At 62.2% G+C, this 110708-nt stretch carries 113 protein-coding genes, 7 pseudogenes and 1 other annotated feature (2 of these 121 cut by a window edge); of the genes and pseudogenes, 76 read left to right on the forward strand and 44 right to left on the reverse strand.

Annotated features, from left to right (window positions below):
• From BPET_RS05395 to BPET_RS05525, 27 genes are all read left to right on the forward strand, one after another.
• Positions 1-41 carry the end of a hypothetical protein gene (locus BPET_RS05395; RefSeq protein ID WP_012248067.1) on the forward strand. It extends 280 nt beyond the left edge of the window, so 41 of the gene's 321 nt are visible here — the last part of the coding sequence; its start codon lies beyond the left edge, outside the window; its stop codon occupies positions 39-41.
• Positions 42-130: 89 nt separating this feature from the next.
• Positions 131-436 (forward strand): hypothetical protein, encoded by a 306-nt coding sequence (locus BPET_RS05400; protein ID WP_012248068.1) that lies wholly within the window; start codon positions 131-133, stop codon positions 434-436.
• 135 nt (positions 437-571) lie between these two features.
• The gene (locus tag BPET_RS05405; protein WP_041862731.1) at positions 572-2857 is read left to right on the forward strand and encodes a helicase-related protein; all 2286 of its coding nucleotides are present in this window, start codon (positions 572-574) and stop codon (positions 2855-2857) included.
• A gap of 113 nt (positions 2858-2970) precedes the next feature.
• The gene (locus tag BPET_RS05410; RefSeq protein ID WP_012248070.1) at positions 2971-3840 is read left to right on the forward strand and encodes a hypothetical protein; all 870 of its coding nucleotides are present in this window, start codon (positions 2971-2973) and stop codon (positions 3838-3840) included.
• A gap of 160 nt (positions 3841-4000) precedes the next feature.
• A complete protein-coding gene (gene pilL2 / locus BPET_RS05415) occupies positions 4001-4600 on the forward strand; it encodes a PFGI-1 class ICE element type IV pilus protein PilL2 (protein WP_012248071.1) in 600 nt (199 codons plus the stop codon).
• Positions 4597-5241 carry a hypothetical protein gene (locus tag BPET_RS05420; RefSeq protein WP_012248072.1) on the forward strand — a complete coding sequence of 215 codons (645 nt, stop codon included), beginning with the start codon at positions 4597-4599 and terminating at the stop codon, positions 5239-5241. The genes pilL2 and BPET_RS05420 overlap by 4 nt, the downstream gene beginning before the upstream one ends.
• Positions 5242-5255: 14 nt before the next feature.
• Positions 5256-5981: a TIGR03759 family integrating conjugative element protein gene (locus BPET_RS05425; protein ID WP_012248073.1), complete on the forward strand. Its 726-nt coding sequence runs from the start codon at positions 5256-5258 to the stop codon at positions 5979-5981.
• Positions 5963-6568, forward strand: coding sequence for a transglycosylase SLT domain-containing protein (locus BPET_RS05430; RefSeq protein WP_012248074.1), 606 nt, complete (start codon positions 5963-5965; stop codon positions 6566-6568). The genes BPET_RS05425 and BPET_RS05430 overlap by 19 nt, the downstream gene beginning before the upstream one ends.
• A complete protein-coding gene (locus BPET_RS05435) occupies positions 6565-7113 on the forward strand; it encodes an integrating conjugative element protein (protein ID WP_012248075.1) in 549 nt (182 codons plus the stop codon). Before BPET_RS05430 ends, BPET_RS05435 begins: the two co-directional genes overlap by 4 nt.
• Before the next feature lie 4 nt (positions 7114-7117).
• Positions 7118-9307 carry a type IV conjugative transfer system coupling protein TraD gene (traD, locus tag BPET_RS05440; RefSeq protein WP_012248076.1) on the forward strand — a complete coding sequence of 730 codons (2190 nt, stop codon included), beginning with the start codon at positions 7118-7120 and terminating at the stop codon, positions 9305-9307.
• Positions 9304-10053: a TIGR03747 family integrating conjugative element membrane protein gene (locus BPET_RS05445; protein WP_012248077.1), complete on the forward strand. Its 750-nt coding sequence runs from the start codon at positions 9304-9306 to the stop codon at positions 10051-10053. Before traD ends, BPET_RS05445 begins: the two co-directional genes overlap by 4 nt.
• A gap of 98 nt (positions 10054-10151) precedes the next feature.
• Positions 10152-10535 carry an integrative conjugative element protein, RAQPRD family gene (locus tag BPET_RS05450; protein WP_012248078.1) on the forward strand — a complete coding sequence of 128 codons (384 nt, stop codon included), beginning with the start codon at positions 10152-10154 and terminating at the stop codon, positions 10533-10535.
• The gene (locus BPET_RS05455) at positions 10532-10765 is read left to right on the forward strand and encodes a TIGR03758 family integrating conjugative element protein (protein ID WP_012248079.1); all 234 of its coding nucleotides are present in this window, start codon (positions 10532-10534) and stop codon (positions 10763-10765) included. The genes BPET_RS05450 and BPET_RS05455 overlap by 4 nt, the downstream gene beginning before the upstream one ends.
• Before the next feature lie 16 nt (positions 10766-10781).
• Positions 10782-11141: a TIGR03745 family integrating conjugative element membrane protein gene (locus tag BPET_RS05460; protein ID WP_012248080.1), complete on the forward strand. Its 360-nt coding sequence runs from the start codon at positions 10782-10784 to the stop codon at positions 11139-11141.
• Positions 11142-11153: 12 nt separating this feature from the next.
• A complete protein-coding gene (locus BPET_RS05465) occupies positions 11154-11564 on the forward strand; it encodes a TIGR03750 family conjugal transfer protein (protein WP_012248081.1) in 411 nt (136 codons plus the stop codon).
• Positions 11561-12253, forward strand: a complete 693-nt coding sequence (locus BPET_RS05470) for a PFL_4703 family integrating conjugative element protein (protein WP_012248082.1) — start codon at positions 11561-11563, stop codon at positions 12251-12253. The genes BPET_RS05465 and BPET_RS05470 overlap by 4 nt, the downstream gene beginning before the upstream one ends.
• Complete coding sequence (locus tag BPET_RS05475) at positions 12250-13167, forward strand: TIGR03749 family integrating conjugative element protein (RefSeq protein ID WP_012248083.1); 918 nt, start codon at positions 12250-12252, stop codon at positions 13165-13167. Before BPET_RS05470 ends, BPET_RS05475 begins: the two co-directional genes overlap by 4 nt.
• Complete coding sequence (locus BPET_RS05480) at positions 13157-14575, forward strand: TIGR03752 family integrating conjugative element protein (protein ID WP_012248084.1); 1419 nt, start codon at positions 13157-13159, stop codon at positions 14573-14575. The genes BPET_RS05475 and BPET_RS05480 overlap by 11 nt, the downstream gene beginning before the upstream one ends.
• Positions 14556-15005 (forward strand): TIGR03751 family conjugal transfer lipoprotein, encoded by a 450-nt coding sequence (locus BPET_RS05485; RefSeq protein WP_012248085.1) that lies wholly within the window; start codon positions 14556-14558, stop codon positions 15003-15005. Before BPET_RS05480 ends, BPET_RS05485 begins: the two co-directional genes overlap by 20 nt.
• The gene (locus tag BPET_RS05490) at positions 15005-17893 is read left to right on the forward strand and encodes a conjugative transfer ATPase (protein ID WP_012248086.1); all 2889 of its coding nucleotides are present in this window, start codon (positions 15005-15007) and stop codon (positions 17891-17893) included. Before BPET_RS05485 ends, BPET_RS05490 begins: the two co-directional genes overlap by 1 nt.
• 13 nt (positions 17894-17906) lie before the next feature.
• On the forward strand, positions 17907-18671 hold the full coding sequence (locus tag BPET_RS05495; RefSeq protein ID WP_012248087.1) for a DsbA family protein: 765 nt from the start codon (positions 17907-17909) through the stop codon (positions 18669-18671).
• 174 nt (positions 18672-18845) lie between these two features.
• Entirely contained in the window at positions 18846-19340 is a 495-nt protein-coding gene (gene radC, locus BPET_RS05500) for a RadC family protein (protein WP_012248088.1), read from the forward strand.
• A 163-nt stretch (positions 19341-19503) separates the two neighbouring features.
• Entirely contained in the window at positions 19504-19950 is a 447-nt protein-coding gene (locus tag BPET_RS05505) for a TIGR03757 family integrating conjugative element protein (protein WP_012248089.1), read from the forward strand.
• Positions 19947-20894 carry a TIGR03756 family integrating conjugative element protein gene (locus BPET_RS05510; RefSeq protein WP_041862733.1) on the forward strand — a complete coding sequence of 316 codons (948 nt, stop codon included), beginning with the start codon at positions 19947-19949 and terminating at the stop codon, positions 20892-20894. The genes BPET_RS05505 and BPET_RS05510 overlap by 4 nt, the downstream gene beginning before the upstream one ends.
• Positions 20895-20903: 9 nt before the next feature.
• Positions 20904-22298 (forward strand): integrating conjugative element protein, encoded by a 1395-nt coding sequence (locus tag BPET_RS05515; RefSeq protein ID WP_012248091.1) that lies wholly within the window; start codon positions 20904-20906, stop codon positions 22296-22298.
• Positions 22295-22654, forward strand: coding sequence for a hypothetical protein (locus BPET_RS05520; RefSeq protein WP_012248092.1), 360 nt, complete (start codon positions 22295-22297; stop codon positions 22652-22654). The genes BPET_RS05515 and BPET_RS05520 overlap by 4 nt, the downstream gene beginning before the upstream one ends.
• Positions 22655-22667: 13 nt before the next feature.
• Positions 22668-24215, forward strand: coding sequence for a conjugal transfer protein TraG N-terminal domain-containing protein (locus BPET_RS05525; protein WP_012248093.1), 1548 nt, complete (start codon positions 22668-22670; stop codon positions 24213-24215).
• Positions 24216-24242: 27 nt separating this feature from the next.
• Here BPET_RS05525 and BPET_RS05530 read toward each other — a convergent pair whose 3' ends face one another.
• From BPET_RS05530 to BPET_RS05540, 3 genes are all read right to left on the reverse strand, one after another.
• Positions 24243-24608 (reverse strand): DUF3742 family protein, encoded by a 366-nt coding sequence (locus BPET_RS05530; protein ID WP_012248094.1) that lies wholly within the window; start codon positions 24606-24608, stop codon positions 24243-24245.
• An 81-nt stretch (positions 24609-24689) separates the two neighbouring features.
• Complete coding sequence (locus tag BPET_RS05535) at positions 24690-25322, reverse strand: RES family NAD+ phosphorylase (RefSeq protein WP_012248095.1); 633 nt, start codon at positions 25320-25322, stop codon at positions 24690-24692.
• 12 nt (positions 25323-25334) lie between these two features.
• On the reverse strand, positions 25335-25961 hold the full coding sequence (locus BPET_RS05540) for an integrase (protein ID WP_012248096.1): 627 nt from the start codon (positions 25959-25961) through the stop codon (positions 25335-25337).
• Between the two features lie 316 nt (positions 25962-26277).
• Between BPET_RS05540 and mobH the strand changes: the two genes are divergently transcribed.
• Positions 26278-28140 carry a MobH family relaxase gene (gene mobH / locus BPET_RS05545; protein WP_012248097.1) on the forward strand — a complete coding sequence of 621 codons (1863 nt, stop codon included), beginning with the start codon at positions 26278-26280 and terminating at the stop codon, positions 28138-28140.
• A gap of 69 nt (positions 28141-28209) precedes the next feature.
• Here the strand turns inward: mobH and BPET_RS27280 are convergent, their stop codons facing one another.
• On the reverse strand, positions 28210-28704 hold the full coding sequence (locus BPET_RS27280) for an MBL fold metallo-hydrolase (RefSeq protein WP_012248098.1): 495 nt from the start codon (positions 28702-28704) through the stop codon (positions 28210-28212).
• A gap of 191 nt (positions 28705-28895) precedes the next feature.
• On the opposite strand from BPET_RS27280, the gene BPET_RS27530 reads away from it, so the two are divergent.
• The gene (locus tag BPET_RS27530) at positions 28896-29282 is read left to right on the forward strand and encodes a transposase (protein ID WP_012248099.1); all 387 of its coding nucleotides are present in this window, start codon (positions 28896-28898) and stop codon (positions 29280-29282) included.
• On the opposite strand, the pseudogene BPET_RS05555 reads toward BPET_RS27530, so the two are convergent.
• Positions 29273-29662: pseudogene (locus BPET_RS05555) on the reverse strand (transposase); the annotation flags it as partial. The gene BPET_RS27530 and the pseudogene BPET_RS05555 sit on opposite strands and share 10 nt — an antisense overlap.
• Positions 29663-30244: 582 nt before the next feature.
• Here BPET_RS05555 and BPET_RS05560 point away from each other — a divergent pair.
• A pseudogene (locus BPET_RS05560) lies at positions 30245-31279 on the forward strand (IS110 family RNA-guided transposase).
• 478 nt (positions 31280-31757) lie between these two features.
• The gene (locus BPET_RS25765) at positions 31758-32585 is read left to right on the forward strand and encodes a Bug family tripartite tricarboxylate transporter substrate binding protein (RefSeq protein WP_231852693.1); all 828 of its coding nucleotides are present in this window, start codon (positions 31758-31760) and stop codon (positions 32583-32585) included.
• A gap of 973 nt (positions 32586-33558) precedes the next feature.
• Here BPET_RS25765 and BPET_RS27440 read toward each other — a convergent pair.
• Positions 33559-33690: a hypothetical protein gene (locus BPET_RS27440; RefSeq protein ID WP_269446941.1), complete on the reverse strand. Its 132-nt coding sequence runs from the start codon at positions 33688-33690 to the stop codon at positions 33559-33561.
• 313 nt (positions 33691-34003) lie between these two features.
• Entirely contained in the window at positions 34004-34102 is a 99-nt protein-coding gene (locus BPET_RS27535) for a hypothetical protein (protein WP_151208938.1), read from the reverse strand.
• A gap of 275 nt (positions 34103-34377) precedes the next feature.
• On the opposite strand from BPET_RS27535, the gene BPET_RS05565 reads away from it, so the two are divergent.
• Positions 34378-35022, forward strand: coding sequence for a TauD/TfdA dioxygenase family protein (locus BPET_RS05565; protein WP_012248103.1), 645 nt, complete (start codon positions 34378-34380; stop codon positions 35020-35022).
• On the opposite strand, the gene BPET_RS05570 is transcribed toward BPET_RS05565, so the two are convergent.
• Entirely contained in the window at positions 34981-36222 is a 1242-nt protein-coding gene (locus BPET_RS05570) for an ISL3 family transposase (protein WP_012248104.1), read from the reverse strand. The genes BPET_RS05565 and BPET_RS05570 overlap by 42 nt on opposite strands.
• Positions 36223-36268: 46 nt before the next feature.
• On the opposite strand from BPET_RS05570, the gene BPET_RS05575 reads away from it, so the two are divergent.
• The 5 genes and pseudogenes from BPET_RS05575 (at position 36269) to BPET_RS05600 (ending at position 39878) form a co-directional block, all read left to right on the forward strand.
• Positions 36269-36562 carry a TauD/TfdA dioxygenase family protein gene (locus BPET_RS05575; RefSeq protein WP_012248105.1) on the forward strand — a complete coding sequence of 98 codons (294 nt, stop codon included), beginning with the start codon at positions 36269-36271 and terminating at the stop codon, positions 36560-36562.
• 14 nt (positions 36563-36576) lie between these two features.
• Entirely contained in the window at positions 36577-37152 is a 576-nt protein-coding gene (locus BPET_RS05580) for a nuclear transport factor 2 family protein (RefSeq protein ID WP_012248106.1), read from the forward strand.
• A gap of 259 nt (positions 37153-37411) precedes the next feature.
• A complete protein-coding gene (locus BPET_RS05585; protein WP_041862734.1) occupies positions 37412-37873 on the forward strand; it encodes an MDR/zinc-dependent alcohol dehydrogenase-like family protein in 462 nt (153 codons plus the stop codon).
• A gap of 110 nt (positions 37874-37983) precedes the next feature.
• Positions 37984-38268 carry a hydantoinase/oxoprolinase N-terminal domain-containing protein gene (locus BPET_RS05590; protein WP_012248108.1) on the forward strand — a complete coding sequence of 95 codons (285 nt, stop codon included), beginning with the start codon at positions 37984-37986 and terminating at the stop codon, positions 38266-38268.
• 57 nt (positions 38269-38325) lie between these two features.
• Positions 38326-39878 (forward strand): annotated as a pseudogene (locus BPET_RS05600) (IS3 family transposase).
• Between the two features lie 89 nt (positions 39879-39967).
• Here BPET_RS05600 and BPET_RS27540 read toward each other — a convergent pair.
• The 7 genes and pseudogenes from BPET_RS27540 to BPET_RS05640 all read right to left on the reverse strand — a co-directional run bounded on the left by BPET_RS27540 (position 39968) and on the right by BPET_RS05640 (position 47948).
• Positions 39968-40558, reverse strand: coding sequence for an FUSC family protein (locus BPET_RS27540; protein WP_158310072.1), 591 nt, complete (start codon positions 40556-40558; stop codon positions 39968-39970).
• Positions 40559-40593: 35 nt separating this feature from the next.
• Positions 40594-41843 (reverse strand): IS3 family transposase gene (locus tag BPET_RS05605; protein WP_085970202.1). Its coding sequence is split into 2 segments (ribosomal slippage): positions 40594-41549 and positions 41549-41843, totalling 1251 coding nucleotides; the frame shifts between segments, so codons are not numbered across the junction.
• Positions 41434-41550: a sequence feature (AL1L pseudoknot), on the reverse strand. Its footprint overlaps the gene before it by 117 nt.
• 4 nt (positions 41844-41847) lie before the next feature.
• Complete coding sequence (locus tag BPET_RS25775; protein ID WP_012248110.1) at positions 41848-42546, reverse strand: FUSC family protein; 699 nt, start codon at positions 42544-42546, stop codon at positions 41848-41850.
• Positions 42547-42632: 86 nt separating this feature from the next.
• Positions 42633-43874 carry an ISL3 family transposase gene (locus BPET_RS05620; RefSeq protein WP_012248104.1) on the reverse strand — a complete coding sequence of 414 codons (1242 nt, stop codon included), beginning with the start codon at positions 43872-43874 and terminating at the stop codon, positions 42633-42635.
• 15 nt (positions 43875-43889) lie between these two features.
• The gene (locus BPET_RS05625; RefSeq protein WP_081482972.1) at positions 43890-45605 is read right to left on the reverse strand and encodes a hydantoinase/oxoprolinase family protein; all 1716 of its coding nucleotides are present in this window, start codon (positions 45603-45605) and stop codon (positions 43890-43892) included.
• A gap of 73 nt (positions 45606-45678) precedes the next feature.
• Positions 45679-47231 (reverse strand): annotated as a pseudogene (locus BPET_RS05630) (IS3 family transposase).
• 225 nt (positions 47232-47456) lie between these two features.
• Entirely contained in the window at positions 47457-47948 is a 492-nt protein-coding gene (locus tag BPET_RS05640) for a transposase (protein WP_012247241.1), read from the reverse strand.
• 249 nt (positions 47949-48197) lie between these two features.
• On the opposite strand from BPET_RS05640, the gene BPET_RS05645 reads away from it, so the two are divergent.
• Positions 48198-49343: an acyl-CoA dehydrogenase family protein gene (locus BPET_RS05645; RefSeq protein WP_041863569.1), complete on the forward strand. Its 1146-nt coding sequence runs from the start codon at positions 48198-48200 to the stop codon at positions 49341-49343.
• Positions 49344-49394: 51 nt separating this feature from the next.
• Positions 49395-50462, forward strand: a complete 1068-nt coding sequence (locus BPET_RS05650) for an MBL fold metallo-hydrolase (RefSeq protein ID WP_012248113.1) — start codon at positions 49395-49397, stop codon at positions 50460-50462.
• A 10-nt stretch (positions 50463-50472) separates the two neighbouring features.
• On the opposite strand, the gene BPET_RS05655 is transcribed toward BPET_RS05650, so the two are convergent.
• Complete coding sequence (locus tag BPET_RS05655) at positions 50473-51693, reverse strand: phenylacetate--CoA ligase family protein (protein WP_012248114.1); 1221 nt, start codon at positions 51691-51693, stop codon at positions 50473-50475.
• Positions 51694-51720: 27 nt separating this feature from the next.
• Entirely contained in the window at positions 51721-52509 is a 789-nt protein-coding gene (locus BPET_RS05660; RefSeq protein ID WP_012248115.1) for an enoyl-CoA hydratase/isomerase family protein, read from the reverse strand.
• A 185-nt stretch (positions 52510-52694) separates the two neighbouring features.
• Between BPET_RS05660 and BPET_RS05665 the strand changes: the two genes are divergently transcribed.
• The 6 genes from BPET_RS05665 to BPET_RS05690 all read left to right on the forward strand — a co-directional run bounded on the left by BPET_RS05665 (position 52695) and on the right by BPET_RS05690 (position 59860).
• Positions 52695-53792: a CaiB/BaiF CoA transferase family protein gene (locus BPET_RS05665; RefSeq protein ID WP_012248116.1), complete on the forward strand. Its 1098-nt coding sequence runs from the start codon at positions 52695-52697 to the stop codon at positions 53790-53792.
• Positions 53793-53915: 123 nt separating this feature from the next.
• Entirely contained in the window at positions 53916-55154 is a 1239-nt protein-coding gene (locus tag BPET_RS05670) for a thiolase family protein (RefSeq protein WP_012248117.1), read from the forward strand.
• Positions 55155-55218: 64 nt separating this feature from the next.
• The gene (locus BPET_RS05675) at positions 55219-56772 is read left to right on the forward strand and encodes a class I adenylate-forming enzyme family protein (protein ID WP_012248118.1); all 1554 of its coding nucleotides are present in this window, start codon (positions 55219-55221) and stop codon (positions 56770-56772) included.
• Between the two features lie 90 nt (positions 56773-56862).
• Complete coding sequence (locus BPET_RS05680) at positions 56863-57624, forward strand: SDR family NAD(P)-dependent oxidoreductase (protein ID WP_012248119.1); 762 nt, start codon at positions 56863-56865, stop codon at positions 57622-57624.
• 134 nt (positions 57625-57758) lie between these two features.
• A complete protein-coding gene (locus BPET_RS05685) occupies positions 57759-58559 on the forward strand; it encodes an ABC transporter ATP-binding protein (RefSeq protein WP_012248120.1) in 801 nt (266 codons plus the stop codon).
• Positions 58560-58567: 8 nt separating this feature from the next.
• On the forward strand, positions 58568-59860 hold the full coding sequence (locus BPET_RS05690) for an AMP-binding protein (protein WP_050978203.1): 1293 nt from the start codon (positions 58568-58570) through the stop codon (positions 59858-59860).
• Between the two features lie 6 nt (positions 59861-59866).
• On the opposite strand, the gene BPET_RS05695 is transcribed toward BPET_RS05690, so the two are convergent.
• A protein-coding gene (locus BPET_RS05695) for an IS3 family transposase (RefSeq protein ID WP_085970191.1) occupies positions 59867-61041 on the reverse strand; the annotation gives its coding sequence in 2 pieces (ribosomal slippage) (positions 59867-60792 and positions 60792-61041; 1176 coding nt in all).
• Between the two features lie 17 nt (positions 61042-61058).
• Here BPET_RS05695 and BPET_RS05705 point away from each other — a divergent pair.
• From BPET_RS05705 to BPET_RS05735, 7 genes are all read left to right on the forward strand, one after another.
• Positions 61059-61808 (forward strand): AMP-binding protein, encoded by a 750-nt coding sequence (locus BPET_RS05705; protein ID WP_012248122.1) that lies wholly within the window; start codon positions 61059-61061, stop codon positions 61806-61808.
• Positions 61805-62689 (forward strand): branched-chain amino acid ABC transporter permease, encoded by an 885-nt coding sequence (locus BPET_RS05710; RefSeq protein ID WP_012248123.1) that lies wholly within the window; start codon positions 61805-61807, stop codon positions 62687-62689. The genes BPET_RS05705 and BPET_RS05710 overlap by 4 nt, the downstream gene beginning before the upstream one ends.
• A 3-nt stretch (positions 62690-62692) precedes the next feature.
• On the forward strand, positions 62693-63745 hold the full coding sequence (locus BPET_RS05715; protein WP_012248124.1) for a branched-chain amino acid ABC transporter permease: 1053 nt from the start codon (positions 62693-62695) through the stop codon (positions 63743-63745).
• A 74-nt stretch (positions 63746-63819) separates the two neighbouring features.
• Positions 63820-65082: an ABC transporter substrate-binding protein gene (locus tag BPET_RS05720; protein ID WP_012248125.1), complete on the forward strand. Its 1263-nt coding sequence runs from the start codon at positions 63820-63822 to the stop codon at positions 65080-65082.
• 57 nt (positions 65083-65139) lie between these two features.
• A complete protein-coding gene (locus tag BPET_RS05725; RefSeq protein WP_041862736.1) occupies positions 65140-65928 on the forward strand; it encodes an ABC transporter ATP-binding protein in 789 nt (262 codons plus the stop codon).
• 26 nt (positions 65929-65954) lie between these two features.
• Entirely contained in the window at positions 65955-66752 is a 798-nt protein-coding gene (locus BPET_RS05730) for an enoyl-CoA hydratase (protein WP_041862737.1), read from the forward strand.
• A gap of 54 nt (positions 66753-66806) precedes the next feature.
• Positions 66807-67571, forward strand: a complete 765-nt coding sequence (locus BPET_RS05735) for an SDR family NAD(P)-dependent oxidoreductase (protein ID WP_012248128.1) — start codon at positions 66807-66809, stop codon at positions 67569-67571.
• Positions 67572-67593: 22 nt separating this feature from the next.
• Here the strand turns inward: BPET_RS05735 and BPET_RS05740 are convergent, their stop codons facing one another.
• Positions 67594-68538 (reverse strand): NAD(P)H-dependent flavin oxidoreductase, encoded by a 945-nt coding sequence (locus tag BPET_RS05740; protein ID WP_012248129.1) that lies wholly within the window; start codon positions 68536-68538, stop codon positions 67594-67596.
• A 358-nt stretch (positions 68539-68896) separates the two neighbouring features.
• Here BPET_RS05740 and BPET_RS05745 point away from each other — a divergent pair, with 358 nt between their 5' ends.
• From BPET_RS05745 to BPET_RS27285, 5 genes are all read left to right on the forward strand, one after another.
• Positions 68897-69607, forward strand: coding sequence for a TetR/AcrR family transcriptional regulator (locus tag BPET_RS05745; protein ID WP_012248130.1), 711 nt, complete (start codon positions 68897-68899; stop codon positions 69605-69607).
• A 51-nt stretch (positions 69608-69658) separates the two neighbouring features.
• Positions 69659-70336 (forward strand): hypothetical protein, encoded by a 678-nt coding sequence (locus BPET_RS05750; protein ID WP_012248131.1) that lies wholly within the window; start codon positions 69659-69661, stop codon positions 70334-70336.
• Positions 70337-70360: 24 nt separating this feature from the next.
• Positions 70361-70738 (forward strand): hypothetical protein, encoded by a 378-nt coding sequence (locus BPET_RS05755; RefSeq protein ID WP_012248132.1) that lies wholly within the window; start codon positions 70361-70363, stop codon positions 70736-70738.
• Between the two features lie 442 nt (positions 70739-71180).
• Positions 71181-71387 carry a DUF6494 family protein gene (locus tag BPET_RS05765; protein WP_041862738.1) on the forward strand — a complete coding sequence of 69 codons (207 nt, stop codon included), beginning with the start codon at positions 71181-71183 and terminating at the stop codon, positions 71385-71387.
• Between the two features lie 761 nt (positions 71388-72148).
• A complete protein-coding gene (locus BPET_RS27285) occupies positions 72149-72562 on the forward strand; it encodes a peptidoglycan-binding domain-containing protein (protein WP_050978206.1) in 414 nt (137 codons plus the stop codon).
• 1 nt (position 72563) lies between these two features.
• Here the strand turns inward: BPET_RS27285 and BPET_RS05775 are convergent.
• Positions 72564-74116, reverse strand: a pseudogene (locus BPET_RS05775) (IS3 family transposase).
• 90 nt (positions 74117-74206) lie between these two features.
• Between BPET_RS05775 and BPET_RS05785 the strand changes: the two are divergent.
• The 4 genes from BPET_RS05785 (at position 74207) to BPET_RS05800 (ending at position 75535) form a co-directional block, all read left to right on the forward strand.
• The gene (locus BPET_RS05785; RefSeq protein WP_050978207.1) at positions 74207-74467 is read left to right on the forward strand and encodes a hypothetical protein; all 261 of its coding nucleotides are present in this window, start codon (positions 74207-74209) and stop codon (positions 74465-74467) included.
• Positions 74468-74521: 54 nt separating this feature from the next.
• The gene (gene tnpA, locus BPET_RS05790; protein ID WP_012248136.1) at positions 74522-74920 is read left to right on the forward strand and encodes an IS66-like element accessory protein TnpA; all 399 of its coding nucleotides are present in this window, start codon (positions 74522-74524) and stop codon (positions 74918-74920) included.
• Positions 74917-75261: an IS66 family insertion sequence element accessory protein TnpB gene (gene tnpB / locus BPET_RS05795; protein ID WP_012248137.1), complete on the forward strand. Its 345-nt coding sequence runs from the start codon at positions 74917-74919 to the stop codon at positions 75259-75261. Before tnpA (BPET_RS05790) ends, tnpB (BPET_RS05795) begins: the two co-directional genes overlap by 4 nt.
• A gap of 79 nt (positions 75262-75340) precedes the next feature.
• Positions 75341-75535 (forward strand): hypothetical protein, encoded by a 195-nt coding sequence (locus BPET_RS05800; protein ID WP_012248138.1) that lies wholly within the window; start codon positions 75341-75343, stop codon positions 75533-75535.
• 6 nt (positions 75536-75541) lie between these two features.
• Here BPET_RS05800 and tnpC read toward each other — a convergent pair.
• Positions 75542-76348, reverse strand: a pseudogene (gene tnpC, locus BPET_RS05805) (IS66 family transposase); the annotation flags it as partial.
• Here tnpC and BPET_RS25785 point away from each other — a divergent pair.
• Positions 76336-76542, forward strand: a pseudogene (locus BPET_RS25785) (IS3 family transposase); the annotation flags it as partial. The pseudogenes tnpC and BPET_RS25785 sit on opposite strands and share 13 nt — an antisense overlap.
• Before the next feature lie 37 nt (positions 76543-76579).
• Here the strand turns inward: BPET_RS25785 and istB are convergent.
• The 5 genes from istB to tnpA (BPET_RS05835) all read right to left on the reverse strand — a co-directional run bounded on the left by istB (position 76580) and on the right by tnpA (BPET_RS05835) (position 79975).
• Complete coding sequence (gene istB, locus BPET_RS05815) at positions 76580-77359, reverse strand: IS21-like element helper ATPase IstB (protein ID WP_373559940.1); 780 nt, start codon at positions 77357-77359, stop codon at positions 76580-76582.
• Between the two features lie 68 nt (positions 77360-77427).
• A complete protein-coding gene (istA, locus tag BPET_RS05820) occupies positions 77428-78834 on the reverse strand; it encodes an IS21 family transposase (protein WP_012248141.1) in 1407 nt (468 codons plus the stop codon).
• Positions 78800-79285 (reverse strand): IS66 family transposase, encoded by a 486-nt coding sequence (locus BPET_RS05825; RefSeq protein ID WP_012248142.1) that lies wholly within the window; start codon positions 79283-79285, stop codon positions 78800-78802. The genes istA and BPET_RS05825 overlap by 35 nt, the downstream gene beginning before the upstream one ends.
• A 22-nt stretch (positions 79286-79307) precedes the next feature.
• Entirely contained in the window at positions 79308-79664 is a 357-nt protein-coding gene (gene tnpB, locus BPET_RS05830) for an IS66 family insertion sequence element accessory protein TnpB (RefSeq protein ID WP_012248143.1), read from the reverse strand.
• Positions 79664-79975 (reverse strand): IS66 family insertion sequence element accessory protein TnpA, encoded by a 312-nt coding sequence (tnpA, locus tag BPET_RS05835; protein ID WP_050978208.1) that lies wholly within the window; start codon positions 79973-79975, stop codon positions 79664-79666. Before tnpA (BPET_RS05835) ends, tnpB (BPET_RS05830) begins: the two co-directional genes overlap by 1 nt.
• 384 nt (positions 79976-80359) lie before the next feature.
• On the opposite strand from tnpA (BPET_RS05835), the gene BPET_RS05840 reads away from it, so the two are divergent.
• From BPET_RS05840 to BPET_RS05880, 9 genes are all read left to right on the forward strand, one after another.
• Positions 80360-81736, forward strand: a complete 1377-nt coding sequence (locus BPET_RS05840) for an acyclic terpene utilization AtuA family protein (RefSeq protein ID WP_012248145.1) — start codon at positions 80360-80362, stop codon at positions 81734-81736.
• An 11-nt stretch (positions 81737-81747) separates the two neighbouring features.
• Positions 81748-82065, forward strand: coding sequence for an AtuA-related protein (locus BPET_RS05845; RefSeq protein ID WP_012248146.1), 318 nt, complete (start codon positions 81748-81750; stop codon positions 82063-82065).
• 32 nt (positions 82066-82097) lie between these two features.
• Entirely contained in the window at positions 82098-83702 is a 1605-nt protein-coding gene (locus BPET_RS05850) for a carboxyl transferase domain-containing protein (RefSeq protein ID WP_012248147.1), read from the forward strand.
• A 3-nt stretch (positions 83703-83705) separates the two neighbouring features.
• The gene (locus BPET_RS05855; protein WP_012248148.1) at positions 83706-85721 is read left to right on the forward strand and encodes an acetyl/propionyl/methylcrotonyl-CoA carboxylase subunit alpha; all 2016 of its coding nucleotides are present in this window, start codon (positions 83706-83708) and stop codon (positions 85719-85721) included.
• A gap of 13 nt (positions 85722-85734) precedes the next feature.
• Complete coding sequence (locus BPET_RS05860; RefSeq protein ID WP_191295211.1) at positions 85735-86955, forward strand: CaiB/BaiF CoA transferase family protein; 1221 nt, start codon at positions 85735-85737, stop codon at positions 86953-86955.
• 39 nt (positions 86956-86994) lie between these two features.
• Positions 86995-87483 (forward strand): FAS1-like dehydratase domain-containing protein, encoded by a 489-nt coding sequence (locus tag BPET_RS05865; protein ID WP_012248150.1) that lies wholly within the window; start codon positions 86995-86997, stop codon positions 87481-87483.
• A 67-nt stretch (positions 87484-87550) separates the two neighbouring features.
• Positions 87551-88516, forward strand: a complete 966-nt coding sequence (locus tag BPET_RS05870; protein ID WP_012248151.1) for a Bug family tripartite tricarboxylate transporter substrate binding protein — start codon at positions 87551-87553, stop codon at positions 88514-88516.
• 73 nt (positions 88517-88589) lie between these two features.
• The gene (locus BPET_RS05875) at positions 88590-89378 is read left to right on the forward strand and encodes an enoyl-CoA hydratase/isomerase family protein (protein ID WP_012248152.1); all 789 of its coding nucleotides are present in this window, start codon (positions 88590-88592) and stop codon (positions 89376-89378) included.
• Between the two features lie 2 nt (positions 89379-89380).
• Complete coding sequence (locus BPET_RS05880; protein ID WP_012248153.1) at positions 89381-90181, forward strand: enoyl-CoA hydratase-related protein; 801 nt, start codon at positions 89381-89383, stop codon at positions 90179-90181.
• On the opposite strand, the gene BPET_RS05885 is transcribed toward BPET_RS05880, so the two are convergent.
• The 12 genes from BPET_RS05885 to BPET_RS05940 form a co-directional block, all read right to left on the reverse strand.
• Positions 90178-90945 (reverse strand): IclR family transcriptional regulator, encoded by a 768-nt coding sequence (locus BPET_RS05885; RefSeq protein WP_223283382.1) that lies wholly within the window; start codon positions 90943-90945, stop codon positions 90178-90180. The genes BPET_RS05880 and BPET_RS05885 overlap by 4 nt on opposite strands.
• A 20-nt stretch (positions 90946-90965) precedes the next feature.
• On the reverse strand, positions 90966-91772 hold the full coding sequence (locus tag BPET_RS05890; protein WP_012248155.1) for an IclR family transcriptional regulator: 807 nt from the start codon (positions 91770-91772) through the stop codon (positions 90966-90968).
• 79 nt (positions 91773-91851) lie between these two features.
• Positions 91852-92976 (reverse strand): NADH:flavin oxidoreductase/NADH oxidase, encoded by a 1125-nt coding sequence (locus tag BPET_RS05895; protein WP_012248156.1) that lies wholly within the window; start codon positions 92974-92976, stop codon positions 91852-91854.
• A gap of 39 nt (positions 92977-93015) precedes the next feature.
• Entirely contained in the window at positions 93016-93306 is a 291-nt protein-coding gene (locus BPET_RS05900) for a Dabb family protein (RefSeq protein ID WP_012248157.1), read from the reverse strand.
• 15 nt (positions 93307-93321) lie between these two features.
• Positions 93322-94083: an SDR family NAD(P)-dependent oxidoreductase gene (locus BPET_RS05905; protein WP_012248158.1), complete on the reverse strand. Its 762-nt coding sequence runs from the start codon at positions 94081-94083 to the stop codon at positions 93322-93324.
• Positions 94084-94129: 46 nt separating this feature from the next.
• The gene (locus tag BPET_RS05910; RefSeq protein ID WP_012248159.1) at positions 94130-94852 is read right to left on the reverse strand and encodes an ABC transporter ATP-binding protein; all 723 of its coding nucleotides are present in this window, start codon (positions 94850-94852) and stop codon (positions 94130-94132) included.
• Positions 94842-95576 carry an ABC transporter ATP-binding protein gene (locus tag BPET_RS05915; protein ID WP_012248160.1) on the reverse strand — a complete coding sequence of 245 codons (735 nt, stop codon included), beginning with the start codon at positions 95574-95576 and terminating at the stop codon, positions 94842-94844. Before BPET_RS05915 ends, BPET_RS05910 begins: the two co-directional genes overlap by 11 nt.
• A 7-nt stretch (positions 95577-95583) precedes the next feature.
• Complete coding sequence (locus tag BPET_RS05920; protein ID WP_012248161.1) at positions 95584-96528, reverse strand: branched-chain amino acid ABC transporter permease; 945 nt, start codon at positions 96526-96528, stop codon at positions 95584-95586.
• Positions 96521-97384, reverse strand: coding sequence for a branched-chain amino acid ABC transporter permease (locus tag BPET_RS05925; RefSeq protein ID WP_012248162.1), 864 nt, complete (start codon positions 97382-97384; stop codon positions 96521-96523). Before BPET_RS05925 ends, BPET_RS05920 begins: the two co-directional genes overlap by 8 nt.
• A gap of 49 nt (positions 97385-97433) precedes the next feature.
• On the reverse strand, positions 97434-98642 hold the full coding sequence (locus BPET_RS05930; protein WP_012248163.1) for an ABC transporter substrate-binding protein: 1209 nt from the start codon (positions 98640-98642) through the stop codon (positions 97434-97436).
• Positions 98643-98715: 73 nt separating this feature from the next.
• Positions 98716-99606 carry an NAD(P)-dependent oxidoreductase gene (locus BPET_RS05935; RefSeq protein ID WP_012248164.1) on the reverse strand — a complete coding sequence of 297 codons (891 nt, stop codon included), beginning with the start codon at positions 99604-99606 and terminating at the stop codon, positions 98716-98718.
• A gap of 14 nt (positions 99607-99620) precedes the next feature.
• Positions 99621-100436, reverse strand: coding sequence for an enoyl-CoA hydratase/isomerase family protein (locus BPET_RS05940; RefSeq protein WP_012248165.1), 816 nt, complete (start codon positions 100434-100436; stop codon positions 99621-99623).
• A 175-nt stretch (positions 100437-100611) separates the two neighbouring features.
• On the opposite strand from BPET_RS05940, the gene BPET_RS05945 reads away from it, so the two are divergent.
• The 3 genes from BPET_RS05945 to BPET_RS05955 all read left to right on the forward strand — a co-directional run bounded on the left by BPET_RS05945 (position 100612) and on the right by BPET_RS05955 (position 102990).
• Positions 100612-101520: a LysR family transcriptional regulator gene (locus BPET_RS05945; RefSeq protein WP_012248166.1), complete on the forward strand. Its 909-nt coding sequence runs from the start codon at positions 100612-100614 to the stop codon at positions 101518-101520.
• A 114-nt stretch (positions 101521-101634) separates the two neighbouring features.
• Positions 101635-102339, forward strand: coding sequence for a CoA transferase subunit A (locus BPET_RS05950; RefSeq protein ID WP_012248167.1), 705 nt, complete (start codon positions 101635-101637; stop codon positions 102337-102339).
• Positions 102340-102351: 12 nt separating this feature from the next.
• On the forward strand, positions 102352-102990 hold the full coding sequence (locus BPET_RS05955) for a CoA transferase subunit B (protein WP_012248168.1): 639 nt from the start codon (positions 102352-102354) through the stop codon (positions 102988-102990).
• 271 nt (positions 102991-103261) lie between these two features.
• Here the strand turns inward: BPET_RS05955 and BPET_RS05960 are convergent, their stop codons facing one another.
• From BPET_RS05960 to BPET_RS05980, 5 genes are all read right to left on the reverse strand, one after another.
• Entirely contained in the window at positions 103262-103918 is a 657-nt protein-coding gene (locus BPET_RS05960) for a gamma-glutamylcyclotransferase (RefSeq protein WP_012248169.1), read from the reverse strand.
• A 32-nt stretch (positions 103919-103950) separates the two neighbouring features.
• A complete protein-coding gene (locus tag BPET_RS05965; RefSeq protein ID WP_012248170.1) occupies positions 103951-104922 on the reverse strand; it encodes an LLM class flavin-dependent oxidoreductase in 972 nt (323 codons plus the stop codon).
• Positions 104923-104969: 47 nt separating this feature from the next.
• A complete protein-coding gene (locus BPET_RS05970) occupies positions 104970-106061 on the reverse strand; it encodes an alkene reductase (protein WP_012248171.1) in 1092 nt (363 codons plus the stop codon).
• Positions 106062-106074: 13 nt separating this feature from the next.
• Complete coding sequence (locus tag BPET_RS05975; protein WP_012248172.1) at positions 106075-107079, reverse strand: LLM class oxidoreductase; 1005 nt, start codon at positions 107077-107079, stop codon at positions 106075-106077.
• A gap of 122 nt (positions 107080-107201) precedes the next feature.
• Positions 107202-108128 carry a LysR family transcriptional regulator gene (locus BPET_RS05980; RefSeq protein ID WP_041862742.1) on the reverse strand — a complete coding sequence of 309 codons (927 nt, stop codon included), beginning with the start codon at positions 108126-108128 and terminating at the stop codon, positions 107202-107204.
• A 165-nt stretch (positions 108129-108293) separates the two neighbouring features.
• On the opposite strand from BPET_RS05980, the gene BPET_RS05985 reads away from it, so the two are divergent.
• Both BPET_RS05985 and BPET_RS05990 read left to right on the forward strand, forming a co-directional pair.
• A complete protein-coding gene (locus tag BPET_RS05985) occupies positions 108294-109271 on the forward strand; it encodes an LLM class oxidoreductase (RefSeq protein WP_012248174.1) in 978 nt (325 codons plus the stop codon).
• A gap of 11 nt (positions 109272-109282) precedes the next feature.
• Entirely contained in the window at positions 109283-110206 is a 924-nt protein-coding gene (locus BPET_RS05990) for a nuclear transport factor 2 family protein (RefSeq protein ID WP_012248175.1), read from the forward strand.
• 59 nt (positions 110207-110265) lie between these two features.
• Here the strand turns inward: BPET_RS05990 and BPET_RS05995 are convergent, their stop codons facing one another.
• A protein-coding gene (locus BPET_RS05995) for an FAD binding domain-containing protein (RefSeq protein ID WP_012248176.1) crosses the window boundary here: on the reverse strand, positions 110266-110708 show its 3' end. 772 nt of this gene lie beyond the right edge of the window; 443 of the gene's 1215 nt are visible here — the last part of the coding sequence; its start codon lies off the right edge, out of view — the gene reads right to left on this strand; its stop codon occupies positions 110266-110268.

Raw genomic sequence — 110708 nt, forward strand, 5'->3', positions numbered from 1 at the left:
CCACGGTGGTCCAGCTTCCCGAAGAGCAGGACCTGATCTGAGGTCCCACATCGTCATCTTCATCCACCTGACGGAGCCACTTCACTCCGCCAGGGGTGTCGTGGCTCAATGACCCATCAAGGAGGAGCCCATGGCATCGCATCGCATCGAAACCTACTGCCAGCGGCTGGCGTTTCCCATCGGGGCGCTCATCTTCAGCCGAGGCATTGATCGCCTTGTCCGCGCGGGTCACCTGGACCCGATTCCGTACTTCAGGCGTCACACCCGTGGCGACTGGGGTGACGTCGATGTCCAGCAATGGCACGCCAACAGCGCTGCACTTCAATCGGGTGCATCGCTGGAATCGCAGTACGTGATCCATCCGGGGCTCGCCATTCGCATCGTCACCGATGCGCAGCGAAGCGCCACCGTCATCGTGCTGCCGTCCGAAGACTGAGCACGGTTCACCCGCGGGCCGACCAGGCCAGCACCTTCAACCACCTTCGGCCAAGCGCCGATTCTCTTCCCACCACGGGGCATGCCACTGCCCCGCTGGGGGTGGTGCATGCCCCATTTTCTTTGGAGCATCACCATGTCCCTCGATCACGAAACCACTGCAGCTGAAGCCGCCCCCATACAGGGCGAACTGCTCGATGCGGAATCTTCCCCTCTGACCCTGAGCCTTCAGGATTTCGTCGGCGAGTTCGGCGACGAACTGCTCGACGCCCTCAACAGCGCCAACCCGCCGGTCTATGCCGGCCAGCCACAGGCGCACCGGCAACTCATCGTCGCCAGCCTCAAGCGCAAGCTGTTCGGGGCACAGGCCGAAGTCGTCCACGCCGCTGCCGAGCTGCTGATTGACCGTGGCGAACGCGCTGCGATCGTCAATGGCGAGATGGGTTGCGGCAAGACGACCGTCGGCATTGCCACGGCCGCCGTGCTCAACGCCGAAGGCTATCGCCGCACCCTGGTCCTGTCGCCACCGCACCTTGTTTACAAGTGGCGGCGCGAGATCCAGGAGACGGTGGCGGGCGCCAAGGTCTGGGTACTCAACGGGCCGGATACCCTCGTCAAACTCATCAGGCTGCGCGAGCAGTTGGGTGTGCAGGCCACGGGCCAGGAGTTCTTCGTCCTGGGCCGCGTGCGGATGCGGATGGGCTTCCACTGGAAGCCGGTCTTCACCACGCGGCGCACCCGCCACGGCGACGTGGCGGCTTGCCCTGACTGCGGCACGGTCATCACCGACCTCGACGGCGAGCCGGTCAACCCGGTCGCGCTCGAAGCCGAGGAATACCGCAGGAAGTGCAGCAATAGCGATTGCGCCGCGCCCCTGTGGACGCTGATCCGCCCGAGAAGCCTGTCCGGCAGCGACCAGTCCTCGGCCGTGCTCAAAGCCTTGAAGCGCATCCCGACGATCGGGGAAGTCACCGCGCAGAAGCTGATACAGAAGTTCGGTGACGGCTTCCTGGCCTCGATGCTGGGCGACAACATCCATGAGTTCATCAACTTGATGGACGGCAACGGCGAGCTGGTGTTTTCCGACCGTCAGGCCACGCGCATGGAACGTGCGATGGCCAACATGGAGTTCGGCTTTGGCGAGGGCGGGTATCAACCCTCGGAGTTCATCAAGAGGTACTTGCCGCAAGGCACGTTCGACCTGCTCATCGCTGATGAAGCGCATGAGTACAAGAACGGCGGCAGTGCCCAGGGCCAGGCCATGGGCGTGCTGGCGGCGAAGGCTCGCAAGACCTTGCTGCTGACCGGCACGCTGATGGGCGGCTACGGTGATGATCTCTTTTATCTGCTGTTCCGAGCCCTTCCGGGGCGGATGATCGAAGACGGCTACCGCCCGACCACGAGCGGCAGCATGACCTCGGCTGCGATGGCGTTCATGCGCGATCACGGGGTCTTGAAGGACATCTACTCCGAGAGCACCGGCACGGCGCACAAGACGGCCAAGGGCACCAAGGTATCGGTGCGCACGGTCAAGGCCCCGGGCTTCGGCCCCAAAGGCGTCTTGCGCTGCATCCTGCCGTTCACGATCTTCCTCAAGCTCAAGGACATCGGCGGCAACGTCCTGCCGCCGTATGACGAAGAGTTCCGCGAAGTCGCGATGGACACGGCGCAAGCCGCGGCCTACCGCGATCTGGCGGGTCGGCTGACCGCGGAGCTGAAACAGGCTCTGGCGCGACGCGATACGACTCTGCTGGGTGTGGTCCTCAACGTGCTGCTGGCCTGGCCGGATTGCTGCTTCCGGTCGGAAACCGTGGTGCATCCGCGCACGCGCAACACCTTGGCGTTCGTCCCGGCTCAGTTCAACGAGTTCGAGATCAGCCCCAAGGAGCGTGAGCTGATCGAGATCTGCAAAGAGGAGAAGGCGCAGGGCCGCAAGGTCTTGGCCTACACGGTCTATACCGGCACGCGCGACACCACGTCGCGCCTGAAGGTACTACTGGAGCAGGAAGGTTTTCGGGTGGCGGTACTGCGCGCGAGCGTGGATGCCAGCCGCCGCGAGGACTGGATCGCCGAGCAGTTGGACCGTGGCATCGATGTGCTCATCACCAATCCCGAGCTGGTCAAGACCGGCCTGGACCTGTTGGAGTTTCCGACGATCGTGTTCATGCAGTCGGGCTACAACGTGTACTCGCTCCAGCAGGCGGCCCGCCGCTCCTGGCGCATCGGGCAGAAGCAGCCCGTGCGCGTGATCTACCTCGGCTACGCCGGTTCCTCGCAGATGACCTGCCTGGAGCTGATGGCCAAGAAGATCATGGTCTCGCAGTCCACCTCGGGCGACGTGCCCGAATCGGGCCTGGACGTGCTCAACCAGGACGGTGATTCCGTCGAGGTCGCGCTGGCCCGACAACTGGTCGCCGCCTGATCCCCACGCCAACGCCGGCCTCGCGCCGCCGGCTTTCCGTTGTTCCCACCTTGCAGCCACGCCCACGGTCTCCGTGGACGCGGCTGCGCTTTTTTCATCCCAAGGAGATTTCCATGAACACCCATACCCAATCCACGCCCGAAACCGTCAATGCGCGCCTGACGCTGGACGTGACCTATCTGCTCAACGGCGAGGCCGCGCCGGAATTGCTGGCACGGCTGGAACGCATGTGCGAACTCGCCATCGGCGAGGGACTGCTGACCGGCGAGACCGCCGCGGAAGTGGACACCTGGTCGATCGATGTGTCCGAGGTGCCTTCGACGGCCGACCCCGAAACGCTCGAAGCTGAGATCGCCGCCTTCATGCGGCAGCGCATCGAGGACGGCAACTTCGGTGCAGAGGACATTTCCTTGCGCCTGGCACGCTATGGCCTGATGGCCCCCGAGGCATTTTCCAACGAAATGCGCGAGCGCATGGGCATGGCCGACGAAGCGTCCTCGGGCCAAGCCATCATCCCCTCGACCGAATCTGCCGATGGCATCGAAATCGAGATGCAAGTCGCGGTCGCCTGCATCGATGCCTCCGGCAGCCCCGACGTGCCGGTCTTCAAGGTCAGGATCACCCAGGAGGAGTACGACCTGGGTATCCACTACGACAAGGCCAAGGACTTGGCCGAAGAAGCCCGGTACGAAGGGCCGTTCATCTGCTTCGACGCTGCCGAATACGGCCCCATCCTGTCGGCCACCCGCGAACTGGGACTTGCCCCGCAGGTCGTCGTGGTCGATATGACCGACGGCCAGATCCACTCCATCCGCTGCGACAGCGGCGAGATCAAGGTCATCTGCTACGACACGAGCGACACCGAAGAGTATCCGGTGGCGGTTGCGAACCGGCCGTTCGGCGAGAACGGCCAATTCGTGCGCTGCTGGTCGCACACCCAACTGGCACAGGTCGATCCCGGCCTGAAGCTGGCTCGGGATTGATTCAGCGCGCCCGATGTGCGCTTTCACTGGCCCCTTCGGGGGCCTTTTTTGTTTGGAGGGAGGCTGCCGGGAAATCCGGCGCTACCCGGTTCGCATTGTTTGCTGCCGCTCGTAGCCCGAGCGGCGATGGTGAGGGCTCGATGTTTCAGGACGCCGAGCTATGTGCCCATCACCACCCTGGTTTCACCATCCCGAACGCCGCCTGCTGGCGGGTTTTCTCGGCCTGCTTTGGTCGGTGCTGGCGGGCGGCTGCGCGACGACCCCAACGCCCGCCGCACCCGATACGACCCAAGAGGTATCGGCTGCGCCGGAAGTCAGCTCACCCGAGTTCATTCCCGTCGTGCGCTATGGCCGCTACACCCTCGTGGAGATGGCGCCCACAGCGGCACAGCGCGACCTGCTGATGCAGGTCATCGACGTGGCCATGCCCGAGGATGCCCGCACCACGGTCGGGGATGGGCTGCGGCACGTTCTCAAACGCAGCGGCTACCAGCTTTGCGAGACGGCGCATGCGGTGATCGAGCTGTACGCGCTGCCGCTGCCGGCGGCGCACCTGCATCTCGGCCCCATGACCTTGCGCGACGCGCTGCTCACGTTGGCTGGCCCAGCCTGGGAGCTGCACGCGGATGACCGCGCACGGCAAATCTGCTTTGAGCGGCCCGGCAACAGCATGACCGCCCGCAACGCACCCGCGCCCCTCGCAACCGATGCGGTGCAGACGTTCCCGCTGGCACCTGCGGTTTCAGGAGACCAGCCATGAACCCCTCGCAACCCGCCCAGCGCTCAACTGCCGCGGTCGTCGTGCAGAGCCTGTACTGGCTTTGGCTGATCGGCCTCAGCGTCATCGTGGCGCTGGGCTACCTGGCGATGCGCGACCAAACCGACCAGGAGCGGCTCGACTCCCGACTGCGGCGCCTCGAAGCACAGGCGACTGGCCTGACCGAGACGATCGAGGCCATCCAGCAGCGCCCGGCCGTCGCAACGGCCGCTGACCTCAAAGATACCCGCCAAATCCTGGAAGCACGCGCCGCCCAGGTCGAGAAATCGCTCAACGGCTATGCCGCGGCCGACGATCTTCTGGCACTGCGCGTGGAGATCGAGCAGATCAAGGCGCGCCAGGCCGCCGCCCGCGCCGCAGCACCCGCCCAGCCGCGCGCATCACGGCCGGCCGCCGCCTCCAAGGCCGAACCGCCGCCGCTGCCGTTCCGTGTCGTCGGCGCTGAGCTGCGCGCGGGCGAGCGCAGCGTGTCCGTCGCGCCGGCCAATGGGGATTTCACGCCCGATCAGCTTCAGGTGCTGCTGCCCGGTGATGCGTTCGGCCCGTGGCGCTTGCAGGCGATCGAGGACGACGCCGCGGTGTTCCAGGCCGGCAATCAGACGCGCCGCGTCGCGATTCCCTGACCGGAGCACACCCCATGAAGCCGTCGATCCTCCTTTCTGCACTCGTGTTGGCGTCGGTGCAGTGGCCCGCCTGGGCGCAGCAGCCCGCCACGGCCCCGGCGCGCAACGCACAGAGCCAGGAGCGCCCGCTGGCCGCCCGCGCGGTGGATGACCGGACCGCCAGCGAATGGGGTCTGCAACCGCAGGAATGGGCACGCTACCGCGAGCTGATGGACGGGCCGCTGGGCATCTACTCGCCCAGCCTGGACCCGCTGTCTGCCCTGGGCATCGAGGCGCGCACCGACGAAGAACGGCGGCGCTACGCGGAGCTGCAGGTGCAGGTCGAAGCGCGCCGCGTCGAGAAGCTGCTCGCCTACCAGCGCGCCTACGACGAGGCCTGGCAGCGCCTGAACCCTGGCATGCAGCGCGTGAACCTGCCCGACAACAAGCCGGGCGCTGGCACCCCGCGCGGCAGCGGTCGCATGGCGGTGTTCGTCAAGGACGGCTGCACGGCCTGCGGGCAGCTCGTGCAGCGCCTGCAATCCTCGGGCGCGGAGTTCGACCTGTACATGGTGGGCAGCCGCCAGGATGACGCCCGTATCCGCGACTGGGCCAAGCGCGCGCAGATCGACCCGGCGCGCGTGCACGCCGGCAGCATCACGCTCAACCACGACGGTGGCCGCTGGCTGTCGCTGGGCCTGCCCGGTGATTTGCCCGCCGCCGTGCGCGAGGTGAACGGCCAATGGCAGCGTCAGCCGTAGCGGCCGCCTTCGTCTCGCAGTTCTTGCGCACTCTGGCGCTCGCTGCTGGCCTGTGCGCCTGCGCGGTCCATGCCCAGGAGGTTCCGCCACCGGCCTACCAGCTCGCTGCCCAGCGCGCAGGCATCCCCTCGACCGTGCTCTACGCCGTGGCCTTGCAGGAGAGCGGCATCCGGCGCAACAGGCGCTTGGTGCCGTGGCCCTGGTCCCTCAACGTCGCCGGCCAGTCGCGCCGCTTCGCCACGCGCGCCGACGCCTGCTCGGGCCTGCAACAGGCGATGCGCGCCACACCGCACACGCGCATCGACGCAGGCCTGGGCCAGATCAACCTCGGCTACCACAAGCACCGCTTCACCAGCGCGTGCGACTTGCTGGACCCGTACCGCAACCTGGCCGTTGCCGCCGAGATCCTGAAGGAGCAGCACACCCCCGGCGAGGACTGGCTGCTGGCGATCGGCCGCTACCACCGCCCCGCAGGCGGCGAGCCCGCCGCCCGCTATCGGCGCAGCGTGTCGCGCCACCTCGCCCGCGTGCAGGGCACGCGCCCAACCGCAGCGGTTCTCGCCGCGCACCAGGAGAGTTCCCCATGACCAAACCCCATCCGGCCCATCTCGCGTTCACGGGCCTGCTCGTGCTGCTGGCGGGCCTGCCGCTGGCCTCGCGTGCCGGCGAGCCGCTGATCGTGGTCGAGGACCATGGCGGCACGTCGGCGCTGCCGTACTACGAGGCCCTGAACCTGCAGCCGCGCGCCAATGCCCCGGCGCGGCCGCCCATCCCGACGCCCCGGGTTCCTGCCACACCGGCGGACGAAGCCGCGATGCTGCCGGTGCGCAGCGCCAAGCTCACGCCCGGCAGCGTCGCGCGGCGGGTGATCGAAGCGCCCGGCCTGCGGCCGTTCGTGGTCATCGGCGACGACGAGGCTTCCCGGGCGTGGTTGCAGCGCCGCGCCGCCGCTTTGCGCGAACGCGGCGCGGTCGGCCTGGTGGTCAACGTCGAGACCGCGCAGGGCCTGGCACGGCTGCGCGCTCTGGTGCCTGGCGTGCCGCTCGCGCCCGTGGCTGGCGACGACCTGGCCGATCGCCTGGGCCTGCGGCACTACCCGGCGCTGATCACGGCCACCGGCATCGAGCAATGAAGCCATGTCGGGGAAACAGCCGGTCGAGGTTCTGCTACGCCCAGCGGTGGAGCTATACACCGTCGCGGCGTGTGCAGGCGCCGCGTTTCTGTGCCTGGTGGCCCCATGGTCTCTCGCGCTGAGCCCGTCGATGGGTGTCGGCAGCGCGCTGGCTTTCGGCGCCTACGGCGCGATCCGCTACCGCGATGCCCGCGTCATCCTGCGCTACCGGCGCAACATCCGCCGCCTGCCGCGCTACGTGATGACGAGCAAGGACGTGCCGGTCAGCCAGCAGCGGCTGTTCGTGGGGCGCGGGTTCCTGTGGGAGCAGAAGCACACCCATAGGCTGATGCAGACGTATCGGCCGGAGTTCCGCCGCTACGTCGAGCCGACGCCGGCCTACCGGCTGGCCAGGCGCCTGGAGGAACGGCTGGAATTCGCACCGTTCCCGCTGTCCCGGTTGCCCGCGCTCACGGGCTGGGACGTACCCATCAATCCGGTGCGGCCGCTGCCGCCCGTGGGAGGCCTGCCGCGCCTGCATGGCATCGAGCCCGACGAGGTGGATGTCAGCCTGCCGCTGGGCGAGCGCGTCGGGCATTCGCTGGTGCTGGGCACCACGCGCGTGGGCAAGACGCGGTTGGCCGAATTGTTCGTCACCCAGGACATCCGCCGCAAGAACCCCGCGGGCGAGCACGAGGTCGTGATCGTCATCGACCCCAAGGGGGATGCCGATCTTTTGAAGCGGATGTACGTCGAGGCCCAGCGCGCGGGCCGCGAAGGCGAGTTCTACATCTTCCACCTGGGCTGGCCGGAAATCAGCGCCCGCTACAACGCCGTGGGCCGCTTCGGCCGGATCTCGGAAGTGGCGACGCGCATAGCGGGGCAGCTCTCCGGCGAAGGCAACAGCGCAGCTTTCAGGGAGTTCGCGTGGCGGTTCGTCAACATCATCGCGCGCGCCTTGGTGGAACTGGGGCAGCGTCCGGACTACATGCTGATCCAGCGCCACGTCATCAACATCGACGCGCTGTTCATCGAGTACGCCCAGCACTATTTCGCCAAGACGGAGCCCAAGGCCTGGGAGGTGATCGTCCAGATCGAGGCCAAGCTCAACGAGAAGAACATTCCGCGCAACATGATCGGGCGCGAGAAGCGCGTGGTGGCGCTGGAGCAGTACCTCTCGCAGGCGCGCAATTACGACCCCGTGCTCGACGGCCTGCGCTCGGCGGTCCGCTACGACAAGACCTACTTCGACAAGATCGTCGCATCGTTGCTGCCGCTGCTGGAGAAGCTCACGAGCGGCAAGATCGCTCAGTTGTTGGCCCCGAACTATTCGGATCTCAACGATCCCAGGCCGATCTTCGATTGGATGCAAGTGATCAGGAAGCGCGCCGTGGTCTATGTGGGCCTGGATGCGCTGTCCGATGCCGAGGTCGCCGCAGCGGTCGGCAACTCGATGTTCAGCGATCTCGTCTCGGTGGCTGGGCACATCTACAAGCACGGAATCGACGACGGCCTGCCGGGCGCATCGGCTGGGGCTCGCGTGCCGATCAACGTGCACGCAGATGAGTTCAACGAACTCATGGGCGACGAGTTTATTCCGCTCATCAACAAGGGCGGCGGCGCAGATGTCCGGGTCACGGCCTACACCCAGACGCTTTCCGACATTGAAGCGCGTATCGGCAACCGGGCCAAAGCCGGTCAGGTGATCGGAAATTTCAACAACCTGTTCATGCTCAGGGTCAGGGAGACCGCCACGGCCGAACTGCTGACCCGGCAGTTGCCGAAGGTTGAGGTCTATACGACCACCATCGTCTCGGGTGCCACTGACAGCTCGGACATCCGTGGGGCGACGGATTTCACGTCGAACACGCAGGACCGGATCAGCAGCACCAGCGTACCGATGATCGAGCCGTCGCACGTCGTGGGCCTCCCCAAAGGCCAATGCTTCGCGCTGCTGCAGGGCGGCCAGCTTTGGAAGGTGCGCATGCCGCTGCCGGCGCCGGACCCCGATGAAGTGATGCCGGCGGACTTGCGGCAACTGGCCGGATACATGCGCCAGAGCTACAGCGAGGCCACGCAATGGTGGGAGTTCACCAGTTCCGCGGCCTTGCCGCATGCCGCCTTGCCCGACGACCTGCTGGATGACGCCGCTCCGGCCGAGCCTGACGCGGTGGCCACCGGCGCCGACGACAGCACCGGCGAGGCCTCGCCATGAAGGACGCCGCCTCGACTGCGCAGCGGGAGCAGAACCAGCGCCAGGGGCTGATCGTCGGCACCATCACCTTGCCGTTCCGGCTGCTCGGGGTGCTGATCGGCTCGCTGCTGTTCTCGATCGTGGTGGAGTGCGTGGGCATGCACCTGTTCTGGAAGGACCAGGGTTGGCGGCACTCCCAGCAGATGCTGCAGTACGAACTCGGGCACCTGTCGAACCACTTCACGCGCAGCGTGGTCGTGCAGGAGCCGGGGCGCACGGCGCACGAACTGGTGGATACCGGCTACGAATGGGTGTTCGTGCGCTCGGGGTTGCTGGAGCGCATGAGCCGGACCGCCGAGCGTGCCCGTGCGCCCAGCCATGGGCAGACGCGCAACTTCCGCTACTACATCAGCCAGGCCTATGTCTGGACCGAGAGCTACCTGATCGCCGCGGCCTTTACGACGCTCACGTTCCTCGTGCGCCTGCTGGTGCTGGTGCTCACGCTGCCGCTGATCTTCACGGCGGCATTCGTTGGGCTGATCGACGGCCTGGTGCGGCGGGACGTGCGCCGGTTCGGTGCGGGCCGCGAATCCGGCTTCGTGTACCACCGCGCGAAAGCATCGTTGATGCCGCTGGCCGTGCTGCCCTGGATCACGTATTTGGCGCTGCCGATTTCGGTACACCCGCTGGTCATCCTGCTGCCGAGCGCCGCCTTGCTGGGACTGGCCGTCAGCCTGACTGCCGGCAGCTTCAAGAAGTACCTCTAGGCCATCAATCCGGTCGCTTCCGGGTTCCTATTGTTTGCGGCCTGAAACAGCCCTGATCTCCACGATCAACCCATTGCTGATCACACAGGAATGGCGCGATGGTGGCTTCGATCTGGCTGCGCGCCGCGCATCGCGGCGTGCCCACTTTTCTCGTGACGGCCCTCGTGCTGGGCCAGTCCCCGATGGCGTTGGCCGAATCCCCGGCGCAGCGCCAGGAACTGGTCGCCGCGCTGCGCCAGCTCGACGCGCTGGAGCGCACCGTCGCGGACAGCGCCGCGCATACCCCCATCACGCCTGGCGAGCGCTACCACTTCGACTACCCGAGGCTGTTGGCTGACCTGGCGCGCGTGCGCGCCGGCATCCAGGCCCATCTCACTCCGTCGCGTGCCCAGCCACGCGACCCCTCCGAACTTGCCAGCGACTACCGCACCGAGCGGACCGCTTCGCCACCGCCGAAGACGACTGCGGAGGGCAAGCAATGAACGGCGCCCAGGTCTCGGCATTTCAAGCCAACAGCGGCATCGCGCCTTCGGCGATGGCGACCGTCCTGGTCGGCGCCGTGTTCGCGGTGCTGCTCGTGTGGGGCGTCTGGGCCATCCGAACGGCCTACGTGGGGTGGGCCGAGAGCCGCCTCAACCAACGGCAGTTCCTCGGCGTCTGCATCCGCTTCATCGCGATGTACCTCGTCCTGACCTTCTTCCTCCTGTCCTGACCTGAAAGGCCTGACCATGCAAAACCGCATCCTCACTTCCCGTCTTGCCCAGCGCGCCGCCGTGGCCCTGGGCGCCGCCGCGCTGCCGGCGCTGTCGTTCGCACAAGGTCTGCCGCAGTTGGAGAACCCGACGCGCGGCACCGGCAACGGCATCATGGAGACCATCCGCAACTACGGCTACGACATCATCATGCTCGTGGCCCTGCTGGTGGTGGCGTCGATGTTCATCGGCGTCTGCTACCACGCCTATGGCACCTACGCGGAAATCCACACCGGCCGCAAGACGTGGGGCCAGTTCGGCCTCACGGTCGCCATCGGCGCCGTCCTGCTCGTGATCGGCATCTGGCTGCTCACCGAAGCCACCGGCATCCTGTAAGGCGAGGCCGGTATGTCCGAGCAGCAGCACGTCCGTGCGGACGGGACCGTGACGTTCCTTCCGCATCGGCTCAACCGCCACCCCGTTGTCGTGCGCGGCCTCACCGCCGACGAGCTGTGGATCTGCTGCGGCTTGTCCGGTGCGGCCGGCCTGCTGGTCGGCGCACCGCTGTCCTGGGTGTTCCGCACGATCGCCATCGCGCCGACGTTCGTCGTCCTGGGCGTAGCCCTGGGCGTCTTCATCGGCGGCGGCATCCTGCGCCGCCTCAAGCGCGGGCGCCCCGACACCTGGCTGTATCGGCAACTGCAATGGCGCATCGCTACGCGCTATCCGTTGATGGCGGGCTGGGTGGGCGGCCACGTTCTGATCTCGCGCTCAGGCTTCTGGACCACCCGACGGTCTGCATCAAGGGGAGCACGATGAGCCGCTTCAAGAACGAGATCGCCCACCTGCAGGCGCACATCAAGACGCTTCGCCTGGGTGCCGGTGCCCTGGTCATCGTCGCCCTGGTCATGGGCGGCGGCTGGTGGAGTGCGCCGCGCGACCTGACCATCCACGTCCCGCCCGACCTGCGCTCCGGCAGTACCCGCAAGTGGTGGGAGGTGCCACCCGAATCGGTCTATGCGTTCACGTTCTACGTGTTTCAAACCCTCAATCGCTGGCCGACGAATGGCGAAGAGGACTACGCGCGCAATCTCCACACGCTCTCGCCGTACCTCACGCCGTCCTGCCAGGCCTTCCTGCGTGCGGACTACGACTACCGCCGCAGCACGGGCGAGCTGCGGCAGCGCGTTCGCGGCATCTACGAAATCCCCGGTCGCGGCTACGGCGATGACCCTACGGCGCGCGTGCGCACCGTGTCCGATCGCGACTGGGTGGTGACGCTGGACATCACCGCCGACGAGTACTACGGAGCAGAACAAGTCAAGCGCGCCCTGGTGCGCTACCCCGTGAAAGTCACCAAGGTGGACATCGACCCCGCGCGCAATCCGTTCGGCCTGGCGCTCGACTGCTACGAGGGCACGCCCCAGCGCATCAGTGCCCCGGAACCGACGCGCCCGGCATCAGGCGGCCTGTCTCCGCAAGCGCCTCAAGGAGGAAACACCCCATGAAGCATCCTGTACTCGCGCTGCTGGGGCTGCTGGCCGTGGCCGCGGCACCCGTCGCCCATGCCGTGGAGATCCTGCGCTGGGAACGCATGCCACTGGCGGTGCCTTTGAGGGTCGGCCAGGAGCGCATCGTGTTCATCGACCGCAATGTGCGCGTCGGCGTGCCCGCAGGCGTGGGTGAGCGTCTGCGCGTGCAGAGCGCGGGCGGCGCGGTGTATCTGCGCGCCAGCGAGCCGATCGAGCCCACGCGACTGCAATTGCAGGACGCCGACACGGGCGCACTGATCCTACTGGACATCGCCGCCGAGCCGGCCAAGGACGGCGAGCCTGCGCTGGAGCCCGTGCGCATTGTCGAGGGTGATGCCACTCCCGCGCGCTACGGCGAGCAACGGGCCGATGGCGACGAAGCCGTGACACCCACCAACGGCCAGGCGAACGTGAGGGGAAGCCGGCGCGAAATCCCCATCCCCGTGGTGCTGACGCGCTTCGCCGCGCAGAACCTCTACGCACCGCTGCGCACCGTGGAATCCCTGCCGGGCGTCATGCGGGTCAACCTGCGCAGTGGCCTGGACCTCCGCACGCTGATGCCGACGCTGCCGGTGAGTGCTACCGCGCTCGCCTCGTGGCGCCTGGAAGACCAGTGGGTGACGGCCGTGCGCCTCACCAACACCAGCGCAGGCTGGGTCACGCTTGATCCGCGTGTGCTGCAAGGCGATTTCCTCGCCGCGACCTTCCAGCACGAGGCGCTGGGTCCGCGCGGAACGCCAGAGGACACGACCGTCCTGTACCTGGTGACGCGCGGGCGCGGCCTGGCGCAGTCGCTGCTGCCGGCCATTCATCGCTTCGATCCAGCCGTGCATCTGCCGCAGCCAGAAGCCGAAGCCACCGAAAGCAAGGAGGCCGACCATGCGCAGTAACGGCCTGCTCAAGTGGCTGATGATCCCGGTCGCGCTGCTGGTGCTGTTCGTCGGCATCCGGCTGTTCTCGGGCGGCAGCACGTCGGCGCCGCCCGCTGGCGATGCCGGCGCCCAGCTCACGCCCGAAGAAATGAAAGCGCTGGGCATCGAGGGCGATACCCCGCGCGACACCGTGGCGACGCTGGTGGCGCAGGTGAAGCAGTTTCGCACCGAGCTTCAGACGGCGCTCTCGGACAACAAGTCCCAGCGTGAGGAAAACCAGCGACTGCGTCAGCGCGAGAACTCGATCGACCAGCGCATCAATTCGGCCCTCGAATCCGAGCGGTCCAACCTGCGCCGCGACCAGGAACAGGCGGCCAGCGCGCGCCAGCAGACCGAAGGGCTGCTCGCCGACCTGCAGCGGCGCCTGGACAGCATCGGCGGGCGCGGCGGCGGCCATGCGGACCTGCCGGTGGGCCTGGGGCTGCAGGGCGGCGACGAGGCCGGGATGGAGGGCGGCGTGCGGTGGGTGGAGCCAGACGACGCGAAGCCCGCCGAGGGGCGCAACGGCGGTCGCGGCACGAGCGGCGGCATGAGCTTTCCCACGAGCTTCGGCCCGGCGCAAAGCACGCTGGAAACCACGGCGGAAAGCGTGGCGAACGCGGGCGCACGCGCCGAAGGCGTCAAGAGCGCGAAGCCCGTCTATACGGTGCCGACCAACTCCACGCTCATGGGCTCGGTCGCGATGACCGCGCTGATCGGGCGTGTGCCGATCGACGGCACGGTGAACGATCCCTATCCGTTCAAAGTCCTGGTCGGGCCGGACAACCTGACCGCCAATGGCATCGACATTCCCGACGTGGCCGGCGCCGTGTTCAGCGGCACCGCATCGGGCGACTGGACGCTTTCTTGCGTGCGCGGCCAGGTGCGCAGCATCACGTTCGTCTTCAACGACGGCACGATTCGCACGATCCCCGAAGACCGCGAGGGCAACCAGCAGAACAACCAGCAGCGCGACGGGCTGGGCTGGATCAGCGATCCGCATGGCATCCCCTGCGTCAGCGGCGAGCGGCGCAGCAACGCCCAGCAATACCTCGGCTCGCAGGCCCTGATCACCGCGGCCGGCGCCGGCGTGGCCTCGCTCATTGAGAGCGACAGCGGTCGCATGTCCTATGTCGGCTCGGACGGCTCCATCGGCACCGTGGGCATCACCGGCCAGGAAGCGGTCGGCCAGATTCTCGCGGGCGGTGTCCGGGACATGTCGGCCTGGGTCAACAAGTTGTACGGCCAGGCGTTCGCCGCCGTCTATGTACAGCCAGGCGCCAAGGTCGCCGTTCACCTCGAAAAGCCGCTCGCCATCGACTTCGATCCCGAAGGCCGCAAGGTCGATCACCGCGCAGGAGAAAGCCATGCCCTCGAACTTGACTGACTTGTCCCGTGGCTTGGCGCTGGTCCTCACCATCGCCGTGCTCGCCGGTTGCGCCACCAGCAAGGAAAAGCTGCTGCCCCACGGCGACAACACGATGATGGACGTCTGGCAGCAGAACGCCGGTGACGGCGGTGGTGGCGCCGGCCAGGTGGCGCGCCGCCAGTTGCTCGATGCGCGCCAGAGCCTGCGCCGGCCCCTGACCGAAACCGACGTGCAGGCGGCGCCCGGCGAGCAGATGCGCTACACGCGCACGGCGCGCAATGAGGTCCATCGTCAGTTCCAGCGCCTCCCGAACCCCGATCTCGTCATGTACGTGTACCCGCACCTGGCAGGCACGGACCCGGTTCCGGTGCCGGGCTACACGACGGTCTTCCCGCTGTACCAGCGCGTGCAGTACGCCATGCCGGGTGAGCGCGTGGAGGACTACTGATGCGGTGGAAACTTCCCTGGGCGAAGCCGGCCGCACCGACGCTGGCCGCATCCGGCGGTGGTGATGACGAGCAGCCGGACGGCTGGCAGCGCCACGTCGAGGCCTTGCACCAGGCCGGCATCCCCGAACCCGGCGCCGCGGTCCAGGACCGCAGGCCGGCGACCGTGGCCGACGAGCAGGTGCTCTACGACGTCGCCCCGTCCTTCGTGGAACTGCTGCCCTGGGTGGAGTTCCTGCCCGAGTCGAAGACCATGCTGCTGGAGGACGGTCAGTCCGTGGCCGCCTTCTACGAACTGGTGCCGCTGGGCACCGAAGGCCGGGAACCCGGCTGGCTTGCGCATGCCCGCGATGCCTTGGAGAACGCGCTCCAGGACTCCTTCGATGAGCTGGACGAGAACCCGTGGGTGCTCCAACTCTACGCCCAGGACGAACCGAGCTTCGACCAGTACATGCAGACGCTGCGCGACTATGTGCAGCCACGTGCGCGCGGCACGGCATTCACCGAGTTCTACCTGCGCTTCTTCGGCCACCACCTGCGCGCGGTGGCCAAGCCCGGCGGCCTGTTCGAGGACACGGTGGTCACGCGGCTGCGCTGGCGCGGCCAGACGCGGCGCGTGCGCATGGTGGTGTATCGCCGCGCGAGCGGACAGGGACAGGCAAATCGCCGCGGGCAGACGCCCGAGCAGATGCTGGGCATCGTCTGCGACCGCCTGTGCGGCGGCCTGGCGAACGCCGGCATCCAGGCACGGCGTATGGTCGCGGCCGACGTCCACGACTGGCTCCTGCGGTGGTTCAACCCGCATCCCACGCTGCTCGGGCCTGACGCTGAGGATCGCGAGCGCTTTTACTCGTTGGCGCACTACCCCGAAGAGACCGAGGCCGGCGAGATCGAGCTGGCGAGCGGGCGGGATTTCAGCCAGCGGCTGTTCTTCGGTCAGCCACGCTCGGACGTGGCGCAAGGGGCCTGGTACTTCGATGGCATGCCGCATCGCGTGCTGATCACCGACCGGCTGCGCATGCCGCCCGGCACCGGGCACCTGACCGGCGAGACCCGCAAGGGCGATGCGATCAACACGCTGTTCGACCAGATGCCCGAAGACACGGTGATGTGCCTGACGATGGTCGCCACGCCACAGGATGTCCTCGAATCGGACCTCAACCACCTGGCGAAAAAAGCCGTGGGCGAGACGCTGGCGTCGGAGCAGACGCTCAAGGATGTGCATGAGGCGCGCGCGCTGATCGGCAGCGCGCACAAGCTCTACCGGGGCACGTTGGCGTTCTACCTGCGCGGTCGCGACGAGGCGGAGCTGGACCGGCGCGGGCTGGATCTCGCGAACGTGATGCTCAACGCCGGCCTGCAGCCGGTGCGCGAGGACGACGAGGTAGCGCCGCTCAACAGCTATCTGCGCTGGCTGCCGTGCTGCTACAACCCCGGCAAGGATCGGCGCCGCTGGTACACGCAACTGATGTTCGCGCAGCACGCCGCCAATCTCTCGCCGGTATGGGGACGCGCCCAGGGCACGGGCCACCCCGGCATCACGATGTTCAATCGCGGAGGTGGCCCGATTACGTTTGACCCCTTGAACAGGTTGGATCGGCAGATGAATGCCCATCTGTTCCTGTTCGGCCCCACCGGCTCGGGCAAGTCCGCCACGCTCAACAACCTGCTGAACCAGGTCACGGCCATCTACCGGCCGCGGCTTTTCATCGTGGAGGCTGGAAATTCGTTCGGGCTTTTCAGCGACTTCGCCAGGCGCCTGGGGCTGACCGTGAACCGGGTCAAGCTGGCCCCGGGCTCGGGCATCAGTCTGGCGCCGTTCGCCGACGCACGACGGCTGATCGAAACGCCCAGCGACGTGCAGACGCTCGATGCCGATGCACTGGACGAAGACCTGCCACCGGATGCCTCGGCCATGGAGGCGGACGAGCAGCGCGACGTGCTGGGCGAGCTGGAGATCACGGCACGGCTGATGATCACGGGCGGCGAGGACAAGGAAGAAGCGCGGATGACGCGGGCCGACCGCTCGCTGATCCGCCAGTGCATCCTCGATGCGGCTGAACACTGCGTGGCCGAGAAGCGCACCGTGCTCACGCGCGATGTGCGCAATGCGCTGCGCACCCGCGGCCAAGACCCGACGTTGCCCGAGATGCGGCGCGTGCGGCTGCTTGAGATGGCGGATGCGATGGACATGTTCTGCCAAGGCACGGACGGCGAGATGTTCGACCGCGATGGCACGCCGTGGCCCGAAGCCGACATCACGCTGGTGGATCTCGCGACCTATGCCCGCGAGGGCTACAACGCGCAGCTCTCCATCGCTTACATCTCGCTGATCAGCACCGTCAACAACATCGCTGAGCGCGACCAGTACCTGGGTCGTCCGATCATCAACGTGACCGACGAAGGCCACATCATCACCAAGAACCCGTTGCTCGCACCCTACGTGGTCAAAATCACAAAAATGTGGCGCAAGCTAGGGGCCTGGTACTGGCTAGCTACACAAAATATCGACGATCTGCCGCGTGCCGCGGAGCCCATGCTCAACATGATTGAGTGGTGGTTGTGCCTGTCGATGCCACCGGACGAAGTGGAAAAGATCGCTCGGTTCCGCGAACTCTCGCCGGCGCAGAAGGCGCTGATGCTGTCGGCACGCAAAGAAGCAGGCAAGTTCACCGAAGGCGTGATCCTGTCGAAGTCGATGGAAGTGCTGTTCCGCGCCGTGCCGCCGAGCCTTTACCTCGCGCTTGCGCAGACCGAACCCGAAGAGAAGGCCGAGCGCTACCAGCTCATGCAGCAATACGGCTGCACCGAACTGGAAGCGGCCTTCAAGGTGGCCGAGAAGATCGACCAGGCACGCGGCATCGAGTCGCCCGCCTTGGAACTGTCGTAAGCCGGAGAACGCCATGGAACAGAAACGTCCTTCCATCCCGATGCAGGTGCAGGCGTTCCGCCGTCGGCGCGGGCGGGCCCGCTGGCCATGGGCGTTAGGTGCAGTGCTGGTTGCGCTGCTGCTGATCTGGCTCGTGTCCCGTTCGCCAGGCGAGTCCACGCCTCAAACCTCGGCGTCTGTCAGCGAGACGCAGGTGGCCGGGCCTCCGTGGCTGATGGGCAACCCGGAAGGGCGTTTCACGCTGACGCTCTACGCGGACCTCGAATGCCCGTTCTGCCGCTCCTATTTCCCAGTGCTCAAGCGTTGGGTGGCCGGCAATGCGGACGTGGCCTTGCAATGGCACCACCTACCGTTGGCCACGCATGAGCCTGCCGCGTCCGCCGAAGCGCGCTTGGCCGAATGCGCGGGCGAAGCCGGCGGTCATGTCGCCTTCTGGCAGGCCGTCGAGTGGGTCTATGCCCACACGCGCAGCGACGGTCAGGGCTTGTCCGAGGGCCTGCGCTACCCCGACCTGACGCCAGCCATCGAGCAGTGCATCGCGAGCGAGCAGCCCGATGCAGCGATTCGTACCCAAACTGTGGAAGCCACGAACAGCGGCGTGGCCGCCACGCCGTCGCTGCGGCTGCACGATCGCGAAACCGGCAAGGCAATTCTGCTTCAGGGTCCGATCGAGGGCGATGCCTTGCTGTCGGCCATGGACATGCTCGCGGCCGGCGATCCCGCCGCCACACCCACATCGAAAATGCCTGCCGACGTCGTCGGCGACATGCCCAGGTAGCCCCGGTCTTCAAGGCTACGGCGCAGTCCGCTGCGCTGACCGCAACCGTTCGCCTCGCATCCTGGTCGCGAACGATCACCGCTGCCGCGGTGGTGGATGCACCTTGTTCGTTCCCCAGGAGGGCTTGCCCTCCCAGGGCGCGTGCCCTCCGATCTCACCGTCTGGAGGTTCGCCATGTCTTTCGTCATCAATGACTCCTGCCTGGAGTCGCTTTCCACCATCGCTGCCCAACACGAGGACTGGATCATCCAGCAAGCCATCGTGCTGCTGGAGAGACGGGTCTTCAAAGCTGGGCCATGCCTCAGCCAACCGGCTGCTGTGCGGGACTACCTGCGCCTGAAGCTGGTCGCTGAGCCCAATGAGATATTCGCCGCTGTGTTCCTGGACAGCATGCACCAGGTACTGGCCTACGAGCCGTTGTTCAGGGGCACGATCAACTCGACTTCGGTCTATCCACGTGTCGTCGTACAGCGTGTGCTGGAGCTGAATGCCGCCGCGGTGGTCTTCGCCCACCAGCACCCATCGGGCATCTCCGAACCGTCGAGCGCGGATCGCATGCTGACCCAGCAACTGCAGGCCGCGCTGGCGCTCATCGATGTGCGGGTGCTGGACCACATCATCGTCGGCCAGGGTGCCCCGTTCTCCTTTGCGGAGTCCGGCCTGCTGTAAGGATTGCACTGCTTCGTTGATCGGCGCGGAGGCTTCGGCCTCCGCTTTTCTTCGCGGCGACACAAGCAGGTATGCGGGCAGTCCGCGATGCGCATTGTTTGTTGGGACCGCATGGCGTTCGGCGTTTGACTATGGCCCTTGACAACTCTCGGAGGCGCTCGACATGCCAGCATCTTCATCCAGGTTCGCATCGGGCTGGCGAACCCTTGGCCTGGCCGTTGCGCTGCCGGCTTCCCTGGCCGGGTTCAGCCCGGCCAGTTTCGCCGCCGATGTGGTGGTCATTACCGACAGCCGCCACCCGGTCAAAGCCATGGGTGGCGAGCGGCTGATCGAGTTGGATGAAGCGCACCGGATCGAAGCGGAGCTTTCTGCAGCACTGCCCGCCGATCCCGAACAGGCAACAGCCACGGTGAACCGCCGGCTGAGCCAGGGGGCTGCCGATCTCCAGCGTCGCATCGCCACTGCATACCAGGGCGTCGCCGACGCATGGAGCCTGGGCATCACCACCATTCCGGCTGTCGTGGTGGATCAGCGCTACGTGGTCTATGGCGAGCCTGACGTGGCCCGCGCCATCGCGCGCGTCGAGCTGCACCGGAGGGCCGAACCGTGATCCGCCCATTCGACCTTCTGCGCCGCATGCGGGCTGCCGTCGCTTCTGTACTGCTGCTCAGTGCCACGGGCAGCTATGCCCTGAACACGGCAACCATCGTAGGTTCAGTGGCTTCACCCGACTGTCTGGAATACCGGGTGGTGGGTATCTGCTACTGGCTCTACTGCACCTGGACCGGCTGCACGGTGCGCACGTCCGTCAAGGTCAGGCACTACATCCCCGATGCGGTGGTTTCGTCCTACTCGAACACCGGCGAGAACCCTTGGGTCGAAGTGCGCGCCATGAGCACGCCCAACCCTTCGGCACAGGCCGGTGGGGACGGCACCACCAATGAAGATCACGAAAACAATCTCGCGAAGTTCAAGAACGCGGACGTCATCGGCCACCCTGGCGTCGAGGTGTTCAACCAATTCGTCTCGTCGTCGGGCTACTTCTGCGAGGGCGCGGGCACGGCGTTCATGCCGTACTTGCTCAGCACCTTGGATACGCTGGCCTGGCGCTACAACGTGCCCGAGATGGCCTACCCGGAGGCATTGATCCCGGGCATGCGCGAGGTCGGTGCGCGCTCGACCCTGAACCTCTGGGGCAATGTCTATCCGCGCGGCGGTCTCCTGCACCAGATGGACGACCACAAGGCCGGCGCCGTGGTCGCGCAACGCGCCGGCGATGTCGTCACGCGCCGCGGGCAGATCCACGTCTATCAGCCGCTGCTGGCGAACTCGCGGCCCGGCTACTGGCCTGCCGGTGCCCTGATGGAAGGCGATGCCTCGACCGGCAAGTGGCAGGAACTCACGCCAGTCCTGTCCTCGTCCTGCACGGTCTTTCCGCGCAGCGGCTTCCTGACCCAGGCCCAGCAAGGCGACTACGCCTGGGCGCTGTGGCGGCCCTATGCCTGCTGCGAACGCCGTGGCCAGGTGTTCCTGGGTAGCGTCGATTTCCTCTGAGGTGCCACGATGAAGCGTCCCGAACCGATGAGCCTTTCTGCCAGGGCATGCCGCCTGTTGCGCCCGACACCGCTGGCTGGCGCGCTCGCCCTGGTCTGCAGCCTGGCATGGGCACAGGTTGGATACCAGAACAGCGGGCCCGTCATCGGCGATGACGTCATGTACTCGATCGGCGGCGGCAGCGCGGTGTCCATGGGTCGCGCGGCCGGCATGCGCTCCATCGGGGTCGGCGTGGGGTGGAACAGCAACCTGATCTGCGGCGACATGAGCATCCAGACCACGCTGCGCAATCAGCTCAACGGCATCACGAACGGCTTCCAGCAGATCATGAGCAACGTGATCCAGAGCGCCACCAGCGCGGTGGCGTCCCTGCCGGCGCTGATCATCCAGCGCGCCGACCCGGGTCTGTACAACCTGTTGACCAACGGCGTGCTGCAGGCGCGGCTGGACTTCGACCGCTCCAAGCTGACGTGCCGCGCGATGGCCGAGAAGATGGCCGAGACGGCGGGCGGCCAACTTGGCTGGAGCCAGATGGCGGAAGGCATGGCGCTGCGGGATGCGGTGGGAAGCAACGATGCCGTCTCGGCCGTCGAACAGGCCGAGACGCGCCGGGGCAACGACGGCGTGCCCTGGGTGGGCGGCAGCAATGCCGGTGGCGCAGGCCAGTCCGCCATCCGGGTGGTCGGCGACGTCACCCGCGCGGGATACAACCTCGTCAACGGTCGCGGCGTGACCGACACATCCTCCATCGCGTCCGCCAGTTGCGCGAGCCTGTCCTGCCAGACCTGGACGTCGCCGCAGCAGGCGACCGAATGGGCCACACGGGTTCTCGGGGAGCAGGTTCAGCGCACGTGCGACTCATGCACCAAGACCGAGACGGTGCCCGGCGTCGGGCTGACGCCGCTGATCCAGGAAGAGTACGAGGCGAAGCTGGAGGTCCTGCAGGAGCTAGTTTCCGGCACGCGCAATACCACCTTCGAGAACCTGCGCGACGCTGGCAGCACGTCGCTGCCGATCACGCGCGGTGTCATCGAAGCGCTGCGCGACGAACCGGACCAGGACCTTCTGGCGCGGCGCCTCGCGTCCGAGGTGGCGCTGTCGTCGGTGCTCGAAAAAGCGCTCCTGCTCCAGCGTACGCTACTTACGGGCAAGAAGGAGCCCAACGTCGCAGCCAACGAACTCGCGGTCGAGGCCGTGAACCACGAGAGCGACACGCTCGACCGGGAGATCCGCAACCTGAAGACGGAGCTGGAGCTTCGGCGCGAGCTGGCAAACAACTCACCGATGGCCATCATCCAGCGGCACGGCACGCGCGCAGCCGGTTCGCGCGGCATCTACGAGGGCGATCCGGTACCCGACCGCCTTGACCAGTTGCAGAAGGGCAATCCGGGAGGCCGGCCATGAGCGCGGAGCGCATGGCCTGGCGCCCCTTGCGCTGGCTCTTCAGCCGGCGCGCAGCGAAGGCGCTGCTGTGGACGGTCGTGATCGTCGCCGCTGCCGTGGGCGCCAACATCGCCGGCATCTACCTGGTCGGCAGCGTGGCCGGCTGGGAGCGGTGGCTCGCGGCCGCCGCAGGTTACTTCTTCGTGTGGCGGCTGTGTCTGTACGGGGCAACGGCCTACGGGTGGGTCTGGATGCGCCGCCGGCTGCTGGCCCGTGAGGACGACGCCCAGGCGCGGCGCCGTCTGGTGCGCACCGAGATCGCGGGCGTCGTCGCCATCGTGGCGCTGGAAGCCAGCCTGCTGATGCAGGCGGATTGAGGGGAGATGGGCCATGACGCTGTTCACGACCGACTACCTAGAGTACTACCTGACGCTCGTGTCCTGGATCGTCAACAACGGCATCTGGGCCGTGCTGGTGTCCAGTGGAGTATTCGCGTTGCCATTCGTGGCAATCATCGTGCAGGAATGGCTGAAGGCCCGCTCCGAAGGCGCTGACGAAGGCAACAAGGGTGTGCTCTCGGCTGCGCGCATCGAGAACCGGGTCTTCGTCGCCATCGTCGTGGTGATGTTCGCCGGCATCCCGTTCATCGACGTGGACCTCAACACCATTCAGTACGACAGTTCGCGCTCGGCGCAATGCCAAGTCAGCGTGCCGCAGCCTACGGAGACCGGCTGGTCGCAGTCCTTCAGCACCATCAACAACCAGTCGGCGAAGGTGCCGGTCTGGTGGGCTTTCATGCACGCGCTCTCGCGCGCCGTCACGAGCGCCTCGGTGGCGGCGATCCCGTGCGGCACGGACCTGCGGCAGATGCGCATGGAGATCGACGCCACGCGCATCGATGATCCTGTACTGGCTCAGGAAGTTGCGGATTTCTCGCGGGATTGCTATGGGGCTGCACGGGCGAAATTATTCATGCAGCGCCCTCAGCTCGATGAGCAGCAAATACACGACGTGACCTGGATCGGTTCGCGCTTCTTCACGGACACGAACGGCTATTACGACACGTACCGTTCCAGCACGCCGCGCGATGACTGGCCCTACGACAGCAACCGCGATGCAGGGCTGGCGCAGGTGGCAAGCGGCGGCGGCTACCCGACCTGCAGGCAATGGTGGGCCGACGGTAGCAATGGCCTGCGGGCGCGGCTTCTGGGCCAGGTGGACCCGAGCCTGCTCAATCGCCTGGCGGGCTGGGCTGGCTTCCTGAGCCGGGCCGAGGTGGACGATTCGGTGATCCGCGCGATCGCGTCACCGCGGCAGCAGAAGCTCAATCAGGGGTCGGTCTATACCGATTACGGCGGCCAGATCGAAATGACCGACCCGAACATTGTCACGCGAGCTGCGAGCGATGTTGGCCTGGCAATCGGATCACTGGGCTACTTCCCCGCCATGGACGCTGTGCGCCAGGCTCTACCGATGGTGTTGTCGTTGCTGAAGATGGCCCTGGTCATTTGCATCCCGCTGGTGCTCGTGGTCGGAACCTACGGCCTCAAGACGGTGATGACTGCATCGGTGGTCCAGTTCGCGCTGTTCTTCGTGGACTTCTGGTTCCAGTTGGCTCGCTGGATCGATAGCACGATCCTGGACGCACTCTACGGCTGGGGATGGGGGTGGAACCGGCCCCACTCGAACTTCGATCCCGTCATGGGGCTCAACAATGCCTTCGGCGATATGTTGCTGAACTTCGTGATGGCAACGATGTTCATCGTACTGCCCCTGTTCTGGGTGACTGCCTTGGGATGGGCCGGCTACGCTGTCGGCAATCTGTTGCAGGGCCTCACGATGGGGACCGCTGGTGCCAGGGCCGCAGGCGGTAAGGCCGGCGACCTTGCGTTCGGCAATGCCATGAAGTGGGCAACGACACCCGGGAAGAAGAAATAGCATGCCCTCTGTTGCAAGCGTTCAGGGCTAAGTGTTCTGGGGATCGTTGGGATCGTGCGGGTCGATCCGATGCTCATCTACGGTATAGAGACCGAACCCGAGATGACCATCCCGCCATTCCGGCTCAGGCGTCGCCAAATCATCGGTATCGTAACCATGGGCCACGAACACAAGAAACACCACCAATAAGGCGAGCCAGGAAGCAACGTAGAGCAGCACCCCCAGCACAGCCAGTTTGACTGCCCACACAAGCACGGTAGCACCGGCAGCCGGTACTCCCTTGGACACCAACCAGTTCGACGCCCACCGTTCGCCGCGCGCGTAGGCGCGCCATCCGCGGCCAAAGGTGCGGCCGAGGCGTTCTGCGGTTCTGATGCGGGTCGTGGTGTTCATGGTCGTCTCCTACTGAGGGATGCCTATTCCAGTTTGGTCCATTTCATTCTGTTTGGGGCTTCAATGTGTTCTCGTGCTGCTTCATGACGCTTCGTCATCCGGTTCCACCGGGCCGGGGTCAGGCTCCACGCCGACGCGATACGTGGCAACGAAGCGCGGCCAGTCCACATGGTCCACCAGGTCGATGTCATCGACAACGCCAACCTTTGCTGCCGCACGCTCGAACAGGGCGATGCTCTTGGCGGGATAGTTGTTGCGCGACGGATAGAGCACCCCGTCGAACAGCGGCTGGCCGTCGTCACCGAGCATCGCATGCACCTGGGCGGACACCTGCTGCGTGTGCGTGTAGTCGCGGCTCGCCAACTGCTCCAGATTCAGACCGAAGTAGCCCGCCATGACGCCCGGCGCCGTGAGGTCGGCCAGGAGCACGTCGTCCATCACGCCTACTGCGCGCACCATCCGGGCCTGGACTTCTTTCAGTGCGATCGAGCGTTGCGTGTCCTCAAGCCACTGGTGCTTGTGAAACACCGACTCCATCAGCGCCGTGGGCAGGTCGCGCCCCAGGTAGAGCACGCCGTAGGCCCGCGCCGGGTCATCGTAGCGATTCGTGCTGCTGCGACCATAGTACAGCGGGCTGCCCCGATAGACGACGCGGCTCACATGCTGGAGCAGTTCACCGGCATCGATCAGGAACGAAGGCAGCTCGTGGCTCATGGCGATCTCGCTTCAATGCACCTGGACGCCGAGCACGTTGAACACGGCTTCGGCCACGTCGTCGATCGTGCCATGCGTCACCGCATCCACCGGCGAGCGCCCACCCAAGTCTTCGAGCGGTTCGGACAGCGCACGGTAGATCGTCCAGGGGTCGATACCCTCGACCTCCTGAAGCACGGTTTGGGTCAACTGCTGCTTCACCGGGTCGAGCTGCCAGTCGGGCAGCTTCTGGCCACGCGGCCCCACGTTCAGCGCCAGCAGCCGACGGGCGAGGATGTCCTTGTAGATCTGCTGGCGCGACTTGTCCGCCAGCTTGGCGTACTCGGGGATCGCCAGATTGTGCGGCTGGTTGAAGGTTTCCAGCAACACCGCGCGGCCACGCTGGACGTCAGTTTCATTCGGAGCCCAGCGCGTGTCGGCGCGCAGCGCGGCCGTCTTGCGTGCCAGAGCCTCTCGCGCCGTCTCCGCTTCCAGGCTGGCGGGCAGCTTCACCGCCTCCACACGCTCGTGGACGAACGCCTGCAGCTCGGCCGCGAAAGCCGTGGCATCCCGGATTTCCACGGTATCGGCGAAGCGGCGCACATCTTCCACCGTGACGCGCGGCAGACGGTCGGCAATGAATTCAATGGCATTGGGCATGGTGATCTCCCAGGCAGGTTTGAGACAGGATTCACTCTAGTCTCCCTTGTCGCGTTTGTCAACTTTGTCGCCTTTGGACAAGCTACCCGGTAGAAGCGGCGTACACGCAGCATAGAACCGCGACCGGCACCGGCTCGCAGTCCAATCCATTCCGGCGAGTTCCCCATTGACGCTGGAGCCGCACCCCATGCCCCGCTATACCGAAGCAGTTAAAGGCCAAAGGGCCGAAACGGCAAGGGAATGGGGGAGCAAGGGGAAAGGCTCTATCCCCAAAAGGCAAAAAGGCCTCCCGTTCGGCCCCCAACAGGACACCCGCATGCTTTCTCTGTTCCAGCGAAAACGGCCCCCGGTCGCTGCCGCGCCGACGCTACCACCCGCCACCGACCTCCCGAAAGGGTTGTTGCGGCCCGAGTCGGCCGCATCGCTGCTGGCCACCCCGCGCCGGCAGAAGCTGCTGGAGTACATCTGGCAGCGCACCTCGCTGTCGCGCAGGCAATTCGCCACTCTGTACCGCGCGCCCCTCGAACGTTACGCCGAGCTGGTCCAGGCCTTCCCGGCCTCCGAGGCGCATCACCATGCCTATTCGGGCGGCATGCTGGACCACGGCCTCGAAATCGTCGCCTACAGCCTGAAACTGCGGCAGTCCCTTCTACTGCCCATCGGCGCCAGCCCCGAAGACCAGGCTGCGCAGGCTGAAGCCTGGACTGCTGCGGTCGCCTATGCCGCGTTGTTGCACGACATCGGCAAGATCGCCGTCGATCTGCACGTCGAACTGGCCGATGGCTCGCTGTGGCACCCGTGGTACGGTCCGCTGCACCAGCCGTACCGCTTCCGCTACCGCGAGGATCGCGAATACCGCCTGCACAGCGCGGCGACGGGCTTGCTCTACCGCCAACTGCTGGACACCCAACTCCTGGACTGGCTCAGTGGCTATCCAGACCTGTGGGGACCGCTGCTCTACGTCCTGGCCGGCCAGTACGAGCATGCCGGTGTGCTGGGCGAACTGGTCGTGCAGGCCGACCGCGCTTCCGTGGCCCAGGAACTGGGCGGCGATCCGACTCGCGCCATGGCCGCGCCCAAGCACGCGCTGCAACGCAAGCTGCTCGACGGGCTGCGGTACCTGCTCAAGGAACAGTTGAAGCTGAACCAGCCGGAAGCCTCCGATGGCTGGCTCACCGAGGATGGTCTGTGGCTGGTGAGCAAGACGGTCTCCGACAAGCTGCGCGCACATCTCCTGTCTCAGGGGATCGATGGCATTCCCGCGAACAACACCGCTGTGTTCAACGTGCTGCAAGACCACGGCATGCTCCAGCCCACCTCGGACGGCAAAGCGGTCTGGCGCGCGACCGTGACCAGTTCCACCGGCTGGTCCCACTCGTTCACCCTGTTGCGCCTTGCGCCCGCGCTGATCTGGGAGCCAGGCGAGCGGCCAGCGTCCTTTGCTGGCACGGTAATGGTCGATGCGACACCCGCAGAAAACGACCCCGGTGCGCCGGCCACGCAGCCTACGACTGGAATGCTGCCAGCCCCAGAAAGCCAGAAAACGCCGCCATGGGAGGGGGGCAACACCGTCGTCATCGCTTCGCCCCTCATAGCCGGGCCCATGCTTGACGTGATGGAGGACATGCTGGCCATGGTGGGCATGAACGACACGCCCGGCACCGCGCCGGAAGCAACGGCTAACGCGGACTCGGTGCATTCGGAACGCATCGAACCATCCGTACCCGCGACGGCTGTCGTGACCTGCCAATCAACGGTGCGCCAGGCCGAGCTGTCCCGAGAAGCAGCGCAGCCGTCGGGCGAACATTTCACGTCATGGCTGAAACAGGGAGTGGCCTCTCGCCGGCTCATCATCAACGACGCGAAGGCGCTGGTGCATACGGTGAACGACACGGCCTATCTCGTCAGCCCGGGCGTGTTTCAACGCTATGCGCAGGAACACCCAGAGGTCGGCATGCTCGCCAAGCAGGAGAACCTGCAAGATTGGCAGTGGGTGCAAAAACGCTTCGAGCGGCTGCAACTGCATCGAAAGCAACCGAGCGGCCTGAACATCTGGACCTGTGAAGTCACCGGCCCAAGAAAGTCCCGCCGTCTCCATGGATACCTTCTGGACGACGCTCAGCTGCTTTTCGCGGAAACGCCACCAAGTAACCCCTATCTCTCGCTGCTGGCCCCTTAGCGAAGAATGCTCGACAACAGAAGAACGGGCCAACGGCGACATCTGTCGGCTGATGTGCTTGGATGGACTTCAGTGCATCTCGCCCAAGCGCGGCTCCCGCCACCAGGCCGCCTGTGGCCGGAGTTTCCCTATCTGGGCGAGCTCGCCCATCTTGGGAATGACGAGGCGCACATTCTCTTTCTGCGCAATCATCGTGAGGCGCTCGAATGGTTCGTCCCAGGGGTGAAATCCCAAGTCGAAGGTTCCATTGTGGGTCGGGAGGAGCCACTCGCCTCGCAGTTCCTTGTGGGCTTGGATGACCTGTTCGGGAAGCATGTGGACGCCTTCCCACTGCAGGTCGTATGCACCTGTTTCAAGCAGCGTGAGGTCGAATGGTCCGAAGCGCTCTCCGATTTCCTTCAAGCCGGAGAAATAGTCAGTGTCACCGCTGAAGAGGATTCCATACCGCTGGGACCTGATGACCCAAGACGACCATAGCGTGGGGGTTGGAGAACAACGGATTGCGCTCTGAGAAGTGCTGGGCCGGAGTGGCGGTGAAGCTGACACCTTGTACTTCGGTCGCATTCCACCAGTCCGACTGTCTGACCTTCGCCGCCGGTACGCCCCAGATAGTCGCCTACGTCCAACGGTGTGATAAATAGCCCCGTGTTGGCCGACAGTGCGGGTATCGAGACCTTATCCAGATGGTCGTAGGTAAGCGGCCGGTCAACCCATCTACCCTGGTCGCGACGGATCCAAGAGCACACGTGCACACTATGTCGGTCAAGGCACAACGCGGAAGGACACGGCGGACGTACAGCGCGTCCTTTAAAGCAGAGTTGGTAGAACGATGCCGCCAGATTGGCATATCGTCGGCGGCCGTTGCGGTTTCGCATGGCATGAATCCGAACGTGTTGCGGCGTTGGATCAAAGAAAGTGCGGAGTCGACCGGGCTGGCTGGCACGGAGCGCCCGCCAGTAAAAATTCAGTGTTCGCCGGCATTTGTTGAACTGGCGATGCCCGAGCGTATAGCGCAGCACACTGTGCCGTCTGACGATCGGATCCACATCGAACTTCAGCGCAATGGCACAACTGTTTCGGTGGCGTGGCCGCTCTCGCAGATTGCGCAGAGCGCGGCTTGGCTGCGAGAAGTTCTGCAGTGATTCGTATTGATGCGTTCGTCGAAACCCGTAAAGCGCCGCTCATGCTTGGGGATCAGGACTGGATCGAAGCTGCCATCGCGGTCGCGTGGCAGCGTCACACGCACTGGGCCGCGCTCGGTATGGATCGTCTTGCCGCTGGCGCCGTTGCGCTCATTGGCGTGCTCGGATGGCTTGGGATCGCTTGCCTTGTACCCTAGGTGCAAGTCCATCTCTGCAGCCATCGCCCGCTCGATCACCGCCTTGTTGAACGCGAGCATTAGGTCCTGAACCTCGCTGGGTGTCATCGGACCGTTGACCAGATGATCCATCAGTTCGACTGGCAGCTCAGGCAGCGGCCCGAGGGCCGCTGCCTGAGTTGTGGCAGTACGTTTCTTCTTCATTGGCATATCCATGGTCGTGAGACCTCATGATATGCCCTGCCCACAAAATCCCGGATAGGCCCCACCGTCACGTCGAACTCATCGCTGCGAAAAAAACTATTAAGTTGTCGGCGCCCCCTGCGAGCGCGCACGGCCTTCGAATGGTTCCATCCAAATTCGCACGCATGCAAATCTTTCAATCTGGTGGTTAGTCAATAACTAATAATTGCGATGAATTATCAATTTGACCGGTTATCAGACGCTCTCCTATAGTCTCTTCCACAGAAGAACTATAAGTGACAGATGCTACGTTCAAGACGCGGGTCAATACGCAGCTCCCAGGCAGTGCTTCACCCCGCGCCATACCGCACAGGTAGTGTCAGGACTGACCCAGCCAACCAAAATCAGACGGTTCCAACTGCTAAAGAGGTCAAGCACGAGGTTGCCCCGCCATAAATATCAACGGAGATGGTATGGACGCCTCCCACCTCAACTAGTGATGGCGGGTCGGGCAAGCAGGAATGGGGGTGAGGCCTCGTCATCAACGGCATCTAGTGCCAAAGTGGAGTCTGTAGTCAACCACTTAAAGACCGAGGCCCCGAAATGAATATTACGACATTTGGCTTGGATATCTCGAAGACCGTGATGCAAGTGCACTGGGTAGACGGACAGACAGGAGAGGTCGGCAAGCGGGCGTTAAAGCGCTCGCAGCTGGCGCCATTCTTTGCCCGTCAGATAAGTTGTCGCATCGTGCTCGAAGCCTGCGGCAGCGGTCATTACTGGGGCCGCACGTTGTCAGCGCTGGGTCACCAAGTGCAGTTGATTCACGCGCGTCACGTCAAACCGTTTGTTCGAGGCAATAAGAACGATGCGGCTGATGCGCAGGCGATCTGGAGTGTGGCGCAGCAACCGGAGATACGTTGGGTGCCGTTAAAGAGCGAGCAGCAACAAGCCGTGCTGTCGCTACATCGGGTGCGCGCGCAGTGGATCAAAGTCAGAACGCAGACGGTCAACGGCTTGCGTGGGCTGCTGTATGAGTTTGGTGTGCTGTTGCCGGGCGGTCGCCAAGCTGGCGTAAGGGGGATTACGACCCATCGCGCCGACATTGACGAGAAGGTACCGGTGCTCATGCACGGGCTGATTGACGGGCAGTTGCAGATGCTCAGGCAGATTGAGGAGCGCATCACGGCGATTGAAGACGAGTTGAAAGGCGTTGAGTAACAGCTCGATAGCGCCCGTCGAGTGCGCCAGATCCCCGGTGTCGGTTTGCTCGGAGCGACGGCCTTGGCGGCGGTGCTGGGCGAGGATGCCAAGGGCTATCGCCGCGCTCGGGAGTTTGCCGCGTGTCTGGGTCTGGTGCCTTGCCACCGGGGCACCGGTGGCAAGGTTGCGATAGGGCATTTGAGCAAGCGCGGCGATCCGTATCTGAGAACGCTGCTCATGCACGGGGCTCGTGCGGTGATCTTCCATGCAGGGGGCAAGAGCGCGTGGTTGGAAAGATTGCTGGCGCGCCGACCATTCAATGTGGTGGTCGCGGCGCTCGCTAACAAGATGGCACGCACGGCCTGGGCGTTGGTGGCCCATGGACGTGAGTATCAGGAAGGCGGGTTCGCGCAAGCGCATTCGTTAAAAATATAACTACCCACTTAAAGGAGAGGATGCCGCAAAGAGTGCGTAACTCGAATTAATGAAGTGATGGCAAACGTGGTCGGTCCGCGGGTCGGTAAAGCTGAATATTTGTCTGGGACAGGCGTATGCCAAGTCCGCCACGGAGGCGTATGCCAAGTCCGCCACGGAGATGAGCTCCGACCCTGCATATACCCCATCAGGGCCAGCAGTCGGTTTATCCGCTACTGCACAAACAGGCCGGATATAAGACTGCAACTGTTCTCACCTAGCCAAAAACTTCAAAAATTCGATTGCCACACGGGAGGCGTCCATATAAGACAATATGACGATGTTTAAGAGGCCTCCGGGGCCTAAGTTTTTGTTTTTTGGTCTTTTGGTGTGCATTGCGTGTGCCTTGCCTGCCAGTGCCGAAACCTATCCTATTCGTCCAATCCGTATGGTTGTTGGCTATCCGCCGGGCGGAACCACAGATATATTGGCTAGGATTATGGCAGCCGAGCTTACGCAGCGCTTGGGACAGACTGTAGTTGTCGAAAATCGCACTGGCGCAGCAGGAATAATCGGGACGGCCGACGTTGCTAGAGCGGCCGGGGATGGATATACCATACTCATGGGAGCTTCTAGCGCCTACGCATACGAACCAGCAATTCGAGAGAATCTACCGTACCAGCCGAAGGACTTGAAAATGTTCGCGCTGATCGGCTCGGCGAGTAATGTCTTGGTGGTTCGGCCGGATGCACCGTACAAGAGTCTCTCGGACGTTATCGCAGCGGCTAAGGCGCAACCAGGGAAATTATCACATGGCAGTACTGGGATCGGAGCCACACCACAATTAACAATGGCCCTGCTTAAAAAAAGCGCCAAGGTAGATATCATAGATGTCCCGTTTGGTGGTGGCGGGCCCGTGGAGCAGGCGTTGCTCGGCGGCCATGTGGATATGACTTTCGATGGCCTGGCAAGCGCGCGCTCGAAAATCGAGGCGGGCCAGTTTCGGCCCCTGGCAGTATCGGGTAAGCAGAGGGTTAAATGGATGCCTGATGTCCCCACTTTAGCTGAATCGGGTTTTCCCGGACTAGAAGTCGAAGCATGGTACGCGCTATTTGCACCCTCTAGTACACCGGATTCTATCCTTGAAAAATTACATCAGAGTGCCGATGAGGCTCTGACGGTCAACGATATCAAATTGCGAATCGAACAATTGGGCATGGATCCTGCGCCGCCGCAAAACTTGCAAGAACTTTCGTCCTTCTCAGGAGCTGAAATCGGAAGATGGGCAAATTTTGTAAAGATTACTGGCCTCAAGGTTCATGACTGATAGTAAGGTGTATGTAAAGGCGATCTGGAACACCTCGCGTAACAAGCTCGACATTTTTAGATTTTAGGCGAAGTAAAAGGTGCGTGAAATGTGACGTTTGTAGGGTGTATGAGCAACCGTTTCAGTAGCATTGAAATCATTTTCCGGGGTTTGAACCCGAAGCGTGTAGTAATCACAAATTTCTTGGCTCGTAAGCGCCCGGCCTGACGCCGGCGAGCCTTACGAAGCGGGCTACCAGCGATGCGGCAACAGCGTGTTGAGCTAGTTGTTTTTCTGAGTCGGGGAGCGGATCAGCATATCCTTCAAATAGGTCATACCTTGAAATGTCGAGGCTTACCTACCGAACCTGGCAAATTACTGCAGCACTCCTGCATCTTGTCGCCTCTATCCGATTAAGACAAGAGATGGACTTTGTGCGGCGCAACAATCGCATTAGTTTCTCCTCCGACATCTCTGTTTGGGCGGCAGGATGCTGGCGCCGGCGGTTCTATAGGCACCCTGCGCGGGTACCTTGCGCGCGTGCTGATTGTCTTTTCCTCGTTGGTGTCCACGGCGGTCTCCTCGCAAAAGATCCCATGCATACAATCACAGGCGAAGCGAATTTGGTACTTGTCCAACTTTAGGCAGTACTCGCTCCAGCTCGGGCTGATAAGCATGCAATACGCAGACCGCGTTTTCAGCGTTGTTTCCGATTTAGTTTTCAGCGTTGTTCCCGATTTATTAAGCGACATAGGACGTGAAGCCTTTGATGTCGGCACAAATGTATAGCCAGTTGCCGTCGATGGTGCGCAGGTCTCGGCTGCCCTGGTACTTATGCTATTGAACAGTGGGTTATCGCGATAGAATTCGCGTCGGTCGATCGGATTCTTCTCCAGGCCGTCGCGCGATTCTTTCACGAGGCCTTCCATACGTCACGATCATTCAGCACGGGTTTCCAATGGCACCGACATGCTGAACGACAGATACGGGAGGGCTAAGCTGCTTGTTGCAGCGCATCAATAAAATTGAGTGCCGCTTGGCTCAGAATTTGTGTCTTGCGATGTATTACTCCCAATCGTTCGGTGGAGGTTTTGCCCGACATAGAAAGTGCCACCGATCCTTTCATGTTGGACTCAGAAGCACACGGGAAAGAACTACTGATACACGGACTCCGTTACGGGCCATAGCTAGGGCACAGTGGTTGACATGTAACGGGATGCACGAACAGGCTATTGAGTCCAAGGTCAGGTGCTGCTACGGATAGTTGCTGTGATTGCCGCTTACGGCGCGGCTTGTAATACCGAGCAAAAGAGACGTTAATGACGCAACGCACAACCTGCCGCGCTGATCCCGCACAATATCTTGTACGTTGCTGTAAGCCTGTTCGCTGTGTTCGAGCGAGCTTTGAATTTGCTGTTGCAATACCTCACCCGCGTCTGTCAGTCGACAACGATGAGTGCTTCGGTCAAAAGGAAAGTTCCGATATCCTTTTCCAACTCCTTAATGGGTGCCGAGAAGGAGGGTTGTGTGACAGCCATAGCTTCGGCGGCCTTGCCGAACGATGACTACGGCACCGCCAGCGCAACGCCTTGAATTGCCGATATTTTTGTTCATAGCCTATCTCTAATAATTTGCTTTAATTATCAATTTGACCATGGCTCTTGGATTTCGGTAGAGTCTTTTCTCACCAAGTAGGGTTTTTGCGCCGAGTTTATCAACGTGACGGCGTTAACGTTTTTGTAAACGGGCAAAACAGCCCAGTCATCCCAATAAATAGGTGCTGGCCGCACGGGCCAACAAGGAAAGAGCCACTATGGAATTTGAGATACGCAGGCTTTCATCAGGTATTGGGGCCGAAATCATCGGCGTAGACTTGAGTGCGGACATTGATGAAAAAACTTTCGCTCAGATCGAGAAGTGCTGGTTGGAAAATGTGATCCTACTTTTTCGCGGGCAAAAGCTGAATAACGAGCAGCATGTTCGTTTCAGCGCACGGTTCGGCAAGCTTGACGAGCACGACGACATCAAACGCTTGCGCGATCCCGATCATCACGAAATCCTGCCGGTGTTGAGCATCCCGGGGGAAAAGCGTCTGCGTGTCGGCGCGCAATGGCATTCAGACATGTCGCATTCTCTGTGCCCTCCAAAGGCGTCGCTGCTGCGATGCGAGGAGATTCCACCATTGGGAGGCGATACCATGTTCGGCAATATGTATCTTGCTTACGAGCGCCTCTCGGAATCAATGAAACGACTATTGGACGATCTTTGGTGTGTGCACGATATGACAATTGCCAAGCACAACATCGGCCAGTACAACGAGGTACGCAAACGCCAACCGCCAGTCGCTCAGCCTATCATCCGCATCCATCCCGAAACTGGAAAAAAGGGGCTCAATCGCGATTCCTGTGGAAAGGGCTCATGCCTGAGCGGAAGCATGCAGCCATGGATGGCGGGGTAGATGCCTGAGCTTGGCGCACAGCAGGTAGCTGATGGCGATCAGGTTGGCGTCGGTGCGATAGCCCTTGGCGCGGGCCTTGGCGGCCTGGATCTGGGCGTTGAAGGCCTCGACCTGGCCGTTGGACAGGCCGGTGTCGAAATGCCGCAGGATGCCCGTGAGGTGGTCGCGGAGGGTGGCGCCGAGCTTCTTGAAGGGCGTCAGCCGACACCGTCGTGCCCAAGAGACCCACTTTCGGAGCAGCGGTTCGGCGGTGGGGCGATCCGCTGCCGTCTCGTAGATGCGGCGCAGCGCCTCCTTGAGGCGCCAGGCGCGGGCGGTCTTCAGCGAGCTGCGCTGCAGCCAATGCATGGTGTGAATCTGCGCTGCGTTCCACCGGCGCGGGGCCTTGAGCGTGCCCCAGCGGCTGTGCTTGAGCTCCGGGTGGGACTTGACCTCGGCCCGCCGCACCTGATCCAGCGCCTTGTGGGCCAGCGCCACGACGTGGAAGGGGTCGAAGCTGATGGCGGCCTCCGGTGCGGCCGCCTTCGCCCCGGCCTGATAGGCGCCGGACAGGTCCATGCACCAGTCCGTGACCTGGCCGGCCTTGCCCCCGTGCGCCCTGAGGTCGTGTGTGAACCGCGTGAAGGTGGTCTTGTCGCGGCCCGGTGTGGCAAACAGCAGCCGGCGCCGGTCGAGATCATGAAACAGCGTGACGTAGCGCTGGCCTTTGCGGCTGGCGGTCTCGTCGACACCGACGCGCCGGACCTCGGCGAAGTTCTCCTTCGCCCGCGCGGTATCGACATGCCGGCGCAGGACGCGCCAGATACGGTCATCCGAGACGCCGACGAGCCGCGCCACATGGGCCACGGGCAGCGAAGCGCACATGGTGACGACAAAGGCTTCCATCAGCATCGAAAAGCCGGAGCCCTTGGCCGCCCACGGCACCGGTGCCTGCGGGGTCTTGCCGCACGCGCGGCAGGCCACGCGCGGCACGCGGCAATGGATGAACGCCTTGAACTGGAAGAAGTGCAGGTGCTGCCAGGTGCGCTCCACCCGGTCGTGCACCGGCTGGTCCGCCGCCCCACAGGCCGGACAGGCCAGGCGCGCGGCATCGCACGACACCTCGAAGTGGATCGCCCCCTCATCCGGACGAAACGACACGCCGTCCACCGCCCACGGCGGCGTCAGCCCCAAAGCCTGGGTGAAGAGTTGTTCTTGCATCCGACAAGGCTGACATCATCCGGCGCCCCGTTCCACACCAGACGCGATGGAGCCAAAAAAGGCGATCTACGTCAGTGAGTTCGCCTCGGCCAGCATTGTAGGCATGACCTTAGCGGAAGCACAGCCGATTTTGCGTTTTTTGTTCGAGCACAGTACGCAGCCGGAGTTCACCTACCGCCATAGTTGCCAGCCGGGTGACTTGATGATCTGGGATAACCGCTGCGCCATTCATCTCGCACTCGACGACTACGACCACGGCTACGCGCGCAGGCTCTATCGAACCACTATCCTCGGGACGCCTACGGGCCGCCTTGTTGACGAAAAAGACCTAGTCACCTAAGTTAAGGAACACTCATGACACATGAGTCTCTATTCTCCCCGGCGCGCGTCGCGGATCGTCTTGAGATCCAGGACTGCATGTACCGCTGGTGCCGGGCGGTCGATCGCCTTGATCTGGATGCTATCCGCGATGTTTTCCATCCTGATGCGACGGACGATCACGGCCCTTATACGGGCGATATCGAAGGCCTGATTGAGTGGATCGGCGTACGCCACCAGCCTATTCCTTTCTCGGTGCACATTGTGTCGAACATGTTGATCGAGTTTGCTGACACTGACATCGCGGTGGTTGAAAGCTACGTGCAGACGGTGCAGCACTATCCGGTGGAAGCCAAGTCGAGCCTAGCGGATCTGGCAGCGGGTTCCGAAGGCGAGGCCGGAAAGCCTTCGCAACTCTTCTCCTTTGCTCGCTACGTGGACCGCTTCGAGCGTCGTAATGGTGCATGGAAGATCATAAGGCGTACGCTGGTTCAAGGTCAAAAGCTGATCATGTCCCCTGAAATAGCGACGCCTCCGTCTAATTGGCCTCAGTCTCGTCGCGATCGCAACGATTTTGTTTATCAGGCTCGCTTCGAAGCGGGGCTAAAGTGAGGGCGCCAACCATCCTAGTTAGAGGCGCGTCGCTTCGAATTCCTTGGCCCTTCACGAGAGGGAAGATAGTGAACCGCGCGCATCGCGATCAAAGCGGCTGCTCAATTACTCCGAATTGGTCGTAACCGTCCCGCTACTATCCTCCAACTCGTGGGAAGATGCTGCGAGAGTCGCCCCGGCAATGGAGCCAGACGTAAAGGCGGTTCTGATCGATGACCGAGTGACTACTCACGCAGAATACGGAAGACATGCAATCGATATGAGCCTTTTCGATGCGGTTGGCTTGGACCGCGCGTACCGGACCGTGTGGTTCGTCCTGCATGAGCGCGGCGCGCTTGCCAATGAAGATAGAGCTCTGGCTTCCGGTGTTGGCGGCGGTCTTGGCCTTGCCTGCATCAACCTCGCACACACGTTCCGTGTGCAGGTGTTAGCTGGCATCTGCGGTGCAAAGACTTTGTCCCAAGTCGGGTCGTCTGGGACCGAGGTCCTCATAGATATCTTGGCCGTCTATGTACGCGATGAGGTCAATGCTTGTGTCCTTGCATCAACACAGAATCCTGGTGTCAGCCTGATCGGCAGTCAAGTGGGCGCGACGACGTATTTGACGCAGACATACGTGCACTCGTTTCGTCGTGTCAGACGGCTGTCGGTGGCTTTGCGCGCAACGACATTCCTCACGTCGAAATATCTTCGCGTTCGCCGAATTCTCTCAGGGCACTAGGTTCCTTTTGTCCGGCTATTCCGGCTGAGTCGTGCTGCCTGTGGAATTAAGCGATATGGTCCGACATTACTGAAAAGTCATCCTCAACCAGTAACTAGAACGAGCTGACGATGGAGCGAGACCTGAAACATTTGATCGCCATCGACGTTGGTGGAACTTTCACTGACCTGGCGTCCTTCAACCGCGAGACGGGTGAAGTTCGTTCAGCCAAGAGACTTACCAACTACGGAAATTTCTTCGAATCAATCGCCCAATGCCTCAAGGATGCCGGCGTACCGCTTGAAGAATCGCAGAGTTTCAAGCACGGTACCACGTTGGTGATTAATGCACTGCTCGAGCGCCGCGGCGCGCGCATTGCGTTGGTCACGACGCGCGGTCCCCCGCTGTCAGAATAGTTGGAACCTCAGTTGCTGTTAGAGTCCCAAACCATTGGGGGCAAAGAGAAGGTTCCGATGAAGTATTCCGCAGAACGCCGGGAAGCCATCCTGAAGAAGTTACTGGCCCCGCACAACCGCACGGTCTCCGACCTGGCACGCGAAGAAGGCATTTCCGAGGCCACGATCTATAACTGGCGCAAACAGGCCCGCGGCCAGGGCCGTTTGTTGCCAGACCAGGCGTCGGACAGCGAGGGCTGGAGCTCGCAGGACAAGTTCAACGCCGTGCTGGAAAGCGCTGCGCTGTCCGAAGTGGAGCTGGCCGAGTACTGCCGGCGCCGGGGACTGTATGCCGAGCAGTTGCGCCGCTGGCGAACGAGTTGCGAGCAGGCCAACGCGCAGAGCCAGAGCGCCGCCCGGCAGGAGGCCGACGCGCTCAAGGCTGAACGTCGCCGCACGCGCGATTTGGAGCGCGAGCTGCGCCGCAAGAACGCCGCGCTGGCTGAGACGGCAGCATTGCTGACCTTGCGAAAAAAAGCCCGGGCGATCTGGGGGGACGAGGAAGAATGACCAATGCCCAGGATCGCCGTCAAGCTGTAGCGTTGGTCGATGAGGCTCGCCAGGCCGGTGCACGCTTGCAGAGCGCATGCATCGAACTCGGTATCGGCTTGAACACTTATCGTCGCTGGGCGACGGGCGATGAGGACAGACGCCCGCACGCCATACATGCCACGCCATCGCATGCACTGACAGACGCCGAGCGCCAGGCCGTGCTGCAGGCCTGCCACCGTCCCGAGTTCGCCAGCCTGCCGCCGGCGCAGATCGTGGTACGGCTGCTCGATGAAGAGGGCCGGTACCTGGCGTCGGAGTCGACCTTCTATCGCGTGCTGCGCCAAGCCGATGAGCAGCACCGCCGTGGCCGGGCGCGCGCGCCACGTCACGCTGGAGCACCACGGCGCCACTGTGCCGACGCACCCAACCAGCTCTGGAGCTGGGACGTCACGTACCTGCATACGCGTATCCGCGGCCGGTTCTATTACCTGTATCTGATCCTGGACATCTACAGCCGGAAAATCGTCGGGGCCGAGGTGTTTGAATCGGAGAACATGGCCAACAGTGCCACCATCATCCAGCGCGCCGTGCTGCGCGAGCAGTGTCAGCACCGACCCCTGGTATTGCATGCCGATAATGGTAGCGCCATGAAAGGCTCGACCTTGCAGGTCACGCTCGAGAAGCTGGGCATTACCGCCTCGCACAGCCGACCCCAGGTATCCAACGACAACGCGTATTCCGAGGCCCTGTTCCGCACCTGCAAGTACCGGCCCGGTTACCCGATCGACGGCTTTGCAAGCGTGCAGGCCGCACGCCTGTGGGTGCATCAGTTCATCCACTGGTACAACCATGAGCATCGCCACAGCGCCATTCGCTACTTGGCTCCGGCGCAGCGTCATGCGGGCCTGGATGCCCCCATTCTGCAAGCCCGACAGCGCCTGTACCAACAAGCCAGGCAACGCCACCCAGCACGATGGTCGGGAAAACTACGCAACTGGCAGCCCATCGGCAGCGTCTGGCTCAACCCCGAGCCGGATCAACATGAGCAAGACACCGATCCAGTATTAGAGGCCGCATGAATCAGGTTCCAACTGCCTTGACAGACGCCGAATGAGTAGACACATCAATAACGGAGAAAAGTAAACCCCCGCGATGTCGACTTCGCCGATCATTCTGCATACCTCCACGGAGGAGATTTTTCAAACAATGCGAGGCGTAGTCCAACCAAACCTCTCACTAACGCGTCCGGTGCTCGGCTTCCCGCCTTGCACGTGGCAGTTAGCGCATCGTCGATACGGTTGAGCAAAGTATGCGAACCACGGTCCATGAGTTCCAAGCGAGCCTCGGTTAGCAGCGACTCGCTAGCTTCGCGAAGTTCATCAGTCAAACTGGCACATGTCTGGCGAATAGTCCCAATCGCTATGCCGGCCCGCAGCCAAGATAATAGGTTGGTACTTTGGTCATTGTGCGCGGGGTGCCTACTAGTAATACTGGATATGCGATCCAGCGATCGATTTCCATAGCCTTCCAGAGCACGGGGATTCGCCTGTTGCGTCAGAACTGCAATGTCACGGCGCTCCTGCCGGCGCAAACGGTCGGCCGTGTGCGAAGCCCCCATCTTCCTGACTATATGGATACATAGCGAGCCAGTATAAATTCCAATTAGGGTCGAAGAGCTTGCGTCAAGGAAAGTACCAAAGTCCAGCGGCGTATAGACTGCCTGCAAATTTATGTTGCTCAAACCGATTCCCAACAGCAAGATGAATCGCCCCGGTTTTCGCGGAGGCTGTTTGGTTAAAGTAAAACGGCCTCACCGGCGGATGTGCCGAGTTGGTTGTAGTAGTTTGCCTCAGCCTCAGCCGGCGGGATATAGCCGATGGATGAGTGCAGGCGTTGATGGTTGAACCAGGCAACCCATTCCAAGGTTGCCAGCTCGACAGATTCCCTGGTTTTCCAGGGTGCGCGACGGTGAATTAGTTCAGCCTTGTACAAGCCGTTGATGGTCTCGGCCAAGGCGTTGTCGTAACTGTCACCACGGCTACCCACGGACGGCTCGATGCCCGCTTCGGCCAGGCGCTCGCTATAGCGGATACTGACGTATTGCGACCCTCTGTCGGAGTGATGGGTTAGAGAACCATCGTTGCCGGGCTGACGGGCATATAGAGCCTGCTCCAGCGCATCAAGCACGAAGTCCGTCGTCATCGACTTGCTCACTCGCCAGCCGACGATGCGCCGGGCGTAGACGTCGATGACGAAGGCCACGTACAGCCAACCCTGCCAGGTCGAGACGTAGGTGAAGTCCGAGACCCAGAGCTGATTGGGGCGATCGGCCCGGAACTGCCGGTTGACCCGATCCACTGGACGGCTGGCCGCATCATCAGCGATGGTCGTTCGCAGCCGCTTGCCGCGCCGCACGCCTTGCAGGCCCTGAGCGCGCATCAGCCGTTCGACCGTACAACGGGCCACCCTCACGCCTTCGCGGTTCAACTGCCGCCAGACCTTGTCGGCGCCGTAGACGCGATAGTTCTCCTGCCAGACTCGCTGGACGTGTGGCATGAGCCGTTCGTCGCGGCGGGCACGGTCGCTGCGCCGCGCCGGATCGCGCAGCCGCGCAGCATGGCGCCGATAGGCCGACGAGGCAACCTGCAACACCTTGCAGATCGGCTCGACCCCGTAAACCTCCCGGTGCCGGTCGATGTAGGTGTTTACGACTTCAGTTTGCGGTCGAGCTCCGCCTGCGCGAAAAAAGCGCTGGCCGTGCGCAGGATGTCGTTGGCCCGGCGCAGTTCACGAACCTCACGCTCCAGGGTCTTGATGCGTTCTCGCTCGCTGGTGGTGACGCCTTCGCGCTGCCCGCTGTCGACTTCGTGGCGCTTGACCCAGGTCAGCAGCGTCTGCGCCGAGCAGCCGATCTTAGGCGCGATGGACTCGACCGCCACCCACAGCGACGGGTACTCGCTGCGGGACTCCTGCACCAGGCGCACGGCGCGCTCGCGCACTTCCGGGGAAAACTTGTTCGCGTTGTTCTTGCTCATGGCTCGCATTCTCTCAAGAGTAGGAGCCTCCGCAAAACCCGGGGCGATTCAAGATGGCTAAGGGGTTAGAGGCTGCCCAAGCGCCCAGTGGCAACATGACGAGAGCCATGACCAAGACAAAGCTAGGAAAGTCCTGTGCAAAGGGCAGCAGTCCATAGCTCAACCCGGCTCCCATCAGGAGCGCCATAATTCCGAACTTGAGAAAAGTGAAAATTGCTTTTCCTGCCTCATCGGCGCCGCCAAAAAACGCCAATGCCACTGTTCCCATCAACAGAGCGTTCGGCCCCTGACTCCACCCCGTTACCCACCACAATGTGCAGAGAACCGTATAGCCCAGCAAAATACCTGCGGAAACGCGTAGCGCGACATCGAAGTCAGGCCATAATGGAAACGCTCTGGTCTGCCATACTTGATTGGCCAAGTTCGGTTCCAGTGGTGTGCGCGACTCCAGCGCGGCATATATGCGGCGCACCTCTGACCACAAGCGCAATATGTCTGAAACTAGTTCAATAAAGTTATCCTGAAGTAGGCGATCCCACGGATGGCTTGAATGGGCTTCAACCAACAGCGAGTTATGGCCCTGTTCGAGAAACTCAGAATCGGCAATTTGCCCAGCTTTCGCTCTTTGAGCAACCTCCTGTTTCCATGTGGCGAGCGCGCCCGGCCATCCCCCAGGGTGGTTGGCTGAATAGGATTCTATAGCGGAAAGCATCGGAACCATCCGCAACAAACGTCTTTGAATCGCGAAGACGCTGTGGCGCTCCCATTTGGCTCAATCGCGATTCCTGTGGAAAGGGCTCATGCCTGAGCGGAAGCATGCAGCCATGGATGGCGGGGTAGATGCCTGAGCTTGGCGCACAGCAGGTAGCTGATGGCGATCAGGTTGGCGTCGGTGCGATAGCCCTTGGCGCGGGCCTTGGCGGCCTGGATCTGGGCGTTGAAGGCCTCGACCTGGCCGTTGGACAGGCCGGTGTCGAAATGCCGCAGGATGCCCGTGAGGTGGTCGCGGAGGGTGGCGCCGAGCTTCTTGAAGGGCGTCAGCCGACACCGTCGTGCCCAAGAGACCCACTTTCGGAGCAGCGGTTCGGCGGTGGGGCGATCCGCTGCCGTCTCGTAGATGCGGCGCAGCGCCTCCTTGAGGCGCCAGGCGCGGGCGGTCTTCAGCGAGCTGCGCTGCAGCCAATGCATGGTGTGAATCTGCGCTGCGTTCCACCGGCGCGGGGCCTTGAGCGTGCCCCAGCGGCTGTGCTTGAGCTCCGGGTGGGACTTGACCTCGGCCCGCCGCACCTGATCCAGCGCCTTGTGGGCCAGCGCCACGACGTGGAAGGGGTCGAAGCTGATGGCGGCCTCCGGTGCGGCCGCCTTCGCCCCGGCCTGATAGGCGCCGGACAGGTCCATGCACCAGTCCGTGACCTGGCCGGCCTTGCCCCCGTGCGCCCTGAGGTCGTGTGTGAACCGCGTGAAGGTGGTCTTGTCGCGGCCCGGTGTGGCAAACAGCAGCCGGCGCCGGTCGAGATCATGAAACAGCGTGACGTAGCGCTGGCCTTTGCGGCTGGCGGTCTCGTCGACACCGACGCGCCGGACCTCGGCGAAGTTCTCCTTCGCCCGCGCGGTATCGACATGCCGGCGCAGGACGCGCCAGATACGGTCATCCGAGACGCCGACGAGCCGCGCCACATGGGCCACGGGCAGCGAAGCGCACATGGTGACGACAAAGGCTTCCATCAGCATCGAAAAGCCGGAGCCCTTGGCCGCCCACGGCACCGGTGCCTGCGGGGTCTTGCCGCACGCGCGGCAGGCCACGCGCGGCACGCGGCAATGGATGAACGCCTTGAACTGGAAGAAGTGCAGGTGCTGCCAGGTGCGCTCCACCCGGTCGTGCACCGGCTGGTCCGCCGCCCCACAGGCCGGACAGGCCAGGCGCGCGGCATCGCACGACACCTCGAAGTGGATCGCCCCCTCATCCGGACGAAACGACACGCCGTCCACCGCCCACGGCGGCGTCAGCCCCAAAGCCTGGGTGAAGAGTTGTTCTTGCATCCGACAAGGCTGACATCATCCGGCGCCCCGTTCCACACCAGACGCGATGGAGCCATATATCGGCACTTCGAGCCAACGCGCCGGATCGCCTAGGTATACGTGCCGTGTTTGTACCGGGATATCGGCTGAACTTGGCGTGTCTGGGACAAGTCTTTGAGCGCTAACGGCCGGTTGCAATGAAGGAGTGGGTGTGCCGGCAGAAGCCGTGGCGACGAGTACAACGAACTCTGCCGGCGACCGTGGGCTGGCTTGCCCAAAACGTCGCGTGTAAAGTGCCTCGAAGCGTTGGCGTAGGGTCGCAACGTCCTGTGCCGGATCGATAGGCATACGCAGCGAATGCATTTGGCCGCGATAGCGCAGTTCGGCACTATAGCTGATATCCGGCGACAGTTCGGTACACCGATCCCCCAGCCCCGCCTTGGCTTCCTCTTGTAGAGCCTCACAGGTACTTCGAAGTCGCGGCATCACCTCATCTTCGAGTGGCTCGAGGAAGGTGCAGGTCGCATCGTTACGCATGTCGGCGAAGAGCATGCCGAAAGCCGCAAACACGCCCGCGCGTGGCGGAACGACAATATGGGGAATGCCGATCTCTCTGGCTAGTTCCGATGCGTGCAATGGACCACCGCCGCCGTAGGCCAGCAAAGTGAAATCGCGCGGATCTTCACCGCGCTCGACCGTGACTTTTCGAATAGCCCCTGCCATCTTCACCGAAGATACCGTCAAAACGCCAGCCGCGAGTGGCGCCAAATCGTAATCGGTATCGTTTTCCTGACCGTTTACCTCATCGCGGCAGTTCGTCGCCCGGCGCAACGGCTGTACCAGGCGTTCATGCATCGTGGCTTCGATCGCCTGAGCGTCCAGATGCATGCCGTCCCCGAGGAAATTCTCCGGGTCAATCCGCCCAAGCACCACATTCGCGTCAGTAACTGTGGGTTCTATACCGCCACGCCCATAAGCGACAGGCCCCGGTCGAGATCCTGCACTTCGCGGACCGACGTGCATACGGCCCAGTTCATCGACAAAAGCGATTGATCCACCACCTGCACCGACTTCGACAATGTCGATGATGCTGCTTCGTATCGGCATTCCGCGCTCATAACCTCCTATCCAGAACGTGGAACTTACATCGAAACCGCCGTCCTTAATCAGCGCGCATTTTGCTGTGGTGCCGCCGATGTCGAGCGCGACCACATTAGCCAGCCCAAGTGCCCTAGCGTAAGCAGCCGCACCAACTAGGCCGCCAACCGGACCGGACTCGACCAGCCGTATCGGCTGGCGAGCTGCCTGCGCCAGCGAGATTGCCCCACCCCCAGAGCCCATGAAAAAGCTCCTGCCGGAAAATCCGCCCGCCTGCAGTGCTGCCTCGAGCGCATGGGCATAGCGTCCCATCTGCGGCCCGACAAAAGCATTAGCGCAGGCGGTGCACGCCCGTTCATACTCATACCATTCCCGTGTGAGATCGGTCCCCGTGCATACGTAGACTTCTGGTAGCCGTTCGATGATCCACTGCGCAACTTCGCGCTCATGGGCGTCGTTGGCGTAGGCGTTGATAAAGCAGATGGCGACCGCCTCCACGCCGAGGGTGCGCAACTGTTCGATTAGCGCATCGAGCGCTTGCGGCTCGGGCGCTTTGAGGACAGTACCGTTGGCTGCCATGCGTTCATCGCATTCGAGCCTAAGTTCACGTGGTACGAGCGGCTCTTCGGGTCGGTATTGTAGGTCAAATTGCAAGGGCCGGTTTCCTCGTGCTATTTCGACAATGTCGCGAAAACCGCGGCGTCTGTCAAGGCAGTTGGAACCTGATTCATGCGGCCTCTAATACTGGATCGGTGTCTTGCTCATGTTGATCCGGCTCGGGGTTGAGCCAGACGCTGCCGATGGGCTGCCAGTTGCGTAGTTTTCCCGACCATCGTGCTGGGTGGCGTTGCCTGGCTTGTTGGTACAGGCGCTGTCGGGCTTGCAGAATGGGGGCATCCAGGCCCGCATGACGCTGCGCCGGAGCCAAGTAGCGAATGGCGCTGTGGCGATGCTCATGGTTGTACCAGTGGATGAACTGATGCACCCACAGGCGTGCGGCCTGCACGCTTGCAAAGCCGTCGATCGGGTAACCGGGCCGGTACTTGCAGGTGCGGAACAGGGCCTCGGAATACGCGTTGTCGTTGGATACCTGGGGTCGGCTGTGCGAGGCGGTAATGCCCAGCTTCTCGAGCGTGACCTGCAAGGTCGAGCCTTTCATGGCGCTACCATTATCGGCATGCAATACCAGGGGTCGGTGCTGACACTGCTCGCGCAGCACGGCGCGCTGGATGATGGTGGCACTGTTGGCCATGTTCTCCGATTCAAACACCTCGGCCCCGACGATTTTCCGGCTGTAGATGTCCAGGATCAGATACAGGTAATAGAACCGGCCGCGGATACGCGTATGCAGGTACGTGACGTCCCAGCTCCAGAGCTGGTTGGGTGCGTCGGCACAGTGGCGCCGTGGTGCTCCAGCGTGACGTGGCGCGCGCGCCCGGCCACGGCGGTGCTGCTCATCGGCTTGGCGCAGCACGCGATAGAAGGTCGACTCCGACGCCAGGTACCGGCCCTCTTCATCGAGCAGCCGTACCACGATCTGCGCCGGCGGCAGGCTGGCGAACTCGGGACGGTGGCAGGCCTGCAGCACGGCCTGGCGCTCGGCGTCTGTCAGTGCATGCGATGGCGTGGCATGTATGGCGTGCGGGCGTCTGTCCTCATCGCCCGTCGCCCAGCGACGATAAGTGTTCAAGCCGATACCGAGTTCGATGCATGCGCTCTGCAAGCGTGCACCGGCCTGGCGAGCCTCATCGACCAACGCTACAGCTTGACGGCGATCCTGGGCATTGGTCATTCTTCCTCGTCCCCCCAGATCGCCCGGGCTTTTTTTCGCAAGGTCAGCAATGCTGCCGTCTCAGCCAGCGCGGCGTTCTTGCGGCGCAGCTCGCGCTCCAAATCGCGCGTGCGGCGACGTTCAGCCTTGAGCGCGTCGGCCTCCTGCCGGGCGGCGCTCTGGCTCTGCGCGTTGGCCTGCTCGCAACTCGTTCGCCAGCGGCGCAACTGCTCGGCATACAGTCCCCGGCGCCGGCAGTACTCGGCCAGCTCCACTTCGGACAGCGCAGCGCTTTCCAGCACGGCGTTGAACTTGTCCTGCGAGCTCCAGCCCTCGCTGTCCGACGCCTGGTCTGGCAACAAACGGCCCTGGCCGCGGGCCTGTTTGCGCCAGTTATAGATCGTGGCCTCGGAAATGCCTTCTTCGCGTGCCAGGTCGGAGACCGTGCGGTTGTGCGGGGCCAGTAACTTCTTCAGGATGGCTTCCCGGCGTTCTGCGGAATACTTCATCGGAACCTTCTCTTTGCCCCCAATGGTTTGGGACTCTAACAGCAACTGAGGTTCCAACTATTCTGACAGCGGGGGCGTGCGGGCGTCTGTCCTCATCGCCCGTCGCCCAGCGACGATAAGTGTTCAAGCCGATACCGAGTTCGATGCATGCGCTCTGCAAGCGTGCACCGGCCTGGCGAGCCTCATCGACCAACGCTACAGCTTGACGGCGATCCTGGGCATTGGTCATTCTTCCTCGTCCCCCCAGATCGCCCGGGCTTTTTTTCGCAAGGTCAGCAATGCTGCCGTCTCAGCCAGCGCGGCGTTCTTGCGGCGCAGCTCGCGCTCCAAATCGCGCGTGCGGCGACGTTCAGCCTTGAGCGCGTCGGCCTCCTGCCGGGCGGCGCTCTGGCTCTGCGCGTTGGCCTGCTCGCAACTCGTTCGCCAGCGGCGCAACTGCTCGGCATACAGTCCCCGGCGCCGGCAGTACTCGGCCAGCTCCACTTCGGACAGCGCAGCGCTTTCCAGCACGGCGTTGAACTTGTCCTGCGAGCTCCAGCCCTCGCTGTCCGACGCCTGGTCTGGCAACAAACGGCCCTGGCCGCGGGCCTGTTTGCGCCAGTTATAGATCGTGGCCTCGGAAATGCCTTCTTCGCGTGCCAGGTCGGAGACCGTGCGGTTGTGCGGGGCCAGTAACTTCTTCAGGATGGCTTCCCGGCGTTCTGCGGAATACTTCATCGGAACCTTCTCTTTGCCCCCAATGGTTTGGGACTCTAACAGCAACTGAGGTTCCAACTATTCTGACAGCGGGGGAGGGTAAGAGGCGGGAACATAATTGACCGAAGAGTAAAATTCATGTTCAATAGGTAAAACGATCTTCCAATAAGTCGAAAATTGGTGAGAAAAGTGCTCCGGAAAGCCCGGCAGCATATGGCACGCATTGATCACTACAACAAGGCGCCGCAAGGCTCCATTCAAGGAGATATGATGTCCGATACTTCCGCAGTCTTCCTGAGCGAACAGGAAGTCATGATCCGCGATTCCGCCAGAAAGGTGGCCAACGAAGTCGTCGCAACGACCGCGGCCGCGCGCGATCAGTCGCAAGCTTGGCCACATGACGAGCTGAAATCTGTGGGTGAACTCGGCTTTATGGGTATGTTGGTGCCAGACGAGTATGGCGGGTCGGGCGCAAGCTTTGTCGAATACTGTCTGGCCATTGAAGAGTTCGCGGCGGCGGATGCTGGATTTGCGACTATCGTTCATGTCCACAACAGTCTGGGTCTGACGCTGATGTGGTCGGCTAGCGAAGAACAGAAGCGTAAATACTTGCCAAAGCTTGCCAGCGGTGAGCACATTGGCGCCTTCTTGCTTACCGAGCCTCACGCCGGATCCGACACCGCGGCATTTCGCACCTCCGCGCGACGAGATGGCACTGAATACGTCCTGAACGGCAGCAAGCAATTCATTTCGAACGGCAGCGAGGCAGGCTTGGCGATCGTGCTTGCGGTCACCGATCCAACCGCCGGCAAGCGCGGAAAAAGCTTGTTCCTAGTCGACCCGAAGCAGCCCGGATACGAGGTCGCACGTGTCGAAAGTAAATATGGTCAACACACCGCACATCTCGCGCAGATCGAATTGAAGGATTGTCGCGTCCCAGCCGGAAATCTCATTGGTGCCGAAGGCGCAGGCTATCAGCAAACGATGGCATTACTGTCGCACGGCCGTGTCGCCATTGCGGCGCAGGCCGTTGGGGTCGCTCGTGCCGCGCTGGAGGCGGCCTTGCGGTACGCCAAGGACCGGGAAGCGTATGGCGCCCCGATCATCAACTTGCAGGCGGTCAGCTTCGACTTGGCAGACATGGCGATGCATGTAGAGATTGCCCATCAGTATGTGTTGCATGCCGCACGCTTGGTCGATGCGAACGTTCCATGCGCGAAGGAAGCGTCGATGGCGAAGCTGTTCGCTAGCGAGATGGCGGAGAAGGTGTGCTCTACCGCGCTACAACTCCATGGTGGGTACGGCTACCTCAAAGATTTCCCGGTCGAACGCTATTGCCGGGACGTCCGTGTCTGCAAGATCTATGAAGGCACGAGCCATATTCAGAAGCTCATCATTGCGCGTAGTCTGGCCTAGGAATAACGCCGGGCGGATGTAATAAGGCCGGCGTATCGTGAGGAGTCCGCCATGAACACTGAAGACGAAGGTAGCACAGCTGCCAAGCTTGGCCTGACATATCCGTGCGGAGAGGTTCCAGAGGCGGGAACCGCCAGGGAAATCGCGCAGGGGGTGCAGTGGATACGCATGCCCCTGCCGTTCCAACTCGACCATATCAACATGTGGGCAATCCGTGATGGGGCCGGCTGGTCGCTGGTGGATACCGGCATCTGGTCGCCCGATACGGCGGCGGCTTGGCGCCGGTTGTTTTCCGGTGTGCTCGGGGATCCTGTGACGCGCGTCTTCGTCACCCATATGCATCCCGACCATATCGGCATGGCGGGCTGGCTGACCCGGAAGTTTGGCTGCAAGCTATGGATCAGTCGCCTGGAGTACCTGAGCTGTCGCGTGCTAGGCGCCGATACCGGTCGTGAAGCGCCGGAGGACGCCGTGCAATTCTATCGTCGGGCCGGCTGGAATGACGAAGACATCGAAAACTACCGTACGCGGTTCGGCGCCTTCGGCAAGATGATCTATGCTTTGCCCGACAGTTATCGGCGCCTGCGGGATGGCGAAGAGCTTTATATCGGCGGACGGCTCTGGCGCGTCGTGGTGGGCACGGGGCATTCGCCAGAGCATGTTTGCCTGTACTGCCCTGAGCTAAAGCAGCTGATCTCGGGCGACCAGATATTGCCCCGCATATCATCCAACGTCTCGGTATTTCCCACCGAGCCGGAAGCTAACCCACTCTCAGACTGGCTGGATTCGCTTGAAAAACTGAGGCGCGAAGTCCCGGACGACGTACTGGTGCTTCCTTCACATAATGAGCCGTTTCATGGCTTGCATCATCGGATCGACTCTCTTTTGCAGAGCCAGCAGCGCGCGCTCGAGCGGCTGCGGAAAGCTCTGTGCGAACCGCGGCGTGTGATCGACGTATACGGGGCACTGTTCGCCCGGGCTATCACCTCGGACCACCATTTGATGAGCATGGCGACGGGAGAAAGTTTGGCCCATCTCAACTATCTCGTAGCCCGAGGTGAAGCTTCGGTGCGAATCGGAGACGACGGCTGCGCCTGGTATCAGATGACCGCCGCCTAACAGCGATTCGCTAAGTACCGCTCTTGCGATCTACCACTAGTACGGTTTCCGCCGCCAGGGCATCGGCCGCTAGCCATTCGAAGTGATCGGGCTTGAGCCGGGACAGGGTCTGGAATTCCTGGGCCACCGTCTGCGCCAACGAATCCTGTCGTGCCGAGGGTTCGACCGCCAGGCGTAGTGTGACTTCCTCGCGGTTGCCGGGGCAGGTGATCACCGCCTGAGCGGCGCGCACTCCAGGAATGCGGATGGCCAACTCCTCCAGTTGCCGAGGATAAATGAAAATTTCCCTGGCCTTGACCGCCTGCCCGACCCGGCCCTGTATTTGGCCGATCCTGCTAACACATCCGTCATCACCGGTTTCGAGGGCGCAAGCGACGTCGCCGGTGCCGAAGCGAATCAGTGGCCAACCGGGCGAAAGCGTGGTAACGACGATTTGGCCCGGCGTGCCCGCAGCGACTGGCAAGCCGGTGACTGGGTCGCAAATCTGCACCAGACGGTCTTCGTGGATTGCATAACCTTCTTGGCCCTTCTGTTCGTAGCCAATCAATCCAAAATCGCCGGTGGCGTAGGTGGAGAAGGTTCGCATGCCATAGCGCTCCTCGAGGCGGCGGCGCTTGCCCATCCAATCTCCCATCTCGCCGCCCAGTAGAGCAGAGCGCACTTTCCAAGCTCGCGGCAGCTCGTGACCGAGGCCCTCCAGTGTCTCGACCAAGGTCATGAAAAAAGCGGTGGAAGCGCAGATGCAGGTGACACCCAAGTCGAGCACAATCTTCGCCTGCAATTCGGCGCCGCCAGTCCCGGCAGGAATGACGGTGGCGCCGCAGGCGACAATGCCCCGGTCAAGCAGAAGGCCGGCGGGAACGAGGTGATAGGACCAGGTGTTCAGAACGCGGTCGCCCGGCCCTACACCGGCAGCCTGAAACACCCGTGCAAAACCATGTCCATCCCGGTCGGAGCGCAGGTGCGGTTCGTTCAGGGGGCCGGGCGAGACAAAGATGTGCGCGATATCCTCTTCCCGAGCGGCGAGGAACCCGCCGAACGGCGGATGTGATTGCTGAAGCGCTAGCAGTTCGTCCTTGCTGGTGACCGGCAGACGTGTCAGATCCTGGGCGGTGCGCAGGTCGGCTGGCGTCATCCCGGCTCTTTCATAGATTGCCCGTATGGCCGGTGCCATCTGCCAAGCGGTTTCCTGCGTGGCACGCAGGCGGGCGAAGCGGTCGAGGGGTGTCATGGTCTCTCTCCTCACAAACAGGCGTTCCTAGCGACCGGTGAACACCGGCGCTCTTTTCTCGTTGAATGCGGCCAGGCCTTCCTTCATGTCCGCGCTATGGGCATGCACCTCGGAAGCCAGCAGTTCTAGCCGCAAGGCCGATTCGATCGGCTGGGCCAGTCCATCATCAACCAGTGCCTTCATTCGGCGCAAGCCAAGAGGGCTCTTCCGGGCTAACGTGGCGACCAGCTCGCCGGTAGCGGAAAGCAGCTCCGCATCTTCCACCACCTTGTTTACCAGGCCGGCGGCCAGCAATTCCTCGGCCGGCAGGAATTCTCCCGTATAGAGCAGATACTTCGCACGACTCGGTCCTATCTTTCGCGGCAGTCGTACCGATCCGCCGCCGCCCGGAAGCAAGCCGTAGTTGGCGTGCGCGTCGCCCAGCTTGGCCGAGCGGGCCGCGATGACCAAATCACAGCACAGTACCAGCTCGAGGCCGCCGGCTAGCGCCAAGCCGTTGATTGCGGCAATGACCGGCATCGGAAAGCTCTCCACGCGGTTCATGAGGGCCAGTACCTCGCTCAGGAAGTGCCGTGTTCCATTGTCGGTGTCGCCGACCTGGCTTTGCACGTACTTCAAATCGGCGCCGGCGCAAAAAGCGCGTCCATTGCCGGTCAGTACCACGGCACGTACGCCGTCAGTGTTCTGCGCCTGATCCAAGGCTCGGGAAATTCCGGCCAGCACCCGTGGCGTCAATGAGTTCATTGCTTCAGGACGGTTTAGGGTAATCCACATGGCGCCGTCGCGCACCTCGGAAATGATCTCTTCCTCATTCATGGGCTGTCTCCTCTGGTTTGGATTGAGTGTCTTATCTTGAACTATTTTCTTCCAATTGGAAAGTCAAATAATTATGTGGTAATTTATCTTACCAGTCGGTAGAATCAAAACTCGAATTCTCTACCGTGCTGTGGAGTTCACAAGTTCGGATCGGTGGCTTTTTTGTTTCGCATGAGAGGAAAGCAATGATTCTCCCGCTTGAAGGCATACGTATTCTTACCCTGGCCGAACAGTATCCCGGGCCGTTCGCCACTCTGGTGGCTGCCGATCTCGGCGCCGAGGTAATCATCGTTGAACGAAGCTCCGGAGACCCGGCGCGCCAATATCCTGGCTTTCACGCGTCACTGAACCGGAACAAGAAGTCGGTGGTGCTGGATCTGAAGACGGAACAGGGCAAGGAAAGTCTGCGTAGTCTGATACGTGACGCCGACGTCCTGATGGAGGGATATCGGCCCGGGACTATGGCTCGCCTCGGATTCGATTACGCCGCCACAGCCACAATCAATCCACGCATTGTCTATCTGTCGATCTCGGGATTCGGGCAAACCGGCCCTTACCGCGATCGGCCGGCACACGACTTGTCATATCAGGCGCTGGCCGGCCTCCTGTCTCGCCAGGCGAAAACCGGCCGAATCGAAGCACCGCCGGACCTTGCAATCGGCGACCTGTCATCCGCAATATTCGCATTGACCGGCATGCTGTCGGCCCTGCTGCGCCGCGAGCGCACCGGCCAGGGTGCATATATTGACGTTTCCATGACTGACTGCTTGGTTTCATTGATGACCGCCATGCTGGCGCCGCGCATGAACGGCATGAATGAGGGTTTCGTCAACGATGAGCCAGGTTACGGCACGTTCGAATGCGCGGATGGAAAGTTACTGACGCTGTCAATCGCGCATGAGGACTGGTTCTGGCAACCGCTGTGCCCGCTGTTGGGTATGGACGACGTGGCCGCGTTGCGGCATCCAGAGCGCGTCGCCGAGCAGACCGTATTGCGAGCGCGAATCACAGCCGCTTTGAAGCACCGATCGCGAGAAGAATGGGGCGCCGAGCTAGACCGGGCCGGCATTCCGTGGGGAGCGGTCAATTCCCTGGAGGAAGTGGTCGCCGACGAGCATTTCCGGCATCGCGGCATGTTCAGGCAAGTGGCGCGTAACGACGGCGGTTCTTCTTGGCACGTGGCACAGCCGTTGGTATTCGGAGGCTTCCACCCGGGGCCGCTGACCGACGTTTCTCCCTTGGGCGCGGACACGGATGCCGTGCTGGCCAATCACAAAAGATAACTCATAAGTTAATACTAATTACCCGTTAGGTATGTTATTTACTCTGCGGTAAAAAATGTGTATGGTGTCTGCAAGGCCGTTGTGCAGACAAAGAAAACAATCTGGATGATGGAGGAGTGACACATGGAACAGATTTATGTGGTGGGCGTTGGCATGACGCCGTTTGGACGCCACCTGGATGTCAGCATGAAGGCCCTGACCCGACAGGCGGTCGAAGCGGCGTTGGCCGATGCGGGACTTGGCAAGGAGGCGCTGGAAGCGGCTTTTTTCGCCAATGCGTCGCAGGGCCACATGGAAGGCCAACACATGATTCGCGGTCAGGTGGCACTGCGCGCGATGGGGTTGGGTGGCATCCCGGTTGTCAACGTAGAGAATGCTTGCGCCAGCGGAAGCAGCGCTTTCACTCTTGCGGTTAACCACCTGCGCGCCGGAGCCGCCGATGTGGCGCTGGCAGTCGGCACTGAAAAGATGTACTCAGCGGACCGCGACCGCATGTTCTCGGTGTTTGACAGCGCCTGGGACGTGCACGAGGCCGAGCAGATCCGCGAGCGCTTGCTGCAACTTGGTGCGGGTGTCGCGGTCCCAGAGGGGAGCGTCTCGTCCAAGCCGTACAGCGTTTTCATGGATGTGTATGCTGCGTTCTCCCGCGCGCACATGAAGCGCTTTGGCACAACGCAAAGACAGCTTGCCGCGGTGTCAGCTAAGAATCACGCTCACTCCGTTCACAACCCTCTCTCGCAATATCGCAATTCATATACGACCGACGAGGTTCTGGCGGCCCCTCCAATTACCTATCCGCTGACCTTGCCGATGTGCTCGCCGATTTCCGACGGATCTGCCGCCGCCGTCGTTTGCACCGCAGCGGGCCTCAAGCGCTGGAATATCGACCCGTCGCGCGCGATCCGTGTACTGGCCTCGATCGTCCATACCGGGTCAGACCGTGAGGATGCCGAATACCGCAATCACTGCACCGCCCTGGCTGCGCGCCGCGCATACGAGCTGGCCGGCGTGGGGCCGCGCGACATCTCGGTGGCCGAAGTTCATGACGCCACCGCGATGGGAGAAATCATTCAGATCGAGAATCTCGGTTTCTGCGAGTTCGGTGAAGGCGGCCCATTTTCGGAGCGCGGTGAAACCAGCATTGGCGGTCGGATTCCGGTCAATCCCTCCGGCGGCCTGGAGTCCAAGGGACACCCTGTAGGCGCCACCGGTATCGCCCAGGTGCATGAGTTGGTGACCCAGTTACGCAACGAGGCCGGCGTCCGGCAGGTGGCCGGCGCGCGACTGGCGCTGGCTGAAAACGGTGGTGGGCTTCAGGGCATCGAAGAGGCGGTCGCCTGCGTCACCATCCTGGGTCGCTAAAACATCAATCGCAAGCTGCAAGTTGGCGCAGACCGGCGACGCAGCTTGGACGAGGAGACGAAAATTGCGTTTAGCAGATTATTTCGACGCGGCCGCGGCGAACTTTCCGCGCCATGAAGCCTTCGTGGATGGGCGAACACGCCTAGTCTACAAAGAGGCACAGGCAATGGTGCACGCCACGGCGCACGCTCTGACCCGTGAGCCGGGGCTACGCGACGGTGCTCATATCGCGATCTATGCGCCCAACGATTACCGCATAAGTTTGCTACAGACTGCGGTCAACCGGGCGGACATGGTATGGGTCGCATTGCATACGCGAAATTCACCCGCCACCAATCTGGCGATGCTGGGATACGCCGACTGCGACCTGATTTTTTTCCATAGCAGCTTCGAGCATCTTGTGCCGTCCTGGAAGGCTGACCTGTCGCAAGTGCAGCGCTTCATCTGCATCGATCGGCCGTCCGAGCACGGGGAGTTCCTGGACACCTGGATTGCCGCACATCGCGAGCCGTACGTCGCTATGCCGGAAGACCCCCAGCGAGCGACGGTACTACAGCCGACCGGTGGCACGACTGGCCCGTCAAAGGGTGCGCTACATTCCCACCGCTCGCTGGAAATGACCCTGATTTCCATCTTCGATATGCTGAAGATTGACTCGGGCTCTCGTATTCTGGCCGTCGCGCCTCTGACGCATGCCGCCGCCATGATCACCTTGGCCGGCGCCGCCCGCGGCGCTTGCACGGTGGTGCTGCCCGGCTTCGACGCGCAAGCGGTTCTGGCCACGATCGAGCGCGAGCGCATCACCCATCTATTCATGCCGCCTACCGTCGTGTACGCCCTGCTCGCGACGCCGCAAGTCGCGATGACGGACCTAAGCCCGCTACGTTGCCTGGCAGTCGGCGCCGCCCCGATTGCGCCGGAAAAGCTGAAGGAAGCGGTGCGGGTGTTCGGGCCAGTGATTTATGAGGTGTACGGCCAGAGTGAATGTCTGTTTCCGGTAGTGGCCAAGCAGCCGGAGGACTACATCCGTGCAGACGGCAGCTTCGATGAGGAGGCGCTACGCTCAGCCGGGCGCGCCGTTCCCTATGCCCGCGTCGAAATCATGGACGACGACGGCAAGCTGCTCGCTCCCGGCGAAAAGGGCGAGATTGTGGTGCGATCTTCGATGGTGATGAAGGGCTATTACAAGAAGCCGGAGGAAACGGCAGAAGTGTCTGGATTCGGCTGGCATCACACCACTGACGTCGGCATCAAGGATGCGCGCGGGCTAATCACCATTGTCGACCGCAAGAAAGACATGATCGTCAGTGGAGGGTTCAACGTCTTTCCGAGCGAGATCGAAGCGGTGATCAACACTCATCCTGCTGTTTTGGACTGCGCCGTTGTCGGCGTGCCCGACGAGAAATGGGGTGAGGCGGTGAAGGCGGTAATCCAGCTGAAACCTGGCCATCAGGCTAGCGGCGATGAACTCATTTCTCTCTGCAAGCGCGAGCTCGGCAGCGTCAAAACACCGAAAAGCATTGAATTCTGGGACGAACTGCCACGCAGCGCTGTCGGCAAAGTGCTCAAGCGCGACATACGGGAAAAGTACTGGCAGGGCCAGTGGCGCTCAGTGTAACTGATCGAGCGCCACTTCAATAGGAAAGGCGCGCCCGACCCGAGAGGCCGTTTCATAGACATTTACTTCAGACAAAAAGGAAATTAGTACATGAACGTCAACAACAAAGTCGCCGTCGTCACGGGAGCCGCTTCTGGCCTAGGATTGGCCACCTGCAAGGCCTTGGCCGCAGCGGGCGCCAGGGTGGTGGGCTTCGACCTGGATGCCAAGACTGTGCAGGCCGCGCTGGCTCCGGATATCAGAGGACTGGCGGTCGATGTCGCCAACGAGGCCGATATAAAGACTGGTATCGACACCGTTCTGGAGCTGCACGGCGCCATCCATATCGTGGTCAATTGCGCCGGCATCCTCGGCCCTTGCAAGACATTGTCGAAAGGCCAGATGTTCCCGACCGAATTGTGGGAACGCGTTATCGCTGTGAACCTGAGCGGCACCTTCAACATGATCCGCCATGCGGCGCTTGCCATGTCGCGCAACGAACCGGATGAGAGCGGCGACCGCGGGGTCATCGTCAACACCGCGTCCGGCGCCGCCTGGCAGGGCCAAATGGGGCAGGCTGCATACAGCGCCAGCAAGGCCGGCGTCATTGGCATGACCCTGCCTATCGCACGCGACCTGGCCGAGCATGGCATCCGCATGGTGGCGATCGCGCCAGGCCTATTCGATACCGGCATGGCGGCGGGCATGCCGCCTAAGGTGGCGGACAAGCTCATCAATAACATGGTGCTGTATCCGGCGCGCATGGGGCAGCCGGAGGAGTTCGCCGGCCTGGTGCGCCATGTCGTGGAAAACTCTTATATCAACGCCACTACCATCAGCATCGACGGCGGCGGTCGCGTCGGCACCCGTTAGCGGGGTCGCCACGCCGGAGGCGCTGGGAGGAGCGCCGGCAGAGAAGGAACTGCGGCACGTGGGCTACGCGCCGGCGCTGCGAATAAAACGACAGGAGACGAGATGAGACAAGGTATCAACGCAGCGGGGGCGGCATGAGCGCGCCCCGGGCCGCGACGCAAGGTGCGCCCGTGGTGCTGGCCGCGGAGGGAATCCGCATGGCATTCGGTGGCATCGTTGCGCTCGACAATGTGTCGGTCGAAGTCCGCGCCGACGAGCTGTTCGCCATCATCGGCCCAAATGGTGCCGGCAAGACTTCCCTGATGAATTGCCTGAGCGGATTCTATCGCCCGCAGCAGGGGCGGATACTGCTCAACCAGCAGGACATCAAAGGCAAGCCAGTCCACGAGATCGCGCGATCAGGGCTGGCCCGGACGTTCCAGGGTACACACATTTTTTCCGGCATGAGCGTGGTGGACAACATCATGGTGGGCCGCCACATCCACATGCGCGCCACATTGCCCGAAGCGTTTTTCTATTTCAACCGCACCCAGCGCGAAGAGTTCGCGCATCGCGAAATCGTCGAAGAAATCATCGAGCTGCTGGAAATTCAGTCGATCCGGCACCAGCCGGTTGGAAGCCTGGGTTACGGCTTGCGCAAGCGGGTCGATCTTGGTCGCGCCCTGGCGCAGGAACCGAAGATCTTGCTGATGGACGAGCCGATGGCGGGCATGAACTCGGAAGAGAAGGAGGACCTCGCCCGCTTCATCCTCGATGTGCGGGAGGCAAAGCGCATTCCAGTCGTGCTGGTCGAACACGACATGGGTGTCGTCATGGATCTGGCCGATCGCATCGCGGTGCTCGATTTCGGCCGCAAGATCGCGGATGGTACGCCCGCCGAGATCCAGGTCGATCCGGCGGTCTTGAAGGCCTATCTTGGCGACGGAGGAAAATGATGTTACCCATGTCAACGCTTCCGCAACTGCTCCAGCAGCATGCGGACCGGACGCCGGAGCGCCTGTCGCAGCGTCACAAATATCGCGGTATCTGGCGTGAGTTCAGCTTCGCCAAGGTCCAGGAAAACGTGCGCGAGCTGGCACTCGGCCTGCATCGACTCGGTATGCAGCGCGGTGAAACGATTGCCATCATCGGTGAAAACGAACCCGAGCACTTCTGGGCTGAATTCGCGGCTCAGGCACTGGGTTGCAAGGTCGTCTCACTTTACCCCGACCTGACAGCGGAGGAGGTTGCCTACGTTCTGGAAGACAGCGAAACGGTGTACCTATTCGCCCAGGACCAGGAGCAGGTCGACAAGGGCTTGGCTATCAGGGACCGTCTACCGCTCCTGCGAGGGATCGCCTATTGGGACGATACCGGCATGTGGTCCTATCGCGAGGATGTGCTGCGCACGGTGGCCGGATTGCAGGAGGAGGGCCGGCGCCTGCATCGCGAACAGCCTGAGCTGTACCGTGCCTTTTTGCAAGAGGGCAAGCCCGACGACATCGCGGTGCTTTCGTACACTTCAGGGACAACCGGCAAGCCCAAGGGCGTGATCCTGAGCCACAAGTACCTGATCGACAATGCGCAGCGCGTCATCGACGCCACCGGCGCCAAGCCGGGCATGGAATATCTCACTTATATCGCTCCAGCCTGGGCGACCGAGCAGATCATCGGCATCACGCTCGGCGTAGGCCTGCCCTTCGTGGTGAATTTTCCGGAGGGGCCGGAACAGGTGCTGAGCAATATCCGCGAACTGGCAGTGGAAGCGATGGTGTTCGCGCCGCGCCAGTGGGAAAGCCTGGCATCGACCATGCAGGCGCGCATGCTTGATGCCGGCAAGATCAGCCGCCGCGTCTACGAGTGGGGCCTAAGCGTGGGCCACGAAGTCAATGTCGCACGCCTGGAGGGGCGGCCGATCAGCACGCGAGCGCGGCTGGCATTCCCGCTGGCCGAGGCGCTAGTGCTGCGGCCGTTGCGCGATCAACTGGGTCTGACCCGCCTCCGGATTGCCGGCTGCGGTGGTTCGACCATGGCGCCGGACGTGTTTCGCATGTTCCATGCGATCGGCGTGCCTTTGCGTAACATCTACGGATCAACAGAAACCGGCCTGCTGACCATGCATCAGGGCGACTGCTACGACCTGGAAACGGTTGGGCACTGGCTGCGCGCTCATCCCGATGCCGATGCGCCGCTGGAATGGCAACTGACGAAGGAAGGCGAGTTGACGTTGCCCGCGAATTTCGGATCCCTTAACTGAGCGAGATTATGCCACCCGTTGGTTCTGGGCGGCGTACCAGTCCCGCTCGAATTGCATCGGGCTGACGTAGCCCAACGTCGAGTGCAAGCGCGAATGATTGTAGAAGCTCAACCAGTCGATTACCTCGTCCATCGCTTCGCGACGCGTTGCAAAGCGCTGGCCGAGGATGCGTGCACGCTTGAGCGATCCCCACAGGCTCTCGGTCGGTGCGTTGTCCCAGCAATTGCCTCGACGGCTCATCGAACTGCGCATGCCGTAGCCCTTGAGCAGGTCCTGGAAGTCATGACTGCAATACTGGCTGCCACGGTCACTGTGGAGGATCAGGCCCGCTTGCGGACGGCGGCGAAACCACGCCATACGCAGCGCATCAGACACCAGCTCCGTGCGCATGTGCGGCTGCATCGACCAGCCCACCACCTGACGGCTGAACAGGTCGAGAATGACGGTCAGAAACAGCCAACCCTCGTCCGTCCAGATGTACGTGATGTCCGTAGTCCAGACCTGGTCGGGACGCGCGGGAGAGAAGTCTCGTTGCAGCAGGTCCGGTGCGACCGGCAGGCTGTGTTTGCTGTCGGTCGTGACCTTGAACCGGCGTTTGGTCTTCGCCTTGATGCCGTGCAGCTTCATGAGCCGCTGGACACGATCCTTGCTGACGCGAATGCCCTGGACCAGCAGTTGCTTCCACACGCGCGGCCAGCCGTACTCGCCTTTGGATTCAGCGTGCACGGCCTTGATGTGCACCAGCAGAGCGTCGTTGCTGATGCGTCGGCGCGGTCGGTCAGTATCGACATCCCGCACCTTGCGCGCGTGGTAACCGCTGGGGCTGACACCCAGCACCTGGCAGCTCAGGGACACCGGCCATTGTCGGCTGTGAAGCTCGATCCAGGCGTACTTCATGCCGACACCTTCGCAAAGTACGCCGTGGCTTTTCCCAATATGTCGCGCTCCATCTTCACGCGTGCCAACTCCGCGCGCAGCCGGGCAATCTCCATCTGTTCTGGAGAAACCTGTTTGCCTGCGCCGTTCAGCTTCCCAGCGGCATCGGCCTTCACCCAGTTGTGCAGCGTCTTCGGGCTGATGCCCAGTATCTTCGCCACCGCCGCCATGCTCTGGCCGCCGCGGACCATGCGCACGGCTTCCAGCATGAATTCCTGCGTATATCGAGCTCTCGGATTACCCATCTTTCCTCCCTCCTTGCGTGAGTTTTACACACTCAGCAAGGGATCCATTTTTTGCGGGCAAGCTCAAGTTGCAGGTCCGAGGTGGCACGCACTTCCGCGGGTACTACCGGCGTCCCGACGCCTCCGCCGAAGAGATCGTCGACGGCTGGATCTGCACCGGCGACGCGGTCACGCGCAGCGGACGCGACGAATTGGTGTTCTTGGAGCGCATGAGCGATCTACGGCGCTTGGCGTCGGGGGAAAGCTTTCCACCGCAATTCGTCGAAACGCGGCTACGCTTCAGTCCGTTCATCAAGGACATCATGACGGTCGGCGACGCCACGCGCGAGTTCGTGGTGGCACTGATCAATATCGACATGAACGTGGTGTCGCGCTGGGCCGAGGAAAAGAATCTCAGCTTTTCCACCTTCACTGACTTGTCACAAAAGCCCGAAGTGGCGGACTTGCTGCGCACCGAGATACAGCGTGTCAATTCCTTCCTGCCGGCCCATGCGCGGGTTCGCCGTTTCGCCAATTTCCCCAAGGAGCTAGACCCGGACGAGGGGGAGTTGACGCGTACGCGCAAACTGCGGCGCGAATTCCTGGAGCAGCGTTACGCCGCCGTGATTGACGGTTTGTACGCCGGGGCCGATGCGGTCGATATCAAGATCCCCGTCACTTATCAGGACGGGCGCCAAGGCAGCCTGGCCGCCCAGGTAGCCATTCACGACAGCGAGACACCCGCGCAGCGGCACGGGAAAGCTGTCGTTCAGCGGAGGGTAGCATGATTGAGTTTCTGAATTACCTGATCAACGGCGCACTGATCGGCTTGCTGTATGCGCTGATCGCCATGGGTTTCGTGGTGATTTACCGCGCTTCCAAAGTGTTCAATTTTGCCCAGGGCGAGCTGGTCGTGTTCGGTGGCTTCCTGGTCTGGTGGATGGTCATGGAGCTCGGCCTGCCGATGTGGACCGGCCTGCCCTTGGCATTTGCGGCCGCCGCCGCATTCGGCCTTCTGATCGAGCGTCTGTTTTTCTCGCGCTTAGTCGGGGAATCGGTCTTCTCGATGGTGATGGTAACCATTGGCCTGCTGATCCTGATCCGCGGCGTCATCCTGGTTGCCTTTGGTCCCCAGGTGCGGCCGTTCCCCATCGTGTTTCCCCTGGCGCCAATCATGGTCGGCGACCTGCTGATTCCGCGCTCATTGTTCTATGGGGGACTTCTGACCATCGTCATCGGTTTCAGCCTGTCCTGGTTCTTCAACAAGACACGGGCCGGCCTGCGCATGACCGCAGTGGCGGAAGACCACCAGGTCGCGATGTCGATGGGAATCTCGGTGCGGCGCTCGGTGGCATTCGCCTGGGCCCTGGGTTCAGTGCTCTCGACCTTGGGTGCGATCGTTTACTTGAGCGGGAAATCGCTCAACCTGCTGACCTCGGAAATCGGCATGGCCGCTTTGCCGGTCGCACTCTTGGCCGGCCTCGAATCGATCGGCGGTCTGTTGCTGGCGGGGTTGCTGGTCGGCATCGTCCAAGGGCTGGCCATGGCCTACCTCGATCCCTTGGTGGGCGGTGCGGTCGGTTCCGTGCTGCCGTTCGTCATCATGCTTTTAGTGCTGCTGATCAGGCCAACCGGCATGTTCGGCTGGAAGACTATCGAGAGGGTATAAATCATGGATCCAGCAGGCGTATTCGCAACCAGCTTTGCCGGGGATCAGGCGCTGATCCGCACTTCCAAGCAGCGCTGGACCCTGGTTTTGTTCGCGCTGTTCATGATGGCCATGCCGCTGCTGTTCGAGCCGCGCATCGTCGCCATCGTGACCACCATGCTCATCACCGTGGTGGTGGTGCTCGGCCTCCAGATTAACACCGGCCTGGCGGGACAGATCAACCTCGGGCAAGCCGCGTTCATGGGCGTCGGCGCCTACACCACAGCAATCCTGGCCAGCAAGGCCGGATGGCCGATCTGGGCAGCGTTGCCGGTGGGCGGCGTGGCGGCGGCCGTATTCGGCTTTATCTTCGGCATGTCGGCGGTCCGCATCAAGGGCTTCTACCTGGCCCTGACAACGATCGCGGCTCAGATTCTGTTCCATTTCCTGGTGCTCAACCTGCCCGCTTCCTGGCTCGGTGGTTCGGCCGGCATCACAGTACAGCCGGCGGAGATTCTGGGGTTCCGTTTCGATTCGGACCGCTCGATCTACTACCTCTGCTTAGCGGTGGCGGCGCTTATGCTGTTCGGGGCCTACAGCGTGGCGCGAAGCCGGCACGGACGCGCCTTTCTGGCGGTACGCGACGACGATGTCGCTTCCGGGATGATGGGCATCAACGTGGTGCGAACCAAGGCCGTGGCATTTCTGCTGGGCGCCTTTTATGCCGGCATTGGCGGTGGCTTATGGGCGTATTACGTGCGCTTCGTCGCGGTCGATCAATTCACGCTGTTTCACTCAATCTGGCTAATCGCCATGATCATCGTCGGCGGCGTCGGCTCAATCACCGGCGCCCTGATTGGTGTGCTGGTGATCAAGCTGTCGCAGGAAATCATCAGTTCGGCCGGTTCCACCATCGTGGAGCTTGTGCCGTTCCTGGGTGGTGACATCGTATTCGCCGCCATGAACATCTTCCTGGGGGCGATGATCGCCGGCTTCTTGATTTTCGAGCCGCGCGGCCTGATGCACAGATGGCAAACCATCAAGCGCTCCTACCGCTTGTGGCCATTTCCCTATTGAAGAAAATGGGAGCGGCAAGATACGCCGTCTCCCTTGTCGGTGCGTTTGTTCAATAACTATCAAGGAGATGAAAAATGGGTGCTTTCAATAAAAAATTTAACAAACGTCCGGTCCAGTCGCGTGCTTGGATGTTCGCCGCGGCTGGAGGGTTAAGCATGTTGTTTGCCGCCGCCGGAGCGCAGGCCCAGACCACCTACAACCTCGCCGGGCTGGCCGATTTCACCGGCCCCTACGCCGACATCATGAAGGACGTCACTGGCTGTCGCCGCGGGGTCGTCGACTGGTGGAACTCCGAGGTCGGGAAGGAACTGGGCGTGGCGCTGAAGATTAAGGATTACGACACCCGCTACGACGTGGCGCAGGTGGCGAGCCTGTGGCCAGGGGCCAAATCGGAATTGAATCCGATCCTGGTGTTCGGCATCGGCGGACCGGATGCCGCGGCGTTGCAGGAGCGCCTGCCTAATGACAAGGTGCCGATGATCATGGCCACCGCCGGCTACGGCTACGGCTGGAAGCCAAATCCCTGGGTTTTTAATGCGCGTCCCACCTATCCGCACGAAGCGACAGCCTTCATGGAGTGGTTCCGCAAGAAACGCGGCGGCGACGGTGCCCTGAAGCTGGGCATCATCTCCTCGGAAGCTTCGCCCGCCTACGTGGATATCCATAAGGGCATGGAGAAGTACGCCAAGGAAAACCCGAAGCTGTTGGAAGTGGTTGAAACCATCTACACCGAAGTGCAGCCGACGGACTTGACACCCCAGGTGGCACGCCTGGTGCGCAAAGGCGTGGAAGTCATCCAGATCCAGACCAACACGGCGGCGGTGGTAGCGACCCGGCGCGCACTGCAAAGCCTGGGCAAGACCAACATCCCCATCATGATGAGTGCCCATAACAGCCTGCTGGCGTCCGGCAAGGCCATCGGCGGTCTCGCGCAAATGGAAGGCAATTACGAAGCCTACGGCATGGCGATCCCGACCGAGGACAAGACCACGGCGCGCGGCTTTTATGAAAAGCTGCGCGACAAGTACAAGGTCACCGCCGGCTACAACGTTCCCTGCCTGATGGGCCTGAACCAGGCGATCGTGGCGGTGCGCACGATCGAAAACGCGGCAAAGGCGGTGGGTCCGACCAAGCTGACCGGCGAAGTCGTGCGCAAGACGCTGGTGACGACCCCGATCACAGCCGAGCAAAGCTTCGGCGTACTGCCGACGTTGACCTATTCCGAAGACGCGCCGTTTCCAACGCGCGGCCTGACGGTGAACATCGGCACGGTGCAAGGCGGCAAGTACACGATCGTGGACCAAAACGTGGCCGTTCCTGTCCTGAACAAATGGTAAGACCTGCGTGACGCGCCCCGCCCCTTGCGGGGCGCGTGAACTGCTTGGGAGAGACACTTGCTTGAATTGAATAACGTGGAAGCGCTGTACAGCGACGTCATCCTCGCCGTGAAAGGAATTTCGGCTAAGGTTCCGAAAGGGAAATGCGTAACCTTGCTAGGCGCCAACGGGGCTGGTAAAAGCACGACCCTGAAGGCCATTTCGAACCTGATCAGTTGCGAGGACGGCCGGGTTTCAGGTGGCGGCATTTCCTTCGATGGTGCGCCGCTGACCAATCAGGAGCCGGCGCACATCGTCCGGCACGGCATCGTGCATGTGGCCGAAGGTCGGCAGGTGCTGCGACACATGACGGTCGAGCAGAACCTTATCGTCGGCGGTCACATGGTGGGCGGCGCCGAGGCGCGCCGGCGCCTGGACCAGGTGTACCAGCGCATCGGCCGCCTCGCAGCTTTGCGCGGGCGTACCGCGGGCTATCTGTCGGGCGGCGAACAGCAGTTGCTGGTGATTGGCCGCGCCATGATGGCTGACCCCAAGCTGATGATGATTGACGAGCCTTCGCTAGGCCTGGCGCCGCTGATGATCGAAGAAGTGTATGCCTTGCTGGCGCAATTGAAGGCGAGCGGCCTCACGCTATTGATCGTGGAACAGAACACGCGCGTTGCGCTCGACTTGGCGGATTACGGCTACGTTATGGAAAACGGCCGCATCGTGCTTGAAGGCGCCGCCGCCTACCTAAAGGCGAACGAGGATGTGCGCGAGTTCTACCTCGGCCTCACCATGGATGGCGAACGCAAGAGTTATCGTGACATGAAGCATTACCGTCGTCGCAAGCGCTGGCTCGGCTGAGCTGGGAAACCATGGAGGAGGAAAGCATGACTGATTCGCAGGAGGAACTGGTTACCCGCTCGGACCGTGGCGCGGTGAGCTTTCTAGCCCTGAACCGGCCGCAGCGCGGCAACAGCCTGTCGGTGGCGATGATCGATGCACTGCACCGGCGCCTGCTCGAGCTGCGCTCAGAAACCGGCATCGGCGTGATCGTTCTGAGCGGTGTCGGGCAAAGAATTTTTTGCGCCGGGCACGACCTGACCGAGTTCAACGATGAAACGGACCCTGAATTCTTCAAGGCCGTTTCTGTGCGCTGCTCGGCCATGATGCAAGCGATGCGCGAGCAGCCGCAAATCGTAATCGCGCGCGTGGAAGGCGTCGCCACGGCCGCGGGCTGCCAACTGGTAGCCAGTGCCGACTTGGCGATCGCCGCCAGCGACGCCCGATTTGGCACGCCGGGCGTAAACATCGGCCTGTGGTGCCTGACACCGATGGTGGCGCTCGGGCGTGGCCTCCTGCCCAAGCACGCCATGCAAATGCTCGCCACCGGCCGTCTGCATGATGCCGAGTTTGCCTTGCGCGCTGGCCTGGTTAACCAGGTGGTGCCAGCAGCCGAGCTGGATGCAGCGGTTGCGGCACTGGCAAACGAGATTGGCAGCAAGTCCACATATACGCTGGCGCTCGGCAAGCAGGCGTTTTATCGGCAGTTGCCGATGCCGCTGGCGGATGCCTATGAGTACTGCGGTGAAGTGGTGGCACGCAACATGGCGCATGCCGACGCCAAGGAAGGCATCCGCGCCTTCGTGGAAAAGCGCGCTCCGCAGTGGATCGGCCGGCAGCCCTGAATCATCCCGAGGCGCTCGCCGCGGTAGCCGGCGCCCCTTCAATCATGGAAAAATATGATGGAAAACCTGTTTAGCCTGCACGGCAAAACGGCTCTCATCACCGGAGCCTCGAGCGGGATCGGCCAGCATGTCGCTGGCGTTTTTGCGCGTGCCGGCGCCACGGTGGTTTTGGCTGCGCGGCGCATGGATCGCATCGAGGCGGCAGTCGCCGCCTTGCGTGAGCAAGGCCACGCCGCCCATGGGATTTATCTCGATGTCACCCGGACAGAGACGATCGCGGCGGCCTTTGATCGTGCGGAGCAGCAGTGCGGAGCCCCCATCGATATCCTCTACAACAACTCGGGTGTCATCCACGTCAGCCCCTTCGTCGAGCAAAAGGAAGAGGAAATAGCGCGCATCTTCGATACCAACTTAAAGGGCGCCATGCTGGTCGCACAAGAGGCAGCACGTCGCATGCTGCCGCAGCGCGCGGGAGCAATCGTCAACATCGCCTCGGTGGCCGGCATGCGCGCTGGCGGCTGGCTCGCGAGCTATGCAGCGTCGAAGGCGGCGTTGATCCACTTGACTAAGGTGATGGCGCTCGAACTGGCGGCGAAGGGGATTCGTGTCAACGCGATTTGCCCCGGCACGATCGAGAGTGACATGCACGATGCCTTGAGCGATTTCCAAGAGGGTTTGCTCAAGCGCACACCACTGCGGCGCTTCGGCAGGCAGGACGACCTGGACGGCGTGTCTTTGTTGCTGGCGTCCGATGCAGGCCGCTACATTGTAGGTGCGGCGATACCGGTGGACGGTGGGCAGGCGCTGGCCTGGATGTGAAAAAGGGCGGGGGTGCGACTACTCAGACGGCGGATTGGTTGAACTCCTTGATCAGCGTCCTCACAATCTCGGCGGCCGGCTCGACGGTGCGCACCGTGCCCACTCCATGGCCGGCGCTCCAGATATCGCGCCAGCGCTTGCCTTCGCTTTCCTGACCAGGGATGCGAAAAATTTGGTCGTTGTCGTGCTCTGGATACAGGCCGTAGCGTTCCAAGCTGCTACGCAGGAAATTACCAGGCATGCCGGTCACCGCCGTGGTCAGGACGATGTCGTCCGCACTGCTAGCTGCCAACGTGCGTTTATAGTCTTCCGAGGCGAGACTTTCCTGGGCCGCTAGGAAACGCGTTCCCATGTAGACGCCATCAGCGCCGAGTAATTGCGCGGCCCGTATTGCCCGGCCATCCGTGATGCCCCCGGCCAGGACGACGGGGCCATCGAAAAAGCTGCGTACTTCCCGAAGAAAGGCGAAGGGATTGATCCACCCCGTGTGTCCCCCGGCGCCGGCGCACAATAGGATCAGGCCATCTACCCCCGCCTCGATGGCTCGGCGTGCGTGCTTGACCGTCGCCACGTCGCAATACACCTTGCCGCCATAGTCGTGTATTGCTCTGACTGCCGGTCCCGGGTTCCCGACGCTCGCAATGACCAGCGGTACACGATGCCGCACAAGGATGGCGAGATCGGTGTCACGCCTGCTGTTGCTTGCATGCATGATGAGATTGACTGCGTAGGGGGCCACGATTTGTTCAGGCTTTGCCGCGCGGGCAGCGGCGAGCGATGTCTCTATGTCCACGAGCCAATCTTCCAGTAATTCTGGCGTGCGGGCATTAATCGATGGGAAGGAGCCGATCACTCCAGCCTTGCAGCAGGCGGTTACTAGTTCGGGACCAGAGATGAGAAACATCGGCGCCACGATGACGGGCACGGCATGCGGTCGAGGAACATACGAGGAGCGATTGAATATCATGGATGAGCTGCCATTACTCAGTCTGTCAATGAATCCAGCGGCTGCTGACTTCCTGGGTACGCGGCAGTCATCCAAAATCTGCCTGGCATGAGCGTCAGCGTGCACTGGTATAAAATCTACTTATTAGTCAATAATATTACTATTCGGTTAGACATCCGTCCACAGCGACTTTCTAGTCTGAGCGCGACGGAAGGGTACAGGTTTCGCTCATCATTGGTGTTGATGTGGAAATGCAACTGCAACGTAGTGGAAAGCGCCTCTCGTAATAGGGCGCAGCGAGCCCGGGTCTTATAATTGAATCTTTGGTAGGGCCTTTTATCGGCAAGTAGACTGTCACCGCACAGCGACGAGGGAAAAAATGAAAAAGGTTGAAAGCATCATCGAACGCGCTGAGGCGAAGAAGGCGGGTACCAAGAGGAAGGCAATAGCGCCCAGACGATGGAACAATTTGGTCAAGAGCCAAGACGAGCAATACCAGTTGAAACGGCAGGCGGTGATCGCAGAGGCCTCGCGCGCGTTCGGACATCGTGGTTACCAGAACGTCTCGCTGGACGAGATCGCGAAAAGCCTAAATGTGACCAAGCCGGCCTTGTATCACTACTTCAAGAGTAAGCAGGAGTTGCTATACGAATGCCACAATCTCTCGATGGAGATCGGCGATATGGCGCTTGAGGAGGCGATGACAACAGGGAAAAATGGCCTCGAAAAACTTGAGAAGTTTGTGTCGATATACATTCGAGACTTTGCCAGCGAACTGGGAGCTTCCGCCGTCCTTCACGAATACAGCGGGATGACACCTAAAGACCGCAAGCAGATCATGGCGCGCCGTCGGCAATTCGATCTTCGCCTGCGCGACTTAATACAGGAAGGTATAGACGACAAAACTATTGCCGAGTGCAACCCGAAACTCGCCGTATTCTGGTTCATGGGCGCGATCACCAGCATTCCACGCTGGTACAGACTCGACGGCGATCTCTCCGGCGCCGACATCGCTCAAACTTTCGTTCACTTTCTCGTGAAGGGAATTCAAGGTCAGGGGTTATTTGACGGTGGTGAGTGCAGTACCTGAATTGAGCGGACATGGAAAGAGGTGGCCGATATATGAAGAAATGGTCGAGCCGTGTCCGATATCCGGTCAGACATCCGCTGGCGCGAAGACCTCCTGAAAGGCGGCCCGGTCGAGCGCCAATCCGTGCTGGATTTATATGCGCGTGTGGACCGGTGGACCGCACCCGTTGCGGTCGCCGATGATGCGACCCTCACCTGGGCGGAACTGACCAGCCGGCGCATGGGCGAGAAGCAAGCCATCGAGTCGCTGATGCAGGCCATTGCGAACGGCGCTGTGAAAGCCGTCGCACATGCTCGAACACTGGGCGAAATGTCCTTTCTGAGGGCGGACGTGTCACGGTATTTCGGCACGCCGCTGCTCGAGGCCGGCATGTCGATTCAGCAACTGGCCAAAGCGACAGGCTGGAAATGGGAGTCCATCGCGCACTGGGTGGACGAAGGGCTGCTGGCGTCCGAGTCGATTCAACGCCGTGGCCAGCCTTGCCGGGTCGTGTTGCCGCATCAGTTGCTGGCGTTCCGCCAGAGCTATATCCCGCTGGCAGACCTGGCTCGCTCCATGGGTACAAAGTCGTCAGCGCTGTCTCGCTTGCTGCCCGGCGTCGAACTGGTCGGTGCGAAACAGTTGCCAGATGGTGCCATGCGCGGCGGACTGATTCGAATCGCCGACCTCGGCCGGCTGGCGGTTATCGGCGCGAGAGCCGGACATGACCTGTTCGTGCCCGCGCCGTAGTTCCTTGTCCAGCAGGAGGCGGCCATGACGAATGAACATGCTATGCCGGAAGATTTCCTGCGGGAGACGCAGGCGGGCGCGCTTGCAGGCTCGCGTCCGAAACTGCTGCTGCGCAAAGTTGGCAATAAGTACTTTGCTGGTTTGACGCCTGATGAGTTGTACCAGCAGTATGCCGCGGGCAAAGACCTGGCGCAACAGCTTGCGGTCTACACCCAGCGCAAAATTGACACCAAAGGAGGGGGCTTCGATGAGGGCTTGCGCCGGGTCGAGTTGGGCGTCGAGAACAAGGTTCGCTCCGGCGCGTGGGATTTCTCTGCCGCAGAGAGTTCGTGGCGCATGTCACGCACACGGCAAATTCTGAAGGATGCAGACTTCCGCGCTGCCGGCGAGCCAAGCGATTAGCGGATTCTGGATTGACTGGCAGAAACCGTTGCTCTAACTTCGACCATCAATCTGCTCAAGCTGACTCGAACTACGACCCGCGCGAGAAAGCGCTTACACTAAGCGAGAAAAGGCGCGGTTGTTTTGAGTTTCGAATAAATGATGGTGCGGACAAACCGGGGAGGAAAATGATGTCATCAGACAATCGCATCGACTTGGACGTCGCACTTCGCAAGCTCCATGAACTCGCACTGGCAGACGGCGACCTAGGTTATGAATACTGGGACCAAGTCGGCCAGTTGCTTAGGCGGGCCGCTAGCATGCAGTCGCAAATCGACTCGCTGTCCCGGGAACTTGAAATGTGTCGGGCGCAGCAGGACAAATGGCCAACCGCTGCAACCCATACGAATCCCGTCCAGTAGAGAAGGGGGAGCGTGCTAAGGGGCATTTGGAAGAGGGAATCATGAACGAAGAAACATTCAACCTGAGTCTGCGCAAATTTCTGAAGATGGTGGGCGTCAGCTCCCAGAACGAAATCGAGAAAGCGGTCGCCAGCGCGCTGGCCGAGAAGGCCATAACCGGGAATGAAAAGCTCCCTGCCACGATGACGCTTGAGATTGCCGGCGTCAAATTGAATGTGACATTCGAGGGCACTATCGCTCTGGAGTAGACAGGGAGTGTCCGTGACGGCGCGCCCAGTAGGTAGGTGTGCTGAAAAACCATGAGCCACGGGGCAAGCCGTTGGCCACCATGATTTCCACCCACACTGTGGCACTCCGATAAGCCCATAACAGGCTCTAGTGTTCAGACATAGCACGCAGTAATCCGCTACTTTTCAGACAAAACAAGCGGTAATCAACTACTTTTCAGACATTTTTACCCAGCATCGCTGGGTAATCGAGTGCTTTTCAGACATCGAGGGTAGGTTTACGCTGTCAAGGCGTCCTTGGTCAATCTGTCCAAAATTCCGAGTTACCAGGCTGGGGCGGAATCTGAGGTGGGAGGAGCGGCCGCCCGGGCAGAAAAAGCCACATGTCTGTGTTGTACGTGTGCCACCACCAGCAACGGGCCAGAAGCGCCTGCTCGTGCCCGCCGCTGGTTTACGGACCAACCCCGTGCGCTATGCCGCTTGACGCAAGTCTGCTGCCGGCTCGACAATCATCGGTCATGATCCCACGGCCTTCTTCTTGCACGCGCTTACTCGTCATCACGGCGGCAGCATTCTTCAGTCTTGCCTTACCTGCGCATGCACAGGCCACGTCAACGGAGCCCGGGCTTCGCCTGACTTCCGCTCGGACGACGGCTTCCGAGGCCGCCGCGGCGCAAACGCCAGGCCCTGCGGCGCGCCACAGCGCACCCACGGGGGCCCAGGCCGCCACGCTGCGTGCGATCGGCGGGTCAGGGTCACTCACGCAGGAGCTGCGCTACCGCGTGAAGTCGCCGCAAGTGCGCGAGTTGCAGGTGCGGTTGCGGCTTGCCAAATACCTTGCGCTGTACGATGTCGACGACCGCTTCGGCATGCTCACGCGAGAGGCGGTGCTGAAGTTTCAACGCGACAACGGATTCCGCGCCACCGGCATGGTCGACCAGCAGACCTGGGACACGCTGCTACTGCGCTCGCGCGTGCCGACCGAAGCCGAGCTGAACAACACCGACGTCGGTTCTTGGTTCACGGCGCCGGAGCAGACCGGTTATATGAGGGAGTTGCAGCACCGGCTGCGCCAGGTGGGGCTGTACCAAGGCGCGGTCGACGGCACATTCAACGACACCACCCGGCGGGCGATCGAAGCTTGGCGCGTCCGCATGGGCTTGCCCGCGGCGTCTGTCAAGGCAGTTGGAACCTGATTCATGCGGCCTCTAATACTGGATCGGTGTCTTGCTCATGTTGATCCGGCTCGGGGTTGAGCCAGACGCTGCCGATGGGCTGCCAGTTGCGTAGTTTTCCCGACCATCGTGCTGGGTGGCGTTGCCTGGCTTGTTGGTACAGGCGCTGTCGGGCTTGCAGAATGGGGGCATCCAGGCCCGCATGACGCTGCGCCGGAGCCAAGTAGCGAATGGCGCTGTGGCGATGCTCATGGTTGTACCAGTGGATGAACTGATGCACCCACAGGCGTGCGGCCTGCACGCTTGCAAAGCCGTCGATCGGGTAACCGGGCCGGTACTTGCAGGTGCGGAACAGGGCCTCGGAATACGCGTTGTCGTTGGATACCTGGGGTCGGCTGTGCGAGGCGGTAATGCCCAGCTTCTCGAGCGTGACCTGCAAGGTCGAGCCTTTCATGGCGCTACCATTATCGGCATGCAATACCAGGGGTCGGTGCTGACACTGCTCGCGCAGCACGGCGCGCTGGATGATGGTGGCACTGTTGGCCATGTTCTCCGATTCAAACACCTCGGCCCCGACGATTTTCCGGCTGTAGATGTCCAGGATCAGATACAGGTAATAGAACCGGCCGCGGATACGCGTATGCAGGTACGTGACGTCCCAGCTCCAGAGCTGGTTGGGTGCGTCGGCACAGTGGCGCCGTGGTGCTCCAGCGTGACGTGGCGCGCGCGCCCGGCCACGGCGGTGCTGCTCATCGGCTTGGCGCAGCACGCGATAGAAGGTCGACTCCGACGCCAGGTACCGGCCCTCTTCATCGAGCAGCCGTACCACGATCTGCGCCGGCGGCAGGCTGGCGAACTCGGGACGGTGGCAGGCCTGCAGCACGGCCTGGCGCTCGGCGTCTGTCAGTGCATGCGATGGCGTGGCATGTATGGCGTGCGGGCGTCTGTCCTCATCGCCCGTCGCCCAGCGACGATAAGTGTTCAAGCCGATACCGAGTTCGATGCATGCGCTCTGCAAGCGTGCACCGGCCTGGCGAGCCTCATCGACCAACGCTACAGCTTGACGGCGATCCTGGGCATTGGTCATTCTTCCTCGTCCCCCCAGATCGCCCGGGCTTTTTTTCGCAAGGTCAGCAATGCTGCCGTCTCAGCCAGCGCGGCGTTCTTGCGGCGCAGCTCGCGCTCCAAATCGCGCGTGCGGCGACGTTCAGCCTTGAGCGCGTCGGCCTCCTGCCGGGCGGCGCTCTGGCTCTGCGCGTTGGCCTGCTCGCAACTCGTTCGCCAGCGGCGCAACTGCTCGGCATACAGTCCCCGGCGCCGGCAGTACTCGGCCAGCTCCACTTCGGACAGCGCAGCGCTTTCCAGCACGGCGTTGAACTTGTCCTGCGAGCTCCAGCCCTCGCTGTCCGACGCCTGGTCTGGCAACAAACGGCCCTGGCCGCGGGCCTGTTTGCGCCAGTTATAGATCGTGGCCTCGGAAATGCCTTCTTCGCGTGCCAGGTCGGAGACCGTGCGGTTGTGCGGGGCCAGTAACTTCTTCAGGATGGCTTCCCGGCGTTCTGCGGAATACTTCATCGGAACCTTCTCTTTGCCCCCAATGGTTTGGGACTCTAACAGCAACTGAGGTTCCAACTATTCTGACAGCGGGGGCCCGTGAGTGAGGTCATGGACGAGCGCACCTGGGCGCTTTTGATCCGCCGCACGCGCAACCCCCGCTATGCCGATTTGTTCGACGCGTCGCCGGCCAGCACACTTGTCCAGGAGCTCGACCCCCGCTGTGCGACGGGCAAGGTGGTGTGCGTCTCCAAGCAACAGCGAAAGATGTCCTATGTCGTCGATGGCAAGGTGCACTTCACGCGGGAGGCGCGTTTTTCCAGGCCCGGCTGGGACAGCCCCGAGGTAACGGCCCGGCCTGTACCGTCTTGAGGCAGACTTCCAGGTCAGGAGAATAGATCCCCATCTAAAAATTGATGGGGATCTATGACAGACGCAACCTTGCCGGCAACCAGTTCCTTTCGCAATGAACCGCGCCGTAGATTCAGTCGAGAGTACAAGCGCCAGGTGGTCGAGACGGTATTGGCGTCTCCCAGTTCGCTGGCCCGCGTAGCACGTGAACACGACCTGAACCACAATCAGCTGTCGCGCTGGCGACGCGAGTATCAGCGCGGCATGTACGACTCGCCGAGCGCCTCGCCCCGCTTGCTGCCGGTTTGCCTGGATGCCGACTCAGTGCAAGAGGCAGGCGTGCCGGTCGCGGCACGTGCAGCGTCACCCGTGATGAGCCCAGCGCTGGAACTGCACCTTCCCAAGGGCAAGGTGGTGATCCAAGGGGCGATGACGATGCCGTTGCTGCGCCAGGTGATCGAGGCCATGCAATGATCGGTCTGCCCGCGGGCACCCGCGTGTGGCTGGCGGCTGGCACCACCGACATGCGCCGCGGCTTCGATGGGCTGGCCTCCATCGTGCAGCACACGCTGCTGGAGGATCCCTTCAGTGGCCATGTGTTCGTGTTCCGGGGCCGCCGGGGCGATCGCATCAAGGTGTTGTGGTGGAGCGGGGACGGCCTGTGCCTGCTGGCCAAGCGCCTGGAGCACGGTCACTTCGTGTGGCCAGCGGCCGAGTCGGGTGCCGTGCACCTGACCACAGCACAGCTCTCGATGCTGCTCGAAGGCATCGACTGGCGCCGCCCCGCCAGGACCACTAGGCCGACACAGACATAATGGTTTAGCGGTCAGATTTATTGCTCTATGCCATTGATTTGTATGGAGTAATGCTGCTCATCCGGGTAAAATAGTGGCCATGCAAACCCGTGCCCCGATACCCGATGACATCGACGCCTTGAAGGCGTTGGTCGCCGATCTCGGGGTCGAGATGCAGGCGCTGCGCAGCGAGCGCGACGCGCTCAAGCAGGCCGGGCGCGACGACAAGCACGAGATCCAGCACCTGAAGCTGTTGCTCGGTAAGCGCCTGCCGAGTACCGTCTTGACGGCATGACGGTAATCAGTTCGACGCGAGATCCACGTGCCAGGGCAACAGGTCGGCGACCTGGTTGACTGGATAGTCAGCGATCACCGAGAGTACGTGCCGCAGGTAGGCCTCGGGGTTGACGCTGTTGAGCTTGGCCGTCTCCATCAGGCTGTACATGGTGGCGGCCCGCTCGCCGCCACGGTCGGATCCCATAAAGAGATAGTTTTTCCGACCCACGGCGACACCGCGCAGCGAGCGCTCGGCCGCATTGTTGTCGATCTCGACTTCGCCATCGTCCAGATAGCGTGTCAGTGCCTGCCACTGGTTCAGGGCATAGCGGATCGCGTCGGCCGTGGGCGACTTGCGCGAGAGCGCAGGCAACTGCTCCATCAGCCACGCATGCAATGCCGTGACGATGGGCTTGGCCGTCTCCTGCCGAGCATCGTGCCGCACATCGGGAGGTTTGCCCCGGATGTTGGCCTCTATCTCATAGAGCAATGCGACTTGCTCGAGGAAGTGCGTGCTCAGTGGCGTGGGCCGGCTGACATGGATGTCGTAGACCTTGCGTCGGGCATGCGCCCAGCATGCCGCTTCCACGACCCGCCCCGAAGCATAGACCTCGTTGTAGCCCGCAAAGGCGTCGGCCTGCAGCACACCACTGAAGTCCTTCAGGTGGGTTTGCGGGTGAATGCCTTTACGGTCTGGCGAGTAGCGGAACCAGGCGGCGGGCGCCGCACTGCCGCCATGCGGGCGATCGTCACGCACATAGGTCCATAGTCGACCCTGTTGCGTCTTGCCTTTGCCGGGCATGAGCACAGGCACCGGCGTGTCGTCCGTATGCGGCCTGCGAGGGCTTCTTCGGACGGATGAAAAACGAGATGTACTATCACCGTGACTGGACCGACACGACGATTGGGGAATTCATGCATGCGATCGATTCTTATATTCGCTGGTATAACGAGCATCGCATCAAACTCTCGCTCGGCGGAATGAGCCCCATGGAGCACAGGCAGCGCCTGGGAATTACAGCATAATCAGTCCAAGATTTTGTCCGCACCCCCCTGTGGCAGTTTAAATTTCCCCACCCGGTTGGGAATCGTCTTCGTGGGCTCGAACGAGCCCGGCCTTGAGTTTTTCCTTGAGACGGTAGGAGTTGCCACGTATGTTCAGTGTTACGGCGTGATGCAGTAGCCGATCGAGGATGGCGGTGGCGATGATCCGATCACCAAAGACGTCTCCCCAGGCGCTGAAGCTTTGATTGCTGGTCAATATCATCGGGCCACGCTCGTATCGGCGGCTGATGAGCTGGAAGAACAGGTTGGCGCCAAGCCGGTCGATGGGCAGGTAGCCGATCTCGTCGATGATGAGCAGCCGTGGGGTCGTGTAGACCTTGAGCTTTTCGTCAAGGCGTCCCTCAGCATGGGCCCGAGTCAGTGTGGCGATCAGGTTGGCTGCGGATGTGAACAGGACTCGGTAGCCGGATTCGATGGCCTTGAGCCCCAGCGAGACTGCCAGGTGCGTCTTTCCTACCCCCGGTGGCCCCAGCACGATGACGTTATCGCCATGCTCGATGAAGTGACAGCTGGCCAGAGTATTGACCTGCTTGCGATCGATGGAGGGCTGGTAGCCGAAGTCAAAGCTCTCCAACGGCTTGACGAAGGGGAAGCGGGCCATGGCTGTACGCATGGTGATGTTCTTGCTCGTCTTGGCTGCGACCTCTTCATGAAGTACCTGATCGAGGAACTCGGCATAGGGCAGTTCGTGGGCCGCGGCGTGTTGCAGCAACGCCTCGAGCCGCTCGCCGCTCTTGAACAGGCGCAGCTTTCTCAGGTTCTCGCCAAGGCGCTCCAACTGGGCCGGCGTCGTCATGGCCGAGCCCTGCGCGGCACCCGCTGTGGATGAGTGCGGGGAGGTTGCCATCATGCGGTCTCCCGTCGATCGCCAACCAGATCTGCGCGCAGCAACTGATCGTACACGGCCAAGTCACGCACCTGCACGTCCTGCAGCGTCGAGCCGAGAGACGGCACTCGGGTGCCCACATCAGCGAAGCGCTGTCGTCCATTGCGGGCCAGGGCGCCCGGTCCGTGCTCGGGTTGCACGCTCAACTGCGCACGTCCTGCCAGCACGGGATGCTCGGCGACGACTTGGCCACGATGCCGAATTACCCACTGGCCGCCCTCGCGTATGACCTGGACGGTCTGGCCAATGAGCCGGAACGGCACCGAATAGCGATTTGCATCGATCGACACGAGCCAGTCTTCTGCGACCACCCGTTCGCGCACGGTCGCTTGCACGAAGCCGCGCTGCCCTGCGAGCGGGATCAGCGCCGCAGCCTCCTGAGCGAAGCGCTCCACCGGGCGCTGGTGAGTTGTGCCATGGACGCGCACGTCGGCAACCTCTGCCTGCCAGCTCGCCAGTTGCGCGTTGAAGTCTTCCAGATTCTGGAAGCGACGACCTGGCACGAAGTTGCGTTTGACATACTTTACCCCTGACTCGACCTTACCCTTGGTCTGGGCCCGGTAGGGCTGGCACAGCCGAATGGCAAAGCCCCAATGATCGGCGAAAGCCTGGAACCGTTCGTTCAACCGTGCCCGACGCACGCCCGCATTGTCCTCGAACGATCCTGTCGTCACCGTGCGCATGCGGTCATACAGCAGTGTCTGGCAGCAGCCACCGAAGTGTGCGAAGGCGTTCTCGTGGGCCGTCAGCAGGCTGGACATCCGCTCGTCCAGGAAACCCTCGGCATAACCGCGACGGCTGTAGCCCAGGGTCATCACGAACACGTGCACCTTCTCTCGTCTGTCACCCATCCAGACGGTAACCTGGCCCCAATCGACCTGAGCCTGTTCACCTGGGGCCGTCTCAAAGCGCCACTGTGTCAAGGACAATGCTGTCGATTGCGCACGCATGGGCCGAATCGCCACCTTGACCACTTCATAGCAGCCCGTGAAGCCGCGCTGACTACGCAGCTCTTGGTACAGGATTCGGGCAGAATAACCCACTTGCGGTGCCCGCTCTCGCAACCACTCCCAATGAGCGTCCAACAGCGTCGGACGCTTCGCCTCGCGCCGGTACGGGATCCACGCTTCCCGCTTCAGGCAGCTGCGCACCGTTTTACGGTCCAACCCAAGCGCTCGGGCAATCGCCGACACCGTCTGCCCCTGGCCATGCCGCCTGTGGATCTCTGTCCATCCATCCTGTCCGAGCACTGTCGCCTCCGTATCCGCATTGGTTCCGGACACGGTACTACTCACGTTACCAGGGCCGGCCTCTAAAGGACCCGGCTCCTCATCATCCCGCTGCCTGCGCATGACTTCGTCTTCCATCTGTCGCTCCTGAGAGAAAAGATGGGTGGGGAACTTTCAGATGCCACAGATGGGGATTATTGCAATGCCACTGACACCGTGCGGGCTTGGCCTGCTTGTCCTGCGCCGTGCTGCTCTGCGCCGGAATGCCGGCCTGGTCCTGCTCGGGGGTGCTGTCGGCCTCCAGCGCCTCGGCTTCATCGAACAGACGCGACTGCGCCGGCAGGTGCTCGGCCTTGATGCCGAACTGCCGGTGGCGCAGTAGAACGATTTGTTCGTACAGATACTCGATATGGCGCAGCAGGTGTTCCTGCACCGTCCGGGCCGCCTGTTGCTGCTCGGCAAGCTGAGAATGCAGTAACGCCTTGAGCGCATCCACGTCGTCAGGCAGCACCTCGGGCAGCGGTGTGACCGCTACCTCGGGCAATGCTATCTCTCGGCGGATGGGGCGCTTGGCGGCATTCACAGGCATGCCGCCATTCTACCGTCTTGCGCTACGTGACGGACGCGAAGTGCAGCGTCTTGTGCGGCCGGTGTGCCCACAGATCGAAGCCTTCGAGCAGCCACTCGAACTCCTGCAGCGTGACGCTGACTGTGACCGCATCCGCCATGCGCGGCCAGGCAAACTTCTCGCGCTCCAGGCGCTTGTACCAGAGGCAGAAGCCGTTGCGATGCCAGTACAGGCATTTGATCTTGTCGCGCTGGCGGTTCAAGAACACGTACAGTGTCGTGCCAAACGGGTTCAGTCCCAGCTCCTGCTCGACCAGCGCGCTCAAGCCGCCGATCGATTTACGGAAGTCCACCGGCGCTCGGCACAGGTACACCGCCTCGATCTGGCTGCCCGGATGCATCAGCGTGCGCCCTGCAGTGCCCGGCCCAGCGCGGCCAGCCACTCAGCTGAGGGCAGCTGCGCGAGTTCCAGGCGAACGCCGGGGGCCAGGACCAGCGTACAGCTCGCCGAGCTGCCTGGGCTCCGGTCTACGGCCACCTGCACGGGCAGGAAGGTCGACGTACCTGCTGCGCCATTGGCGCCAGCCGCGTGCTTCAATTGTTTGCGCCAGTAATACAGCGACGACACGCTCAGGCCGTGTTGCCGTGCGTAATCCTTTGCCGTCACGCCCTCAGCGTCAATGGCCGACAGGTGCGACGACCAGAATTCCATGCCTTGTGACATCGTTCAATTCCCCGGAAAGTGCGAAGGCTGAAGCTTCTCGTTTCCGGCAAATCACGACAAGGATGGGGTTAATGGATCAGATACGAGGGGCTCCGGTGTGAGCCCATACATTGCGCCTATCGGTTCGAGCGTTATGCCCACCCGTTGACCCACCCATTAGTCGTTCATCGTCGCGAGCCCCCCAGTCGGCCATTGAGATCCTGTACACGGAACGACGGTCGCCGGCACATCGCGACTTCACTCCTTCAAATGATCCACGGGCACTTTCAAGGCGCAACCCTGTTCAGCGCTTGACGACCTTCAACATCGGCATCTAAAATGAAATTCGAATGATTAAAACGAAATTAGAGAAACGGAAATAGGAGGCTGGGCATGGCCAAACGTGTAAGGCTTGGTGCGGGCTCGGGATTTTGGGGTGACGCTCAAGATCCGGCACAAGAGCTGTTGGAGCGAGGCAATCTGGATTACCTGTGCTTCGACTACTTGGCCGAATTGACGATGGCGCTACTGCAGCGGCAGAAGCTGAAACGGCCGGATGCGGGCTACGTGCCGGATGCGGTTCAGACCATGATTAATCTTTTGCCCCGCGCTACCGCAGTAGGAACGAAATTGATTTCCAACGGTGGCGGGGTGAATCCTAGAGCTGCGGCACAGCGCATCGCCGAAGGCGCGCGCCAAGCGGGACTTGCTGGCACGCGCATCGCGCTGATTGAAGGCGACGACATGCTGGACAAGCTCGACGACCTGATGGGGCAGGGGGTGCCACTCCGCAATATGGATACCGGCGACGAAAACTTCGCGGCCATCCGCGACCGCGTCGTTTGCGCCAATGTCTATACCGACAGTTCGGGCATCACCGCGGGTCTGGAAGGCGACGCGGATGTGGTGATTGCCGGACGTGTGTCGGACAACGCGCTTTACGTCGGCCCGCTCGCCCACGAGTTTGGTTGGCGCCGCGACACCGCACACATCGACCGTTACGCTGCTGCGGTGACACTGGGCCACATCGTCGAATGCGCGGCAGGCTGCTCGGGCGGGATGTCTTCCCGGTTCGCGGAGATGCCGCACATGGGGCGAGCAGGATTTCCCATTCTTGAAGTGGGCGCGGATGCCGAGGCCATCGTCACCAAGCTGTCGGGCACTGGCGGCCGTGTCGATGAATGGACGATCAAGGAGCATCTGGTCTACGAGGTGGGCGATCCGCGCCGCTATCTTATGCCCGACGCCGTGGCAGACTTCACTTCCCTGAAACTGATCGATGAGGGAGAGGACCGCGTACGCGTCAGCGGCGTGCGCGGTGAGGCAGCGCCCGACCTGTGGAAGCTGGTGGTCGGTTACCAAGACGGCTGGATCGGCGAGACCATGGCGTTTTTCCCATGGCCATACGCCTATGACCGCGCCGTAAAGGCGCGCGAAACCATGCTCGAACGTTTCGAGCGCATGGGACTGGCCGCCGAACAGATTCACTTCGATTTTGTTGGACTCAACACCTTGCACGGTCCCGCCGCCACCTTCCCGGGGCGCGAACAGGCCAACGAGCTGCCCGAAGTCGGGCTGCGTTGCGCGGTGCGTACACGCACGGCCGAAGAGGCCGACAAGGTGCGCCGCGCGGGCACGAACCTCTGGATTATGGGCCCGGGCGGCACGTCCTTCGGCACCCCAATGAAGCCGCGCCCCGTCATCTCCCTGTGGCCGACCCTGATCCCGCGGGCCGCCGTCGAACAGAAAACCGAAATCCTGAAGGCCTAAGGAGGGCTCTGATGACGCTTCAAGTGAAAGACATCGCCTATGTGCGCTCCGGTGACAAGGGGGACGTGTGCAGCGTGGGACTGGTGGCCCGAGGACAGCATGAGTACGCGCAACTGCTCGCGAGCGTAAAGCCCGCCGACGTCAAGGCGCTTTACGGCGATTGGGTCCAGGGCGAGGTGGAGTGCCACCCCATGGACAACATCGGCGCCATGATGGTGATCATGCGTCATGCGCTGGGAGGCGGGGCAACGCGCACCTTGCGGTTGGATCAGACGGGAAAATCGCTGGGGCATGCGCTTTTGCGCCTGCCCGTGCGTGATCCGAGCTGAATCCCTGTAATCCCACCGACGGTATTCAACAAATGGCTATTCTTTCTTCCCGCCCCGGGCCGGGCAGCCCGGACTTCGCCGCGAATTCGGCGGCGTATGAAGCATTGCGCGCGCCGCTGCTCGCTGCAAGAGAACGAGCGATTGCTGGCGGCGGCGAACGCGCGCGCCAAGCGCATCTGGCGCGCGGAAAGCTGTTACCGCGCGAGCGTATCAATACGCTGCTGGATGCCGGCACGCCGTTCCTGGAGGTCGGCCAGTTAGCTGCCGATGGCGCGTACGATGGCCAGTCGCCGGGAGCCGGGATCATTACTGGTGTCGGCATTGTGTCCGGCCGGGCCTGCATGATCATGGCCAACGATGCGACGGCCAAGGGTGGAACGTATTACCCGCTGACCATCAAGAAGCAGGTGCGCGCCCAGGCCATTGCACGTGAGAACGGCTTGCCCTGCGTCTATCTGGTGGATTCGGGAGGTGCCTTTCTGCCTTTGCAGGGCGACATATTTCCGGACGAGCAGCACTTCGGCAAGATCTTTCGCAATATCGCCGAGATGTCGGCCCTTGGGCTTAAACAAGTTGCGGCGGTGCTGGGCGCTTGCACTGCCGGCGGCGCCTATATCCCAGCGATGTGTGACGAAACCGTGATCGTCGACAAGGCGGGCATGATCTACCTGGGCGGACCGCAGCTGGTGCAGGCCGCTACCGGCGAATTGGTTGACGCCCAGGAGCTTGGGGGTGCGGACACGCACACCCGCCTGTCCGGCGTGGCCGACCATTTCGCGAACGATGAGTTGCACGCACTCGAACTGGTGCGCGGCATTCTTGGACGCTGCGAGGCCCCGGCACTGGCGCCGCCGCCCCGTCCGTGCCGGCCTCCCCGCTACGAAGCGGCGGAATTGCCCGGACTCATTCCCGCCAATCCCAAGCAGGCAATGCCTATGCTGGACGTGCTGGCGCGCCTGCTGGACGGCAGCGAACTGGTGCAGTACCGCGAACGCTATGGCACCAGCCTTATTTGCGGCACCGGCGCCATTGGCGGTTATCCGGTGGGCGTGCTCGCCAACGACGGCGTTCTTCTTGGCCAGAGTGCCCAGAAAGCAGCCAACTTCATCGAACTGTGCTGCCAGGAAAACATCCCGCTCGTATTTCTGCACAACATCAGTGGCTTCATGGTGGGAGTGCAGTACGAGCAGGGCGGTATAGCGAAGGACGGGGCGAAGATGGTCAACGCGGTTTCCACGGCCCGGGTGCCCAAGTTCAGCGTCATTGTCGGCGGCAGTTACGGAGCGGGCGCGTATGCCATGTGCGGACGAGCATTCGGACCCCGGTTCATGGCCATGTGGCCCAATGCCAGGACCTCTGTGATGGGCGGGGAACAAGCCGCCACGGTGCTGGCGCTGGTGCGCGGCGAGCAACTGGCCCGTCAGGGCAAGGAATTCAGCGCCGAAGAGGCAGAGGCCTACAAGGCGCCTATCCGCGATACCTATGGTGCCGAAAGCACCGCCCTGAACGCAGCATCCCGCTTGTGGGTAGATAGCGTGATTGAACCCGCCGACACCCGCGACTGGCTGACGCTTGGCTTGGCGCTCGCAGCCGCCGGACCGAAGGAACCCACGCGCTTCGGCGTGTTCAGGATGTAGCCCATGTTCAAGAGAATCCTTATTGCGAACCGGGGGGAGATCGCTCGCCGCATCGCGCGCACCTGCCAACGGCTGGGCATCGAATACGTTGCGGTGCATTCCCTAGCTGACGTTGGCGCTGCGCATCTGCGCGGCGCCATTCGGACCGTTTGCCTGGGCGCGGGGTCTGCAGCGGACAGTTATTTAAATGCCGGGAAGCTGCTCCAGGCTGCGCGCGAAACAGATTGCGAGGCAGTGCATCCCGGCTACGGTTTCCTGTCCGAGAACAGCGAGTTCGCGGCGAACGTGGAGGCCGCGGGCATGGCGTTCATCGGACCGTCGCCCGCCACTATTGCGGCGTTGGGAGACAAGGCGCGGGCAAAGGCGCTCATGCGCGCGGCTGGAGTGCCGGTCGTGCCGGGCACCGACGAGGCCAGCGACAATCCCGCCACCATAGAGGCGTTGGCGCGCGCCATTGAACTGCCTATTTTGCTCAAACCCTCCGCCGGCGGCGGGGGCAAGGGCATGCAGATAATTACCCAATACGACGACCTGCCTGGGCTCATTGAGTCGGCCATCCGTGTCGCCCGCAGCAGTTTCGGCGACGGCCGGATGATCGTGGAGCGGTACATCGAGGAGCCGCGCCACATTGAAGTACAGGTGTTCGGCGATGGCTGCGGGAATGTAGTGCACCTGTTCGAGCGGGAATGCTCGTTGCAGCGCCGACACCAGAAGGTCATGGAGGAGGCGCCTGCGCCGCACCTGCCGGAGCGCGCGCGTCAACGACTGCTGGAGGCGGCGGTGCAGGGCGCGCGCAGCCTGGACTATCGCAACGCCGGCACCTTCGAGTTCATCATGGACCGGGACTTCAACTGCTACTTCCTGGAGGTGAATACCCGCCTGCAGGTAGAGCATCCTGTCACAGAGGCGGTAACCGGGCTGGATCTCGTTGAATGGCAGTTGCGCGTGGCGGCGGGCCAGTCCCTGCCGCTGGCGCAGTCCGAAATCGCCTGCCACGGACACGCTATCGAAGCGAGAATCTACGCGGAAGACCCGGCCCAGGACTTCCGTCCTTCGCCCGGCACCGTGGTGCACGCTCGCTGGCCGTCTGCCCTGCGCGTGGACGCCGCGCTGGATGAATCGGGCGACGTTCCGCCTTTCTATGACCCGATGGTGGCAAAGATCATCGCCAGCGCGGGCGATCGTCCGACCGCGATTGCCGCCTTGAAGTCGGGCCTGGGCCAGACATCGTTGCTAGGTGTCTCCAGCAACCTCGGCTACCTGTTGCGCCTGCTGGACGACCCGGGAGTATTGAACGGGCGCGTGCACACCCGTTACCTGGACGAACACAAATCGCTGCAAACTCCGTGCAGCCGCCCGGCTGCCGCAGCAGTCTGCGCCACGCTGCCCTTGCCTGTGCAGTCCATGGCAGCCTCGCCCTGGCATGCCGGCGCGGCTTGCGGCGCGATGGACCGGGTGTTCCTGGATCCCGGCGCGCCTTTGGGGCGCGTGCGTTTCCTGCTGGACGCCGAGCCGGCATCGGTGGCTCTTCACGCCGTGGACGGAAGCGATGTCCGCGCGGGCGACAACCCGCAAAGCTGGAACGTGTCGCGCGATGCGTCCAGCTTGGGCGGCGTTGTGGACGGGTGGCGCTGGGACGCCTGCCTCGCGGCCGAAGGGTGGCATCTGCAGGTGGCGGGCGACCATTACTCGGTGCGCCCGGTTCTTCACGAAGGCAACGCCTCCGCTCGGGACGCCAGCGGGGCGACGGCACCGATGTCAGGCGTTATCGCAGCCGTGGCGGTGCAACCGGGAGACCGGGTGGCCCCGGGCGATGTCCTGGCCGTGATCGAGGCCATGAAGATGGAGTATTCGATCGTTGCCGATGTCGATGGAACAGTGGCGAATCTGCGCTACGGCCCAGGCGACAGCGTGCGGGAGGGCGAACTCATTGCCGACATCGTCCAGGACGACGCTGCGGCGATCGATGAGGGCAGGCAAATCGACGAACCGAAGTTTCAGGCCGGCAGCAGCCGCTAGGACCGAGATCATCATGCAGAAACCGCTAAGCCATATCCGTGTGCTGGACCTCTCCCGCATCCTGGCCGGCCCCTGGGCCACGCAGAACCTGGCCGATCTCGGCGCAGAAGTAATCAAGGTGGAGAAGCCGGATGTCGGAGACGACACCCGGCAGATGGGGCCGCCTTTTCTCAAAGACCGGCAGAGCGGTGAGAACGGCGACGCAGCCTATTTCATGAGCTGCAACCGTGGCAAGAAGTCCCTTGCCATCGATTTCTCGAACCCTAGAGGGCAGGAGATCTTGCGAGAGCTGGCGCGTAAGGCCGATGTCTTCGTCGAGAACTACAAGGTCGGAGCATTGAAGCGCTACGGTTTGGATTACGCCTCGCTTCGTGAGATCAACCCTCAACTGGTCTATTGTTCTGTGACGGGTTTTGGGCAAACGGGACCCTACAAGGACCGCGCGGGCTACGACTATCTGATACAGGGTATGGGTGGTCTGATGAGCGTGACGGGCGAACGCGACGACCTGCCCGGCGGGGGGCCGCAGCGGGCGGGTGTCGCTGTGGCTGATCTTTTGGCGGGGATGTACGCCACCACAGCCATTCTTGCCGCCTTGCAGCATCGCGATCGCGGCCATGGAGGCCAGCATATCGACATCAGCTTGCTGGACTGCATGGTGGGTTCGCTGGTGAACCAGTCGATGAACTATCTGGTCAGCGGGCGCGTGCCCCAGCGCATGGGTAGCGGCCACCCCAATATCGCGCCCTATGCGGTCTATCCGGCTGCCGATGGGCATCTGGTGCTCGCGGTCGGCAACGACACCCAGTTCCGCCGCCTGTGCCAAGCGGTCGGGCAGCCCGAGATTGGCACGGATCCGCGCTTCGCCACCATCGCCGACCGCGTGCACAACCGGGCCGAACTGGATGCCTGGCTGGTTCCCGTCACACGTTCGCGCCGGCTTGCCGACTGGACGGCGCTGCTGGAACGGGCGCAGGTCCCTGGCGGACCCATCAATGGCATGGACCAGGTCTTTGCCGACGAGCACGTAGTCGCGCGTGGCATGCGCGCCGAGTTGGAGCATCCGCTGTACGGACCGGTTCCGACCGTGCGCAACCCCATCCGTTTTTCAGAAACGCCACTGGACCCGGCCGGCGCGCCACCATCGCTGGGCCAGCATAACGAAGAGGTACTGCAATCACTTGGGATTGCAACGGAGCAGATGGCGGAGCTGCGTGCCGCCGGCGTGCTCTGACCGACCATCAAGATAACCAAACAACCAGGAGAAGACAGTATGCGCAGATCAATCAACGTGGACGAGAACGGGCTGGAGGTGCTGGGCCTGGGCTTTTACTGGGACGACGTCGAGCCCGGCTACCGCTTTCGCACCTTGGGCCGCACGATTACGGAGGCCGACATCACTCTGTTCATCGGTACGGTGGGCATGGTGGAGGAAATGTTCACCAATCTGGACTATGTCGCGTCGCAATCCATCATCGGCTCGCGTCCGGCTCCTGGTTCGCTTGTTTTCTGCATGGCCGAAGGGCTGTTGATGCAGAGCACGATGCAGCGCACCGGCATGGCGTTCATGGAGGCGGATATCAAGGTCCACCGGCCCACGAACGCAGGCGACACCATCCATGTCGAGTGCGAAGTGGTCGAAGCCCGGGGGACTAGCAAGTCAGAGCGCGGCCTGGTGCGGACCTCAAATCGGGTGGTCAACCAGCGAGGGGAGGTGGTGCTTACCTATAACCCCCTGCGTATGGTCAAAACCCGCCCGTAGCTCGAAGCCCCACAAATTTTTCACACGGGGACGCGTAGACGGCCCCGTTTCACTCAAGGAGACATCAATGAAATTTTCCCTGCTTTTCGGGTTGCTAGCGTTAACTGTGTGCGCCCAGGGCGCAGTAGCGGCGCCTGCCTCCGCCTTTCCCGAGAAACCTATTACGGTCGTTGTTCCGTTCGCTGCGGGCAGTCCTACCGATGCAGTGGCCCGTGTGCTGTCTGACTCGCTTTCCAAGCGACTGGGGCAGCCGCTGATCGTGCAGAATCGTCCGGGCGCCACCGGTATGATCGGCAGCGAGTATGTGGCGCGCGCGCAGCCGGATGGCTACACCCTGCTGTTCGGCACTAACACTACTCAGGTAGCGAACAAATATTTCTTCAAGAACGTGTCTTATGACGGTCTGAAGGATTTCGCGCCAGTCGCCATCGTCGGCGGCGTGCCGCATGCGTTGGTCGTCAATCCGTCCGTGCCGGTCAGTTCCGTGGCGGAACTCATCGCCTATGCGAAGGCCAACCCGGGCAAGCTCTCGTTTCCCTACGCCAACAGCACCACGCGCATCACCGGCAGTACGTTTCGCGTGATGACGCATACCGATATCTTGGAGATTCCTTACAAGGCTTATGGCCAGGCCGTGTCCGAACTGTTGGGTGGGCAGACGCAAATGATGTTCATCGATTTTTCGACTGGCCTGGCCTACATGACCTCGGGCAAGCTCAAGCCCTTGGCCATCACCCCGGCCCGGTCGGACAAACTTCCCGGCGTGCCCGCTATGAAGGAGGCGTTGCCAGGCTTCGAGATCGGAAACTGGAACGGATTATTCGCGCCAAAGGGAACGCCGCCTGAGATCATTGACAAGCTCAATCGGGAAATCACCGGCGCGCTTGAGCAGCCGGAGGTACGTAAGCAGATCGATGGCACAGGCTATGAATTGCTGCCGCCCATGGCGCCCCAGGCGTTCGGAAAATACATTGCCGAGGAGAGTGCGCACTACGGCAAGTTGACCCAGGCCGCGGGCATCAAACCTGAATGAGTATCGGGCCGCGCGCCGTTCGCGCGCGGCATGTACTTCCTTGATTTTCCTGATTAGCGAGTCGCCCTGCATCATGAATAAACCCGACGCCCCTGTTCTGTACTCCGTGCAAGACGGCATCGCCACGATCTGCATAGACCGCCCGGCTCAGCGCAACGCGTTGTCCATCGCTATCTGCGAGCGCCTGCTGGATCTGTGGGACGAGGTCGAACGCGACGACGCCGTGCGAGTGGTGATCCTGACCTCCGCCGACTGCGGCGTGTTCTCTGCCGGCATGGATCTTAAGGAGGCCGCCCAGGTGCGCGCCGAAACCGGCAAGGACATGCTGGAGATGCTGCGGGATCCCTTCCACCAACGCATGCGCCAGGTTCCCAAGCCGATCATCGCCGCCATGACGGGCCACTTCACCGCCGGGGGTATGGTCTTGGCTGCAAACAGCGATATCCGGATCGGCTTGCAGGGGACCCTCGGCGGCATCTCCGAGGCCAAGGTGGGGCGAGGGTCGCCCTGGGGAGTGCCCATGCTGTGGATGCTTCCGCAGCCCTTCATGATGGAACTCATGCTTACCGGCGAGATGCATCCCATCGAGCGCTTTTACCAATTAGGTTTCGTGAACTATGTTGAGGCCGCGCCCGATGCCGTGCGCGAGCGGGCCCAGGCTATAGCGCGCACCATCGCCAACAATGCGCCGCTTACCGTCTGGGCAGCCAAGAAGAGCATCGGGGCGGCAATGGACCTTGGCTGCGAGCGCGGTCTGGAGGCGGCCTGCCGGTACCATGAGCGCGTTTATTCGAGCGCTGACGCAATCGAGGGGCCTCGGGCCTTCGCCGAGAAAAGGGCGCCGCGCTGGATCGGGGCGTGACGATGGACGGCGCTTCGGCTTTTGTCCGGCGCGACGACGATGACGGCGTCGTCACGCTCACGCTAAACCATCCCGACACACTCAATCGCTTCTCTGATGGTTCGCAGTTCCTTGAACTGGCTGCGCACGTGCGCAGGGCCAATGCGGATCCGGCGGTTCGTGTCCTGCTCATCACGGGAGCGGGGAAGGCGTTTTGCGCGGGCGGAGATCTGCGGCACATGGCGGAACGAGAGGGGTTTTCCGCCGGGGACGTTGCCCAGGTGCAAGCGCGCTACCGCGAAACCGTGCACCAATTGCCAGCAGCGCTGGCCGAAGCGGATGTTCCGACCATTGCTGCAGTGAATGGCGCGGCCTACGGGGCGGGCTGCGATCTGGCGTGCTTTTGCGATATCCGGATCGCCGCAGAGAGCGCGCGCTTTTCGGTCAGTTTTGCCCGCCTTGGCATTGTGGCTGGCGATGGTGGAGCCTGGATGTTGCCGCGGCTCGTTGGCCGTTCCAAGGCCATGGAACTGGCTTTCACCGCGGAGTCCATCGATGCCCGGGAGGCGCTACGCATCGGTCTCGTGTCGGATGTGGCGCCGGACGATCGGCTGGGCCAGCGCGCCGCGCAATTGGCGCGGAAGATTGCGCGGCATCCTTCCGCGGCGTTGCGCATGCACAAACGCCTGCTGCGAGACGCCGAACAGCACACACTGGCAACTCATCTGGACGTGGTGGCCGCATTTCAAGCGATCGCACACGCATCTGAAGACCACCTGCGGGCGGTGCGCGACGCGGTTGGCGCCCTGGGGAAACCTCGTTAGTCTTCGTCTTCGGCGGCTAGGGCGATACGCTCGGCGATGGCCAGCAGCGACGCTGCAACCTGGCCCCGCAACACCGCTTCCGTGACATCCACACTCACGGCCATGGCGGCCAGGGCGAACTCCGAGCCCGCCTTTACCGGGGTGGCGATGGAGGCGGTGTGCGTGGCCACGGGCGCGGCCAGGTAACACCAGCCCGTTTTTTCCAGATCTCGGAACGCGGCGTAGACTTCGTCGAGCGGTCGCGACACGCCGGAGGGCGCGTCAGCCTCGATCATGCGGAGTAATTCATCGCGTTGTTCCTTCGGTCGTCCCCATAGGTAGGCGCGGCCGGAGGCCGAGACGGCCATAGGAAAACGAGCGCCGCTAGTCAGGCCCAGCTGTACCCGGCCGGCGGGAACGCAGTGCTCGACTACCAGCATATGCAGCCGGTCGCGCGTGCTCAGCGTGACATGGACGCCGAAGCGCTGCGACAGCTCGCGCATAAGCGGCCTGGCTGCCTGGCCAACCGCCAGACCCTTCTTGGCAGCTCGACCCAGCGCCAGGCAGGCAATATGGGGTTCGTAGCTGTCGCCTGTGGCCTGGAGAAAATGCTGGGCCTGCAACGTCTGGACGAGCTTTTCGGTCGTCGGGCGGGACAGCTCAAGTTTGCGAGCGATGTCTGCCAGCGTGAGTTTGCGGTGGCGCAGGTCGAACAGACGCAGCACCTCCAGGCCCCGACGCAGCGAATCCACCTGGGCGTCGTCGCGCGGCGTGCCCGGTGTCAATTGGGGAGTCCGTACCATTATTATTCCGCCTGCATATTGCTGAGTTCGGCTTCAAGTCGGTTTTTGAGGGCGAGCAGGTCCGGGATAACTTCCTGCTTCAGCCGCGGCAACTCCAGGGAATTCGACGGTGCGGCGCAGCCCAGGGCATAGGTGTGTGGACCTTCTGGCGTGTCGACGACCACTGCGGCGCCGTTGGTGCCGGCCTCAAGGGTGCCGGCCGCGATGCAATAGCCGTCGCTCGCCATTTGAGAAATGGCGGTCGGCACTTCGCGGCTCAAGAGCTCCCAAGCTTGCGGGTCAGCCGTGCCAAGCTTTTCGAGGAATGCCGTGCGTTCGGCATCGCCCATTGCGCCGACCAGTGCCCTGCCCAGGGCCGAGCGGTCAATGCGAAGGCGCGAACCGGCGCGCACCCGCAAGGTGAAAATCATGTCTCGGCTATGAGCAACCTCGTTGCAGACCATGCTGCTGGCATCGGGTGAGGCGAGCACGACGGAGACCTGATGCTGGTCGGCGAACTGCTGCATCAGCGGCCTCGCTAGCATGACAAAGTCCCGGTGCGAGGCCGCGATGAACCCAAGCGCAAGCACGGCCGCGCCTAGGCGATAGGCGGCTCGCTGGGCCGAATATTGCAGGTATTCTGCTTCCAGCAGATTGGCCGTGAGGCGGGATACTGTCGGCTTGGGCAGGCCGGTGAGCGCCGCGATTTCGGAGTTGCTCAACCAGTCATTGTTCGGTTCGAACGCCGAGAGAACGGTCAACCCGCGCGACAGCACCCGGACTTGGCGAATGCCTGGCTTTTCGGAGTACGAATCAGCGGATGTATTCATCGAGTCATCAAAATGAAATTAGACTCGATTCTACAGGCAAGCCCCGTGATATGGGCTTGGTTTAACCGTCGAACGCTCCCTAAAAGACCTTCGGACGACGCTTTAGCCACCAGCCGTATTGTTCTGGCCAAGCCAGAAACTCTGGATCGGCCTGCAGAGCCAAGCGGGCGTGCAGGGGCCAATTCGGATTGAGAAGGGCCTCCCGCCCGACAGCCACCAAATCGGCCTTATCCCCAACCAGAATCGCCTCGGCCTGCTCCGGATCAACGATCAACCCCACTGCGATCGTCCCGATGCCAGCCTCCTGCTTGACCGCCTGCGCAAAGGGAACCTGGAACCCCGGCCCGCGCTTGACGGCCTGCGGACCTTGTCCCGCCGTGGCAGGCGCCTGTATGCCACCGGATGAACAGTCGATCAGATCAACGCCCAGTGCTTTCAATTCGCGGGAAAACAAGATGCTGTCTGACAACTGCCACCCGCCCTCAATACCGTCGACGGCCGATATCCGCACAGATACCGGAATGTCGGAGGGCAGGGCGTCCCGGACGGCGGCCGCGACCTGAAGGGGAAAGCGCATCCGGTTCTCTAGCGACCCGCCATACTCGTCCTGCCGCTTGTTGGTGACGGGCGAAAGAAAGCTGTGCAGCAGGTAGCCATGCGCGGCGTGAATTTCGACAAACCGGTATCCCGCGCTGACTGCGCGGACTGTCGCGTCGCGGAAGCTGGCGCCGATGCCAGCCAGTTCGCTGGCCTCAAGTTCGCGAGGCACGGGCCAGCCTTCCTGTACCGGCACGGAAGAGGGCGCCGTGGTCTCCCAGGCCTGATCTTCCGAAGACAGTGCCAACGGCCGATTGCCTTCCCAGGGCCTGCCCGTGCTTGCCTTGCGGCCGGCATGACCGATCTGAATCGACGGCACCACGCCGTGCGTGGTCATGATGCGTGCTAGTTCCGCAAGTCCTGGGATCTGCTCATCGCTCCAGATTCCCAGGTCGCCAAGGGTTCCCCGGCCATCGCGGGTGACAGCCGCGACTTCAATCATTGCGCTGCCGGGTCCGCCCCGGGCCAGGCCGGCGGTATGGAACCGGTGCCAGTCCTGGACCAGTCCGTCGATGGCGGAGTACTGGCTCATCGGAGAGATGAGTACGCGATTGGGCAACTCGACGCCGCGCAGTTTGAACGGGGTAAACAGTTTGGTGTCCCGCATGAGGTTCCTCGTTTCGGATCGTTGTGTCATGGCGGAGGATCAGGCTTCGTAGTCCAGCACGATGAGCTGCCGGCTTAGTGCCGCGACTTTCTGCTTCAGCGGCACGTGGGCGGGAGCCTGCTGGTAGTGGTCGTGGGCGGCTGAGTCCACGAAGTCCGCCACGAATGCGTGGGTGTAGGAATGGGCGCGATCCGACGCATTGGTGGCAATGCGCAGGTCCAGGATACCCGGGATCTCTTTCTTGATCGTCTGGCACATGCCGACGATGTCTTCGTGGTCTTCTCTGGTGAGCGGGGCGTTGAAGCTGAGCATGACAATATGTCGAAACATGATGGCTCCGATCGATCAGGAAATGGTCAACCCGCCGTCGACGGCGAGGATGTGGCCGGTCGTGGAGCGGGACTCGTCGGAAGCCAGATACAACGCGGCGTGGGCGATATCTTCGGGCTGCACCAGCCCAAAAAGCTGGCCGTCCAGCGATTTGCTGGTGACGCCATCGTCTTTCAGCAGCTTTAGCACGCGCTCTGTCGCCGTCGCTCCGGGAGCCACCGCATTCACGCGAATTCGGTACTGTGCATATTCCACAGCCATCGACCGGGTCAGCGCGCTGACTGCGCCCTTGGCCGCCGTGTAGGCGTCCTTGCCGTGAGTGCCGATCAGGGCAAAGATGGATGTGCTGTTGATGACGGACCCGCCGTTCCCCGCGTCCATCATGGCCTGGATGCCGTAGCGGCATCCCAACCAGGTGCCAAACAGGTCGAGTTTCATCTTGGACCAGAACTCGTCCACCGGAGCGTCCGTCACGCGGCTGTCGCGCACGGTCGAGCCTCCGGCATTGTTGTACAGCACGTCAAATCGTCCGAACTCCGCCACGGTCCGTTTGACGGCCGCCTCCAGGCTTTCGGGTTCGGTGACGTCGGTGTGGATGAAGCGGGCAGGGCGGCCCGTCGATTTTTCGACGATGGCGGCGGTCTGCTCGCCCGCGGCGGTGTCACGCTCGGCGATAACGACCTGGGCGCCTTCCTGGGCGAATAGCAATGCGCTGGCACAGCCGATACCGGCGCCGCCGCCCGTGATGAAGGCGACTTTTCCTTCGAGTCGATGCATAAATACCTCGCAAAAAACGGATAAGTGGATGAGGGATGCGTGGGGGTCAAATGCCCAGATAGGCTTTGCGCACCGCTTCACTGCTGGCCAGCTCCGACGCCAGGCCTTGCAACTGAATCTCACCGCGCTCGAGGATGAAGGCGTGGGTCGCAATCTCCAGTGCCATCTCTGCGTTCTGTTCCACAAGCATCACATCCACGCCTTCCGCCGCGATGTCCTGGATGATCTGGGCGATGGTGTCGACGATGGCGGGCGCAAGCCCGATTGTGGGCTCGTCAAGCAGCAGTAGCCGCGGCTTGGCCATCAGGGCGCGGCCGACAGCAACCATCTGTTGCTGGCCGCCACTGAGACTACCCGCCGGTGACTTGAGCCTTGTCTTCAGAGCGGGAAAGCGTTCCAGCACGTCTGCCATTCCCTGCTGAATGGCATTCTTGCTTTTCTCGCGGTAGGCGCCCAGTTCCAGGTTTTCCCCTACCGTCATGGCTTTGAACAGGCGCCGGCCTTCGGGCACCAGGACGAGGCCCCTGGAGACGAGGGCATCGGGTGCCAGTCCGGTGATGTCTTCTCCATAAAGGCGGACACGTCCGGAAGAGGGCGCGACCAGGCCGGTCAAGGCCTTCATGATGGTCGATTTTCCGGCGCCATTGGAACCGACGATGGTGGAGATGGATCCCCGCTTCACCGTGAAGCTCGCCGCGCTCACCGCCGGCACGATGCCATACATCACCGACAGTCGCTCGACGTCGAGCACATTTTCGTTATTGTTCATGCCGCTTCCCCAGATAGGCCGAAATCACGCGCGGATCCCGCTGGATCTCGGCCGGGGTGCCGGTGGCTAGAAACACGCCATAGTCCAGCACCACGATGCGATCGCAGATATCCATGACCGCCTTCATGTTGTGTTCCACAAGCAGCATCGAAACGCCGTACTCCTCGCGCATCCTGCGGAAGATCGCCAATACTGACGATGCCTCGGTCTGGTTCAGACCGGTCAACGGTTCGTCCAGGCAGAGCAGGCTTGGCCGGGCGGCGAAAGCGATGGCGATGCTGACCAGGCGCTGCAGGCCGTGCGAAAGGTTCCCCGCAACTTCGCTCAGGACTTCCGACAGGCCCATAAGCGCCGCGGTTTCTCGTACGCGTGCGTCCCGTTCAGCTTTATGGCGCATCGTCGCGAACGTACCGACGACGATGTTGTCGTAGACGGTCATGTCGCGCAGCATGCTGTCGTGCTGGAACGTGCGGACCAGGCCCTGCCGGGAGATCCGGGCGGCGCTCTGGCCGGTGATGTCCTGGCCCATGAAGGTCAGCTTGCCGCCAGACGGCTTGTAGTAGCCGCTTACCACGTTGAACGTGGTGCTTTTGCCGGCGCCATTGGGGCCGATGAGTCCAAGGATTTCTCCTTTGCGGACTTCGAAGCTCAAATCCTTGACTGCCACCAGGCCTCCAAAGCGGCGGCTCAGGCCATCGACTTTAAGTAGTACTTGGTTTTCCATGAAGACCTCAGGCTTGGGGCTTCGCCGCGGCAGTCAGCCCAGGCGCGCGCTTGTTGAGGTGGCGGCCCAGGCCGATCAGGCCCCCCGGCATCAGCAGCACCGAGATCACGATGGCGGCTCCGTAGAAGATGTGCTCGTAGGGGCCGAAGCTCAGGGCGAACTGGCCGAGCAGCGTCAAAACGATGGCGCCGACGACCGCGCCCAGGATGTGGGATTCGCCGCCCACCTTCAGATAGGCCAGCGCGTATACCGCCAGCAGGAAGCCAAAATCCCCCGGACTGATGACGTTGTTCGAGTAAGCCAGTAGCGCACCGGCAATGCCGGCAACGAACGAAGAAACACCCAGGCACAGCACCTTGGTCAGATGCACGTTGATGCCGACGGTCTCGACGATGGCGTCGTTATTGCGGATGGCCACAAGGACTTTGCCGAAATCGGATTTCTCGATGAACCAGAGCGCCCAGAGCAGTGCGAGCACCACGGCGACGACCAGGGCGGGCAAGTAGCCGTCCAGGTAGGCCGGCGGAAAGATACCCACCATGCCGGAGCTCCCTCCGATGGCTTCGGTCTTGGTGTAGATCATGCGGATCACTTCGGTGAAAGCGAAGCTGATCAGCATGAAATAGGGGCCCTTGGCGCGCAGCGTGATGTAGCCGAACACAAGGCTGATCAGGCCGGCGAAGACTGCGCTTGCCACCAGCGTGAGCAGGAAGGGCCAGTTGAACGTGACGCTCCCGACACCCGCCATATAGGCGCCTAGGCCCACAAAGCCGGCGACGGCAAAATTCAGTTCACCGATCAAGGTGACAAAGCGGAAGCTGGCGGTAATCAGCACGTTGACGGCCAGCCACAGGACCAGGCTGGCGGCCAGGCCGCCGCCCTGAAGCAGGCTGGCGGCGATCGCCACCAGGCCGACCGAGGCGATTGCAGGGGTGAGTAGCGATTTAGCCATTGCCGAGAATTCCCTTCGGACGAACGAGAAGTACAAACATGGTCAGGGCGAACATCGTGATCGTGGCCCAGGTGGGATCGAAGTAGTAGCCGCCCAGGCTTTCGATGACGGCGATCAGCAGGCTGCCCAGGATTGCGCCGGGTATGCTGCCCAGCCCGCCGATGACGATCGCGATGAAACCCCGGATGAGATAGTCGCTGCCGATGATCGGGCTGGAAACGGTCACGGGCGATAGCAGTACTGCGGCGATCGCCGCGAGCGAGGTCGCGATGAAAAAGCCGGCCAGGGCGATCCGTCGGTACGGGATGCCCTGCAGCATCGCAGCCTCATGGTCTTCCGAGACCGCGCGCAGTGCCTTTCCCAGACGGCTTGACGCGATGGTCCAGCACATGAGAGCGGCCACCAGCAGTGCGCAGCAGGTGATGATCAGGCGCTGGATGGTGATGTAGGCGCCCATGATGTTCACCGTTCCTTCGACCAGCGCGGGGAGCTTGTTGGGAACGCCGCCGAAGGATTCCAGGAATATGCCTTGCAGCAACAGCGAGAGGCCGACCGACACCACAAAGGAGCCGGTCATGTCGCGCTGGAACCGCTGGAGGGCGAACTTGTAGATCACCCCCCCCAGTAGCAGCGTCAAGGCGATCCCAAGCACTCCGCTCAGCGCATAGGACGCAAAAAGCGGCAACTGCTCGCTGATCAGGAACGGGACTGTCACTCCCATCACCAGCAGCGGCAGCGTAAAGAACTCTCCGTGTGCGAAGTTGACGATTCGCATGACGCCGAAGATCAGCGTCAAGCCCAACGAGAACAGGATGTACGCCGCGGCGATCTGCATACTGTTCATGATTAATTGCATGTAAACGTCCAACTTGTCTCCCCCGACTTATCGCCGTCCAGCGTTCTGATTACTTGCCTTGCGCCAGGCGCTTTTGCAGCTCTTCCGGCACCACGCGCTCAACTTCCACGAGCTTTCCGTCTTGAATCTGCGTGATCATGACCGGGATGAGCATCTGCTGAGGCGAACCGTAGGTCGCCTCGCCACCGAACGCCGTCTTGCCGTACGACGTGTCAAAGACGATCTTGGGCATGACCTTCAGAATCTCGGCAGGTTCGATGCTTTGCGCGGCTTCCATGCCCGCCTTGAGGGCGTACACAGAGTCGTAGGGTGCGAGCTGCAGCGGGTTGAGTGATTCCCCGACGGCCTTTTTCATGCCTTCGTTGAGCTCACGTTGCTTGCTGGTTGCCTGCTGTCCGGCGTAATCGCCCGAAAAGCCCATGTACACCCCGTTAGCTGCTTGACCGCCAATGTCCACGAGCTGCGCTGCCCCCGTGCCCACCGGCTGAACCTTGACACCGTCCCATCCGAGTACGGCCAGTTCGCGGAAGAGCACGCCTGCATCGGCCGGGGGAGCAACGCCCAGGTCAATGACGTCCGGCTTCACCGCCGCGAGTTTTTGCGCAATGGGCTGGAATTGCGTGGTGCCGCGTTCGTACCAGTTGACTGACACCACCTTCACGCCAAGCTTTTCCCAAGCCTTCTGGGCGACCGGTTCGGTCTCCTTGCCGGTCGCGTCGTTGGGATTGAGCATGGCAACGGTCTTGATGGAGCCGTGTTTGGCCTTTACGTAGGCATACAGGGGTTCCAGGATTTCGAACGGCGTGGTCGATTGGGTCAAGGTGTAGGGCTTGGTTGGTCCCTTGACGGTCTTGCCCCAGGCCGAGGTGAACAGAATGACCTGGTTCCGCTCGGTGAGCGACTGCAAAGCCAGAATCGGCGCGGTGCCGATGCTGCCGACCACGTAGCGGGATTTGTCGCGATTCACGATGTTCTGCGCGACCTTGGTCCCTTCCGCGGCGTTGTATTTGTTGTCGTAGGCACGGACTTCAAATTTATAGTTGGTGCCGCCGATCTTCACGCCGCCGGCGTCATTGATTTCCTTGGCGGCCTGCTTGGCGGTCCATTCCTGTCCAAGCCCCCACGTTGCAGCGGCGCCTGACATCGGCGCGGATACGCCCAATATCAAGGTCTTGGTGTCCTGTCCGAATGCGGCGCCGGACGTGAGCGACGCCGTCGCCAAAGTCACAGCCGTAAGAACGCAGTTGAGGTTCTTCATCTTGTCTTCTCCGTATTTATAGGTGTAGTGATTCCCGGCGCGTGCCGGCTTTTACCGGATTCCCGGTATGTCTTTAGCCCGACTGAGGTGTACGTCCGGCGCTGGTCCAGCGCGTGGCCTCGTTGGGGCCGTGGTTGTCCACGTAGCTCGACACCTGCTTGAGCAGTCCGGGCGCAATGCCTGCCTGCTCGCTCAGTGCCAAGGCCAGGTGCAGATCCTTCGCGACGATTCGGTGGATGTCCGGGTAGGCGTCTTCCGTCGGCGACCACGCGCGGAATTGCGCGCGGCCCAGGGCCGCGTTGGCAGTCAGAAAGTTCCTTCCGGTACTGACGTCCAGGATGGGCGCGAAGCTCTCAAGGGAAACGCCATGCGCCTGAGCCAGTTCGATGGCTTCAGCGGTCAAATAGATATTTGCCACGCAGACCATGTTGTTGATGATCTTGGCGACCTGCGCAGATCCCAACGCGCCGCAGTGGAAAATTCGGCTACCCATAGCCTGCATCAATGGCCTGGCCAGTTCGGCGTCGGATACGGCTCCGCCCACCATGATCGTGAGCGTTCCTTCTTGTGCGCCCACGACGCCGCCGCTCACCGGCGCGTCGAGCAGGTGGGCGCCGGCTACAGCGAGCGGCGCCTCCAGCGTGCGCAGGGTAGCGGGCAGCGTGGTGCTCATCATGCACACGATGGGCTGGTGGCCGCTGGGAATGGCGTGAACCAGTCCGCCGTCGCCAAGCAGGGCGTCTGTAATTTGAGCGTCATTGGCGAGCAGCACAATGATCGCGTCCGCTCCAGCGCAATCCTTCACTTCAGAAGTTGTGGCGACGCCTTCACGGGCAAAGCTCTCGCGTACGGCGGCACTGCGGTCGCAGATGATGAGGTCAAAACCTCCACGCCGAACGCAGCGCGCCATTGGCGCACCCATGTTGCCGGCGCCGATGAAGGCGACTGTCTTGATGGATTTCATGAGCGCTGCTCCGCCTAGACACCCAGGTCCAGGTCGAACCGGGGAGCGCGGCGCTCTTGCAATGCGCTCACTCCCTCCCGCGCCTCGGGGCTTCCGAAGCCCATGAACTCCAGCGCCAGCGAGGTATCGAAAATGGGTCCGGCCTGACGCAGCCAATTGTTCAGGGCGTACTTGGTCCACCGCATCGCACCCGGCGCGCCTGCCGCGAGCTTCCCGGCGATCTCAAGGGCTTTGTCTTGAAGCGCGTCGTCCTCAACGCACAACGACACGAGACCCAGCGCTTCGGCCTGCGCGCCGCTCACGGGTTCGCACAACATCAGGTGGTATTTGGCCTTGGCCATCCCGCAAAGCAAGGGCCAGATGATGGCCGCATGGTCGCCTGCGGGGACGCCCAGCTTGGTGTGGCCGTCCACAATGCGGGCCGATTTCGCTGCAATCGAGATGTCGGCCAGCAGAGCCGCCACCAGACCCGCGCCCACCGCCGGGCCATGAATGGCGGAGACGATAGGTTTCGAACAGTTGATGATGTTGTAGACCAGGTCTCGGGCTTCTCGCCAGACACGGGCCCTGGCCTTGAAATCGTCGTTGATCTCTTCGAGCATGCGGAAATCACCACCAGCCGAGAACGCACGCCCGGCTCCGCGGATGATCACGGCGCTGACCTCGGGATCGGTGTCGATCTCGCGCCATACCTCCGCCAGTTCGGCGTGCCCCCGGGAATCCAGGGAATTCATGCGCTCGGGGTTGTTCAGCGTCAGGCGCAGAACACGGTCAAGCGGACGGTCGAATTCAATCGCCGTGTAGTTCTGATAACGAAGGTTTTCTGTCATCCTCGACTCCAACTTCAGGTACGTGATTGGGCGGCCGTTTGTCGGCCGTCCGCGTTCTTCTGCGCCGATATGACGCGTGCCTTTCTGCGTAACTGCTGGCGCAATTGTGCGATCCGCACTTGCTTTATCAAAGACCACCGTTGCACCCTTAGTGTGCGCTGATGCACAATGAGCCATGGATACGCACCCCGAATGGAACGACCTCAAAGTTTTTCTGGCTGTCGCACGGCTGGGCACGATCTCCGATGCGGGGGAGAAGCTCGGGATCGAGCACTCCACTGTTTCGCGGCGGATCGACCGGCTGGAAGCGACCTTGCGCGTGGTCTTGTTTGACCGACGCCGCAGCGGCTATTCGCTGACCGATGCTGGCCATGCGCTGATTCCTCACGCGGAAAAAATGGAAAGCGCGCTGTTGGCCGCTGTGGGAGAAAGCCTGGAGGCGGCCGACTTCATCAAAGGCAATGTTCGCGTTGGAACACCGGAAGCATTTGGTATCCACGTGCTTGCCCCGGGGATGGCGCAGTTGCGCCAGAAACATCCCGGACTGCGCATTGAACTGATGGCCCAGCCCCAATTCCCCAGCCTTGTGACCAGGGAAGTCGAAATCCTGGTGACGCTTGATCCGCCGCAGATGGGGCGATACAAGGTCGCGAAGCTGGCGCAGATCGACTACTTCCTTTATTGCTCTCCTGCCTACCGGGACGCCCATCCTCCAATACGTGAACTCAGCGACGTCGCTCAGCACGATTTCCTGGACTACATCCATGATGGTTCGGTCAGTGAGCGCTATCGCGTGCTTGAAGAGCTCGTCCTGGAACCGAATCGATGTTTCAGCTCGAACAGCGTGCTTGCACAGCGCTCGGCCGCAGCGGCTGGGCTGGGGCTTGTCTTGCTTACGCCCTATGTCGCAAACGTGAATAGCGGCGACCTCATCAGCGTTTTTCCTGATAAGCCCCTCATTACGCGGAGCTTATGGATTGCGGCGCCCGAAGATCTGCTGCGGATCAAACGCTACCAGTTCGCTTGGCGATTTATCCGTGAACAGGTCGAATCGCAGCCGGAGCTGTTCCACCCGCCCGCTTGATCGCTGTGCAGAATTGCACAATAAGGTTGCGGCAAATCCATTGTTCCGGCCGCATCGAATCCCTAGTATCTGGGGGGTTACCACCCACTCAACCCCATTTACTTCGGTTAGAGAATGAGAAAGATATATGGAGATGTGGCCGACGCCCTGGACGGGGTCATCACGAACGGCCAAACGATAGCTGTCGGGGGTTTCGGCCTGTGCGGCATTCCTTCAGCATTGATAGAAGGGATGCGTGACAGCGGCGTCGGCAATCTGACTTGCATCAGCAACAACGCTGGCGTTGATGACTTCGGTCTGGGGCTACTACTGCAGTCGCGCCAGGTGAAGCGCATGATCGCGTCGTACGTTGGCGAGAACAAGGAATTCGAAAGACAGTACTTGAGTGGCGAACTGGAGCTGGAGTTCAACCCTCAAGGGACGCTTGCGGAGCGTTTGCGCGCAGGCGGCGCCGGAATTCCCGCGTTTTTCACCAGGACTGGCGTCGGCACTGTCGTCGAGGAAGGCAAAGAGACCAGGCAGTTCGGTGGCCAGACCTACATCATGGAGTTGGCGCTCCGGCCGGATGTCTCGCTGGTGAAAGCAAAGCGTGCAGATCGAGCAGGCAACCTTGTCTTTGCACGCACAGCTCGAAACTTCAATCCCGACGTGGCAATGGCGGGAGCGGTGACGATCGCCGAAGTGGAAGAACTGGTGGAAGAGGGCGAGATCGATCCTGACGATGTGCATCTGCCAGGAATCTTCGTCGATCGTATCGTCGTCGTACCCAACCCGGAAAAGCGCATCGAGCGCAAGAGTTTCCGTTCACGGCCGCAGTAAGGAGAATTTGCGATGGCTTGGACACATGACCAAATGGCAGCGCGCGCCGCACAGGAACTGCACGACGGCGACTACGTGAATCTGGGAATAGGCTTACCCACGAAAGTGGTGCAATACGTGCCTGACGGCATGCAAGTATGGTTGCAGTCCGAAAACGGACTGATCGGCATCGGGCCGCCCCCTTATGAGGACGAAATCGACCCGGACCTTATCGACGCGGCCAAGCAGACGGTGACAACAGCGCCTGGCGCATCCATCTGTTCGTCTTCCATGTCGTTCGCCATGATCCGAGGCGGCCATATGGACCTTACGATCCTGGGAGCCATGCAGGTCAGCGCGCAGGGAGACCTTGCAAACTGGATGATCCCCGGCAAGATGGTCAAAGGCATGGGCGGGGCCATGGATCTTGTTGGTGGCGCGCGCCGGGTCATTGTGCTCATGGAACACAACACGCGTGACGGTGCGATGAAAATTCTGGATCAGTGCTCTTTGCCGCTGACCGGTCGTAGCGTGGTGCACAGGATCATTTCCGACCTGGCGGTGATGGACATCACCGACGAAGGGCTGGTTGTAAAAGAGCTGGCGCCCGGCGTTACGCGCGAGGCATTGCAGGAAAAGTCGGAGCCTCGCCTGGTGTTTGCACTCGGATAGCCGATCTAGGCGCGAGGAGGCGACTGATAGAACGTCTTTGTCCCGAAGTCGACCTCCACGCCTAGACCGATGCCTTCCGGCAGCCGGCCCAGACAGGACTGTTGATGCGATTGGCGCGCTGCACATCAACAGTCGTCCGAAGAATTCGAACGTCGCGACAGAACGCATGGAAGTATGCCCAATCGGCTGTGAAATCGGGTTGCGCTTGGGGCTTTGTTAAGCGGGTGGCTTGGCAGCCCATTGCCGAGTTCGCGTGGTTTTTGGCATTCCGTTACCAAACTCGCACCTTGACCCGCTGCACAAGGTCGCTCACATGTGGGTCGTGGATCCCCCAGCGGGCGAGCGCGTCGTCCAGACGAGTCAAATATTCACGATTACTCCCGAGTGGGCCGCTTGCCATGGCGACATCGGCGGCAACCGCGTTGAGTTCATCTGTCGCACGATATTGGGGGTGCGTCGTTTCGGCGACGAAAGCGATGACCGAAACCCGACGCCCATCCGCCAAACGTGCTTGCGCCCAGACTGGCCGATACAGCCCGTGCACCATTTCACGGATCCACACCAGGCGTAGTTCGTCGAGCAACGTATCTTCCGCCAGCCGGAAAGCAAGGCCGCGGCACTCTTCACCTTCCCGCAGCGCCAGCATGCGTCCCGGGACCGCCGGCGTCGCTCGGCCGGCGCTCAAGCGTAGGCAGAAACTACGGTGCCATCCGCCAAGCGTTGCCAGTTGCTGTTCTTCTGCGTCGATCACCGGATTCCACATCAGCGAGCCATAGGCAAATAGCCAAACGGCCTCGCCCGACACTCGTCCGGATAAGGTGTCTCGCATCGACTGTTCAATGGCCTCCATCGTCCACGCAGGTTGATCAGCCGTGCCGGCAAGCAAGTCGACGTAACTGCCACTATCGAAGAGGTCGCGAGTCAGCATGGCGCTTGGGGAAATCAATACGGGACGTTGAATCAGCGAATCGCCCGTGCGACCAGTTCGTGGGAGCGGCACCGTTGCTCCGGGTCGTAGATCCGGCTGTCTATCATCAGCTCGTCTGCACCGGTGCGCTGCACCACGCCCTCGATCCAGGCGCTCACTTTTTGCTGATCGCCTGCCACCGTCATGGCGAGAACCTCGTCAAGCACGCGGCGTTCGTTCTCAGGCAGGCTCTCCACATAACCCTCCACCGGGCGCGGCAGCAAGCCAAGCCGGCCCATGTGCAGATTGAGCATCCATTGGCGGTGGGAGCTCGCAAGAAAATCCGCCTCTTCATTCGAGTCTGCGGCGAATATGTTCACGCCAACCATCACGTAGGGCGCCGCCAGCCACTTCGACGGACGAAAGTTCTTTCGGTAGTAGTCGACCGCCTGATCAAGCATCCTGGGTGCGAAGTGGGAAGCAAAGGCATAAGGCAGGCCCATCGCTGCAGCGAGTTGGGCGCCAAACATGCTCGAGCCCAAAATCCAGACCGGCACATCGTGAACACCGGGCACACCATGGGCAGGACGCCGGCCGTTGTTGGCCAGGTAGTCCATCACTTCAGTGACGTCTTCGGCAAAGTCATTCTCGATGCCACTACGCCGCAAAGCACGAACGGCGGCGCCGCCGCTGCCTGGAGCGCGTCCCATGCCGAGGTCGATCCGGCCGGGGTAGAGGGCGTTCAAGGTGCCAAACTGTTCTGCAACGGCAAGGGGGGCATGGTTGGGGAGCATGATGCCGCCCGAGCCCACGCAGATCCGAGAAGTTACCGCGGCGATCTGATCGATAATGAGCGACGTCGCCGCGGAGCCGATGCCGGGCATGTCGTGATGCTCGGCGATCCAGTAGCGCGTGTATCCGTGTTGCTCCACGTGCTGTGCGAGCTGTTTGGACTCCCCGATTGCGGTGGCAAGGTCTTTTCCCTCGCCGATCATCACGAGGTCGAGAACGGATAAGGCTGTCATAGCAAGGTCCTGTGGTTTCGAACAAATAGTTGGTTGAGGGAAATGGGTTATGCCGCCTGCTGCTGGGCGCGGTACGGCGGATAGTCTGTGTATCCGCGTTCGTCTCCGCCGTAGAACGCTTCCTTGCCGGCCTCAGCTAGTGGCCATCCTTGGCGGAATCGCTCGACGAGATCCGGGTTTGCAATGAACGGCCGGCCAAAGACTACGAGGTCGGCGTCGCCAGCGACCAGCGCCTCTTCGGCGGTCTGCGCCGTAAAGCCTCCCGCCAGCACGAAAGTGCCTCCAAAAGCCCTTCGAATATCGCCTTGGAACTGAGCCGAACCCAGATGACTGGCATGCAAGTACGCGATCTCGCGTTGGCAAAGCGCGCCCGCCAAGCCTATCCACGTGGCCTTATCCGAGTCGAAGGCGTGCAAATCGCCCAAGTGGGCAAACGGAGAGACGCGGACGCCGACACGCTCGGGGCCGATTGCAGAGGAGACGGCATCGACCGTTTCCAGCAAGAGCCTGAGCCGGTTTGCGATGGTTGGACCGCCGTATTGGTCCTCACGTGTATTCAACCCCGCATTGATGAACTGCTCGAACAGGAAGCCGTTGCCAGCGTGGATTTCGACACCGTCGAACCCCGCCTCGATGGCGTTTTGAGCGGCCTGCCGAAAATCCGCAATGATGCGCCGGATCCCCGCGATATCGAGGGCTTGTGGAAGGCTTGCCGGCACCTGCGCGGGTTCGCCGGCATCGTCGTAGCCTTGAACGAGCGAGTCTTCAGCCTGCACTGCCACTGGAGCGACGGGCGATTGGCCGTTCGGCAGCAAGCTATGGTGTGAAAGCCTGCCAACATGCCAAAGCTGGATAAAAATCCGGCCGCCCTTGCTGTGGACCGCATCGGTGACCCGGCGCCATCCGGCGATCTGTGCAGGCGTATGGATACCGGGCGTGCATAAATAGCCGCGGCCTTGCGGAGAAACCTGAGCACTTTCAGTAATGATCAATCCTGCGCTCGCGCGCTGGGCGTAGTACTCGGCCATGCTGGGTGAGGGCACAGAGTCCAGTGCTCGCGCGCGGGTCATGGGAGCCATGACCACGCGGTTTGAAAGCGTCAGAGCGCCCAACTGGTACGAAGAGAAGAGGGGATTCATGTGAGCGCTCCAATCAATCGTGAGAAGGATGCTGCGGGAGCACGAACTCAGCGAGTTCGTCGAGGATTTCGCTATAGGGCTGCCGGCTGACCTTCGGATTCAGCGCAACGTGCGAGACGCCTGCCGCGCGCGCCTGGTCGAGATATGCGGATAGGCCATTTCGTCCGGCACGAAAGCCGCCCCGGATTCGTTGAAAGGGCTCGTTGGGATCGGCGCTGAGGTCAAGGTAGCCGCCCAATCCCAGCGGTTTGAATATCAGCTCCGGGTTCGACTGGGCAACGTGCTCCGTCCATTCTTGCGCCAGCTGAGGGAGGCGTTCGGGTGAAACCGCGCCGGTCAGCAGTCCATCCATGTGCTCGGCGATCCAGGCCATACTCTGCTGGGCCGTGCCCACGGCGATCGCAGGCACGCGGCCATACAGGGGCTTCGGCACCAAGTCCAGCGTGCCAGCCGACCCTCCGAAGCGCGCCGATCGAAATGAGGGAAAGCGCTGTTCGGTGAGAGTGCGCAAAACGCCGTAGGCATCGCGATAGCGTTCTCCCCGGGTGTCGTAGTTGATGCCCAGCATTGGATAGTCGCTTTGGCGGTCGCCAGAGGACAACCCCAGCATCATGCGTCCACCGCTCAGTTGGTCCAGGGACGTGGCCTGCTTGGCCAAATACATCGGCTCGTGCGTGGGCAGCACGATGCCGGTCGTGCCAAGGGCGATCCGCTTTGTCGCGGCGGCAAGATAACCGATGTAGACCATCGGCTCGAAAACCTGGGCAACGTCGCCATAGGCGCGATCATGAAACGGCACATCGCGCATCCAGAGCGCGCCAAAGCCCAAGGCTTCAGCGCGCTGCGCCGTCTGAACATGACCTTCCATGGTGGGCGCTGGCCGACCGGGATGCGTTTCAAGCGGAAGGATCAGGCCGAGCGTCAGGTGGCCTGGGCGGTAAAGGCGGCGAAAGCCGGGATGCGCTGCCAGGTCCGGAGCCGTGAGGACGTTCAATGAAGCGAAGTCGGGGGTGTCCATGAGACTGGACCTCCAATCAGAGCGATGAACGCAGTCTGATTGAATCCCCGCTATTGATAAACCACCCTAAAAGCGCAAGACTCGAGAATAAAATTCCCCAAAATCTGGATATTTCTTCTTTCTCACGCCGATGGATCAAACCGCTCCCACGGCACGCCGTCGCGCCATTGATCCACGAGCAGATCGATGAAGGTGCGGGTGCGGGGAGACAGATGGCGCTTGCTGGGGTAAATGAGCCGTATGGGATCGGCCGGCGGCCGGTAGGCTTCCAGGACTTCAACGAGATCTCCCCGCTGCAGATCCTTCCCGGTGATGTAAGTCGGCAGATGGATAAGGCCGAATCCCGACAAGGCCGCCTCACGCAGCGCCTCGGAACTGTCGATGTTCATACGCCCCGGCCCGTCGCATACTTCGATCGCGCCGTCATGCAGAAAGCGCCAAGGCATCGGACGCTGACCACTAAGGAAAAAGATCGTGTCGTGCTGCGCCAGATCCGCTGGCGTGGCAGGCACACCGCGATCCGCCAAGTAGCCTGGTGACGCGCACGTGACAAACTGCTGTCCGCCGATCGTTCGGGACAGGACGCGGGCATCGTCTTTGATGCCACCGATGCGCACCGCCACATCTATTCCTTCTTCAATCAAGTCGATATAGCGGTCGGTGAACCAGACGTCTGCCTGGATCTGCGGCCAAGTCTTCACATACGCGTTCAGCACCGGGAGGATATGGCGCTGGCCGAACGATAGCGGGGCAGTCAAGCGCAGGATCCCCCCCGGCTTGCCGCGGCGCTGCGCCATCGTTGCGTCAACTTCGTCCAGGTCTTCAAGAATCTGGCTCCATCGATCGAATACGACCAGCCCTTCGTCAGTTGGATTGAGTTTGCGTGTGGTGCGGTGCATGAGACGAACGCCAAGGCGCGCCTCCAGTCGCGCAACGCTCTTTCCAACGGCCGACCGTGTCAGCCCGAGCGAGGCGGCAGCCGCGGTAAAACTGCCGGTCTTCACCGCGGAAACGAAGGCGAGGATGTCGCCGAACCGATTGGGTTCCATAGGTCTGCTCACCGAAAGGTCACGCCCAAAGTGGGCGCTAAACATGGGAATCCATTTCCCCAATTAACGAAATAGTATTCGAACTTGTCGAATTAAAGCCCGTATAGCCGCCGTCAGCTCGGGTGCTGAGCGCTACACCGGCCACCCACCACGAGTTCCAATGCCATGTCTGCTCCGCTAATTGGCCCGCTGCCGCCAGAATTGCAGTCTCACCCCGCCTATACCCGTGTCTTTAAGCCCGGACAACTCACCTTCGGCTTCATCATGCCGCTGGAGGGTTATCCGGATTCGCCGTTTCCGACCCTTGAAAACCATGCGCGCATGGCCCGAATCGCGGACGAGGCCGGATTCTCCGCGCTCTGGATGCGCGACGTGCCGTTCTATGACCCGAATTTTGGCGACACCGGACAGATGCTGGACCCCATGGTTTATCTGGGCTACCTCGCCGCCCATACGCGGCGCATCGCGCTGGGCACCGCTGGCATCGTGTTGACGCTCCGAGATCCGCTCATCGTCGCCAAGCAAGCCACTTCTGCCGATCATCTGCTGGATGGCCGTCCGCTGCTGGGACTTTCCACCGGCGATAGAAGCATCGAGTATCCGGCGTTCGGCCTGGACTACGAGAATCGCGCCGAGCGGTTTCGGGAGGGCTTCGGCCTTATCAAAACGGTCACCGAAAACGCCTTCCCGGTCGCCCGCACCCAGCACTATGGCCAACTCGAGGGCACTATAGATCTCATTCCGAAACCGGTCGGGCGGCGGCTGCCCATGATCGTTGTTGGCAGGGCACGCCAGACCTTCTCCTGGATCGCGCAGAACAGCGACGCCTGGCTCTGGCATCTGAGTGATTTCCGGCAGTTGCCCGCCATGCTCGAGGAATGGCGTTCGGTACATGGTGAAAACTGGCTTCGGCCCTACGGGTATGGGGCTTTCTTCGACTTGCTCGATAACCCGAATGCGCCCATGCAATACGTGGGAAATGGTTTGCGATCCGGCCGCAACGCGTTGATTGCGCTGTTGGCGCATCAGCAAGAGCACGGCGTGAGCCATGTGGCGTTCAACCTGAAAGCCTTGCGCCGGCCTGCCGAGGACGCGTTGGCCGAATTGGCGGAGTTCGTGCTGCCGCAATTTCCTTCCGAATGAGGTGACTCACCATGTCGAATGCTATTACCCGCCCCGTCTTGACTGCTGCCGTGGACGCGTTTATCCAGGCCTGGCAAAGCGCACCTGCGCGGCTCTCGCCGCTCGATGTGTCCGAGGAAGTCGAACTTGTCTCCAGCCACCGCGCTGCGGCGCAAGGCCGGAACGCCGTGACGGCTTGGCTGGCTGCGGAAAGGTCTCCCTTCGAGGCGTTGGAGATTGCACACAGCAATCTGGTGCTTGCTGCAACTGATGAAGAAGGCGTTGTTGGGGCGTACTTTTATGGCCAAGGATCGGCCCCCGAGGGGCGGACGTTGGCTTTTGGCGGCGTTCTGCTCCTTACCGTGAAGAACGCCGCCGAGGCGGCGCGTATCACGCGCATCCAGATTCAGATGAACTGGACGGAGGGAGACCCGAAGCTGGCCCCTGATTGGACGATGCCAGTGATGCGGCGGCTTTGGGAACCGGGCGACACCGCGCCGGCCATCGTCAGCGAGCTGGATGCGCCGTGGCGCCGTGTGCCGCAAAGCAAGCTCACGTTTACTGACGATGAGGCGATAGCAAGTGCCTGGTATCGCTATGCATGGGCGCTGGATCAAGCCGATTACTCGCTGTTCGACGCAGCCTTCACAGCGGATGCGACGGCGGAACTGACGCCGATGGGAACGCTGACGGGCAAGCACACGTTGGTGGGCACGCTCAAAGCCTTCCGCATGCCCTGGCCTTGGATGAAGCACTACGGGGAGCCGATCTCGATTGAACACGATGGCAGCACGGCAACCATGATTCTCGGACGGCTGATACCAGGTCGCACGCGGACAGCGTCGGGCAAGCGCCTCTTCGGCGCCCATTACAAAATCGGTGCGCGAAAAACGGCGGGGCAGGGATGGCAGATCAATGAAATGCGCTACGTGCCCGGTTGGGTGGAAGTCGAGTGAGACCACGGCGCGTCTTCCACGGCCAAAAATCGGGGAGGACGCGCCGCACGAAAGACGTGCTACTGCCAAGCCGGCGCAACTGCGGTCTCGCGCATGATCGCTTCAGGTGTCCGGTATCGTTCGGCCATCTCCCGCTCTTTCTCGTCGCGGAGTTGGGCCTGCATGTAACGGCCCAGGTCGCGGGCATGGCCAACGATAAACTTGCCGAACGCCAGCCGATCGCGCTCGTAGGCCTGCAACGCGTGGATCACGTCCTGTGTGCCATCCAGCGCGTCCACCAGAGCGCGTGCGTCGCCGGCTGCCTTGGTCACGCCCATGCCACAGTGGGGCCGGGCGACGAAGGCCGCGTCGCCCAGCAGGGCGATCCGGCCGACGGCCAAGCGCTGGCTCTCCAGGTCAAAGATCGGCTGGAAGAACAGGTTTTCCGTCTTCTCAACGACTTCGGCGAACTGCGGCGCCAACACCGAATGCGCCGCGTCGCGCGCATGCTGCACGATTTCGG

This window comes from Bordetella petrii (genome assembly GCF_000067205.1).
GTDB classification, from domain to species: domain Bacteria; phylum Pseudomonadota; class Gammaproteobacteria; order Burkholderiales; family Burkholderiaceae_B; genus Bordetella_A; species Bordetella_A petrii.

What these genes read in the sequence shown, in the direction of transcription:
- BPET_RS05650 (WP_012248113.1), top strand. Translation starts at nt 49,395, where the DNA reads ATGAACACTGAAGACGAAGGTAGCACAGCTGCCAAGCTTGGCCTGACA.
- BPET_RS05420 (WP_012248072.1), top strand. Translation starts at nt 4,597, where the DNA reads ATGAACCCCTCGCAACCCGCCCAGCGCTCAACTGCCGCGGTCGTCGTG.
- BPET_RS05660 (WP_012248115.1), bottom strand. Translation starts at nt 52,509, where the DNA reads ATGAATGAGGAAGAGATCATTTCCGAGGTGCGCGACGGCGCCATGTGG.
- BPET_RS05845 (WP_012248146.1), top strand. Translation starts at nt 81,748, where the DNA reads ATGACGCTTCAAGTGAAAGACATCGCCTATGTGCGCTCCGGTGACAAG.
- BPET_RS05470 (WP_012248082.1), top strand. Translation starts at nt 11,561, where the DNA reads ATGAGCCGCTTCAAGAACGAGATCGCCCACCTGCAGGCGCACATCAAG.
- BPET_RS05670 (WP_012248117.1), top strand. Translation starts at nt 53,916, where the DNA reads ATGGAACAGATTTATGTGGTGGGCGTTGGCATGACGCCGTTTGGACGC.
- BPET_RS05690 (WP_050978203.1), top strand. Translation starts at nt 58,568, where the DNA reads ATGTCAACGCTTCCGCAACTGCTCCAGCAGCATGCGGACCGGACGCCG.
- BPET_RS05965 (WP_012248170.1), bottom strand. Translation starts at nt 104,922, where the DNA reads ATGACAGCCTTATCCGTTCTCGACCTCGTGATGATCGGCGAGGGAAAA.
- BPET_RS05970 (WP_012248171.1), bottom strand. Translation starts at nt 106,061, where the DNA reads ATGAATCCCCTCTTCTCTTCGTACCAGTTGGGCGCTCTGACGCTTTCA.
- BPET_RS05425 (WP_012248073.1), top strand. Translation starts at nt 5,256, where the DNA reads ATGAAGCCGTCGATCCTCCTTTCTGCACTCGTGTTGGCGTCGGTGCAG.
- BPET_RS05855 (WP_012248148.1), top strand. Translation starts at nt 83,706, where the DNA reads ATGTTCAAGAGAATCCTTATTGCGAACCGGGGGGAGATCGCTCGCCGC.
- BPET_RS27280 (WP_012248098.1), bottom strand. Translation starts at nt 28,704, where the DNA reads ATGCGACCGAAGTACAAGGTGTCAGCTTCACCGCCACTCCGGCCCAGC.
- BPET_RS05410 (WP_012248070.1), top strand. Translation starts at nt 2,971, where the DNA reads ATGAACACCCATACCCAATCCACGCCCGAAACCGTCAATGCGCGCCTG.
- BPET_RS05735 (WP_012248128.1), top strand. Translation starts at nt 66,807, where the DNA reads ATGATGGAAAACCTGTTTAGCCTGCACGGCAAAACGGCTCTCATCACC.
- BPET_RS05685 (WP_012248120.1), top strand. Translation starts at nt 57,759, where the DNA reads ATGAGCGCGCCCCGGGCCGCGACGCAAGGTGCGCCCGTGGTGCTGGCC.
- BPET_RS05860 (WP_191295211.1), top strand. Translation starts at nt 85,735, where the DNA reads ATGCAGAAACCGCTAAGCCATATCCGTGTGCTGGACCTCTCCCGCATC.
- BPET_RS05930 (WP_012248163.1), bottom strand. Translation starts at nt 98,642, where the DNA reads ATGAAGAACCTCAACTGCGTTCTTACGGCTGTGACTTTGGCGACGGCG.
- BPET_RS05890 (WP_012248155.1), bottom strand. Translation starts at nt 91,772, where the DNA reads ATGAATACATCCGCTGATTCGTACTCCGAAAAGCCAGGCATTCGCCAA.
- radC (WP_012248088.1), top strand. Translation starts at nt 18,846, where the DNA reads ATGTCTTTCGTCATCAATGACTCCTGCCTGGAGTCGCTTTCCACCATC.
- BPET_RS05870 (WP_012248151.1), top strand. Translation starts at nt 87,551, where the DNA reads ATGAAATTTTCCCTGCTTTTCGGGTTGCTAGCGTTAACTGTGTGCGCC.
- istA (WP_012248141.1), bottom strand. Translation starts at nt 78,834, where the DNA reads ATGGAAGACGAAGTCATGCGCAGGCAGCGGGATGATGAGGAGCCGGGT.
- BPET_RS05740 (WP_012248129.1), bottom strand. Translation starts at nt 68,538, where the DNA reads ATGATATTCAATCGCTCCTCGTATGTTCCTCGACCGCATGCCGTGCCC.
- BPET_RS05715 (WP_012248124.1), top strand. Translation starts at nt 62,693, where the DNA reads ATGGATCCAGCAGGCGTATTCGCAACCAGCTTTGCCGGGGATCAGGCG.
- BPET_RS05520 (WP_012248092.1), top strand. Translation starts at nt 22,295, where the DNA reads ATGAGCGCGGAGCGCATGGCCTGGCGCCCCTTGCGCTGGCTCTTCAGC.
- BPET_RS05515 (WP_012248091.1), top strand. Translation starts at nt 20,904, where the DNA reads ATGAAGCGTCCCGAACCGATGAGCCTTTCTGCCAGGGCATGCCGCCTG.
- BPET_RS05565 (WP_012248103.1), top strand. Translation starts at nt 34,378, where the DNA reads ATGGAATTTGAGATACGCAGGCTTTCATCAGGTATTGGGGCCGAAATC.
- BPET_RS05485 (WP_012248085.1), top strand. Translation starts at nt 14,556, where the DNA reads ATGCCCTCGAACTTGACTGACTTGTCCCGTGGCTTGGCGCTGGTCCTC.
- BPET_RS05800 (WP_012248138.1), top strand. Translation starts at nt 75,341, where the DNA reads ATGCAAACCCGTGCCCCGATACCCGATGACATCGACGCCTTGAAGGCG.
- BPET_RS05435 (WP_012248075.1), top strand. Translation starts at nt 6,565, where the DNA reads ATGACCAAACCCCATCCGGCCCATCTCGCGTTCACGGGCCTGCTCGTG.
- tnpA (WP_050978208.1), bottom strand. Translation starts at nt 79,975, where the DNA reads ATGGAATTCTGGTCGTCGCACCTGTCGGCCATTGACGCTGAGGGCGTG.
- BPET_RS05570 (WP_012248104.1), bottom strand. Translation starts at nt 36,222, where the DNA reads ATGCAAGAACAACTCTTCACCCAGGCTTTGGGGCTGACGCCGCCGTGG.
- BPET_RS05955 (WP_012248168.1), top strand. Translation starts at nt 102,352, where the DNA reads ATGGCTTGGACACATGACCAAATGGCAGCGCGCGCCGCACAGGAACTG.
- BPET_RS05530 (WP_012248094.1), bottom strand. Translation starts at nt 24,608, where the DNA reads ATGAACACCACGACCCGCATCAGAACCGCAGAACGCCTCGGCCGCACC.
- pilL2 (WP_012248071.1), top strand. Translation starts at nt 4,001, where the DNA reads ATGTGCCCATCACCACCCTGGTTTCACCATCCCGAACGCCGCCTGCTG.
- BPET_RS05745 (WP_012248130.1), top strand. Translation starts at nt 68,897, where the DNA reads ATGAAAAAGGTTGAAAGCATCATCGAACGCGCTGAGGCGAAGAAGGCG.
- BPET_RS05895 (WP_012248156.1), bottom strand. Translation starts at nt 92,976, where the DNA reads ATGCGGGACACCAAACTGTTTACCCCGTTCAAACTGCGCGGCGTCGAG.
- BPET_RS05590 (WP_012248108.1), top strand. Translation starts at nt 37,984, where the DNA reads ATGGAGCGAGACCTGAAACATTTGATCGCCATCGACGTTGGTGGAACT.
- BPET_RS05445 (WP_012248077.1), top strand. Translation starts at nt 9,304, where the DNA reads ATGAAGGACGCCGCCTCGACTGCGCAGCGGGAGCAGAACCAGCGCCAG.
- BPET_RS05580 (WP_012248106.1), top strand. Translation starts at nt 36,577, where the DNA reads ATGACACATGAGTCTCTATTCTCCCCGGCGCGCGTCGCGGATCGTCTT.
- BPET_RS05865 (WP_012248150.1), top strand. Translation starts at nt 86,995, where the DNA reads ATGCGCAGATCAATCAACGTGGACGAGAACGGGCTGGAGGTGCTGGGC.
- BPET_RS05480 (WP_012248084.1), top strand. Translation starts at nt 13,157, where the DNA reads ATGCGCAGTAACGGCCTGCTCAAGTGGCTGATGATCCCGGTCGCGCTG.
- BPET_RS05960 (WP_012248169.1), bottom strand. Translation starts at nt 103,918, where the DNA reads ATGCTGACTCGCGACCTCTTCGATAGTGGCAGTTACGTCGACTTGCTT.
- BPET_RS05465 (WP_012248081.1), top strand. Translation starts at nt 11,154, where the DNA reads ATGTCCGAGCAGCAGCACGTCCGTGCGGACGGGACCGTGACGTTCCTT.
- BPET_RS05825 (WP_012248142.1), bottom strand. Translation starts at nt 79,285, where the DNA reads ATGCCTGTGAATGCCGCCAAGCGCCCCATCCGCCGAGAGATAGCATTG.
- BPET_RS05575 (WP_012248105.1), top strand. Translation starts at nt 36,269, where the DNA reads ATGGAGCCAAAAAAGGCGATCTACGTCAGTGAGTTCGCCTCGGCCAGC.
- BPET_RS05935 (WP_012248164.1), bottom strand. Translation starts at nt 99,606, where the DNA reads ATGAAATCCATCAAGACAGTCGCCTTCATCGGCGCCGGCAACATGGGT.
- mobH (WP_012248097.1), top strand. Translation starts at nt 26,278, where the DNA reads ATGCTTTCTCTGTTCCAGCGAAAACGGCCCCCGGTCGCTGCCGCGCCG.
- BPET_RS05980 (WP_041862742.1), bottom strand. Translation starts at nt 108,128, where the DNA reads ATGGAACCCAATCGGTTCGGCGACATCCTCGCCTTCGTTTCCGCGGTG.
- BPET_RS05950 (WP_012248167.1), top strand. Translation starts at nt 101,635, where the DNA reads ATGAGAAAGATATATGGAGATGTGGCCGACGCCCTGGACGGGGTCATC.
- tnpB (WP_012248137.1), top strand. Translation starts at nt 74,917, where the DNA reads ATGATCGGTCTGCCCGCGGGCACCCGCGTGTGGCTGGCGGCTGGCACC.
- BPET_RS05710 (WP_012248123.1), top strand. Translation starts at nt 61,805, where the DNA reads ATGATTGAGTTTCTGAATTACCTGATCAACGGCGCACTGATCGGCTTG.
- BPET_RS05525 (WP_012248093.1), top strand. Translation starts at nt 22,668, where the DNA reads ATGACGCTGTTCACGACCGACTACCTAGAGTACTACCTGACGCTCGTG.
- BPET_RS05645 (WP_041863569.1), top strand. Translation starts at nt 48,198, where the DNA reads ATGTCCGATACTTCCGCAGTCTTCCTGAGCGAACAGGAAGTCATGATC.
- BPET_RS05940 (WP_012248165.1), bottom strand. Translation starts at nt 100,436, where the DNA reads ATGACAGAAAACCTTCGTTATCAGAACTACACGGCGATTGAATTCGAC.
- tnpA (WP_012248136.1), top strand. Translation starts at nt 74,522, where the DNA reads ATGACAGACGCAACCTTGCCGGCAACCAGTTCCTTTCGCAATGAACCG.
- BPET_RS05640 (WP_012247241.1), bottom strand. Translation starts at nt 47,948, where the DNA reads ATGAAGTATTCCGCAGAACGCCGGGAAGCCATCCTGAAGAAGTTACTG.
- BPET_RS05495 (WP_012248087.1), top strand. Translation starts at nt 17,907, where the DNA reads ATGGAACAGAAACGTCCTTCCATCCCGATGCAGGTGCAGGCGTTCCGC.
- BPET_RS05505 (WP_012248089.1), top strand. Translation starts at nt 19,504, where the DNA reads ATGCCAGCATCTTCATCCAGGTTCGCATCGGGCTGGCGAACCCTTGGC.
- BPET_RS05450 (WP_012248078.1), top strand. Translation starts at nt 10,152, where the DNA reads ATGGTGGCTTCGATCTGGCTGCGCGCCGCGCATCGCGGCGTGCCCACT.
- BPET_RS05985 (WP_012248174.1), top strand. Translation starts at nt 108,294, where the DNA reads ATGTCTGCTCCGCTAATTGGCCCGCTGCCGCCAGAATTGCAGTCTCAC.
- traD (WP_012248076.1), top strand. Translation starts at nt 7,118, where the DNA reads ATGTCGGGGAAACAGCCGGTCGAGGTTCTGCTACGCCCAGCGGTGGAG.
- BPET_RS05945 (WP_012248166.1), top strand. Translation starts at nt 100,612, where the DNA reads ATGGATACGCACCCCGAATGGAACGACCTCAAAGTTTTTCTGGCTGTC.
- BPET_RS05620 (WP_012248104.1), bottom strand. Translation starts at nt 43,874, where the DNA reads ATGCAAGAACAACTCTTCACCCAGGCTTTGGGGCTGACGCCGCCGTGG.
- BPET_RS05475 (WP_012248083.1), top strand. Translation starts at nt 12,250, where the DNA reads ATGAAGCATCCTGTACTCGCGCTGCTGGGGCTGCTGGCCGTGGCCGCG.
- BPET_RS05460 (WP_012248080.1), top strand. Translation starts at nt 10,782, where the DNA reads ATGCAAAACCGCATCCTCACTTCCCGTCTTGCCCAGCGCGCCGCCGTG.
- BPET_RS05920 (WP_012248161.1), bottom strand. Translation starts at nt 96,528, where the DNA reads ATGGCTAAATCGCTACTCACCCCTGCAATCGCCTCGGTCGGCCTGGTG.
- BPET_RS05430 (WP_012248074.1), top strand. Translation starts at nt 5,963, where the DNA reads ATGGCAGCGTCAGCCGTAGCGGCCGCCTTCGTCTCGCAGTTCTTGCGC.
- BPET_RS05880 (WP_012248153.1), top strand. Translation starts at nt 89,381, where the DNA reads ATGGACGGCGCTTCGGCTTTTGTCCGGCGCGACGACGATGACGGCGTC.
- BPET_RS05765 (WP_041862738.1), top strand. Translation starts at nt 71,181, where the DNA reads ATGAACGAAGAAACATTCAACCTGAGTCTGCGCAAATTTCTGAAGATG.
- BPET_RS05585 (WP_041862734.1), top strand. Translation starts at nt 37,412, where the DNA reads ATGAGCCTTTTCGATGCGGTTGGCTTGGACCGCGCGTACCGGACCGTG.
- BPET_RS05875 (WP_012248152.1), top strand. Translation starts at nt 88,590, where the DNA reads ATGAATAAACCCGACGCCCCTGTTCTGTACTCCGTGCAAGACGGCATC.
- BPET_RS05680 (WP_012248119.1), top strand. Translation starts at nt 56,863, where the DNA reads ATGAACGTCAACAACAAAGTCGCCGTCGTCACGGGAGCCGCTTCTGGC.
- BPET_RS05455 (WP_012248079.1), top strand. Translation starts at nt 10,532, where the DNA reads ATGAACGGCGCCCAGGTCTCGGCATTTCAAGCCAACAGCGGCATCGCG.
- BPET_RS05400 (WP_012248068.1), top strand. Translation starts at nt 131, where the DNA reads ATGGCATCGCATCGCATCGAAACCTACTGCCAGCGGCTGGCGTTTCCC.
- BPET_RS05915 (WP_012248160.1), bottom strand. Translation starts at nt 95,576, where the DNA reads ATGGAAAACCAAGTACTACTTAAAGTCGATGGCCTGAGCCGCCGCTTT.
- BPET_RS05535 (WP_012248095.1), bottom strand. Translation starts at nt 25,322, where the DNA reads ATGAGCCACGAGCTGCCTTCGTTCCTGATCGATGCCGGTGAACTGCTC.
- BPET_RS05785 (WP_050978207.1), top strand. Translation starts at nt 74,207, where the DNA reads ATGGACGAGCGCACCTGGGCGCTTTTGATCCGCCGCACGCGCAACCCC.
- BPET_RS05665 (WP_012248116.1), top strand. Translation starts at nt 52,695, where the DNA reads ATGATTCTCCCGCTTGAAGGCATACGTATTCTTACCCTGGCCGAACAG.
- BPET_RS05405 (WP_041862731.1), top strand. Translation starts at nt 572, where the DNA reads ATGTCCCTCGATCACGAAACCACTGCAGCTGAAGCCGCCCCCATACAG.
- BPET_RS05900 (WP_012248157.1), bottom strand. Translation starts at nt 93,306, where the DNA reads ATGTTTCGACATATTGTCATGCTCAGCTTCAACGCCCCGCTCACCAGA.
- BPET_RS05850 (WP_012248147.1), top strand. Translation starts at nt 82,098, where the DNA reads ATGGCTATTCTTTCTTCCCGCCCCGGGCCGGGCAGCCCGGACTTCGCC.
- BPET_RS27530 (WP_012248099.1), top strand. Translation starts at nt 28,896, where the DNA reads ATGTCGGTCAAGGCACAACGCGGAAGGACACGGCGGACGTACAGCGCG.
- BPET_RS27535 (WP_151208938.1), bottom strand. Translation starts at nt 34,102, where the DNA reads ATGGCTGTCACACAACCCTCCTTCTCGGCACCCATTAAGGAGTTGGAA.
- BPET_RS05990 (WP_012248175.1), top strand. Translation starts at nt 109,283, where the DNA reads ATGTCGAATGCTATTACCCGCCCCGTCTTGACTGCTGCCGTGGACGCG.
- BPET_RS25765 (WP_231852693.1), top strand. Translation starts at nt 31,758, where the DNA reads ATGGCAGCCGAGCTTACGCAGCGCTTGGGACAGACTGTAGTTGTCGAA.
- BPET_RS05730 (WP_041862737.1), top strand. Translation starts at nt 65,955, where the DNA reads ATGACTGATTCGCAGGAGGAACTGGTTACCCGCTCGGACCGTGGCGCG.
- BPET_RS05540 (WP_012248096.1), bottom strand. Translation starts at nt 25,961, where the DNA reads ATGCCCAATGCCATTGAATTCATTGCCGACCGTCTGCCGCGCGTCACG.
- BPET_RS25775 (WP_012248110.1), bottom strand. Translation starts at nt 42,546, where the DNA reads ATGCTTTCCGCTATAGAATCCTATTCAGCCAACCACCCTGGGGGATGG.
- BPET_RS05975 (WP_012248172.1), bottom strand. Translation starts at nt 107,079, where the DNA reads ATGGACACCCCCGACTTCGCTTCATTGAACGTCCTCACGGCTCCGGAC.
- BPET_RS05755 (WP_012248132.1), top strand. Translation starts at nt 70,361, where the DNA reads ATGACGAATGAACATGCTATGCCGGAAGATTTCCTGCGGGAGACGCAG.
- BPET_RS05655 (WP_012248114.1), bottom strand. Translation starts at nt 51,693, where the DNA reads ATGACACCCCTCGACCGCTTCGCCCGCCTGCGTGCCACGCAGGAAACC.
- BPET_RS27440 (WP_269446941.1), bottom strand. Translation starts at nt 33,690, where the DNA reads ATGAAAGGATCGGTGGCACTTTCTATGTCGGGCAAAACCTCCACCGAA.
- BPET_RS05490 (WP_012248086.1), top strand. Translation starts at nt 15,005, where the DNA reads ATGCGGTGGAAACTTCCCTGGGCGAAGCCGGCCGCACCGACGCTGGCC.
- BPET_RS05910 (WP_012248159.1), bottom strand. Translation starts at nt 94,852, where the DNA reads ATGAACAATAACGAAAATGTGCTCGACGTCGAGCGACTGTCGGTGATG.
- BPET_RS05720 (WP_012248125.1), top strand. Translation starts at nt 63,820, where the DNA reads ATGGGTGCTTTCAATAAAAAATTTAACAAACGTCCGGTCCAGTCGCGT.
- tnpB (WP_012248143.1), bottom strand. Translation starts at nt 79,664, where the DNA reads ATGCATCCGGGCAGCCAGATCGAGGCGGTGTACCTGTGCCGAGCGCCG.
- BPET_RS05905 (WP_012248158.1), bottom strand. Translation starts at nt 94,083, where the DNA reads ATGCATCGACTCGAAGGAAAAGTCGCCTTCATCACGGGCGGCGGCGCC.
- BPET_RS05925 (WP_012248162.1), bottom strand. Translation starts at nt 97,384, where the DNA reads ATGCAATTAATCATGAACAGTATGCAGATCGCCGCGGCGTACATCCTG.
- BPET_RS05840 (WP_012248145.1), top strand. Translation starts at nt 80,360, where the DNA reads ATGGCCAAACGTGTAAGGCTTGGTGCGGGCTCGGGATTTTGGGGTGAC.